Here is a 98,269-nt window from a genome sequence, read left to right on the forward strand (position 1 = left end):
GGCTGGGGCGACTCGGGGGCGGTCACGGGGGCTCCTCGTTGCGGGCCGGGCATGCACTGCTGCCCAAGAGCCTACCTAGCTGCAACCGGCTGTGGTGACCCGGTATGCTTCCCGACAGCTTCCCGGCCTGCCCGGTTGGAGGAACTGGTCAGACTCGCGGCACTCAAAATGCCGTGCCCTTTGGGCATGTGGGTTCGAATCCCACACCGGGCACCTTTCACAGAAAGCGGAGGTCCACGTTCGCGTGGACCTCCGCTTTTTGCTGCACAGAGTAGCGATTGGCGACGCACAGTGTTCACATGAACATGCATGGAACTGAAGTGCGACAGAAGGTTCTCACCCTGCTCCGCGACGGAGCCAAGAACACCGACGTGGCGCGAAGCTTCGGCATTCCGCCGGGAACGATCAGCTACTGGAAGCACGTGGACCGGGTGAAACGCGGCGAGCCAGCCACCACTCGCCCGTCACTGCTCTGCCCGAGGTGCGACGGTCGCAACCTCGACAAAGCCGCGTACAGCTATCTCCTCGGCCTCTATCTGGGCGACGGGCATATCAGCCACTACGCCAAGCACAAAGTGCCCAGCCTCATGATCACTCTCGATGACGCATGGCCCGGAATCCAGGACAGCACGGAACGCGCCCTGCGAACCGTGTTCCCCTACAACGCGACGTGCCGCGTGCGGAGCAAGGGCGCGCACAACATCAAGGTGTACTTCAAGCACCTCGGTTGCCTGTTCCCCCAGCACGGCCCCGGCAAAAAGCACGAGCGCAAGATCGCTCTGGACCCGTGGCAGCAGCGCATCGTCGATGAGCACCCCTGGGAGTTCGTCCGAGGGCTCATCCACTCCGACGGCTGTCGCATCACCAACTGGACCACCCGTGTCGTCGGCGGGGAGCGCAAGCGCTACGAGTACCCCCGGTACTTCTTCACCAACGTCTCCGACGACATCAGGCAGCTCTTCACCAGCACCCTCGACAGACTCGGCGTCGACTGGACGCACTGCACCCGCCACGGGAACCCGTACAACATCTCCGTCGCCCGCAAAGCCTCCGTGGCCCTCATGGACGCCCACGTGGGCCCCAAGTACTGACCGGCGGGCCGGGGGCGGCCCCTCCGGGAGTTCGGGAGGGGCCCGTCGAGGCTGGTGCTACTTGGGGCTGCCGCCCTCGCCGATGCGGTGGACGCGGACCAGGTTCGTCGAGCCGGAGATCCCGGGCGGGGAGCCGGCGGTGATCACGACGATGTCGCCCTTGGCGCAGCGGCCGTATTCGAGGAGGAGTTCGTCGACCTGGTCGACCATGGCGTCGGTGGAGTCGACGTGGGGGCCGAGGAAGGTCTCGACGCCCCAGGTGAGGTTGAGCTGGGAGCGGGTGGAGGGGGTGGGGGTGAAGGCGAGGAGGGGGATGGGCGAGCGGTAGCGGGAGAGACGGCGGACGGTGTCGCCGGACTGGGTGAAGGCGACGAGGAACTTGGCGCCGAGGAAGTCGCCCATCTCGGCGGCGGCGCGGGCGACGGCTCCGCCCTGGGTGCGGGGTTTGTTGCGTTCGGTGAGCGGGGGCAGGCCCTTGGCGAGGATGTCCTCTTCGGCGGCTTCGACGATCTTCGCCATCGTCCTGACGGTCTCGATGGGGTATTTGCCGACGCTGGTCTCGCCGGAGAGCATGACGGCGTCGGTGCCGTCGATGACGGCGTTGGCGACGTCGGAGGCTTCGGCGCGGGTGGGACGGGAATTGTCGATCATCGAGTCGAGCATCTGGGTCGCGACGATGACCGGCTTGGCATTGCGTTTGGCGAGTTTGATGGCGCGCTTCTGGACGATGGGGACTTGCTCCAGGGGCATTTCGACGCCGAGGTCGCCGCGGGCGACCATGATGCCGTCGAACGCGGCGACGATGTCGTCGATGTTGTCGACGGCCTGGGGTTTTTCGACTTTGGCGATGACGGGGAGGCGGCGGCCTTCCTCGTCCATGATGCGGTGGACGTCGTGGATGTCCTTGCCGCTCCGTACGAAGGAGAGGGCGATGACGTCGAAGCCTGTGCGCAGGGCCCAGCGGAGGTCGTCCTCGTCTTTTTTGGAGAGGGCGGGGACGGAGACGGCGACGCCGGGGAGGTTGAGGCCCTTGTGGTCGGAGACCATGCCGCCTTCGATGACGGTGGTGTGGACGCGGGGGCCGCCGACGGAGGTGACTTCGAGGCAGACCTTTCCGTCGTCGACGAGGATGCGTTCACCGGGGGTGACGTCGGCGGCGAGCCCTCCGTAGGTGGTTCCGCAGGATTCGCGGTCTCCTTGGGCGCCTTCTTCGACGGTGATGGTGAAGGCGTCTCCGCGTTCGAGGAGTACGGGTCCTTCGGTGAAGCGGCCGAGGCGGATCTTCGGGCCTTGAAGGTCGCCGAGGATCCCGACGCTGCGGCCGGTTTCGTCGGAGGCTTTCCGGACGTGTCGGTAGCGCTCTTCGTGGTCGGCGTGGGTGCCGTGGCTGAGGTTGAAGCGGGCTACGTCCATTCCGGCTTCGACCAGGGCTTTGATCTGGTCGTACGAGTCGGTGGCGGGGCCCAGTGTGCAGACGATTTTCGCTCGGCGCATGATTCGAGCCTAGGCCTTACCGGTCGGTAGAGAATTGGTCGCGCATGACTACTCAACAACCTTTGCGTGAAGGGTTATTGACAACTGTTGAATTGTGCGCCGCGTTGCTCTGATGAGCGGAGCGCTGTCCTTCGTGTGGTCGGCGCATTCTTCTGACCGTGTGCGTCGAGTTGCGCGATGGGCGCGCGAACGAGCGACTGGTGACTTTCCGTGATGCTTTCAGGTGCGGCTAGAGCCGTGGTGGCGTCATGGTGAAGCGGGTGGTGACCCGGGCGTGAAGGCGCCGGTGTTCGAAGTCGAGGTGTGCGGGTGCGCCGGCCGGGGTGGTGGCGACCGGGGCCTGTCGATCGGGGGCGCTGCTGGACGGGTACGTCCTGCTTTGCCACAGAGCGGGCGGCTTCCGGTGCCGTCCGGCCACCAGATGGAAACCTCCAGGGTCTTTTGCGGGGGCGGGTGTTGGGTCAGAATCTACGCGCGTTGTTGACCTATTCCCGAGGAGTTCGAGCAATGCCGTTGAACCGCCGGAAGTTTCTGAAAGAGTCCGCCGTGACGGGTGCGGGGGTGGCGCTCGCGGGCATGGGCGCGGCTCCGGCCGCGCAGGCCGCGGAAGGGGCGAAGGGGGGCCGGCCGGTGAAGCGGTACGAGCTGACGGTGATGGGGACGACCGATCTGCACGGTCACGTGTTCAACTGGGACTACTTCAAGGACACGGAGTACTCGGACAAGGCGGGCAATGCGCAGGGTCTGGCGCGGATCTCGACGCTGGTGAACGAGATCCGCGCGGAGAAGGGGCGTTGCAACACGCTGCTGCTGGACGCGGGTGACACGATCCAGGGCACGCCGCTGACGTACTACTACGCGAAGGTGGATCCGATCACCGCCAAGGGCGGTCCGGTGCATCCGATGGCGCAGGCGATGAACGCGATCGGGTACGACGCGGTGGCGCTCGGGAACCACGAGTTCAACTACGGGATCGAGACGCTGCGGAAGTTCGAGTCGCAGTGCCGTTTCCCGTTGCTGGGTGCGAACGCGCTGGACGCGAGGACGCTGAAGCCCGCGTTCCCTCCGTACTTCATGAAGGAGTTCCGTGTTCAGGGGGCTCCGCCGGTGAAGGTGGCGGTGCTGGGGCTGACGAATCCCGGTATCGCGATCTGGGACAAGGCGTACGTCCAGGGGAAGCTGACGTTCCCGGGTCTCGAGGAGCAGGCGGCGAAGTGGGTGCCGAAGCTGCGCTCGATGGGTGCGGACGTGGTGGTGGTGTCGGCGCATTCGGGTTCGTCGGGTACGTCGTCGTACGGTGACCAGTTGCCGTACGTGGAGAACTCGGCTGCGTTGGTGGCTCAGCAGGTGCCGGGGATCGACGCGATCCTGGTGGGTCACGCGCATCTGGAGATCCCGGAGCTGAAGGTGACGAACACGGCGACGGGGAAGACGGTGGTCCTGTCGGAGCCGCTGGCGTTCGCGGAGCGGCTGTCGGTGTTCGACTTCGAGCTGGTCTTCGAGAAGGGGCGTTGGCACGTCGAGTCGGTGGCGGCTTCGGTGCGCAACGCGAACTCGGTGGCGGACGACCCGAGGATCACCCGGCTGCTGAAGGACGAGCACGACGCCGTGGTGACGTACGTCAACCAGGTGGTGGGCAGGGCGACGGACACGTTGACGACGGTGGAGGCGCGTTACAAGGACGCTCCGATCATCGACCTGATCACGAGGGTCCAGGAGGACGTGGTGCGGGCGGCGCTGGCGGGGACGGGTTACGCGTCGCTGCCGGTGATCGCGCAGGCGTCGCCGTTCTCGCGGACCTCGGAGATCCCGGCCGGCGATGTGACGATCCGGGATCTGTCGAGCCTGTACGTGTACGACAACACGCTGGTGGCGAAGGTGCTGACGGGTGCGCAGGTCCGTGCGTACCTGGAGTACTCGGCGAACTATTTCGTGCGGACGGCCGTGGGTGCGGTGGTCGACACGGAGAAGCTGACGAACGCGAACGGTCGTCCGGACTACAACTACGACTACGTGTCGGGTCTTCAGTACGAGATCGACATCGCGCAGGCGGAGGGTTCGCGGATCAAGAACCTGAGCTATGGCGGCGCGCCGTTGGACGACGCTCAGCAGTTCGTGTTCGCGGTGAACAACTACCGGGCCAATGGTGGTGGCGCGTTCCCGCACGTCGCTTCGGCGACCGAGGTGTGGTCGGAGTCGACGGAGATCCGGACGCGGATCGCGGAGTGGGTCACGGCGAAGGGTGTGCTGGACCCGAAGGAGTTCGCGTCGGTGGACTGGAAGCTGACGCGTGAGGGTGTGCCCGTGTTCTAGGGCACTGGTGGTTCAGGTCGGCGGCGTCGGCGCGGTTCTCGCGTCGGCGCCGTTTCGTTCGGGGTGGGTGTGCGGGGCGGGTGTGCGGGGCGGTCGGATCGCTTCGGCCGATGTGTGAACCGATCGGCGTGGCCGGTCCGATGAAGGGATGCGGGGGTGGTTCTCACCGTCCGTCGACGAGGGGGATGAGGGGGACGAGCGGGGTGAGGGTCCGGGGTTCCTGGCGGGCGGCGGGGACGCGGGGGGTGTGGTCGAGGCCGAAGGTGGTGAAGGCGGTCCGGCCGGGGAGGGGGTAGGGGTCTTTCCCGGTGAGGGAGTTGAGGATGGTGGCGCTGCGCCAGGCGGCGAGGCCGAGGTCGGGCGTGCCTACGCCGTGGGTGTGGAGTTCGGCGTTCTGGACGTAGACGCGGCCGGTGACGGTGGGGTCGAGGACGAGGCGGAACTGGTCGTCGATGTCGGGGCGTTCGGCGTTGTCGCGGCGGAGGTAGGGGTCGAGTCCGGCGAGGAGGGGGGCGATGGGGCGTTCGCGGTAGCCGGTGGCGAGGACGACGGCGTTGGTGGTGAGGCGGGAGCGGGTGCCTTGCTGGACGTGTTCGAGGTGGAGTTCGATCTTGGTGGTGGCGATGCGTCCTGCGGTGCGGACGGTGACGGCGGGGGTGAGGACGGCGTCGGGCCAGCCGCCGTGGAGGGTGCGGCGGTAGAGCTCGTCGTGGATGGCGGCGATGGTGTCGGCGTCGATGCCTTTGTGGAGTTGCCATTGGGCGGCGAGGAGGCGGTCGCGGACGGGTTCGGTGAGGGCGTGGAAGTAGCGGGTGTAGTCGGGGGTGAAGTGTTCGAGGCCGAGTTTGGAGTACTCCATGGGGGCGAAGGCCTCGGTGCGGGCGAGCCAGTGGATCTTTTCTTTTCCGGTGGGGCGGTTGCGGAGGAGGTCGAGGAAGACCTCGGCTCCTGACTGGCCGGCGCCGATGACGGTGATGTGGTCGGCGGTGAGGAACCGGTCGCGGTGTTTGAGGTAGTCGGCGGCGTGGATGACGGGTGCGTCGGGGGCTTCGACGAGCGGTTTGAGGGGTTCGGGGATGTGGGGGGCGGTGCCGACGCCGAGGACGATGTTGCGGGTGTGGGTGCGGCCGAGGGCCTGTGCGTGACCGTGGATGTCGAGGCGGGTGAAGTCGACTTCGAAGAGGTCGTGTTCGGGGTTCCAGCGGACGGTGTCGACCTGGTGGGCGAAGCGGAGTCCGGGGAGGTTGTCGGCGACCCAGCGGCAGTAGGCGTCGTATTCGGCGCGTTGGATGTGGAAGCGCTCGGCGAAGTAGAAGGGGAAGAGGCGGTCGCGGTCCTTGAGGTAGTTGAGGAAGGACCAGGGGCTGGTGGGGTGGGCGAGGGTGACGAGGTCGGCGAGGAAGGGGACCTGGAGGGTGGCGCCGTCGATGAGGAGGCCGGGGTGCCAGTCGAAGCCGGGGCGTTGTTCGTAGAAGACGGTGTCGAGTTCGGTGAGGGGGTGGGCGAGGGCGGCGAGGGAGAGGTTGAAGGGGCCGATACCGATGCCGACCAGGTCGCGGGGGGTTTCGGCGGTGGGGTGCTGGGGGTGGGGTGCGGGTCTCATTTGGGGGTGTGTCCTTCCACCAGTTTCAGGAGCGTGGCCAGGTCGCCGGGCCGGGTGTGGGGGTTGAGGAGGGTGGCTTTGAGCCAGCGGCGGCCGTCGAGGGTGGCGCGGCCGAGGACGGTGCGGCCTTGGTCGAGGAGGGTGCGGCGTACGGCGGCGACGGTGTCGTCGGTGGCGCCTCGGGGCCGGAAGAGGACGGTGCTGATGGCGGGGCGGTCGTAGAGCTCGAAGCCGGGGTGTGCGGCGAGGAGGTCGGCGAGTTCGTGGGCGTGGGCGCAGACCTGGTCGACGAGGTGGCCGATGCCGTGGCGTCCGAGGGTCTTGAGGGTGACGGCGATCTTGAGGATGTCGGGGCGGCGGGTGGTGCGCAGGGAGCGGCCGAGGAGGTCGGGGTGGCCCGCTTCGGTGTCGTCGTCGGCGTTGAGGTAGTCGGCTCGGTGGGCGAGGGGGGTGAGGTCGGTGGGGTCGCGTACGGCGAGGAGTCCGGCGGCGACGGGTTGCCAGCCGAGTTTGTGCAGGTCGAGGGTGACGGTGTCGGCGTGGGCGAGGCCGTCGAGTCTGGTGCGGTGCCGGTCGCTGAAGAGGAGGCCTCCGCCGTAGGCGGCGTCGACGTGGAGGCGGGCGCCGTGGGTGGCGCAGAGGTCGGCGATGTCGGGCAGGGGGTCGATGAGTCCGGCGTCGGTGGTGCCGGCGGTGGCGGCGACGAGGAGGGGTCCGCGCAGGTCGGTGAGGGCGTTGTCGAGGGTGGCGGGGTCGAGGGTGCCTGCGGGGGTGGGGAGGACGACGGGTTCGGGGAGGCCGAGGAGCCAGGTGGCGCGGTGGAGGGAGTGGTGGGCGTTCGCTCCGCAGACGAGTTGGACGCCGTGGTGTTTCTCGCGGGCGAGGAGGAGGGCGAGTTGGTTGGATTCGGTGCCGCCGGTGGTGATGAGCGCGTCGCCTCGGGCGTCCGAGGGCCCCGGGGTGTCGGGGGCGTCCGGGGTCCCGAAGACGAGGTGGGCCAGGGCCCGGGCGACGACTGCTTCGAGTTCGGAGGCCGCGGGGGCCTGGTCCCAGGAGTCGAGGGAGGGGTTGAGGGCGGAGGCGGCGAGGTCTGCGGCGGTGGCGACGGCCAGCGGCGGGCAGTGCAGGTGGGCGGCGCACAGGGGGTCGGCGGGGTCGGCGGCGCCTTCGGCGAGGGCGCGGACGAGGGTGTGCAGGGCGTCGGCGCTGCCGTGGTCGGGCAGGGGGTCGCCGAGGGCCGTGCGCAGGCGTCCGGCGACGTGCTCGGGTCCCCCGCCGGGAACGGGCCCTCCGCGGGCGGCGGTGCCTTCGGTGAGGGCGTGCAGGACGGTGTCGAGCAACGGCCGCAGTGCGTCGGGGCCTTCGGGGCCTGAGGCGAGGGGCGGCGTGCTCATGGGTGTCCTCCGGTGGGCGTGCGGCGGGGTCCTTCCCGGCGTGTGCGTGTTTTGGGCAGGTGCGCCCGCCAAAGAGAACGATTCGGCCCCGGCGGGGGTACTGCCGTACGGAGGATTTGTGCGGAAGGGGGCCGGACACGCCGGACGCCGGACCGCTGCGCGGGGCAGCGGTCCGGCGTCCGGGTCCGCGTCTGTTTGTCCGGTCGGTGGCTAGGCCTGCCTCACCCGCAGCGCGCGGGCGAGGTCGTCGAGCTGGTCGGTGAGTTTGCGGCGCAGGGCCGGGATGGGCTCGGTGTCGCGCAGACACGCCTCGCCGAGGGCGAGGGTCTCGGGGGTGACGGCGTGGGCCGGAAAGGCCCAGCGGCCCGCGGCTTCGGCCATGGCGGGGCCGCGCCGTCCGGCGACGGCCACGGCGTCGGACCAGTAGCGCTCGACGTACGAGCGTACGAGGTCGGCCTGTTCGGGCTGCCAGAAGCCCTGGGCGGTGGCGGTGAACAGGTAGTTGGAGAGGTCGTCCCCGGCGAACATCGCGTCCCAGGCGGCGCGTTTGGCCTCGGGGTCGGGCAGTGCGGCGCGGCAGCGGGCGGCGCCTTCCTGGCCAGTGGCGCTGGGGTCCTGGGTGAGTTCGGCGTCGATGACGACGTCGTCGACGGCGCCGAGGACGCTGAGCCTGCCGAGGATGCGCCAGCGCAGTTCGGGGTCGAGTTCGGGTCCGCCGGGGACGGTGCCCTCGGAGAACCAGGCGCTGATGGTGTCGGGGTGGACGGCGACGTCGATGAGGTGGCGTACGGCGGTCAGGCGCAGGCCGGGGTGGGAGCCGTCCTCGGTGCGGCGGATGAGGTCGCGGCACAGGTCGGTGAGGGTGGTGAGGGCCGTGGGCCGCTGTTCGGGGTTCAGGTAGCGGTCGGCGACGTGGACGGTGGCGAAGGTCAGGACGCCCTGGACGACGGCGAGGTCGGTCTCGCGCGGCAGGTGGGTGCGGGCGGTCTCGATGTAGGCCATGGCGGGCAGTTCGCCGTCGCGTACGGCGTCGCGCAGGGCGTTCCAGACGACGGCCCGGGTGAGGGGGTCGGGGAGGCCGGAGAGGGTGGCTCGCAGCGTCTGGAAGGACTTGGGGTCGAAGCGGACCTTGGCGTAGGTGAGGTCGCCGTCGTTGAGGAGGAGCAGGTCGGGGCGGCGGCCGGTCCTGCGGGTGGGTTCGCCCTGGGGTACGTCGAGTTCGAAGCGCTCGCGCAGGGTGAGCCGGTCGCTCTCGCCGGGGACGGTGTCGTAGGCGCCGACGGCGACGCGGTGGGGGCGGCTGCCGTGGTGGTCGACGGCGAGGTGCCACTGGCCGTCGGCTTCGGTGATCCGGGGCGTGAGGGTGTCGACGCCGGTGGTGCGCAGCCATGCCTCGGCCCAGGCGTGGACGTCGCGTTCGGTGGCGGAGGCGAGGTTGTCGATGAAGTCGGCGAGGGTGGCGTTGCCGAACTTGTGGCGGGCGAAGTGGGTGTTGATGCCGGCCAGGAAGTCCTTCTCGCCGAGCCAGGCGACGAGTTGGCGCAGTGCGGAGGCGCCCTTGGCGTAGGAGATGCCGTCGAAGTTGAGCATGGCGGACGCGGTGTCGGGGACGGCGTCCGGGTCGGGGGCGACGGGGTGGGTCGAGGGGCGCTGGTCGGCGTCGTAGCCCCAGGACTTGCGGGCGACGCCGAAGTCGACCCAGGTGTCCGTGAAGCGGGTGGCCTCGGTGAGGGTCTGGTAGCCCATGTACTCGGCGAAGGACTCGTTGAGCCAGATGTCGTCCCACCAGCGCAGGGTGACGAGGTCGCCGAACCACATGTGGGCCATCTCGTGGGCGATGACCATGGCGCGGGTCTGCCGCTCGGTGTCGGTGACGGCGGAGCGGTAGACGAATTCGTCGCGGAAGGTGACGAGGCCGGGGTTCTCCATGGCGCCGGCGTTGAACTCGGGGACGAACGCCTGGTCGTAGGAGTCGAAGGGGTAGGGCTCGTCGAACTTCTCGTGGTAGCGGTCGAAGCAGGCGCGGGTGACGTCGAGGATCTCGTCGGCGTCGGCGTCGAGGTACGGGGCGAGGGAGCGGCGGCAGTGGATGGCGAAGGGCAGGCCGCCGTGTTCGGTGCGCACGGAGTGCCAGGGGCCGGCGGCGACGGCGACGAGGTAGGTGGAGATGAGGGGGGTGGGGGCGGCCTTCCAGCGGCCGTCCCCGAGGTGTTCGGTGACGCCGTTGGCGAGGACGGTCCAGCCTTCGGGGGCGGTGGCGGTCAGTTCGAAGACGGACTTGAGGTCGGGCTGGTCGAAGGCGGCGAAGACGCGCTGGACGTCTTCCATGAAGAGCTGGGTGTAGAGGTAGGTCTCGCCGTCGGTGGGGTCGGTGAAGCGGTGCATGCCCTCCCCGGTGCGGGAGTAGCGCATGGAGGCCTCGACGCGCAGTTCGTGCTCGCCGGCGGTGAGTCCCTTGAGGGGCAGCCGGTTCTCGTCCAGGGTCTCGGGGTCGAGGGGCCGGCCGTCCAGGGTGACGGAGCGCAGTTCGGCGGGCTTCAGCTCGACGAAGGTGTCCGCGTCGGCACGGGAGGTGAACCGGATGACGGTCAGGGAGTCGAAGGTCTCGTCCCCTCCGGTCAGGTCGAGTTCGATCCCGTAGTGGTGGACGTCGAGGAGCTTGGCACGTGTCTGCGCTTCGTCGCGCGTCAGTACGGACATGAGGCCATGCTGCCCGATGGCGCGGCCGGGACACAGGGGTGGTCCGGTATGTACGCTTTGATGGCGGCTGGTCACGGGCTGTGGCCGGGGTGCGGGAGGGCCGGCGGGGGTGGGCCGGCCGCCGTCACTCCTGGGTGGCGGCCTTGTCGGTCGCGTCGTCCGCGATGCGTTCGTGGTGGCGGATGACCTCGGCGATGATGAAGTTGAGCAGCTTCTCGGCGAAGGCCGGGTCGAGCTTGGCGCTCTCGGCGAGGCGGCGCAGCCGGGCGATCTGGTGGGCCTCGCGGGAGGGGTCGGCGGGAGGAAGCTGGTGGGCGGCCTTGAGGTGGCCGACCTGCTGGGTGCACTTGAAGCGTTCGGCGAGCATGTGGACGACGGCGGCGTCGATGTTGTCGATGCTGTCGCGCAGCCGGGCGAGTTCGGCGCTGACGTCGGGGTCGGCTTCCTGGGGCTTGCTGGTGGTCATGGCAGCCAACCCTACGTGGCCCGTGGCGCCCCCGATCTTGGGGAAGCCGTGCGGCGGGCGCCCGCGACGGGGGTCGCGGGCGCCGCGTGTACGGGGTGTACGGGCCGTCCGTACGGGTCGTGCGGCTCGCGCACGGGTCGCGCGCGTGGCGCGCGTGGTGCAGGTGGCGCGATCCGGACGGGTGGTGCGGGGTGCCGGTCAGAGGGTGGCGGCGTACCTGGCTATGTCGGCGGCGAAGGTCGAGACCTCGCTGTAGACGCCGGGGTATCCGGGCCGGGCGCAGCCCTCGCCCCAGCTCACGATGCCGACCTGGACGTAGGCGCCCGTGTCGTCCTTGCGGAACATGGGTCCGCCGGAGTCTCCCTGGCAGGTGTCGACGCCGCCCTGGGCGACGAATCCGGCGCAGATCTCTTCGCCGGGGACGAGGTCGCTGCCGTACGCCTGCTTGCAGGTGGCGTCGTCGACGAAGGGAACGGTGGCCTTGAGCAGGTAGCGCTGCTGGGAGCCGCCTTCGCGGGCGGCGCCCCAGCCGGCGACGGTGAAGTTGCCGTTGTTGTAGGCGGTGTTGGTGGCGATCTTCAGGGTGGGCAGCGCGATGGGGCTGGCGAGCTTGATGAGGGCCCAGTCCTTGCCCTTGCCGTTGTAGCCGGGGGCCTGGAGCACCTTGGTGGACTTGACCTTGACGGCGCTGCTGCTCTGGAGGTCCACGACGCCGGCGGTGGCGGTGATGGAGGTGTTGGTGCCGGAGCCATTCACGCAGTGCGCGGCGGTCAGGACGATGTTCTGGGTGTAGAGGGCTCCGCCGCAGCCCATGGAGAGGCGGACCATGAAGGGGAATTCGCCCTGGGCTGCGCGTGTCCCGCCGACGACGGGCGCGGGGGCGGCGTGTGCGGACAGCGGCTGGAGGGACACGGTGGCGATGGCGACCGCGGCGACGGCGAGCAGTCTTCTGATGACGCCGTACTTCCTGAGAGACTTCAACGCGCTTCCTTTCGTGGGGGGTTGTCCGCCGGGCGGCTGCACGGGAGAACGCATGGGGAAGCATTCATGGCGTGCACCTGCCAAGCTGGTGGGGATTATGGGGACCCGCCGCGGCACCGGGCAAGAGCCCCATTCCGGCCAGCCGCCGTCCCGCTCCCCTCCCTCGGGCGGAACCCCGCCTACAGTGGAGAGGAGTTCCGGCGTCTTCCGGGGGTGCGGACGTGGCGAACGGCGGACCCGTCGAGCACGGCTACCCGCACCTGGACACGGTGCGGGCGTCGATCACCGCGCTCTACAGACGGCTCTCGTACGACACCGTCCACACCTTCGAGACCAGCGTGGCGCCCGCCGACGTGGCCTTCGCGGACGTCGACGACCTGCACCTGGGGGCCCAGCGCGTCGCCCGCGAGATGGTGCGGCACTACCGGCTGCCGGACGCCCGGATGGTCGTCGGCTTCCGAGAGATGACCCACGCGGCGCACGTCGAACTCGCCGCGGGGCCCGAGTACTTCATCGAGCTCAACGACCGGTTCCGCACCCATCGCCGGGACATCGGCGCCGCGCTCGCCCACGAGGTGATGCACGTCTACCTGCACCGCCTGGACCTCTCGTTCCCCGGCACCCGCGACACCGAGATCCTCACCGACACGGCCGCCGCCTACCTCGGCGCGGGCTGGCTCCTCCTCGACGCCTACCGCGAGGACTCCGCGTCCTCGCAGAAGCTCGGCTACCTGACACCCGAGGAGTTCGGCTACGTCCTCGCCAAGCGCGCCCTGGTCTTCGGCGAGGACCCCTCGGTGTGGTTCACCAGCCCGCAGGCGTTCACCGCGTACACCAAGGGCATGGAACTGGCCCTGCGCGACGGGCGGCAGCCCCCGCTGACCGCGGCCGGCTGGGCGGGCCGCCGCCGCTACGCCAGGGACCGCCGCCACGCCCAGGACCACCGCACCCCCGACCGCTCCGGCGTCACCTACGCCTTCGCCCCCGACGACCGCGGACCACTGCGCGTCTCCTTCCCCTGCCCGACCTGCCACCAGCGCATCAGGGTGCCGGTCCGGGGCCGGGTACGGGCGCGGTGCGCGCTGTGCCGCACGGTGCTGGAGTGCGACACGTAGGGGTCCCGTCCGGGCCGTGCCGCAGGCTCGACGGGCGCGCCGCCTCACGAGAGCGCCGTCCACGGGCCGGGCGAGGTCCCCGAGGCGGGCGGGGTGAGGCAGAACACCCGGAAAGCCTTTGCCTCGCGCGTCCGTGGCGAGCGAGGGTCGAGGGATGAGCACGAACGACCCGACCGCACTCCTCTTCCCCGCCGTGTACGAGGGGGACGAGGACACGGTCGTGCGGCTGCTGCGGTCCGGGGTGAGCCCGGAGGCGGTCGACGAGGACGGCCAGAGCGCCCTGTACCTGGCCGCGGTGAGCGACCGGCCCTCCGTCGTACGGCTGTTGCTGGCCGCCGGCGCCGAGCCCGACCGGCTCAGCCTCGGCACGGACGCTCCCCTGTGCGGAGCCGCCTGCGGCGGTCACACGGAGGTGGTCCGCGCCCTGCTCGCGGCGGGGGCGCACCCGGACACCGTGGAGGCGTTCGGTTTCACCGCGCTGACCTGGGCCCTGCGACGGGGGCACACCGCCGTCGCGGAGGCGCTCCTGACGGCGGGCGCGGACCCCGGCCGGCCCGGCCCCGGGGGCGAGCCCCCGCTGGTGACGGCCGCGCACCGGGGCTCGGCGGGCTGCGTACGGGCCCTGCTCGCGCACGGGGCGGGCGCGCGGGGCGAGGCCCTGGCGGAGGCCCGCCGGCTGCTCGGCGTCGGCGTGGAGGCCGAACTGCGGGAGAGCCTGGCCCGCACGCACGGCACCGGCCACGCGTCGGTCACCCACCGGCATCCGTCACCCGAGGGCACCACCGTCGAGGTACAGCTCCTGGACGCCGGGGGCAGGCCGTTCGCGGGCGACGAACTCGGGACCGGCCACGCGGAGATCGTCGCCCTGCTGAAGGCGAGCACGATCCGCCCGCACCCGGGGTCCTGACGGATCCGGGAGCGGCACGACAGCGCGCACGTCCCGGACGCCCCGGCGGTCCCGGTGCCGCGGGGCGCGCCCGCGGGCGCGCGTCTTCTACCGCGCCCCGTACACCGCCCCCGGAGTACCGGACCGGGCCAGGAGTTCGCGGGCCGTCTCGCCGGCCTCCGCCGGGGTCCGGCGGGCTCCCTTGTCGGCGCTCGGGCCCGGACGCCAGCCCTCCATCACCGTGATCCGGCCGCCCTCGGTCTCGAAGACCCGGCCGGTGACCCCGGCGCTGGCCGCCGATCCGAGCCAGACGACCAGCGGCGAGACGTTGCCGGGGTCCATGGCGTCGAATCCGCTGCCGGGGGCGGCCATGGTCCCGGCGAAGACGCGCTCGGTCATCCGTGTACGGGCGGCCGGGGCGATGGCGTTGACCTGGACGCCGTGGCGTTCCATCTCGGCCGCCGCGACCAGCGTCAGAGCGACGATGCCGGCCTTGGCGGCGCTGTAGTTGCCCTGTCCGACCGACCCGAGCAGGCCCGCGCCGCTGCTGGTGTTGACGACCCTGGCGTCGGGCGTACGGCCCGCCCTCGCCTCCGCGCGCCAGTGCGCGGCCGCCTGTCTGAGCGGCAGGAAGTGCCCTTTCAGGTGGACCCGTACGACGGCGTCCCAGTCGTCCTCGTCGAGGTTGACCAGCATCCGGTCGCGCAGGAATCCGGCGTTGTTGACGAGGGTGTCGAGGCGCCCGTACGTCTCCAGGGCGGTGCGGACGAGGGAGGCGGCGCCGTCGGCCGTCGCGATGTCACCGCCGTGGGCCACCGCCTCGCCGCCGGCCGCGCGGATCTCCTCGGCCACCTCCCGGGCCGGGCTGTCCGCCGCGGGGAGGCCGTCGAGGCCGACGCCGAGGTCGTTGACCACGAGCCGGGCACCCTCGGCGGCGTACGCCAGCGCGTGCGCCCTGCCGAGCCCGCGGCCCGCGCCCGTGACGATGACGACCCGTCCCTCGCACAGCGGTCGTGCGCTCATCGTGTCTCCCCCGGCTGGTCCTTGTTGGCGGTGGCGGCGTCGAGGAAGGCGGGCCGTTCCCCGCCTCCGTGGACGAGGAGGGAGGCGCCGCTGATGTAGGAGGCGGCGTCGGAGGCGAGGAAGACGGCGGCGGCGCCGACGTCCGAGGGGTCGGCGAGGCGGCCCAGCGGGACGGTGCGGGCGACGGCGGCGAGGCCGTCCCCGCCGCCGTAGTGCAGATGGGCCTGTTCGGTGCGGACCATGCCGACGACCAGCGTGTTGACGCGGATGTGCGGCGCCCATTCGACGGCCATGGAGCGGGCCAGGTTCTCCAGGCCCGCCTTGGCGGCGCCGTAGGCCGCGGTGCCGGGCGAGGGGCGTGAGCCGCTCACGCTGCCGATCATCACGATCGAGCCCCGGCTGCGCCTGAGGTGGCCGCGGGCCGCGACCGACGCGGTGAGCGGAGCGGTGAGGTTGAGCTCGATGACCCGGGCGTGCCGCTCGGCGTCCGCGTCGGCCAGCGGCCGGTAGGGGGCGCCGCCGGCGTTGTTGACCAGGACGTCGAGCCGGGGCAGGGCGTCGAAGAAGGCCCGCACCGCGGCCGGGTCGCGCAGGTCGAGGGGGACGAACTCGGCCTTGCCGAGGGGGGTCTCGGGAGGCCGTCGGGCGCAGACGACGACGTGTGCGCCGGCCCGCTCGAAGGCGCGGGTGATGCCCGCCCCGACGCCCCGCGTGCCGCCGGTGACGACGACGGTCCGGCCGCCGAGGTCCACGGCGGACCCGGGCCGGTCCTTGGTGTCCGTGTCCGGGTTGTCCACAGGGCCTCCCGCGCGGCCTCGATCGCTGCTAGCTTCGCATCACACCTAACAAACGTTTGGTGGAAAGGTAGCTGATGTGGCCATGGGTGTCTCCACCTCGTCCCCGGAAAAGGGGATTTCCGTCGTCACGGTCGACTTCCCGCCGGTGAACGCGCTGCCGGTGCGGGGCTGGTTCGATCTCGCCGACGCCGTGCGCGCTGCGGGCGGCGACCCCGGGGTCCGCTGTGTCGTCCTGAGAGCGGAGGGGCGCGGGTTCAACGCGGGCGTCGACATCAAGGAGCTGCAGCGCGACCCCACCGGCGGGGGCGCGCTGGTCGGCGCGAACCACGGCTGCGCCGAGGCCTTCGCCGCGGTGTACGAGTGCGAGGTGCCCGTCGTGGCCGAGGTGCACGGCTTCTGCCTGGGCGGCGGCATCGGGCTCGTGGGGAACGCGGACGCGATCGTGGCGAGCGAGGACGCCGTGTTCGGGCTGCCCGAGCTGGACCGCGGCGCGCTCGGGGCGGCCACGCACCTGGCCCGTCTCGTCCCCCGGCATCTGATGCGGGTCATGTACTACACCTCGCGCACGGCGACGGCGGCCGAGCTGCACGCCCACGGTTCGGTGTGGCGGGTCGTGCCGCGCGAGGAGCTGCGGGCGGCGGCGCTGGAACTGGCGCGCGAGATAGCGGCCAAGGACGGCCGGCTCGTCCGGCTCGCGAAGGCCGCCATCAACGGCATCGATCCCGTCGACGTGCGCCGCAGCTACCGCTTCGAGCAGGGCTTCACCTTCGAGGCGGCCCTCGCCGGTGTGGCCGCCCGTGTCCGCGACACCTTCGGCAAGGAGGGCCCCAGGTGAGCGACAAGACCATGTCGGCGCGGGACGTCGTCGGCCGGCTGGAGAGCGGCATGACGCTCGGCATCGGCGGCTGGGGATCGCGCCGCAAGCCGATGGCCCTGGTGAGAGCGCTGCTCCGCAGCGAGATCACCGATCTGACCGTCGTGTCGTACGGCGGCCCGGACGTGGGGCTGCTCGCCGCCGCCGGCCGGATCCGCACGCTCGTCACCGCGTTCGCGACGCTCGACTCCGTCCCGCTCGAACCGCATTACCGCGCGGCCCGCGAGCGCGGCGCGTTCGAGCTGAGGGAGGTGGACGAGGCGATGTTCATGTGGGGGTTGCACGCGGCGGCGAACCGGCTGCCGTTCCTCCCGGTGCGCGCGGGTCTCGGCTCGGACGTGATGCGGGTCAATCCGGGCCTGCGGACGGTGACCTCGCCGTATCCGGACGCGGTCTCGGGGATCCGGGAGGAGTTCGTCGCGATGCCGGCGCTGCGCCTGGACGCGGCGCTGGTCCACGTGAACCGGGCGGACCGCGCGGGCAACGGCCAGTACCTGGGCCCCGATCCGTACTTCGACGACCTGTTCTGCGAGGCGGCGGACGCGGCGTACGTCTCCTGCGAGCGGATCGTCGACACGGCGGAGCTGACGAAGGAGGCCGCCCCGCAGACCCTGCTGCTGCGGCGGTCGTCGGTGACCGGCGTGGTGGAGACGCCGAACGGGGCGCACTTCACGTCGTGCGTCCCGGACTACGGACGGGACGAGGCCTTCCAGAAGCTGTACGCGGCCACGCCGTACGCCGCGTTCGCCGAGCGGTTCCTCGGCGGTGACGAACACGCCTATCAGAGTGCCGTGCGCGACTGGTGGAAGGAGCGGGAGCGGTGAACGCGGAGGGAGCGGGAGCGGTGGGCGTCACCCGGGCCGAGTACTGCGTGATCGCGTGTGCCGAGGCGTGGCGGGGCGACGGCGAGGTGCTCGCCAGCCCGATGGGCCTGATCCCGTCCATCGGCGCCCGGCTGGCCCGGCACACCTTCTCGCCGGATCTGCTGCTGACCGACGGAGAGGCGCTGCTCGTCGGTCTCGACGGCACCCCGGAGGGCTGGCTGCCGTACCGCAGGCACCTGACGGCGGTGACCGGCGGGCGGCGGCACGTGATGATGGGCGCGAGCCAGCTCGACCGGTTCGGCAACCAGAACATCGCGTGCGTCGGCGACTGGGCGCGGCCCCGGCGCCAGTTGCTGGGGGTACGCGGTGCTCCGGTCAACACCCTGAACAACCCGACCAGTTACTGGATCCCCAGACACTCGACACGGGTGTTCGTCGAGCGGGTCGACATGGTGTGCGGGGTGGGGTACGACCGGGCCGGCGCCGCGGGTCCGAGCGCCACCCGGTTCCATCGTCTGCCCCGGGTGGTGACGGACCTGGCCGTCCTCGACTTCGCGACGCCCGATCACTCGATGCGGCTGGTGTCCGTCCACCCGGGCGTGGGCGTCGGGCAGGTCGTGGACGCGACGGGTTTCGGGCTGAGCGTCCCGGACGAGGTGCCGTTCACCCGCGAGCCGACCGCGCGGGAGCTGGAGCTGATCCGCACGGTGATCGACCCGGCCGGTCTGCGCGAGGGGGAGGTGCCCGATCCGCGGTCCGCCGGGCCGGCCGCCGACGCGGGCGGGCGGGGGGCCGCCGGTCCGGGCGGTGGCGCACGGGGCGGGGGGACCTCCGGCGGTCCGGACGGGGGCGGTCGCTGATGGAGACCGCGCTGACCCGGCTCGTGGGTGTCCGGCATCCCGTCGTGCAGACCGGCATGGGCTGGGTGGCGGGGCCCCGACTGGTCTCGGCGACGGCGAACGCGGGCGCGCTGGGCGTCCTGGCCTCGGCGACGATGACGCTCGACCAGCTCCGTGACGCCGTGCGGGAGGTCAAGTCCCGTACGGACCGGCCCTTCGGCGTGAACCTGCGTGCCGACGCCGGGGACGCGGGCGACCGGGTGCGGATCATCGTGGAGGAGGGGGTGCGCGTCGCGTCGTTCGCGCTCGCCCCCTCCCGCGAGCTGATCGCCGGGCTGAAGGAGGCGGGGGTGGTCGTCGTGCCGTCCGTCGGTGCCCGGCGGCACGCCGAGAAGGTGGCGGCCTGGGGCGCCGACGCGGTGATCGTGCAGGGCGGCGAGGGCGGCGGTCACACCGGGGAGGTGGCGACGAGCGTGCTGCTGCCCCAGGTGGTGGACGCCGTGGACATCCCCGTGGTGGCTGCGGGCGGCTTCCACGACGGGCGGGGTCTCGTGGCGGCGCTGGCCTACGGGGCGGCGGGCATCGCGATGGGCACGCGGTTCCTGCTGACCTCCGACTCGACCGTTCCCGACGCGGTGAAGGCGAGGTACCTGGCGGCGACGGTGAAGGACGTGACCGTGACGACGGCCGTCGACGGGCTGCCGCACCGCATGCTGCGCAGTGAACTCGTCGACGCCCTGGAGGGGGCGGGGCGCACCGGGGCGCTCGTGCGGGCGGTGCGCCGGGCCGCCGGGTTCCGGCGGATCTCCGGGCTGTCCTGGTCCCGGATGGTCCGTGACGGTCTGGCCATGCGGCACGGCAGGGATCTGAGCTGGAGTCAGGTCCTGCTCGCCGCCAACACGCCGATGCTCCTGAAGGCGTCGATGGTGGACGGCCGGACGGACCTCGGGGTGATGGCGTCGGGGCAGGTGGCGGGGGTGATCGAGGACCTCCCCTCCTGTGCCGAGCTGGTCGGGCGGGTGATGGCGCAGGCCCACGCGGTCCTGAAGGCCCTTCCCGCACCGGAGGGACCGGAACCCACCACCCCCGAAGCACGCCCCGCCCCACCCGCCTGAACACCGCGCCTACACACGGCCCACCTCCTGGCACACGGCCTCCGTCCTCCCGCCGCACGGCCCCCGCCCCACGTGCCGCACGGGCTGCTCCCCCGCCCGCGCGACGGCCCGCCCCCGGCCTCGCCCCCGAGCCGGGGAGGGGCCGGGGGCGAGGCCGGGCGGGACCAGGCGGAGCCGGGCGGGCTCGGGGGCAGAGCCGGCCGAGCCCGGTGGCAGTCCCGGGCCGAGGTCCGGGCCGGGCCCGGGGTTTCAGAGGCGTTCGATGATCGTCACGTTCGCCTGGCCGCCGCCCTCGCACATCGTCTGGAGTCCGAACCGGCCGCCGGTGCGTTCCAGTTCGTGCAGCAGCGTGGTCATCAGCCGTACGCCGGTGGCGCCGAGGGGGTGGCCGAGGGCGATCGCGCCGCCGTTGACGTTGACCCTCTCGGGGTCCGCGCCGGTCTCCTTGAGCCAGGCGAGGACGACCGGGGCGAACGCCTCGTTGATCTCGACGAGGTCGATGTCGGCCATGGACATGCCGGTCTTCTTCAGGGCGTGGGCGGTGGCCGGGACGGGGGCCGAGAGCATGCGGATGGGGTCCTCGCCACGCACGGAGAGGTGGTGGACGCGGGCCCGGGGGGTGAGGCCGTGTTCGCGGACCGCCCGTTCGGAGGCGAGCAGCATCGCGGCGGCGCCGTCGGAGACCTGGGAGGAGCAGGCGGCGGTGACGGTGCCGCCCTCGACGACCGGTTTCAGGGCCGCCATCTTCTCCAGGGTGGTGTCGCGGCGCGGGCCCTCGTCGGCGGTGACGTCGCCGAGGGGGACGGTCTCGCGGGCGAAGCGGCCCTCGTCGGCGGCGCGTATCGCCCGCTGGTGGGAGCGGAGGGCGAACTCCTCCTGGTCGCGGCGGCTGATGCCCCATTTGGCGGCGATGAGTTCGGCGCCGTGGAACTGGTTGACGGGGCGGTCGCCGTAGCGTGCCCGCCAGCCCTCGCTGCCCGCGAAGGGTCCTTCGGTGAGGCCGAGGGGTTCGGCGGCCTGGCGGGAGGCGAAGGCGATGGGCACCTGGCTCATGTTCTGCACCCCGCCGGCGACGACGAGGTCCTGGGTGCCGGACAGGACGCCCTGGGCGGCGAAGTGCACGGCCTGCTGGGAGGAGCCGCACTGCCGGTCGACGGTGACCCCGGGCACCTCCTCGGGCAGTCCGGCCGCCAGCCAGCTCGTACGGGCGATGTCGCCGGCCTGCGGTCCGACGGTGTCCAGGCAGCCGAGGACGACGTCGTCGACGGCGGCCGGGTCCACGCCGGAGCGTTCGACGAGGGCCTTGAGCACGTGGGCGGCGAGGTCGGCGGGGTGGACCGCGGCGAGTCCTCCCCGGCGTCGCCCGACGGGTGTGCGGACCGCTTCGACGATGTAGGCCTCGGCCATGACGACTCCCTTGCGGAGGTGAGTGGTTCGCTGCGGTTACTCACGGACGGAGATGCCGTCGAGCACCATCGACAGGTACTGCCGGGCGATCTCCTCGGGGCTGTGCTGACCGCCGGGGCGGTACCAGGACGCGGCGACCCACACGGTGTCGCGCACGAAGCGGTAGGTGAGGCGGATGTCGAGGTCGGCGCGGAAGACCTCGGCGCCGACTCCGCGTTCCAGGGTGCTCAGCCAGGCCTTCTCGAAGTTGCGCTGGGACTCGGCGAGGAAGGCGAAGCGCTCCTGTGCGGCGAGGTGGCGGGACTCCTTCTGGTAGATCGCGACGGCCGCGCGGTGCCGGTCGATCTCCCGGAAGGATTCGGTGACGAGGGCTTCCAGGGTTTCCCGGGGGCCGAGTCCGGCGCCGAGGACGGTGTCGTAGCCGTCCCAGAGTTCGTCGAGGAAGGTCCGCAGGATCTCCTCGAGCATCGATTCCTTGGAGTCGAAGTGGTAGTAGAGGCTGCCCGCGAGCATCCCGGCCTCGTCCGCGATCTTGCGGACGGTGGTGGCGTTGTAGCCCTGTTCGGCGAACACCTCGGCGGCGGTGCCGAGGAGTTCGCGTCGGCGCTCGGGAGTCGCGGTCACCTGGGGCTTCTTCTTGGTAGGCACCGGGTCATTGTCGTCCTAGGCGTGCTGGCCGCTCACGGACACGACCTCGCCGGTCAGGTACGAGGAGTAGCCGGAGGCGAGGAACACGATCGCGTTGGCCACCTCCCAGGGTTCGGCGTGGCGGCCGAACGCCTCGCGGGCGGTGAGTTCTTCGAGCAGTTCGGGGGTGGTGACCTTCACCAAGTGGGGGTGCATGGCGAGGCTGGGCGCGACGGCGTTGACGCGGACGCCGTAGGCGGCGGCCTCGATCGCGGCGCAGCGGGTGAGGGCCATGACGCCCGCTTTCGCGGCGGCATAGTGGGCCTGTCCGGCCTGTGCGCGCCAGCCGAGGACGGAGGCGTTGTTGACGACGGCTCCGCCGCCGCCGTGTTCCCTGAGGCGTCGCAGGGCGGCGCGGGTGCAGCGGAAGGTGCCGTTCAGGGTCACGTCGAGGACCGTGGACCACTGGTCGTCGGTCATGTCGGCGAGGGGTGCGGTGCCGCCGAGGCCCGCGTTGTTGACGACGATGTCCAGTCGGCCGTGGAGGTCCTCGGCGGTGTCGAAGAGGGCCTGGACCTGGTCCTCGGCGGTGACGTCACAGGGCAGCGCGGCGACCTGGTCGGGGCCGAACTCACCGGCCAGGGTCTCGGCGGTCTCCCCCAGCCGGCGGGTGTGGGCGTCGCTGATCAGGACGCGGGCGCCCTCCTCCAGGAACCGGCGTGCGGTGGCCCCGCCGATGCCGGCGCCCGCGGCGGCGGTGATGACGGCGGTGCGGCCCTTCAGGAGTCCGTGGCCGGGTACGTACGCCGGGCTCTCGACGTCGCTCATGGCTCCAAGCTAACCTACCAAACACTTGTTAGGGAAGCTCCGCCGGAAGGTGCCGCCGATGGACCTCACCCGCTCCCCCGCCGACGAGGCGTTCCGCGCCGAGGCCCGCGCCTGGCTGGACGTCCACGTCCCGGCGGTCGCGCTCCCCTCCCTGGAGACCGGGGAGGGCTTCGCGGCGCACCGGGAGTGGGAGGCCGAACTGGCGGCGGACCGCTGGTCGGTGGTGTCGTGGCCCGCGGAGTACGGCGGCCGGGACGCGGACCTCGTGCGCTGGCTGGCGTTCGAGGAGGAGTACCACGCGGCGGGCGCGCCGGGCCGGGTCGGGCAGAACGGCATCAGTCTGCTGGCGCCGACCCTGTTCGAGCACGGCACCGCGGAGCAGCGGGCGCGCGTGCTGCCTTCGATGGCCACCGGCGAGGTGGTGTGGGCGCAGGCGTGGTCCGAACCCGAGGCGGGTTCGGACCTGGCCGGCTTGAGGTCGCGCGCGGTGCGCGTGGACGGCGGCTGGCTGCTGCGGGGGCACAAGACGTGGTCGTCGCGGGCCGCGTTCGCGGACCGCGCCTTCGGTCTCTTCCGCAGTGAGCCCGGGCTGGCGAAGCCCCACCAGGGCCTGACGTACTTGATGTTCGATCTGCGCGCGCCGGGTGTGACGGTGCGCCCGATCGGGCGTCTGGACGGCAGGCCGGCCTTCGCGGAGCTGTTCCTGGACGACGTGTTCGTGCCCGACGAGGACGTGATCGGCGAGCCGGGGCGGGGCTGGCGGGTGGCGATGTCGACGGCGGGAAACGAACGCGGGCTGACGCTGCGTTCGCCGGGCCGTTTCCTGGCGGCCGCGGACCGGCTGGCCGCCTCGTGGCGCGCGTACGGGGACCCGTCGGACTCGGCGCTGCGCGACCGGGTGGCCGACGCGGTGATCGGCGCCCGCGCCTATCAGCTCTTCGCGTACGCCCACGCCTCGCGGCTGCTCGCAGGGGAGAACATCGGGCCGGAGTCCAGTCTGAACAAGGTGTTCTGGTCGGAGCTCGACATCGCGCTGCACGAGACGGCCCTCGATCTGCTGGGCGCCGAGGGCGAGGCGGCGGACACCGCGTGGTGCGAGGGGTACGTGTTCGCGCTCGCGGGACCCGTCTACGCGGGCACCAACGAGATCCAGCGCGACATCATCGCCGAGCGGCTGCTCGGCCTTCCGAAGGGCCGCCGCTGATGCGCTTCCTCCTCGACGCCGAGCAGCACGCCTTCGCCGCCTCCCTGGACGCGATGCTGGCGGCCGCGGACACGCCGTCGGTGGTGCGGGCGTGGGCGGGCGGCGACCACGCGCCGGGGCTGGCCCTGTGGTCGCGGCTGGCCGGGGCGGGCGTGTTCGCGCTGGCGGCCCCGGAGGCGTACGAGGGGGTGGGACCGCTTCCCGTGGAACTGGCGGTCGCCTTCCTGGAACTGGGCCGGCACGCGGTCCCGGGTCCGGTGGTGGAGACGGTCGCCGCCGCCGTGCTGCTGGGCGAGCTGAGCGCGCTGGGCGAACCGGGTCCGGCCGAGCGGCTGCTGCCGGGGATCGCCTCGGGCAAGAGCCTCGCCACCCTGGTCCTGCCTGGCGGCCACGCGCCCGCAGCGGGTGCTTCGGCACCGTCCGGCGGGCACAGGCCCGACCCGGCAACCCTGCCCGACAGTCACACGCCCGACCCGGCAACAGCACCTTCCGGCAGCCACGCGCCGGACCCGGACCCGGCGGCCCTGTCCTGCGGTCACGCGCTCGACGCGGACGCGGCGGCGGTGTCGCTCGTGGTGGACGGTGACGGGCTGCGGCTCGCATCCGGTCACGGGCCGGTGCGGGTGTCCGTGGACCGGGCCCGCCGGCTCGCCCGTCCGGACAACGGCGGCGAACTCCTGGCCGCCGGACCGCTGGTCGCCCGCGCGGCGCTGCGGGCGCTGGTCTGGGCCCGGCTCGCCACCGCGGCCCAGTCCCTCGGGGTGGGCCTCGCCCTCCTCGGCCGGACCGTCGAGTACGTCGGGCGGCGGACCCAGTTCGGGGTGCCCGTCGGCTCGTTCCAGGCGGTCAAGCACCGGCTCGCGGACGCGCTGGTCGCCCTGGAGTTCGCGCGCCCGCTGCTGTTCGGGGCCGCGCTGTCGACGGCGCCGGCGGAGGTGGCCGCCGCGAAGGTCACGGCGTGCGAGGCGGCGTACGGAACGGCGCGGGCCGCGCTGCAGTTGCACGGCGCGATCGGCTACACCGCCGAGTACGACCTGTCGCTGTGGTTCACCAAGGCCCGCGCGCTGCGTTCGGCCTGGGGGACCCCGGCCGAGTGCAGGGCCGAGGCGCTGGCCGGTCTCAGTGGTGGTGGCCGTCCTCCCCGCTCGTGAGCGTCCGGTACTCCTCGGCCGTCGGTTTCGGGATCCTGGTGCCGGGCCCGTACAGGGCGCGTGCCAGCCGGGCGCGCAGCCGCTGGGACGGGCGGACCCGGCGGGCGACGCCGTTCGCGTCGACGAGCGGGCCCACCTCGTAGGGCGGCGGCTGTTCGTGCTGGGTGAGGGTGAACCGCTGTGCCGGGGTGAGGGGTTCGTGGACCTCGACGTACTCGCCGTGCGGCAGCATCTTGATCGTGCCGGTCTCGCGTCCGTGCAGCACCTTGTCGCGGTCGGCGCGTTGCAGCCCCAGGCAGATGCGCTTGGTGAGGACGTAGGCGAGCGCGGGCCCGGCGAAGACGGCGACGCGGACGAACCAGGTGATGGCGTTGATCGACAGGTGGAAGTGGGTGGCCCACAGGTCGTTGCCGCCGCCGACGAGCAGGACGGCGTAGAGCGTCAGCCAGGCGACGCCGAGCGCGGTGCGGGTGGGCACGTTGCGCGGCCGGTCCAGGATGTGGTGCTCGCGCCGGTCGCCGGTGACCCAGGCCTCGATGAAGGGGTAGGCGGCGATGGCGGCCATGACGAGCGGGAAGAGCGCGAAGGGGATGAAGACGCCGAGCTGGAGGGTGTGACCGAAGGCGTTGACCTCCCATCCGGGCATCACGCGGATGAGCCCTTCGGAGAAGCCGAGGTACCAGTCGGGCTGGGCGCCGGTGGTCACCAGGTCTGGACGGTAGGGCCCGAACGCCCACACGGGGTTGACGGTGGCGATCCCGCCCATGACCGCCAGGACTCCGAAGACCAGGAAGAAGAACCCGCCGGCCTTGGCCATGTAGACGGGCATGAAGGGCATGCCGACGACCGACTTCTGGTCGCGTCCGGGGCCCGGGTACTGCGTGTGCTTGTGGTGGAAGACCAGGATCAGATGGGCGACCACCAGTCCCAGCATGACGCCCGGCAGCAGCAGGACGTGGATGGGGAAGAACCTCGGGATGATGTCGTGCCCCGGGAACTCCCCGCCGAACAGGAAGAAGGAGATGTACGTCCCGACGACCGGGATCGAGAGGATGGCGCCCTGCGCGAAGCGGACGCCGGTCCCGGAGAGCAGGTCGTCGGGGAGCGAGTAGCCGGTCAGTCCGGTGAGGAGGCCGAGCATCAGCAGGGTCCAGCCGAAGAGCCAGTTGACCTCGCGCGGCTTGCGGAAGGCGCCCGTGAAGAACACCCGCATCATGTGCACGAGCATGCCGGCGAGGAAGACGAGCGCCGCCCAGTGGTGGATCTGGCGGATCAGCAGTCCGCCGCGCACGTCGAAGCTGATGTCGAGCGTGGACTCGTACGCCCGTGTCATGACGATGCCGTTCAGCGGCCCGTAGGAGCCGTGGTAGACGACCTCGACCCCGCTCGGCTCGAAGAACAGGGTGAGGTAGACGCCGGTGAGGATCAGTACGAGGAAGCTGTAGAGGCAGACCTCGCCCAGCATGAACGACCAGTGGTCCGGGAAGACCTTGCGCATGTTGGCCCTGGCCAGGGAGTAGAGGCCGAGGCGTCCGTCGGCCCAGTCGGCGAGCCGCTCCCCCCTGCCGGTCTCCGGCGCGCGCCGGGCCCGCGCCGTCCCCGTGCCGCCCGGGGGTGAAGTGCCTTTCCCGGGTGCTCCGTTCGGCGAGGTTCCCGTGGTCCGGCCGGAGTCGATCTCTCGTGCGCCCATTCGCCGCTCCCCTCGGCCCACCAGGGTGGCACGTCGGCCGGACGAAGCCAACGGGGCGTTACGGAAGGGGCGTTGGGGCGGACCGGGCCGGGGCGGGCGGTGTCCGGCCCCGGCCGCGGGGGTGACGGGCGGGTCAGGCCAGGATTCCGCGGGCCCGTGCGGCCGCCAGCCACTGCGGGAACTCCGCCACCAGCCGGTCGTACAGCTCCCCGTCGCTCACCCGGCGCGGATCCGGACCGGCGTGGAAGAAGCCGGCGTTGTCGACGGCGCGCTTCTGCGGGACGGCCAGTTCGTCGAGCCTGCGCAGGAAGTCGAACTGTTTGCTGCCGCGGTCGCCGAACCCCACGAACTGCCAGAACATCGGCAGCCGGGCGGCCTTGCACAGGTACCGCTCGGCGGCGAGCTTGTTGATCGGCCCTCCGTCGGTCTGGAAGACGACGAGGGCCGGGGCGTCGGAGCCGCTGTCGAGGTAGTGGTCGATGACGGCGTCCATGGCGAGGTGGTAGCTGGTCCTGCCCATGTGTCCGAGCCCGGCCACGATCGATTCGATCCGCCCGCGGTGGTTGCCGAGCGCGATGTCGGTGACCGCGTCGACGTCCGTGGAGAAGAAGACGACCGGGACGGTGCCGTCGTCGTCGAGGTGGGCGGACAGGCCGAGGACGCGGTCGGCGAGGGCCTGCACGCTGCCGTCGTCGTAGTACGGCTTCATCGACCCCGAGTAGTCCACCACCAGGTACACGGCGGCCCGTTGTCCGCCCAGTCCGTGCTTGGTGAGGCTGGCCCCGGCGCTCCTGTAGGGGCCCACCAGCGCGGGCGCGGTCTCCTCGATCCTGGTGAGGCCGACTCCGGTCATGCGGGCTCCCGTCGTACGAGGACTGCGGAACGACGAGATTACGTCACGGCGTCGTCATCACGTCACGGCGTCGTCCCGTCCGGGCCCGGGAACCGGCGTCCACCCGCGGCGGCCGTGGATCACGGCCCCGCGGTTCCCCGTTGTCGGAGGCGTTGGATAAGTTTGATCACCGCCGTCCCCACCGGCTCATTTCCCGCCCTGTACCCGCGCGTTCCTAGGAGCCGGCCGTGGAGTCCGAGTCCGCCGTCACCACCTGCTACCGCCACCCCAAGGTGGAGTCGCACGTGCGCTGCACCCGATGCGACCGCTACATATGCCCGAACTGCATGCGTGAGGCGGCCGTCGGCCACCAGTGCGTGGAGTGCGTGAAGGAGGGCGCGAGGTCGGTCCGGCAGGCCCGTACGGCGTTCGGGGGCCGGATATCGACGGTGCCGGCGGTGACGTACGTCCTCATCGGCCTGAACGTGCTGGCCTATCTGGCCGAGCTGCTGCGCTCCTCGTTCGTGGACCGGTTCTCGATGCTCGGCGCGGGCCTGGCGGACACGGCCGGGGGCCACTACCTCTGGGAGTCCGCGTACCCCTCCTCCTTCCACGCGGAGGGTCTGGTCGCCGGGGAGTGGTACCGGCTGCTGACCGGCGCGTTCCTGCACATGCCGCCCGCGGAGGGGACGTTCGGGATCGCCCACATCGTGATGAACATGTTCGCGCTGTGGAACATCGGCCGGATCGTCGAGGCCCAGCTCGGCCGGGTCCGCTACCTCGCGCTGTATCTGCTGTCGGCGCTCGGCGGTTCGGTCCTGGTGCTGCTGATCGCGCCGGAGGAGTCGACGATCGGCGCGTCCGGCGCGATCTTCGGCATCGGCGCCGCCTACTACGTCATGGCCCGCCGTCTCGGCGGGGACATGGGGGGCGTCAACCGCTTCATGGCCGGCCTGCTGATCTGGCTCCTGATCTCGGCGGGGCTCACGTCCTGGCAGGGGCACCTCGGCGGGCTGCTGGCGGGCGGGCTCGTGACCGCGGCCTACGCGTACGCCCCCCGCGACCGGCGTCGGCCCCTGGTCCAGGCGGCCGTCTGCGTGGGCCTTCTCGCCCTGCTGGTGCTCCTCGCGGTGCTGAAGGTGTCGGCACTGCGGACAGGTGCGGTGTAGCAGGGGGCGGTGCCCCGGCCGGCACGCCGGCGCGGGCACCGGAACCGCGCCCGGTCCGGGACCCGGCGCGGTGCCCGGTCCGGAGTCCGACGCGGTGCCCGGTCCGGAGTCCGGCGCGGGACCTGGCACGGAGCCCGGGACGGGGTCCGACGCGATGCCCGGGGCGGAGCCCGGCGCAGGGTCCTGAGCGGTTCCCGCGCCGCCCGGCGCGAGACCTCGCACGGAGCCCGGGACGGGTGGGACGGCCGCCGGTCGCGGGCGGTGACCACCGGGCGGGCGGGGTGCCCTCCGTCCGGGCCCCTTCTCGTGCGCTCCGGGGGCCGGGGCGGTGCCCGTGCCCGGTGGCACATCTGTGCGTCCGCCCGCGCGGCCGCGCGCTCCCCCGGCGGTGCGCCGGGGCTGCGTACCCTGTGCGGCATGAAACGCGCGGGTCCTCTGTCCTTCGCCCTCGCCCCCGTGCTGATCACGGCGGCCGTCTGGCTCGCCGCGTCCGGCCACGCCCCGGACGACGGCAAGGGCGGCACGGCGTCCGCGGCTCGCTCCCGTGCCGCGGACGGGGCGGAACGGACGGCCGACGACGGGACGGTCGCCGCTCCGTCTGCGGGTCTCGCCGCCCGGGACAAGAAGGAGCTCGCCCAGCGGATCGTGGCGAGTGCCGAGAACTCCACGCTGAACTGGCGCGAGGCGTACGGCTACATCGAGGACATCGGCGACGGCCAGGGCTACACCGCGGGCCTCATCGGCTTCTGCACCGGGACCCACGACCTGCTCACCCTCGTCGAGCGCTACACAGAGGCGCACCCGGGCAACAGGCTCGCCCGCTATCTCCCGGCCCTGCGCGAGGTCGACGGCACCGACTCCCACGAGGGCCTGGACCCGGGCTTCCCGGCCGCCTGGCGTCACGAGGCCGGCCTCGCCGCGTTCCGCGAGGCGCAGGACTCCGAGCGGGACCGGGTCTACTTCGACCCCGCGGTCCGCCAGGCCAGGCTCGACGGTCTCGGCACGCTCGGCCAGTTCGTCTACTACGACGCCATGGTGCTGCACGGTCCGGGGACCGGCGACCACGGCTTCCACGGGCTGCGTGAGCGCGCCGTGCGCGAGGCGGCCCCGCCGTCCGGGGGCGGCGACGAGACGACGTACCTCGGCACCTTCCTGGACATCCGGCGCGCGGCCATGAAGTCCGAGGACCCCGACCGCGACACCACCCGCATCGACACGGCCCAGCGCCGGTTCCTCCGCGAGGGGAACCTCGGCCTGCGCACACCGCTGGAGTGGAAGGTGTACGGCGAGACCTACCGCGTGCCGTAGGTGCCGGGGGTGCGCGGACATGCGGCGGCGCCTGCCAGGGCGTCCGGTCGGGGACAGTGAGGCAGGCGCCGTCTCGTGTTCCGCACGCCTTTGTGCGGGACGTCTCGAGTGACCGTTGTCAGGTCACGCATCCATGGGTCAGACCGTCAGCGAGCGGTCCGTCGGGCGGATCGGGGCCGGCAGGTCGCTCGCCCCGGTGAGGAAGCGGTCGACCCCGCGGGCGGCCGAGCGGCCCTCCGCGATGGCCCAGACGATGAGGGACTGGCCGCGGCCCGCGTCACCGGCGACGAACACGCCGGGCACGTTGGTCGCGAAGTCGGCGTCGCGGGCGATGTTGCCGCGCTCGTCGAGCTCCAGACCGAACTGGGCGACCACGCCGTTCTCGACGTCGGTGCCGGTGAACCCCATCGCCAGGGTCACGAGCTGGGCGGGGATCTTGCGCTCCGTGCCCGGCTTCTGGTTCAGCTTGCCGCCGGTGAACTCCACCTCGACCAGGTGCAGCCACTGGACGTTGCCGTCCTCGTCGCCCTCGAAGTGGGTGGTGGAGACCGCGTAGACGCGCTCGCCGCCCTCCTCGTGCGCGGAGGTGACCTTGTAGAGCATCGGGAACGTCGGCCAGGGCTGGCCCGCGTTCCGCTCCTCGCCCGGCCGCGGCATGATCTCCAGCTGGGTGACCGAGGCCGCGCCCTGGCGGTGGGCGGTGCCCACGCAGTCCGCGCCCGTGTCGCCGCCGCCGATGACCACGACGTGCTTGCCCTCGGCGGTGATCGGGGGCGCCACGAAGTCGCCCTCCTGCACCTTGTTCGCCAGCGGCAGGTACTCCATGGCCTGGTGGATGCCGTTCAGCTCCCGCCCGGGGACGGGCAGGTCACGGGCGGTCGTGGCGCCGGCGGCGATGACCACGGCGTCGTACCGCTTGCGCAGGTCCGTCGCCTTGAGGTCGCGGCCGATCTCGATGCCCGTGCGGAAGCGGGTGCCCTCCGCGCGCATCTGCTCGATGCGGCGGTTGATGTGCCGCTTCTCCATCTTGAACTCGGGGATGCCGTAGCGGAGCAGACCGCCGATGCGGTCGGCGCGCTCGTACACCGCGACCGTGTGACCGGCGCGCGTGAGCTGCTGGGCGGCGGCGAGACCGGCGGGACCGGAACCGATGACCGCGACGGTCTTGCCGGAGAGGCGCTCGGGGGCCTGGGCCGCGACGGTGCCGCTGTCCCACGCCTTGTCGATGATCGAGACCTCGACGTTCTTGATGGTCACGGCGGGCTGGTTGATGCCGAGCACGCACGCGGACTCGCACGGCGCGGGGCACAGCCGCCCGGTGAACTCCGGGAAGTTGTTCGTGGCGTGCAGCCGCTCGGAGGCGGCCTGCCAGTCCTCGCGGTACGCGTAGTCGTTCCACTCGGGGATCAGGTTGCCCAGCGGACAGCCGTTGTGGCAGAACGGGATGCCGCAGTCCATGCAACGGCTGGCCTGCTTGCTGATGATCGGCAGCAGGGAGCCGGGGACGTAGACCTCGTTCCAGTCCTTCAGGCGCACCTCGACGGGCCGGGACTTGGCGACCTCACGGCCGTGGTTCAGAAAGCCCTTGGGATCAGCCATTGGTCGCCGCCTCCATCATCTTCTCGGTGATCGCGGACTCGTCGAGTCCGGCTCGCTCGGCGGCGTCCTTGGCGGCGAGCACTGCCTTGTACGTGCTGGGAATGATCTTGCTGAAGCGGTCCACGGCGGCGGGCCACTCGGCGAGCAGCTTCTCGGCGACCGTCGAGCCGGTCTCCTCCGCGTGCCGCTGCACGACCTCGTGCAGCCACTGCTTGTCGGCGTCGTCGAGCTGCTCGACGGCGTCCACGCTGGCGACGTTCACGTTGTCGCGGTCGAGGTCGATCACGTAGGCGATGCCGCCGGACATGCCGGCCGCGAAGTTGCGGCCGGTCTCGCCGAGGACGACCGCGTGACCGCCGGTCATGTACTCGCAGCCGTGGTCGCCCACGCCCTCGGAGACCACCAGCGCGCCGGAGTTGCGGACGCAGAAGCGCTCGCCGGTGCGGCCGCGCAGGAACAGTTCGCCGCCGGTCGCGCCGTAGGCGATGGTGTTGCCGGCGATCGTCGAGTACTCGGCGAGGTGGTCGGCGCCGCGGTCGGGGCGGACGACGACACGGCCGCCGGAGAGGCCCTTGCCGACGTAGTCGTTGGCGTCGCCCTCCAGGCGCAGCGTGACACCGCGGGGGAGGAAGGCGCCGAAGGACTGGCCCGCCGAGCCGGTGAAGGTGATGTCGACGGTGTCGTCGGGCAGGCCCGCGCCGCCGAACTTCTTCGTCACCTCGTGGCCGAGCATGGTGCCGACGGTGCGGTTGATGTTGCGGATCGCGACCTGGGCGCGGACCGGCTGGGCGTCGGTCGCGGAGTCCGCGGCCAGCGCGTCGGCGGCGAGCCTGATCAGCTCGTTGTCGAGCGCCTTCTCCAGGCCGTGGTCCTGCTCGACGACCTGGTGCAGGGCCGCGCCCTCGGGCAGTTCGGGCACGTAGAAGAGCGGGGACAGGTCCAGGCCCTGCGCCTTCCAGTGGGTGACGGCGCGCTCCACGTCGAGGGTCTCGGCGTGGCCGACGGCCTCCTCGATGCTGCGGAAACCGAGCTCGGCGAGGATCTCGCGGACCTCTTCGGCGATGAACTTGAAGAAGTTCACGACGTGCTCGGCCTTGCCGGCGAAGCGGTCGCGCAGCACCGGGTTCTGGGTGGCGATGCCGACCGGGCAGGTGTCGAGGTGGCAGACGCGCATCATGACGCAGCCGGAGACGACGAGCGGCGCGGTCGCGAAACCGAACTCCTCGGCGCCGAGCAGCGCGGCGATGACGACGTCGCGGCCGGTCTTGAGCTGGCCGTCGGTCTGCACGACGATGCGGTCGCGCAGGCCGTTGAGCAGCAGGGTCTGCTGGGTCTCGGCGAGGCCGAGCTCCCAGGGGCCGCCCGCGTGCTTGAGCGAGGTGAGCGGGGAGGCGCCGGTGCCGCCGTCGTGGCCGGAGATGAGCACGACGTCCGCGTGGGCCTTGGAGACGCCCGCCGCGACCGTGCCGACGCCGACCTCGGAGACCAGCTTCACGTGGATGCGGGCCTTCGGGTTGGCGTTCTTGAGGTCGTGGATGAGCTGGGCCAGGTCCTCGATGGAGTAGATGTCGTGGTGCGGCGGCGGGGAGATCAGGCCGACGCCCGGGGTCGAGTGACGGGTCTTGGCCACCCACGGGTAGACCTTGTGGCCGGGCAGCTGGCCGCCCTCGCCGGGCTTGGCGCCCTGGGCCATCTTGATCTGGATGTCGTCGGCGTTGACCAGGTACTCGGAGGTGACGCCGAAGCGGCCGGAGGCGACCTGCTTGATGCTGGAGCGGCGCGCCGGGTCGTACAGGCGCTCCGGGTCCTCGCCGCCCTCACCGGTGTTGGACTTGCCGCCCAGCTGGTTCATGGCGATGGCGAGGGTCTCGTGCGCCTCCTTGGAGATGGAGCCGTACGACATGGCGCCGGTGGAGAAGCGCTTGACGATCTCGGAGACCGGCTCGACCTCGTCGACGGAGATCGACGGGCGGTCCGACTTGAAGCCGAACAGGCCGCGCAGCGTCATCAGGCGCTCGGACTGCTCGTTGACGCGGTCGGTGTACTTCTTGAAGATCTCGTAGCTGCCGGAGCGCGTCGAGTGCTGGAGGCGGAAGACCGTCTCCGGGTCGAACAGGTGCGGCTCGCCCTCGCGGCGCCACTGGTACTCGCCGCCGATCTCCAGGGCGCGGTGCGCGGGGGCGATGCCGGAGGCGGGGTAGGCCTTGGCATGCCGGGCGGCGACCTCCTTGGCGATGACGTCGAGGCCGGCGCCGCCGATCTTGGTGGCCGTGCCGTTGAAGTACTTCTCGACGAACGCGGTCTCCAGGCCGACGGCCTCGAAGACCTGGGCGCCGCGGTAGGAGGCGACGGTCGAGATGCCCATCTTGGACATGACCTTCAGCACGCCCTTGCCGAGGGCGTAGATCAGGTTGCGGATGGCCTGTTCGGCCTCGATGCCGGACAGGAAGGTGCCGGCGCGGACGAGGTCCTCGACGGACTCCATCGCCAGGTACGGGTTGACGGCCGCGGCGCCGTAGCCGATGAGCAGGGCGACGTGGTGGACCTCGCGGACGTCCCCGGCCTCGACCAGCAGGCCCACGTGGGTGCGCTGCTTGGTGCGGATGAGGTGGTGGTGGACGGCCGCCGTGAGCAGCAGCGAGGGGATCGGCGCGTGCTCGGCGTCGGAGTGGCGGTCCGACAGGACGATCAGGCGGGCGCCGTTCTCGATGGCGGCGTCGGCCTCGGCGCAGATCTCCTCGATGCGGGCGGCCAGCGAGTCGCCACCGCCGGAGACCCGGTACAGGCCGGAGAGCGTCGCGGCCTTCATGCCGGGCATGTCGCCGTCGGCGTTGATGTGGATGAGCTTGGCCAGCTCGTCGTTGTCGATCACCGGGAAGGGCAGGGTGACGCTGCGACAGGAGGCGGCCGTCGGGTCCAGCAGGTTGCCCTGCGGGCCCAGCGAGGAGCGCAGGGAGGTGACCAGCTCTTCGCGGATCGCGTCCAGCGGCGGGTTGGTGACCTGGGCGAACAGCTGGGTGAAGTAGTCGAACAGCAGACGCGGGCGCTGCGAGAGCGCGGCGATCGGCGAGTCCGTGCCCATCGAACCGATCGGCTCGGCGGCGGCCTTGGCCATCGGCGCGAGAATGATCCGCAGCTCCTCCTCCGTGTAACCGAAGGTCTGCTGGCGGCGGGTGACCGAGGCGTGGGTGTGCACGATGTGCTCGCGCTCGGGGAGGTCGGAGAGCTCGATCTCGCCGGCCTCCAGCCACTCCGCGTAGGGCTTCTCGGCGGCGAGACCGGCCTTGATCTCGTCGTCCTCGATGATGCGGTGCTCGACGGTGTCGACGAGGAACATCTTGCCGGGCTGGAGGCGGCCCTTGCGGACGACCTTGGCGGGGTCGATGTCGAGGACGCCGACCTCGGAGCCGAGGACGACGAGGCCCTCGTCGGTGACCCAGTAGCGGCCGGGGCGCAGGCCGTTGCGGTCGAGGACCGCGCCGACCTGGGTGCCGTCGGTGAAGGTGACGCAGGCCGGGCCGTCCCAGGGCTCCATCATCGTGGAGTGGAACTGGTAGAAGGCGCGCCGGGCCGGGTCCATGGAGTCGTGGTTCTCCCACGCCTCCGGGATCATCATCAGCACGGAGTGGGGCAGCGAACGGCCGCCGAGGTGCAGGAGTTCGAGCACCTCGTCGAAGGAGGCCGAGTCGGAGGCGTCCGGGGTGCAGACGGGGAAGATCCGCTCCAGCTTGTCCTGGTCCCCGAACAGCTCCGAGGCGAGCTGGGACTCGCGGGCGACCATCCAGTTGCGGTTGCCCTTGACCGTGTTGATCTCGCCGTTGTGCGCGACGAAGCGGTACGGGTGGGCGAGCGGCCAGCTCGGGAAGGTGTTGGTGGAGAACCGGGAGTGCACGAGCGCGATCGCGGAGGCGAAGCGGCGGTCGGACAGGTCCGGGAAGAAGGGCTCCAGCTGGCCGGTGGTCAGCATGCCCTTGTAGACGATGGTCCGCGCGGACAGCGAGGGGAAGTAGACCCCGGCCTCGCGCTCGGCGCGCTTGCGCAGCACGAAGGCGCCGCGGTCGAGGGCGATGCCCTCGCTCTTTCCGTCGGTGACGAAGATCTGGCGGAAGGCCGGCATCGTCGACCGGGCGGTGGCGCCGAGGAGTTCGGGGGCGACCGGGACCTCGCGCCAGCCGAGGACGGTGAGGCCCTCCTCGGCGGCGATCGCCTCGATCTGGGCGACGGCGTCGGCGGTGCCGTCGTTCGGGAGGAAGGCGATTCCTACCGCGTACGCGCCGGCTGCGGGAAGTTCGAATCCGGCCACTTCGCGGAGGAAGGCGTCCGGGACCTGGGAGAGGATGCCGGCGCCGTCACCCGAGTCGGGCTCGGATCCGGTGGCACCGCGGTGTTCCAGGTTGCGCAGAACGGTGAGCGCCTGCTCGACCAGCGCATGGCTCGCCTCGCCGGTGAGGGTGGCCACGAAGCCGACGCCACAGGCGTCCTTTTCGTTGCGGGGGTCGTACATACCCTGCGCAGCAGGGCGAGCATCCATGAAGGACCACTTCCGGTCGTTCGTGGAGTGCTGGGACGGCTGGCGCGGCGTACGCATCGGCTCTCCCGTCGTCGTCGGGGCGGGGAGTCTCCCGGGCTCTTGAGGCGCTGGGGAGACGGCTGCCGAGGGACGACGTTGGCCCTCTGCTGGGTGCGAAATTTCGTGCAGGTTACATGATGGAGTGGTTCTCGGAAACCGGATACTTCGTTCCAACATGCGGACACCATGGGAGTGCGGCGGGTACGGCGCGCCCAGCGGTGGAGAGATATGGGACCCAATCGGACAGATCGATGACCATCGGTCCGGTTCGCGGTGGAGGTCGTGATCCGCCGCGAGGGATGCGGCGCGGGCGTCATTGCCCGCAGCGCTTACGGCTCATTCCCAGCGGCCACGGAATCGAAACCGCCGGGTAACAACTACTTATGCGGTCCCTCGCATAAGTGATCGAGCTCATCCTACGGCCGCACCGAACAAACTGCCCAGGGCGTACGTCACACCCGCCGCGGCGCCGCCGAGGGCGAGCTGCCGCAGCCCGCTGAACCACCAGGAACGCGCGGTCACCCTGGCCACGACGGCACCGCACGCGAAGAGCCCGAGCAGGGCGAGCAGCAGCGCCGGCCACAGCACGGTCGACCCCAGCAGGTAGGGCAGTACGGGCAGCAGGGCGCCGAGCGCGAACGAGCCGAAGCTGGACACGGCGGCGACGGCCGGGGAGGGGAGGTCGCCGGGGTCGATGCCCAGTTCCTCGCGGGCGTGTATCTCCAGGGCCTGTTCGGGATCGCGGGAGAGCTGCCGGGCGACCTCGCGGGCCAGGGGCGCCTCGACACCGCGGGCCTCGTAGAGCGCGGCCAGTTCGCGCTCCTCGTCCTTGGGGTGCTTGCGCAGTTCACGCCGCTCGACGTCGAGTTCCGCCTCGACGAGTTCGCGCTGCGAGGCGACGGAGGTGTACTCGCCGGCGGCCATGGAGAAGGCTCCGGCGGCGAGTCCGGCGAGTCCGGTGATGACGATCGTCCGCTGGGACACGGCTCCACCGGCGACGCCGGTCATCAGGGCGAGGTTGGAGACCAGGCCGTCCATGGCGCCGAACACGGCCGGGCGCAGCCATCCGCCGTTGACGTCGCGGTGGGTGTGGTTGTCGCGGTGCGCCACGTGCAGCGCCGCCTCGGTCTCGATGATCGCCATACCGGGCCCCCGGGGTGCTTGATTGGACTGCTTCCACTTTTCGACAACTATGAAAGTACGCCGGAAAATTCCCCGCCGCCAGCAAGGAAAGGCTGGGCTAACCTGCGGGTTTACCGCCCAACGCTCATCCGTGACATGTCATGCACATATGTCGACCGGGTGACAGTGGGGCCCGTAGGGCTCTTGTCAACCGCCAAGGTGGGACAGATCCGCAAAGGGTCCGGGCGCCGCATTCCGCGCGCCGGCAGGGGCCCTGAGAGGAGAGGCACGTATGGCTTCCACCGCCTGCATTCCCTCGGCCCCGGTACCCGGGAGCGCCGCCGCCCTGCGTGACCGGGCCCGCGGCGCGCTGCTCGGCCTCGCCGTCGGGGACGCGCTGGGCGCACCCGCCGAGAACATGAAGCCCTCGGAGATCCGCGCGAGATGGGGCCGGATCACCGGGTACGTCGCCGAGCATCCGGCCGGTACGGACGACACCGAGTACGCGATCTTCTCGGGGCTGCTGCTGGCGCGGCACGGCTCGGCGCTGACCGTGGCGCACGTCGAATCGGCCTGGCACCAGTGGATCGCGGACCTCGACGAGGGGCCGTTCCGGGGCGCCGGGTTCAGTGAGCGCGGCACCCTGGAGAACCTGCGCCGGGGGCTCGCCGCACCCATCTCCGCCCAGCACCGGCACGCCTGGAGCGACGGTCTGGCCATGCGCGCGGCGCCCTTCGGCGTCTTCGCGGCCGGGCGGCCCGCCGAGGCGGCCCGGCTCGTGGCGATCGACGGCTCGGTGAGCCACGAGGGCGAGGGCATCTACGGCGGGCAGGCCGTCGCGGCCGGGGTCGCCGCCGCGATGGCGGGCGCCTCCACCGCCACGGTCGTCGCCTCCGCCCTGGCCGTCGTCCCCGACGACTCCTGGACGGCCCGCTCGCTGCGCCGGGCGGTCGCGGTGGCGCACCGCGGCGAACGCGCGGTGCGCTCCGCGGTCGTGATCGGCGGCTACCCGTGGACCGACCTGGCCCCCGAGGCCGTGGCCCTCGCCTTCGGCGCCTACGCGGCGGCGGACGGGGAGTTCACCGAGTCGGTCCTCACCGCGGTGAACATGGGGCGCGACGCCGACACGACGGCCGCGGTGGCCGGGGCGCTGGCGGGCGCGGGCCGGGGCATGTCCTCGGTCCCCGCCGAGTGGGCGGCCGCCATCGGGCCGGTCCGCGGGAGCTGCCTGCCCTCCATGGAGGGCCACCACATCCTGGACGTGGCGGAGCTCCTGACCCCGGAGCACGAGGAGAAGTGGGGCGCCGGGGGGCGCGTACCGCCCGTCCCGGAAGGCCCGCACCCGGTCCACGGGCACGCGCCGGCCGACGGCGACGACGGCGACGGCGGGGTACGGCCGTGAGGCCCGGCCCGGGCGGAGGCGAGTCCGGCCGGACGGCACCCGAGGGCGCCGCGTCGGCGGCACTCCCGGAGGAGGCACCACCCGCCCCTCCCCGGCCCACCACCACCGGAGCGGAACCCGGGGCGCCCGGGGCGGGGGCACGGACCACGCCGTCCGATGCGGGAGCGCGGCCCGGGGCGGGGGCCGGGGGTGTGGCGTTCGTCAGGGGGACGCTCGACGGTGCCGTCCGGGCCGTCGTGCTCCCGGCCGTCGGGGGCCGCGATCCGGCGGGGGGCCGCCGGGCCTCGGAGCGGTCCGGCGGCGCCGTACCGGAGACCGGGGTCCCGGACGGGACGCCGGGGGGAGCCGGCGCCCGGCGCGTCGAGGGGCTGCTGCTCGGGCTGGCCTCCGGGGACGCCGCCGGCTGGCCCGCCGCACGGCACCGGGCCGCGCGGATGCCCGAGTGGACCCGGCGGCTGACCCGCGAGCTGGACACCTTCGCTGAACAGAACGCGACGACGACCCTGCCCGTGCCGATCGCCCTGAACCAGCCTCCGGAACCGCTGCGCCTCGGCCCCTCGGACGACGCCGAGTGGGCGGCGTTCGCGGCGGAGGCCGTCCTGCGGGCCGGGGAGACCGGCGCGCTCGGCGACCTGAGCCTCGGCCGCAGGATGCGCGCGTCCATCGACCTGTCCTGGAACGCCGTCGCCAGCGAGGTCGCCGCCGCCGCGGACCGCGCCCCCGAGGTCGAGTCCGCCCTGCTGCCGCTGCGCGCCCGGATCTCGGTGCGGGCCGGGCTCGGCAACCTCGCCACCGGACTGCGCCCGCCCGCCACCGGCCACGACAACCCCCACTACTTCGACGACGCGGCCTGCGTACGGGCCTGCGTGCTCGCCGTGGCGCACCCGGGAGACCCCCGACTCGCCGCGGAACTCGCCGAGTTCGACGCCCGCTACACCCAGGACGGCGACGGGGTGCACGGCGCCCGCGCCATGGCCGCCGCCGTGGCGCTCGCCCTCGCCGGGCACGACGTCGGCACCTGCGTGGAGGCGGCCCTCACCGAACTGCCCGCCGCCACGGAGATCGGCCGCAACGCCCGCGACGCCCTCGCGCTGGCCCGGACCGGCGAGAGCACCTTCGCCCTGGTCCCGCTCCTGGAGCACCAGATCGTCGACCACGTCTACAGCTACGGGATCGCGGCCGCCGAGACCGTCCCCGTGGCCCTGGCCCTCGCGCTGGCCGCGCACGGCCGGATCGCCGAGGCCGTCCCCGCCGCCGCCTGCCTGTCCCGGGTCGCCGACTCGGCCCCCGCGCTGGCCGGAGCCCTCACCGGGGCGCTCGGCGGCGCCGCCGCGATCCCCGCCCCCTGGCGCAACGCCTGCCGCACCCTGTCCGGCTGCGCGCTGCCCCGGCTGACCGGCACGGATCTCATCGGGCTCGCCGAACTCCTGGAGGCGACGGGACGCGCCGACCCGCTCGATTCCCCGGAACCGGCCGCCCCGGAGGGATGATTTCGGGCATGACGCCCAAAGGAGAAGGAACGGGAACCCTCGACGAACGGATCACCGGAGCCCTCGTCGGAGCCGCCGTCGGCGACGCCCTCGGCGGCCCCGTCGAGGGGTACTCCCCCGAGCAGATCACCGAGCGCCACGGCGGCCGCGTGCACGGCGTCGTCGGTCCCTGGAACGGCGACGCCTGGCCCACCGCCCGCCCCATCGCCCCGTACCACAAGGGCGACGGACACGTCACCGACGACACCCTGATGACCCACGCGCTGGTACGGGTGTACGCGAAGGTCCGCGACCACCTCGACGCCTACGCGGTCGCCGGGCACCTGGTCCCCGACCTGATGACGACACCCCGCTGGATCCCGGAGCTGGAGGCCGAGGCCCTCCCCCTCCAGCGGATCTTCCTCGCCGAGAAGTGGCTGGTCGCCCGCCTCCACTACGGCCACGTGGACCCCCGGGAGGCCGGCACGGGCAACATCGTCAACTGCGGTGCCGCGATGTACATGGCCCCGGTCGGCCTCGTCAACGCGGCGAACCCGGCGGGCGCGTACGCCGAGGCGCTCGACGTCGCGGGCGCCCACCAGTCCTCGTACGGCCGCGAGGCGGCGGGCGTCTTCGCAGCGGCCGTGGCGGCGGCCTGCACCCCCGGCGCGACCCCCGGCTCGGTCGTCGCGGCGTGCCTGGCGCTGGCCAAGGACGGCACCCGCGCCGCGATCGAGGCGGTCTGCGAAGTCGCCTCACGGCACACGGACTTCGAGTCGGCGCTCGGCCCGCTGCGCCGGGCGGTGACCCCCTTCGACACGGTCGGACCCGACTACCGCTCCCCCTCGCTCGGGGCCCGGCGCCCCTCACGGCTGCACTCCATCGAGGAACTGCCGGTCGCGCTGGGCATGTTGCTGGTGTCGGGCGGCGACTTCCGGCACGCGGTCCTCGGTTCGGTCAACTACGGCCGCGACTGCGACTCCATCGCCACCATGGCCGGCGCCCTCGCGGGCGCGCTCGGCGCCGAGGTCCCGCACGACTGGGCCAAGACCGTGGCCGAGTCCAGCCGCCTCGACCTGGAGGCCCCGGCGCGTACGCTGGCCGAGGTGACCCGGGAGATCTTCGGCCGGGACCTCCGCCGCCGCCGGACCCACGAGGCGGCGTACGCCGCGCTGGCGGGAGAACCGTGCTCCGGCTGACCTGGGTCCAGCCCGAGGACCTCCTCGGGCACGAGCTGCACCAGGCCGCGCAGGACGGCCGCGACCCCTCGGGCATCGCCGCCCGCTGGTACGCGGCGGGCGGCCGGCCCGCCCCGCTGCGCGCGGGCGCCTCCGCGGTACCGGCCCCGCCGTCCCTGCGCCGGCTGGCGTCCGGGCTCCTCGACGAACTCGCCGCCCTGCCGGGCGTACCGGCGGACGACGAACCCACGGATCTGGCACTGATCAAGGCCCGGTGCCCCGACTGGCCGCCCCCGCGCCACGCGCCCCCGCCCCCTCCCGGCCAGGAGCGCCTGGAGGCGGCCTGGCTCGGCCGGGCCGTGGGCTGCCTGCTCGGCAAACCCGTCGAGAAACTCCCCCTCGCGGCGATCCGCGCCCTCGCGAGGGCCTCCGGCAACTGGCCCCTGCGCACCTGGTTCACCGCGCGGGGCGTGCCCCGGGACCTGCTGGACGCCCACCCCTGGAACCGGCGCTCCGCCGCCACCTCGCTGGCCGAGAACATCGACGGCATGCCGGAGGACGACGACCTCAACTACCCGCTGCTCAACCTCCTGTTGCTCCAGCGCCGCGGCCGCGGCTTCACCACCGAGGACGTGGCCCGCCTCTGGCTCGACGAACTCCCCGCCGGCCGCACCTTCACCGCGGAACGCGTCGCCTACCGCAACCTCCTCGACGGCGTCGAGCCCCCGGACACCGCCCGCCGGCACAACCCGTTCCGCGAGTGGATCGGCGCCCTGATCCGCGCGGACGTGCACGGCTGGACCAACCCGGGCGACCCGGCCGGGGCCGCGGAACAGGCGTACCGCGACGCCGCCCTGACCCACACGGCCAACGGCGTCTACGCGGCGATGTTCACGGCCGCCGCCATCGCGGAGGCGGCGGGCACGGCCCGTGACGTCCACGCCTGTCTGCGCACCGGACTGAGGGTCGTCCCGCCCGGCTCCAGGCTGGCCCGGGCGGTCCGCCACGCCGTCCGGCTGGCCCGTACGACACCGGACTTCGACGCGGTCGTCGACGAACTGCACGCCGCCCACCGCGACTGCCACTGGGTCCACGCCGTCCCCAACACCGCCCTGATCGCCGCCGCCCTCACCCACGCGGACGGCGACTTCGGCGGCTCCGTGTGCCGGGCGGTGTCCGGCGGTCTGGACACCGACTCGAACGGCGCGACGGCCGGAAGCATCGCCGGCCTGCTCACGGGCGACCCCGCCGCCCTGCCCGGCCGCTTCACCGCCCCCCTCAAGAACCGGCTCGCCACCTCCGTCGCCGACTTCGACGGCATCGGCTTCGACGCCCTCGCCCATCTCACACAACGGGAGACCGTTCGCCCATGACCCACATCGCCGTGCTCGGCAGCACGAACATGGACCTCGTCGCGTATGTCGCCAAAGCCCCGCAGCGCGGAGAGACCGTGACGGGACGGGAGTTCCGTACGGTCCCCGGCGGCAAGGGCGCGAACCAGGCGGTGGCCGCCGCGCACGCGGGCGCCGACGTCTCCCTGGTCGGGGCGGTGGGCGCCGACTCCTTCGGCAGCCAACTCCGTTCCACGCTGGAGCACTTCGGCGTGAACACCGACCATCTGCGCACCACCGAGGGGCCGTCCGGCACCGCGCACATCGTGGTGGACGACGAGGGCGGCAACGCGATCGTCGTCATCCCCGGCGCCAACGGCACCGTCACCTCCCTGGCCCCCGGCGACGAGGGCCTCATCGCCAGCGCCGACGCGCTCCTCCTCCAGCTCGAGATCCCGCTGGAAGCCGTGCTCGCCGGAGCGGAGGCCGCCCGCAGACACGGTGTCCGCACGATCCTGACCCCGGCCCCCGCCCAGTTCCTGTCACCCGAACTGCTCTCCGTCATCGACCTGTTGGTGCCCAACCAGCACGAGGCCGCCGCACTCACCGGTCTCACCGACCCGCGCGGGGCCGCCGCCGCGCTGCTCGAACAGGTCCCGGAGGTCGTCGTCACCCTGGGCGCCGAGGGCAGCCTGTACGCGGCCCGGGGCGCCGACCCCATCACGGTGCCCGCGCCCGAGGTGACCGCCGTGGACTCCACCGCGGCGGGCGACACCTTCGTCGGCACCCTGGCGGTGGCGCTCGCCGAGGGCCGCGAGATGTCGGAGGCCATGGTGTGGGCGTCGGCGGCCGCCTCGGTGTCGGTGCAGCGGCACGGGGCGACGTCCTCGATGCCGTACCGCTCCGAGATCGACACCCAGGCCGGCGCATGAGCGGGCCCGATGAGGGCGGCCCCCTCGGCGGCCTGCGCGTCCTCGACCTCGCGACCCTGTTCGCCGGGCCGCTCGCCGCCACCATGCTCGGCGACTTCGGCGCGGAGGTCGTCAAGGTCGAACACCCCGCCCAGCCGGACCCGTCCCGGGGGCACGGCCCCTCGAAGGACGGCATCGGCCTGTGGTGGAAGCTCCTCGGCCGCAACAAGCGCACCATCACGCTGAACCTGTCCAAGCCCGGCGGCCGCGACACCCTCCTCCGGCTCGCCGCCGACGCCGACGTGATCATCGAGAACTTCCGCCCGGGCACCCTGGAGAAGTGGGACCTGGGCTGGGCCGAACTGTCCGCGGCCAACCCCCGGCTGATCCTCGCCCGGGTCACCGCCTTCGGCCAGTTCGGCCCGTACGCGCACCGCCCCGGCTTCGGCACGCTCGCGGAGGCGATGAGCGGCTTCGCCGCGGTCACCGGCGAACCCGACGCGCCGCCGACCCTGCCGCCGTTCGGCCTGGCCGACTCGATCGCCGGCCTGGTGACCGCGTACGCCGTGCTGACCGCGCTGCGGGCGCGCGAGACCACCGGCGAGGGCCAGGTGATCGACATGGCGATCATCGAGCCCATCCTGACCGTCCTCGGCCCGCAGCCGATCTGGTACGACCAGCTCGGCCACGTCCAGCCCCGCACCGGCAACCGCTCCGCGAACAACGCGCCCCGCAACACCTACCGCACGGCGGACGGCTCCTGGGTGGCCGTCTCGACCTCGGCGCAGTCGGTCGCCGAGCGGGTGATGCGGCTGGTCGGCCGCCCCGACGTGATCGACGAGCCGTGGTTCGCGACCGGCGCGGACCGGGCACGCCACGCCGACGTCCTGGACGGGGCGGTCGGGGCGTGGATCGCCGAACGCACCCGGGACGAGGTCCTCACCGCCTTCGAGAAGGCCGAGGCGGCGATCGCGCCCGTCCAGGACGTCCGGGACATCATGAGCGACCCCCAGTACCAGGCCCTGGACACGCTCACCCGCCTCGACGACCCCGAACTGGGGCCGCTGCGCATGCAGAACGTCCTCTTCCGGCTCTCCGCCACGCCCGGTGCGATCCACTGGGCGGGCCGCCCGCACGGCGCCGACACCGACGCCGTGCTCGGTGAACTCGGCCTGACGCCGGCCGAGATCGGGGAACTGAGGGCGGAGGGAGCGCTGTGACCTCCGACCTCCTGCCGCTGACCTGGCTGTACGCGCCCGGGGACCGGCCCGACGTGGTGGCCAAGGCGCTGGCCTCCGGCGCGGACGTCGTCCTCGTCGACCTGGAGGACGCGGTCGCGCCGCACCGCAAGGAGTACGCCCGCTCCGCCACCGCCGACCTGCTCTCCGAGCCGCCGCCCGTGCCGGTGCACGTCCGGGTCAACGCCCTCGACAGCCCTTTCTGCGACGCCGACCTGAAGACGCTCCCGCCGCTGCGCGGGCTGTCCGGACTGCGGCTGCCGAAGGTGACCTCGCGCTCCGACGTCGTACGGGTGGCGGAGAACGCGACCCCGGCGGAGGGCGGCACGGTCCCGCTCTACGCCCTGCTGGAGACGGCTCTGGGCATCGAGCACGCCTTCTCCATCGCCTCGTCCCACAGCGCTCTGCACGGCGTCTCGCTCGGGGAGAGCGATCTGCGGGCCGATCTCGGCGTCCGTGACGACGCGGGCCTCGACTGGTCCCGGGCCCGTCTGGTGGTGGCCGCTCGGGCGGCGGGGCTGCCGCCGCCCGTCCAGTCGGTCTACCCCGACATCCGCGACGTGGAGGGCCTGGCCTCGTCCTGCGCACGCGGCCGTGCCCTCGGCTTCCTCGGGCGCGCGGCGATCCACCCCCGCCAGCTCCCCATCATCGAGCGGGCCTACCTCCCCACCCCGGCCGAGGTCGACTCCGCCGAGGCCGTCGTCCGGGCGGCCGCCGCTGATCCGGGCGCGCAGGCCCTGCCGGACGGCCGCTTCGTCGACGCGGCGGTGGTGACGGGCGCCCGTCGCACCCTGGCCCTCGCCCGGCGCCTGGCCTGAGCCCGCGGACCCGGCCGTCCCCGGCCCGGCACGACCGGGGCCGGGACGGCACGAAGGGGGCGCCGCGTCCCTGACGCGGCGCCCCCTTCTTCGTGTACGGAGGGGAACTCAGCTCTTCTTGGCCGACCCCGCCTCGTCCCGTGCCACGGACTCCTTCTCGGACCCGGCCACGGAGGCGGAACCCTCGGACTCCTCGGGCTTCGCGGACTTCTCGGACGCGGCGGACCCGGTGACGGTCTCCTTGCCGCGACCGGCCGAGTCGCCGTCGGCGCCCTCCCCGTCCTCGGCCGTGCCCTTGTCCTTGCCCTTGTCCTTGCCTTCGGCCTTGACCTTGCCCTCGTCCTCGGCGCCCGTGTCCTCGGCGGCAGCGGTCTCGTCGCCCTCGGCCGGCGCGTCCTCGGCGGCACGGGGCTCCACGACCTCCTCGCGGCCCGGACGCAGCCGGGACGAGATCACGAAGTAGACCACCGCGAGGACGAAGACCACCATCGCGGTCCAGACGTTGAGCCGCAGGCCCAGGATGTGGTGGGCGTCGTCGACGCGCATGTACTCGATCCAGCCCCGGCCGGCGCAGTAGGCGGCGACGTACAGGGCGAAGGCGCGCCCGTGGCCCAGCTTGAAGCGGCGGTCGGCCCAGATGACCAGGAAGCCGACACCGACGCACCACAGGGACTCGTACAGGAAGGTCGGGTGGTAGTAGCCGGGGACGCGGCCGTCCGTGGAGGACGTGATGTGCAGCGCCCACGGGAGGTCCGTGGCCCTGCCGTACAGCTCCTGGTTGAACCAGTTGCCCCAGCGTCCGCACGCCTGGGCGAAGGCGATGCCGGGTGCCACGGCGTCGGCCCAGGCGGGGAGCGGGATACCGCGGCGGCGGCAGCCGATCCAGGCGCCCAGCGCACCGAGGGCGATGGCGCCCCAGATGCCGAGCCCGCCCTGCCAGATCTTGAAGGCGTCCACCCAGTCACGGCCCTCGCTGAAGTACAGCTCGTAGTCCGTGATCACGTGGTAGAGCCGACCGCCGACGAGGCCGAAGGGCACGGCCCAGACCGCGATGTCGGCCACCGTGCCGGCCCGCCCTCCCCGGGCGATCCAGCGCTTGTTGCCGAGCCAGACGGCCAGAAAGACGCCGATGATGATGCAGAACGCGTAGCCGCGCAACGGAATGGGGCCGAGGTGCAGCACACCGTGCGACGGGCTGGGAATGTAGGCAAGTTCCATGGCAAGGTCGACGCTACCGTGCCGGACGCCACCCGCGGCGGGCAGCCCCGCAACGGGTCCATAACGTGCGGTGCCCCGGCCGGTGGAAGGCGGGGGCACCGGAGCGTACGGACGCGGCTCAGCCCTGGTTGGCCTCTTCCACCATCTGCTTGAGCTTCGCGGGGGTCATCGACTGGTCCGCGTAGATGTTCTTGCCCTCGAAGAGCACGGTCGGGGTGCCCGAGAAGCCGCCGGCCTGGAACGCGGCGTTGGACTTCTCGACCCAGCTGTCGTGCGTGCCGTCGTTGACGCAGGCGCGGAAGGCCGGGGTGTCCAGGCCGTCGACCTTGCCGGCGAGCTCGATGAGCTTGGCGTTGTCGGCGAAGGCGTCGTCGGTCTCCTCGGGCTGGTTCTCGAACAGCACGTCGTGGTACTCGCGGAACTTCCCGGCGTCCTGGGCGCACGCGGCGGCGTTGGCGGACCTGCGGGAGCCGCTGCCGCCCATGTTCCCGTCGATCAGGGTGACGAGGTGGTACTCGACGCGGAGCTTCCCGGAGTCGGTCAGCTCCTTGAGCGTCGGGCGGTAGGCCGTCTCGAAGGCCTTGCAGGCAGGACAGCGGAAGTCCTCCCACACCGTGAGGGTCGACCCGGCGCCGTCCTTGCCGACGGGGATCGCGAGACCGTCCTTGCCGGTGGCGCCCGAGGGTGTCACGACCGGGCCCGACGCCTCGCTCTTCTTGTCCTTGCCCGAGTTGGCGGCCACCACGCCGATCACGGCGGCCAGGCCGAGGACACAGACCACCGACGCGCCCACGATCAGCGCGCGCCGGCGCTTCTCCGCGGCCTTCTGCTTCTCTCGCACGACCGCCAGCCGCTCGCGGGCGTTGCGCTTTCCGTCACGGTTCTTCTCGCTCACATCCGGCAGAACGAACCGGGGAGGCGCAGCGCGCCTCCCCGGTCCAAGGTCCACTCGTTCGAGTGAGCGGATTGTCCGTTACGAACCGATCCGTTCGTCACGCACGTGATCCGCCCGGCCGTGGCCGCGCGGATCCGCCGTGTGGCGTCACGCCCTCGTGCGCACGCCCTTCGCGAGGTCGGCCGCGAGCTCCCGTACGGCTTCGAGGCCGGCCGCCTCGTCCGGCGCGTCCAGCATCCGCTTGACGAACGCCGAGCCGACGATCACGCCGTCGGCAAAGCCGGCCACCTCGGCGGCCTGTCCGGCGTCGGAGACGCCGAGGCCGACGCAGACGGGCAGCCCGGTGGTGGCCTTGGTGCGGGTCACCAGGTCCTGGGCCTGGTTCCCGACCGACTCCCGGGTTCCGGTGACCCCCATGAGCGAGGCCGCGTACACGAAGCCGCTGCCGGCCGCGGTGATCTCGGCGAGCCGGGCGTCCTTGCTGCTGGGCGCGACGACGAAGACGGTCGCGAGGCCGCGCTTCTCGGCGTGCTCCCTCCACAGCGCCGACTCCTGGACGGGCAGGTCGGGCAGGATGCAGCCCGCGCCGCCGGCCTCGGCGAGCTCGGCGGTGAAGCGCTCGACGCCGTAGCGGTCGATCGGGTTCCAGTACGTCATCACGAGGACGGGCTTGCCGGTGGCCTCGAAGGCCTCCCGGACGGTCCTCATGACGTCCGCGATCCTGACGCCGCCGCGCAGGGCGATGTCGTCGGCGGTCTGGATGACGGGCCCGTCGAGGACGGGGTCGCTGTGCGGCAGCCCGACCTCGACGACGTCGGCGCCGCCGTCGAAGACGGCCTTGACCGCCGCGATGCCGCCGTCGACGGTCGGGAAGCCGGCCGGCAGGTAGGCGATGAGGGCGGACCGCCCCTCCGCCTTCGCGCCCGCGAGGGTGTCGCTCAACAGCTGGATGTTGCCGCTCACTTGGCGTCCCCCTCGATCTCGGCGTTCTCGCTGTCGGCGTCCGCGGCGACGACCGCGTCGACGCCGTCGTCGTAGAGGCCGAAGTAGCGGGCGGCCGTGTCCATGTCCTTGTCGCCGCGTCCGGACAGGTTGACGACGATCAGCCCGTCCTCGCCAAGCTCCCTGCCGACCTCCAGGGCTCCGGCGAGCGCGTGGGCGCTCTCGATGGCCGGGATGATGCCCTCGGTGCGGGAGAGCAGCCGCAGGGCCTGCATCGCCGCGTCGTCGGTGACCGCGCGGTACTCGCCCCGGCCGCTGTCCTTGAGGTAGGAGTGCTCCGGGCCGATGCCGGGGTAGTCGAGTCCGGCGGAGATCGAGTAGGGCTCGGTGATCTGGCCCTCGTCGTCCTGGAGGACGTACGAGCGTGATCCGTGCAGGATGCCGGGCTCGCCGGCGGTCAGGGTCGCCGCGTGCTCGCCGGTCTCCACGCCGTGCCCGGCGGGTTCGCAGCCGATCAGGCGCACGCCGCTGTCGGGGATGAAGGCGTGGAAGAGGCCGATGGCGTTGGAGCCGCCGCCGACGCAGGCGACGGCGGCGTCGGGCAGCCGTCCGGCGCGCTCCAGGATCTGCCTGCGGGCCTCCACGCCGATGACGCGGTGGAAGTCGCGGACCATGGCGGGGAAGGGGTGCGGTCCCGCGACGGTGCCGAAGAGGTAGTGGGTGTGGTCGACGTTGGCGACCCAGTCGCGGAACGCCTCGTTGATGGCGTCCTTGAGGGTGCGGGAGCCGGACTTCACGGCGATGACCTCGGCGCCGAGCATGCGCATCCGGGCCACGTTCAGCGCCTGGCGCTGGGTGTCGATCTCGCCCATGTAGATGGTGCAGTCGAGGCCGAAGAGCGCGCAGGCGGTGGCGGTGGCGACGCCGTGCTGGCCGGCGCCGGTCTCGGCGATGACCCGGGTCTTGCCCATCCTCTTGGTGAGGAGGGCCTGGCCGAGCACGTTGTTGATCTTGTGCGAGCCGGTGTGGTTCAGGTCCTCGCGCTTGAGGAAGATCCGGGCGCCGCCGGCGTGCCGGGCGAAGCGCGGCACCTCGGTGAGGGAGCTCGGGCGTCCGGTGTAGTGGACGAGCAGGTCGTCGAGTTCGCGGGCGAACTCGGGGTCGGCCTTCGCCTTGTCGTACTCGACGGCGACCTCGTCCACGGCGGCGACCAGCGCCTCCGGGATGAACTTGCCGCCGAACGCGCCGAAGTAGCCTTCGGCGCTGGGGACTCGGCCGTCGGGGTCGGGAATGAAGAACTCGCTGGGCATACGGATACCTCGCAGGGGCGACAGCCCCGGTCACGGGTTCGGACAGGGTCACGGAAGCCGGACGTACCCGCGCTCTCCCGTCACCGGCGCGTTCGCCGGGTGACACCGCCCGTCCCGCCGCGGGTCCGGACGCGCACCCGACGGACGTGCCGTCGCGGGGGCCGGGGTGTGCCGGATCCCGGCCCGGTCCCCGTGGAGGGAGGGCGCGGCCCGGTCCGCCTCGGCCCCGGACCCGGTCCACGTGTGCCGTGGAGCGGCCGGGTCCGCGTGTGCGGTGGACCCGGCCCGGTCGCCCGTGAGGGGGATCAGGCCGGCGGGGGCGTGAGCGCGCGTACGCGCCCGGGCCATCGCATGCCGTTGACCTGACCCGGCTCGTCGCCGATGACGTAACGGACCCGGCGCCCGTGCACCCGGCGGGCGGGTGCACGGCAGCCGCGCGGACGGCAGCCCCGGGCAAGACGGGCGTAGGGGTCCCGGGCCGCCGAGGGCACCGGGAGCACGGCGGCGGACGGCACGCCGAGACGCCCGGTGCACGGGTCCCCGGGGAGCGGGAGGCGTGCGTCGGGCGACGGGACCTCACCTGCCGCGCCGGGCGCGGGCGATCCGGTCCGAGGCCGCGGGAGCGCGCCGGCCACGGCCGGTGCGGCCGGTCCCCCGCACGCCGGTACGCCGTCGGGGCGGTGGCCCGGACGGGGTACGGCGGGGGCGGGGGTCGGGGCGGACACCGGCGGGTCAGTCCCGTCCGTGCCGCAGGGCCGGGTGGGCGCCCGCCGCCACCAGGTCGGAGACGGCGGTCTTCGGGTCGCGGCCGGTGACGAGGGACTCGCCGACCAGGACCGCGTCGGCGCCCGCGTTGGCGTAGGCGATGAGGTCGTGGGGGCCGCGGACACCGGACTCGGCGATCTTGACGATGCCGTCGGGGATCTCGGGGGCGACCCGCTCGAAGGTCGAACGGTCGACCTCCAGCGTCTTCAGGTTGCGCGCGTTGACACCGATGATCTTCGCGCCGGCGTCCACCGCGCGCTCGACCTCGTCCTCGTCGTGCACCTCGACCAGCGGCGTGAGTCCGATGGACTCGGCGCGCTCGATGAGGGACTCCAGGGCGGGCTGCTCCAGGGCCGCGACGATGAGCAGCGCCAGGTCGGCGCCGTACGCGCGGGCCTCCCACAGCTGGTACGACGTGACGATGAAGTCCTTGCGCAGCACCGGGATGTCCACGCGGGCGCGGACGGCCTCCAGGTCGGCGAGCGAGCCGCCGAAGCGGCGCTGTTCGGTGAGGACGGAGATGACGGCCGCGCCGCCCGCCTCGTAGTCGGCGGCCAGGGCCGCCGGGTCCGCGATCGCGGCGAGCGCGCCCTTGGACGGGCTGGAGCGCTTCACCTCGCAGATGACCTTGACACCGTCACCGCGCAGGGCGGCCACGCCGTCCTTGGCCGCCGGCGCCTTCGCCGCGCGCTCCTTGAGCTCGTCGAGGCTGACGCGCGCCTGCCGCTCCGCGAGGTCGGCACGGACTCCGTCGATGATCTCGTCGAGCACACTCACGCGAGCGGCCCCCTTCCCTGCGGTGGACGGTTGAAGCGGCCGGGCGGCCGACCCGGGTTCACCGTCCCTGACGGATAAGTCGGGTCACTGCGATGGTATCCGGAGGAAGGCGCAGCCCTCGCATCCGGTTGACGCCGGTCCCATTACCTGGACAGTCGTCGTTCGATCAAGGATGCAGCCAATCTCCGGACGGAAGGTTCCGGACAACGGTGAAGACCAGCGTCGACGCGCCCAGGCTCCACAGGTGGACGGGACCGAGGACGAACCCCGCCGGCCGGCCGCGTACCGCGCGGATCACCCAGACGGCCCACAGCACCGCGAGGACCAGGAAACCGCCGACGGCGAGCGCGTTGTCCGTGAGCGCCGTCGCGAGGTCGCCGTGCACGAGGGCGTGCGCGCTGCGCAGTCCGCCGCAGCCGGGGCAGTAGAGGCCCGTGAGGCGCAGCAGCGGGCAGACGGGGTAGTGGCCGGGCTGGTTGGGATCCACGGCCCCGACGTACGCGAAGGCTCCGGCGACGACCGCGAGCAGTCCGCCGGGAACGGCGAGCCGCCGCGGCACACCGGCGTCCGGCCCGACTCGCGTCGCCCTCCGGGTTTCGGCGTTCACGCGACGCATTCTGCCCCTCGCGCGGGCCGGGCGCTCGCCCGGGGACGCGGAAGGCGGCCCCGGCACGTTGCCGGGACCGCCTTCCGTGCAGCATCGGTGCGTCAGGCGTCGGCGCCCACGGTCGAGCGCGCCGTGTTGTTCGCGGGGTGCGGGGCGGCCTTCGGCTGGCCGAGGCCCATGCTCCGCATGATCAGGCCCACGACACCGCCGAGGACGACGACGACCATGCCGCCCCAGAAGCCCAGCGGTTCGGCCTTGACCATGAAGGCACCCGCGATGCAGAAACCGATGAAGGCGATGGTGACGCCGGTCCAGGCGGCCGGGGTGTGACCGTGGCTGCTGCCCGCCATGACTTGCTCCTCGTTGCTGTATGCGTGTGTGAGTCGGATGCTCGCCGTCCATTGTCCCGTACGCACGGGTCCGCCGTGAGCGGGGGGTCACCCGTCGCGCCCGGGTCCGGCCCGGTCGCGGCGGGGGAGCCTGGACGGGGTCTTCCGGGGCGAGGGTCCTAGGACGCGGCTGGGTCGGGGCCGGTGGGGTCCTCTCCGCGGTCGAGCGCCTTCCAGAGGTCCTCGGGGCGGTCCGGGTCGACCGGCGCGGCCTTGCGGGGCCGGGGCCTGCCGTCCCGCTCGTAGCGGCCGGACATCGCGGGCCACGAGCGGCCGTTGCGCAGTGCGAGCAGTCCGGCCAGCAGGATGAGCGCGCCGGCCGCCGCGGCCACGTACGGCCAGAGGGTGTGGCCGATCCCGGCGGCGGTGGCGGCGGTGTTGCCGGAGGCCGCGGCGGCCTGCTCGTCGAGGGCGGAGCTGTCGCTCGCGCCGAGGACGGAGGCGACGACGATGCCCGCGCCGGAGAGCGCGAGCAGCGCGGAGACCAGGAGGCGGCCGGAGCGGCGGACGGCGAAGACGGCGACGAGGGCGGCGAGACCGACTATCGCGAGCGCCGCGGGCACGCCCGTGACGTCGCTGCCCTTGACGGTCAGCGGGAAGTCGCCGCCCGCCACGGTCGCGGTCCCCCGCGCCCAGCTCTGCCGGGTGGCGAGCAGGGCGCCGGCCGCGCCGAGCGCGCCGCTCAGCAGGGTCACGGCAAGGCTGCGGCGGCCGGACCGGGGGCGTCCCGCGGCTTCGGATCGGGGGTGAGGTACAGCAGTCACAGACCCCACTATCGCCTGAACCCCGGGTGAAGCGTCATCCGGGGTTACGTGAGCCTCGTCCTATTCGGGCGCGGTTCGCGCGGGTCGTACGGCTCCGGGCGCTGCCGGGGCCGCCGACCGGGCACGGTCCGGGCGCCCACCGCCCGGCTGGTCCGCCGCCCGGCCGCGCGAGCCGGCCGACGGACCGGCCGGTCCGGCGGGCTAGCGGCCGAGGCGGTTCGCCGTGTGGACCGCGCGCAGTACCGCCGCCGCCTTGTTGCGGCACTCGTCGTCCTCCGCCGCCGGGACCGAGTCGGCGACGATGCCGGCGCCGGCCTGGACGTAGGCCGTGCCGTCGCGCAGCAGGGCCGTGCGGATGGCAATGGCGGTGTCGGAGTCGCCGGCGAAGTCGAGGTAGCCGACGCAGCCGCCGTACAGCCCGCGCCGGGACGGCTCCAGCTCGTCGATGATCTGCATCGCGCGCGGTTTGGGCGCGCCGGAGAGCGTTCCGGCGGGGAAGCAGGCGGTGAGCACGTCGAAGGCCGTACGGCCGGCGGCGACCTTGCCGGTCACCGTGGAGACGATGTGCATCACGTGCGAGTACCGCTCGATGGACATGAAGTCGACGACCTCGACGGAGCCGGGCTCGCAGACCCGTCCGAGGTCGTTGCGCCCGAGGTCGACGAGCATGAGGTGCTCGGCGCGCTCCTTGGGGTCGGCGAGCAGTTCGTCGGCGAGGGCCTGGTCGTCCTGGACGGTCGCGCCGCGCGGGCGGGTGCCCGCGATGGGGTGCACCATGGCCTGCCCGCCCTCGACCTTGACCAGGGCTTCCGGGGAGGAGCCGACGACGTCGAAGCCGTCGAAGCGGAACAGGTACATGTACGGCGAGGGGTTGGTCGCCCGCAGGACGCGGTAGACGTCCAACGCGCTGGCCGTGCAGGGGGTTTCGAAGCGCTGGGAGGGGACGACCTGGAAGGCCTCGCCGGCCCGGATGCGCTCCTTGATGTCCTCGACGGCCTCCTGGAAGTCGGGGCCGCCCCAGAGCGCGGTGTACTCGGGGAGTTCGGAGGGCGGGAGCGCGGCGGGCGGCTGGGACACCGCGCGCGAGAGGTCGGCCTCCATGGCGTCGAGGCGGGCGACGGCGTCCGCGTACGCCTCGTCGACGCCGGTGTCCAGGTCGTTGTGGTTGATGGCGTTGGCGATGAGCTGGACCGAGCCGTCCCAGTGGTCGAGGACGGCGAGGTCGCTGGTGAGCAGCATGGTCAGCTCGGGCAGGTTCAGGTCGTCCCGCTCGCCGGGGCCGATCTTCTCCAGGCGGCGCACGATGTCGTAGCCCAGGTAGCCGACCATGCCGCCGGTGAACGGGGGCAGTCCCTCGGTCCCCGGGGTGTGCAGCGCCTCGATGGTGGCGCGCAGGGCGGCGAGGGGGTCACCGTCCACGGGGACGCCGACGGGCGGGGTGCCGAGCCAGTGCGCCTGTCCGTCCCGCTCGGTGAGGGTCGCGGCGGAGCGGACGCCCACGAAGGAGTAGCGGGACCAGGACAGGGAGGTGCGGCCGTTCTCCGCGGATTCGAGCAGGAACGTGCCGGGGCGCTCGGCGGCCAGCTTGCGGTAGAGCGCGACTGGCGTGTCGCCGTCCGCGAGCAGTTTGCGGCTGACGGGGATGACACGGCGGTCGGTGGCCAGCTTGCGGAACGTCTCGAGGTCCATGGCGGCTGACCTTACTGATTCCGGGCCGGTGCGCCGGAATCGGCGCCCTCGGCCCCGCCGCCGGTGTCCTTCAGCAGCACGTCGGCGTCGAAGCAGGTGCGGGCACCTGTGTGGCAGGCGGCGCCGACCTGGTCGACGCGCACCAGCAGGGTGTCGGCGTCGCAGTCCAGGGCCACGGACCTGACGTGCTGGAAGTGGCCGGAGGTGTCGCCCTTGACCCAGTACTCCTGGCGGCTGCGCGACCAGTAGGTGCAGCGGCCGGTGGTGAGGGTGCGGTGCAGCGCCTCGTCGTCCATCCAGCCGAGCATCAGCACCTCACCGGTGTCGTACTGCTGGGCGATGGCGGGGAGGAGTCCGTCGGCGCTGCGCTTGAGGCGGGCGGCGATCTCGGGGTCCAGGCTGCTGGCGGGAGGCGTGCTGGTCATGGCTGCCATTGTGCCGCGCGGGGCCGTCCCGCCCGGCAGTTGTCCACAGGCCGGACCCCGCGTTCGTCCACGGGCACGGCCGGGCCCGGCGTGCCGCGCCCTCCACTGGGCGGGGCGACCGCCCGGTCGTAGGCTGGCTGGCATGTCGACCCATGCGAAGCGCGAACGGCTCCTCCTGGCCGATCTGTTGGAAGCCGTGGGACCGGATGCCCCGACCCTGTGCGAGGGCTGGAACAGCCGGGACCTCGCCGCGCACGTGGTGGTGCGCGAGCGGCGCCTCGACGCCGCCGGCGGTGTCGTCGTCAAACAGCTCGCGTCCCGGCTGGAGCGGGTGATGGCGGAGTTCACCGAGAAGCCGTACGAGGAGTTGGTCCAGCTCATCCGGACGGGACCGCCGCGGTTCTCGCCGTTCGCCCTGAAGCAGGTGGACGAGGCGTCGAACGTGGTGGAGTTCTACGTCCACACCGAGGACGTGCGGCGCGCGCAGCCGGACTGGACGCCGCGCGAGCTGGACGCGGTGTTCCAGGAGGCCCTGTGGTCGCGCCTGGACCGTACGGCCAGGCTGATGGGCCGGAGCGCTCCGACGGGTGTGGTCCTGCGTCGTCCGAACGGCCAGACGACGGTGCTGAACAAGGGGACGCCGGTGGTGACGGTGACCGGCGAGCCCTCGGAGCTGCTGCTGTTCGCGTTCGGCCGGCAGGACGTCGCGGACGTCGGGCTGGACGGCGACAAGGACGCCGTCGCCAGGCTCCACGAGGCCGGGCAGCTCGGGATCTGAGGACTCCCGGGGCCCGGAGGCCCAGGGCCTGTCCGACGGAACGGGGTGGGACGGAACGGGACCGGCCACCGGTCGGCGGGCGGTCCCCGTCCGGGGGGGGGCGGGACCGCCGGTCAGCGGGGCAGTTCGGCGCGTCGCAGGTCGCGTACGCACAGGGTGACGACCCCGCCGAGGCCGCACACGGCGGCGCTGGTGACGAAGACGGGACCGGTGCCCCACCAGCCGATCGCGGCGGCGGTCAACGGCATGCTGAGCGGCGCGAGCCCGAGGCTGACGATGCCCGTGACGGCACTGACCCGGCCCAGGTAGGCGGGGTCGGACTGGGTCTGGACCAGCGCCCCGCACAGGGCGCCGCTGAGTCCGGCGAGCAGCCCGACGAGGAGGGCGACGCCCACGGCTCCGGCGACGCCCGGCACGAAGGCGAGCGAGCCGATCGCCACGGAACCGCCCATGATGGCGACGGCGGCGACGATGCCCGCGCGCGGGAGCCGTCCGCGCAGGGTCAGCAGCAGCGCCGCGGCTCCCGCGCCGGTGCCGAACGCGGCGATCACCCAGCCCATCCCGGACGCGCCCCAGCCGCGCCGGTCGGCGAGCAGGGTCAGTCCGACGTTGAGCGGTCCCACGAAGCCGAGGTCGCCGACGGCGATGACGGCGACGAGCGGGGCGAGGACGCGGTGGCCGCGGATGTAGCGCAGACCGTCGCGGAGGTCGTGCCAGGCGGTGTGGCGGACCGGGTCCGCCTCGTCGCCGGGGGTGAGTTCCCGCACGCGTACGGAGATCAGCAGCGGCACCGACACGGCGATGAGCAGGCCGGCCAGCGCGAACGCCGTGGCGGCGCCGCCGAGGGCGACCGCGAGGCCGCCGAGCGGGGCGCCCAGCACACTGGCGGAGCGGATGGCCAGACCCCGCATGCCCTGCACCCGGGCGAGCTGGTCGCGGCCGGTGACCCGGGCGGGGAGCGCGCCCACGGCGGGCATGAACACGGCGTCGACGACGCCGAAGAGCACGGCGACCAGACCCAGCAGCCACAGCCCGGGGCTGGTCGCGAAGAGCAGTGCCGCGACGGCCAGCACGGTCGCGCAGCGCACCGCGTCGCTGCCGATGACGACCCTGCGCGGTCCGAACCGGTCGGCGAGCACTCCCCCGCCCAGCATCAGCAGGGCCCGCGGCACGGCGCTGACGGACATCACGAGCCCGGCCTGGGAGGGGCTGCCGGCCTGGACGGCGGCCCAGGACAACGCGATGTAGTAGACGTTGTCGCCGATCATCGACGAGGTGTAGGCGCCGAGCCAGCGCAGGACGTTGCCGTCGCGGTGGGCGGCCTTGCCGGGAGCGGGCGCGGTGGCCCGGGCGGGGCCGGGTACGACGGTCGCGGTCACGGTGCCGGGTCCTTTCGGGGCGGACGTGCTCTCGGGGTCAGACACGGAACGGGAATCCGTACAGGTGCACCGCGACGTTCTCGCGCCCTTCGGTGTCACCGGCCGCTTCGTGCGCGCGGCCCGCCTCGTCGTGCTTCCGGATGACGGCGAGCAGCTCCTCGTTGAGCTCGGCCAGTTCGGCCGGCGTCAGACGCAGGGTGGACTCGGAGTCGGAGGACGCGCCGCTCCACTCGGCGCCCCAGGCGTGCCGCTCGTCCAGATAGCGCCGGTAGAGGTCGGCGCGCTGGTCGACGAGGAGCCGGGCGAACGCGGTGTGGGCGGCGGACGTCTCCGGCGCGCTCCGGAAGTCCTCGTCGCGGACGCTCAGTCCTTCCGACGCGGGCTGCCACCAGCGCTCGCGGCCGTCCCCGCTGCGCGGTTCGGCCTCCTCGATCAGCCCGTGCTCGGCGAGCTTGCGCAGGTGGTAGCTGACGAGCGAGGGCGCCTCGTCGACCTGCTCCCCCAGTTGGGAGGCGGTGGCGGCGCCCGCGACGTGCAAGGCGCGGTAGAGCTGCATGCGCAGGGGATGGGCGATCGCCTTGAGCGCGCCCATGTCCGTGATCCGGCGGTTCTCCTTGCGTGTCATGACCCTCACGGTAGATGCGAAAGAAAAGTTGCGCAACAAAAATTGCGCAACTTGTCTTTCACGTCTGCCCGGCGGGTCACGGATCGAGCAGCGAGTGCGCCGCCAGGGCCAGCGACAGCTCGACGACGTCGGCCGGGCGGGTCAGGGAGCGGCCGGTGAGCTGTTCGCAGCGGCGCAGCCGGTTCAGGACGGTGTTGCGGTGGCAGTAGAGGCGGCCCGCGGCCCGCTGGGCGGAACCGTCGCAGGCGAGCCAGACGGTCAGCGTGTCGAGCATGACGTCCCGGTCGGACAGGTCCAGGCGCAGCAGCGGTCCGAGGACCCGCTCGGAGAGCGCCGCGCCGAGGACCGGCGCGGAGACGACGAGCGCCGCGGGCAGGTGCTCCTCCAGTACGACGGTCCCGCCGGAGCGCGGACAGGCCCGCAGCGCCGTGTCGGCCAGCCGGCGGGCGTCGCCGATCGCCGCCAGCCCCTCCACGACGGGGCTCACTCCGACCCGGGCCGCCGGCGGGGCGGTCAGCCGGCGGGCGATCTCCCCGGCGTCCACGTCGGGCCCGTGGGTCCCGGGGTGCTCACCACGCCGGCCGGGCACGCCGGCCGCGCCGTCCGGACCCGGCCCCGCCGCCGGGGCGGGGGCCGGCCCGGCGCCCGCGTCGAGGAGGCCGCCGTCGTGGCCGTGGCCTGTCCGGCCCTCGTCACGGGGGTGGTCGCCGAGCAGGACGATGCCGTGTCCGCCCTCGCCGTCGCGGTCCCGGTGCCAGAGGATCCGCAGGCCGGAGAGGCGCACCTGGCCGCGTACGTCCGCGAACGCCCGGCCGGCGGGCGGCCGGACCAGCACCACCGCGTACCGGCCCTGCTCGGGAAGCCCCAGGGCGGCCGCGGTGGCCGGCAGATCGGCGATCCGGGCGGTGCCGTCGAGGAGCGCGGCCGTCATCAGCCGCAGCCGGTTCTCCCTGCGCCACGCCAGCTCGCGCTCGGTCTGGCGGTAGGCCTCGGCGACCACGGCGCAGTGGTCGTCGACGAAGTTCCAGACGTCGGCGGCCACGTGGACGAGCAGACGGGCGTCGGAGGGATGGCGGCGGGTCGTCTCGTCGACGAGTTCCTGCCAGATCATGCCGCCGCCCAGCCGGAAGGCGCGCAGCAGGGCGTCCAGCGGGAGTCCGCGTTCGGCACGGGCCCTGCCGATGGCCCAGGAGCAGCGGTGGGCCGCCTCGCGCAGTTCACCGGGCTGGATCAGGGATCCGACGTTGAGCCGCAGCGAGCGCCGCACCTCGTCGCGGACGCTCTCCGCGTCCGTCTCCATGGCCGCCCGGTACGCCGGTTCACGCTCCACCAGGAGGTCCACCAGGCGTTCGGAGAGTTCGGGCAGCCCCGCGATCAGCGCCCGGGCGGCGCGGTGCAGCACCGAGAGCGCCTCCGCGTCGACGGCCGGGCGGGCGGGCGGGGCCGGGGGCCGGGGCCCCGGCCGGTACCGGACGTGGGCGGGTACGAGGTGCTGCATCGCTGTCCTCCACCGGGGTCGGCTCGGTCGGGCGGCCCGGCCGGCCGACGTGCGGCACACGGGTGCTCCGGACCTCCTGATCCCGCAGGATGACATACCGCCCGGTCGGTACCTAGGGGTGTGCGGTGGTCTTCTCGGCCCGGTCCACCAGACGGGACAGCTCGACGCGGGAGCGGACCCCCAGGGCGGCGAAGACATTGCGCAGGTGGTGGTCCACCGTGCGGGGGCTGACGGACAGGCGCAGCGCGACTTCTCGGTTGGTCGCCCCCTCGGCGACGCAGCGGGCGATCCGGAGCTGCTGGGGCGTCAGAAGCGTGAGCGGACCGGCCGGTCCGCCCGGTCCCGCGTCCCCGGTGGCCCGCAGTTCGGCTCTCGTCTGCGCGGCCCAGCCGAGTGCCCCGCCCCGCTCGAAGGACACCAGCGCGTCCCTCAGTCGGCCGCGCGCCTCACCGGGTCTGCGCCGCCGCCGCAGCCAGGCGCCGTAGAGGAGCTGGGTGCGGCCGCGTTCGAAGTCCCCCGTCGCCTCCTCGTGCCGGGCCAGCGCGGCGGCGAACAGCGCCTCGCACTCCTCGGGGCCGCTCAGCAGTGCCTGGCAGCGGGCCAGCTGGGCCCGGGCCTGGGGGTCCGGGCCCAGCTCGGACCAGCGGGCGAACGCGGCCACCGCCGACCGGGCGGCCTCCGTCTGCCCCGTACGGGCCGCCGCCTCCACGAAGCAGGGCACGGCGAGCATCCGCACCGCGAAGTGACCGCGGCGCGGGCCGGCGCCGACCAGGGGGCCGAGCCGGGCGGCGGCCTCGGGAAGCCGGCCGCGGGCCAGGTCGGCGCGGGCCCGCGCCCACTGCGACAGCGTGGCCGCCTGCGCGAGACCGTGGGCCGCGGCGACGCGTTCGGCCGCCCCGGCGTGCTCCGCGACGGCCTCCGGGGAACCCTCCACGGACGCCACCAGCGCGAGGATCGCGTGGTGGTGCGCCGCGAGGTTGCCCTGACCGGCGCCGAGGGCGGTGCGCAGGCCGTCCTCGGCGTGGGCGCGGGCCCGGGCGTGACGGCCCGCCCGCAGCTCTCCGTAGGCCAGCCGTTCCAGTGCCTGGGCGACCAGGACGTACGGGCCCCGGGCCCTGGCGACGGCGAGGGCCCGGGAGTTGGCGCGAGCGGCGGCGGCGAGGTCGCCGACGACGAGGGCGGCGTTCCCGGCACGCAGCAGGGTCTCCGGGCCGTCGAGGGCTCCTGGGGCCGCGCCGGCGCGGGCCACCACCTCCCGCAGCGGCCGCCGTCCGGTGTCCGGGCGGCCGTTCAGCACCGCGGACATCCCCGCCCGGTACGCCGCGAGCAGCGGGTCGGGGGCCGGCCGCGCCGGACCCTGGTCCAGGGCTTCCGCGCAGGCCGCCGCGTCCCCGGTCGCCCAGGACGCCTCGACGGCGGCGAGCCGGGCGGCCAGGGCTCCCCGCGCGTCGGCGGGAGCCAGCGACTCGGCGGCCAGCAGCAGCGTTTCGCGTGCGTCGGCGACCGGTCCGTCCTGGAGCGCGAGGAGCCCGCTCACCAGCTGGGCCGCGCCGCGCACGCTGCCGGGCGGCCCCTCGCATCCGGCCCGCGCGAGCAACTCCCTCGCCCGGTGCGGCAGTCCGGCGAGCCTGGCCTGGTCGGCGGCGTCGACCAGGCGGGCGGCGCGCGACTCCTCGTCGGCGGCGAGTTCGGCCGCCCGCGCCCAGGCCGCCGAGCGCTCCGCGTGCGTCGGTCCGCCGTCCGGCCGCTCCGCCGCCGCGGCGAGCGCGTCGCCGAGGTCCGGGGCGGGAGCGAGGACCGCCGAGGCCCGGTGGAAGAGAACGGGCAGGGCGCCCGGCCCCCCGGGGTGGGCATCGGCCAGCAGCCGGTGCGCCGCGCGCCGGCGGGCGGGCGGGACGGTGGCGTAGACGTTGCCGGCCGGGCCGGGACCGGCGAGGTGGACACGGCCTCCCGAGAGGCGGAGCAGCCCCGCCGCCTCGGCGGCGTCGAGGGCGTCCGCGGCGAGTCCGCCCGCCCCGGCCGCGCGGAGGACCACGGCGGCGTCCGCCCCGGCCCCCCGCGCGTCCCGCTCCCCCTCGGCCTCCACCAGCAGCAGCAGACCTGCCGCACCCTCCCCCAGGACACCTGCCCCCGGTCGCGGCCCGGGTCCCGCAGCAGATTCCGGAGCGGGTCCCGGGGGGAACGGCCCGCCCGGAGCGGGGGGCCGTTCCGGCTCGTCCGGTGTGGGGCGGACGAGCGACGGCAAGGAGCTCCGGGGCGCCGTCCGGGGGAGACTTCGCGCAGTCGCGTTTCCCGTCACGACCGTCACGTTACTTCCGCGTAAACGACGGCGGAAGCCCCGCGTTCGCTTGCGGCGACGCGTCCGGAAACGCCGTCTGACCTGGGCGGACAAGGCCCGCGTCGAGTCTGTGGCTGGGCAGGTTCCCAGGCCCGGCGGGCAAGGCTTGTGCACCCGCACAACCGGCGCCGCTCCCCCGGACACACAGGCGCCGCTCCCCCCGGATACGCAGATGCCGCTCCCCCGGACGCACGGATGACGGCCGCCGGGGAACGGCGGCCGTCACCCACGCACGGACCGGACCGTGCGGTGCGGGTCAGGAGGTGTGCGGGCAGTTGCCCCGGTACTCGGCGATCGTCAGGGACGCCTGCGGCAGCGGGCAGAGGAACTGCTCGTAGCGGGTGTCGTTGTCGATGAACCGCTTGAGCCACGAAATGCTGTACTTCGCGATCGTCGTGTTCGAGCTGTTGGGCGTGAAGTGGGTGGCGCCCCTGAGCTCCAGGTACGCCTTGTCGAGCGTGCTCGGCAGGGTCGCGTAGAAGGGCTGGGAGTGCGTGGCGACCGGTGCGATCGTGTCGCCGTCGGCGCCCACGACCAGGGTCGGCGTCTTGATCTCCGGCCAGGTGGTGTCCAGGTTCCAGCCGGTGAGCGGGATCGCCGCCTGGAGCGAGGGACGGCTCTTCGCGGCCTCCAGCGTGCCGCCGCCGCCCATCGAGTGGCCCATCACGCCGAGCCGGCTGCTGTCGATCCTGGTTCGCACGGAACTGCTCTGGGTCAGGTAGTCGAGCGCCGCCAGCAGTTGCCGGCCGCGGCTGTCGGGCTGGTCGAGGGTGGTGTTGGTGTCGATGGTGAACACCACGAACCCCTGGGAGGCGAGCCGGGGCCCGAGCCAGGCGATGGACGACTGGTAGGCGGTGTACCCGGGCGAGACGGCGATCGCCCCGAAGGTGCCGTCGGCGGTCGAGGTCGGGTAGTAGATGGTGCCTCCGCCGAAGCCGCTCACGGACAGGGCGGAGACGGAGGTGGTGGAGACGGCGTACGAACCACGGGACGCCTCGATGCTGGCGTTCGTGGGGGCGGGGCCGCGCTCGTACGGGTTCGCGGCGGCCTCCGCCGAGGCGGACCGTGCCCCGACGACGGCCTGCGCCCCGGTGGCCTGCGCGGCGACGAGGCCGCCCGCGGCCAGGAGCACCGCGAGGCCGGCCCGTACCAGACGGCTGGTGAGCCGGTGCGGCCTGCGGGGGGACGGTTCGGGTCCGACGGGGAGTGCGCGGTTCGGCTGTTGCACGGCGGGTGCGTCCTCTCGGTGGGGAGGGGGAGGACGGACCCGCGCCGCGGTCGAGGCGCCGCCCTGGCATGGGGTACCGGATGGCGTACGCCACGAAACGGCGGGGTCCGTCTCGGTGGTTGCGCTGGCAACTGTCCGCCCCGGACCCGTCCCGTACATCGGCAGAATCACCGGCCGTGCGGACGCCCCACGACATCCGCGCTCCGCGCCCCGGCTCCGCGCCCCGCTCCGCCTCCCCGGAACAGGGCTCCGCCGTCCGGCGGCGGACGGCCCTCTCCCGCCGGCGGGCGTCCCCGGCACACGACCACGCCCGCCCCGCGGGGCTGTGGCACGGACCGGGCCGCCCCGGCGAGACCGCGCCGCCCCGCGGAACACGGCCCACTCGCCCCACGGGACACCGTCCCGTCGCTCCCCGGGACGCGGCAACGGCCCGCACCCGGGCGGGGCGAAGGCCGCCCGGGTGCGGGCCGTGACGTGAGCCGTACCCGCCCGCGGCGGCCACCGGCGTGAACACCGACGGCGCGAAGGCCCCCGGCCAGGACCGTCAGCGGACGGGATGCCCCGCCCCGCGCAGGGTCTCCTTGACCTCGCCGATCCGCAGGTCGCCGAAGTGGAAGACGGACGCGGCCAGCACCGCGTCGGCGCCCGCCCCGACGGCCGGCGGGAAGTGGTCGAGCCGACCCGCGCCGCCGCTGGCGATCAGCGGGACGGTGACGTGCTTGCGTACGGCCTCGATCATCTCGATGTCGTAGCCGTCCTTCGTGCCGTCGGCGTCCATCGAGTTGAGCAGGATCTCGCCCGCGCCCAGCTCGGCGGCCCGGTGCGCCCACTCGACGGCGTCGATGCCGGTGCCCTTGCGTCCGCCGTGGGTGGTCACCTCGAAGGAGCCGCCCTCGGTCCTGCGCGCGTCCACCGACAGCACGAGCACCTGCCGCCCGAACCGCTCCGCGATCTCCCGGATGAGGTCGGGCCTGGCGATGGCGGCCGTGTTGACGCCGACCTTGTCGGCGCCGGCCCGCAGCAGCTTGTCGACGTCCTCGGCGGTGCGGACGCCGCCGCCGACCGTCAGCGGGATGAAGACCTGCTCGGCCGTGCGGCGCACCACGTCGTAGGTGGTCTCACGGTTGCCCGAGGACGCGGTGATGTCCAGGAACGTGAGCTCGTCGGCTCCCTCGGCGTCGTACACCTTCGCCATCTCGACGGGGTCGCCCGCGTCGCGCAGGTTCTGGAAGTTGACGCCCTTGACGACCCGGCCGTTGTCCACGTCCAGGCAGGGAATCACTCGGACCGCCAGGGTCATGACCGCTCTTCTCCCCGCTCCGTGTTCTGCGTCCGGAACGCCTCCACCTCGACCTCGACCACCAGCCGGGGGTCCACCAGACCCTCGACGATGATCATGGAGGCGGCGGGGCGGATGCCGTCGAACAGCGCCTTGTGGGCGCGGCCGACCTCCTCGACGTCCCGGGCATGGGTGATGTGCATATGGGTGCGGACGACGTCCTCACGGCTCAGGCCGATCCGCTCCAGGGCCGCGAACGCGACGCCGAAGGCGTTGACCGTCTGCTCGTAGGGGCCGCTTTCGACGACGTCGCCGTCGACGATCGAGCTGCAGCCGGACACCAGCACCAGGCCGTTCGGCAGCTCCACCGCGCGGGAGTACCCGAAGGTCTCCTCCGACGGCGAGCCGGTCGAAAGGCGGCGTACGGCGCTCACCGGGCTACCGCCGCCAGCGCCTCTTCCAGGGTGAACGCCTTGGCGTACAGGGCCTTGCCGACGATCGAGCCCTCGACGCCGAGCGGCACGAGTTCGGCGATGGCCCGCAGGTCGTCCAGCGACGACACCCCGCCGGAGGCGACCACCGGGCGGTCGGTCGCCGCGCACACGCCTCGCAGGAGCTCCAGGTTCGGGCCCTGGAGCGTGCCGTCCTTGGCGATGTCGGTGACCACGTAGCGGGCGCAGCCCTCGGAGTCCAGGCGGGCCAGCGTCTCGTAGAGGTCGCCGCCGTCGCGGGTCCAGCCGCGGCCGCGCAGCGTCGTGCCGCGGACGTCGAGGCCCACCGCGATCTTGTCGCCGTGCTCGGCGATGACCTTGGCGACCCAGTCGGGGGTCTCCAGGGCGGCGGTGCCGAGGTTGACGCGGGTGCAGCCGGTGGCGAGCGCGGCGGCGAGGGTGTCGTCGTCGCGGATGCCGCCGGACAGCTCGACCTTGATGTCCATCGCCTTGGTGACCTCGGCGATCAGCGCGCGGTTGTCGCCGGTGCCGAACGCGGCGTCCAGGTCGACGAGGTGCAGCCACTCGGCGCCGGCGCCCTGCCAGGCGAGGGCGGCCTCCAGCGGGGAGCCGTAGGAGGTCTCGGTCCCGGACTCGCCGTGCACGAGACGGACGGCCTGGGCGTCGCGGACATCGACGGCGGGGAGGAGTTCGAGCTTGCTCACAGTGTTCCGATCCAGTTGGAGAGGAGCTGGGCTCCGGCGTCGCCGGACTTCTCGGGGTGGAACTGGGTGGCCCACAGGGCGCCGTTCTCGACGGCCGCCACGAAGGGCTTGCCGTGCGTGGACCAGGTCACCAGGGGGGCGCGCAGCAGCGGGTTGCCGACCTCCAGCGACCAGTCGTGGACGGCGTAGGAGTGGACGAAGTAGAACCGCGCGTCGGCGTCGAGGCCGGCGAACGCCTCCGAGCCCTCCGGGCTCTCGACGGTGTTCCAGCCCATGTGGGGCACGACGTCGGCCTCCAGGGGGCCGACCGTGCCCGGCCACTCGTCGAGGCCCTCGGTCTCCACGCCGTGCTCGATGCCGCGGGTGAAGAGGATCTGCATGCCGACGCAGATGCCCATGACGGGGCGTCCGCCGGACAGCCGGCGGCCGATGATCCAGTCGCCGCGCGCCTCCTTGAGGCCCTGCATGCAGGCGGCGAAGGCGCCGACGCCCGGCACCAGCAGTCCGTCCGCGTTCATCGCGGTGTCGAAGTCACGGGTGATCTCGACGTCGGCGCCCGCGCGGGCGAGGGCGCGCTCGGCGGACCGTACGTTCCCGAAGCCGTAGTCGAAGACGACGACCTTCCTGGACGCGCTCAACTCCACACCTCCAGCCTCATGACGCCCGCGACGAGACACATCGCGGCACCGATGGAGAGCAGCACGACGAGGCTCTTCGGCATGTCCTGCTTGACGAAGGAGTAGATCCCTCCGGCGAGGAAGAGACCGACGACGATGAGAACGGTGGAAAGGCCTGTCACAGTGCGCCCTTGGTCGAGGGGAGGATGCCGGCTGCGCGCGGGTCGCGCTCGGAGGCGTAACGCAGGGCCCGGGCCAGTGCCTTGAACTGGCACTCCACGATGTGGTGCGCGTTGCGTCCGTAGGGGACGTGCACGTGCAGGGCGATCTGGGCCTGGGCGACGAAGGACTCCAGGATGTGCCGGGTCATCGTCGTGTCGTACTCGCCGATCATCGGCGCCATCTTCTCGGGCTCGGTGTGCACGAGGTAGGGGCGGCCGGACAGGTCGACGGTCACCTGGGCGAGCGACTCGTCCAGGGGGACGGTGCAGTTGCCGAAGCGGTAGATGCCGACCTTGTCGCCGAGGGCCTGCCGGAAGGCGGCGCCGAGGGCGAGGGCGGTGTCCTCGATGGTGTGGTGCGAGTCGATGTGCAGGTCGCCCTCGGTCTTCACGGTGAGGTCGAACAGACCGTGCCGGCCGAGCTGGTCGAGCATGTGGTCGTAGAAGCCGACGCCGGTCGACACGTCGACCTTGCCGGATCCGTCGAGATCGATCTCGACGAGGACCGACGTCTCCTTCGTCACCCGCTCCACGCGTCCTACGCGGTTCATGCGCTCTGCTCCTTCGGGGTTGCGGGGCCGTCGCCCGCAGAGCCCAGTAGTTCACGTACCGCGTCGAGGAACGCGTCGTTCTCCTTCGGGGTTCCGGCGGAGACCCGGAGCCACCCCGGTACGCCGTTGTCCCGGACCAGCACGCCCTGGTCGAGGATCCTCTGCCAGGCCGCGCGGGTGTCGGCGAACCGTCCGAACTGTACGAAGTTCGCGTCCGACTCGGTCACCTCGCAGCCCATCGCGCGCAGTTCGGTGACCAGCCGGTCCCGTTCGGCCTTGAGCTGCTCCACGTACCCGAGGAGGGTGTCGGTGTGCTCCAGGGCCGCCAGCGCGGTCGCCTGGGTCACGGCCGACAGGTGGTAGGGCAGCCGGACGAGCTGGACGGCGTCCACGACCGCCGGGTGGGCGGCGAGGTAGCCGAGGCGCAGTCCGGCCGCGCCGAAGGCCTTCGACATCGTCCGGGAGACGACGAGATTCGGCCGTCCTTCGAGCAGGGGCAGCAGCGAGTCGCCGTGGCTGAACTCGACGTAGGCCTCGTCGACCACGACCATGGACGGCTTCGCCGCCTGCGCGGCCTCGTAGAGCGCGAGGACCGTCCCGGGCGGGACCGCGTTGCCCGTGGGGTTGTTGGGGGTGGTGACGAAGACGACGTCGGGCCGGTTCTCGGCGATCGCGCGTTCGGCGGCGGGGAGGTCGATGGTGAAGTCCTCGCCGCGGGGGCCCGAGATCCAGGCCGTGCCCGTGCCGCGCGCGATGAGCGCGTGCATCGAGTACGACGGCTCGAAGCCGATCGCGCTGCGGCCGGGTCCGCCGAAGGTCTGGAGCAGTTGCTGGATGACCTCGTTGGAGCCGTTGGCGGCCCAGACGTTCTCGACGCCGACCGGGTGCCCGCCGGTCTTCGTCAGATAGGCGGCCAGCCCGGTGCGCAGTTCGACCGCGTCCCGGTCGGGGTAGCGGTTGAGACCGCGGGCGGCCTCGCGGACCCGCTCCGCGATGCGCTCGACGAGCGGCTCGGGCAGCGGGTACGGGTTCTCGTTGGTGTTCAGGCGTACGGGGACGTCGAGCTGGGGCGCGCCGTAGGGCGTCTTGCCGCGCAGTTCGTCCCGTACGGGGAGATCGTCGATGCCGGTCACTTGCCCTCGGGTACCTTCCAGCCGCGCGACATTTGTTCGTCTCCGACGAACCTTGCCTTGACCGCCGCGCCGTGCGCGGGCAGGTCCTCCGCCTCCGCCAGGGTCACCACGTGGTGGGCGACGTCGGCGAGCGCGTCCTTCGTGTAGTCCACGATGTGGATGCCGCGCAGGAAGGACTGCACGGACAGGCCCGAGGAGTGGCAGGCGCAGCCGCCGGTCGGCAGGACGTGGTTGGAGCCCGCCGCGTAGTCGCCGAGCGAGACGGGGGCCCAGGGGCCGACGAAGATCGCCCCGGCGTTCCTGACCCGGTCGGCGACCGCTGCGGCGTCCGCGGTCTGGATCTCCAGGTGCTCGGCGCCGTAGGCGTCGACGACCTTGAGGCCGGCCTCGACGTCGTCGACGAGGACGATCGCGGACTGCCGTCCGGACAGGGCCGGGACGATCCGGTCGCCGATGTGCTTGGTGGCCGCGATCTGCGGCTCCAGCTCCTTCTCGACCGCGTCCGCGAGGGCGGGCGAGTCGGTGACCAGGACGGCGGCGGCGAGCGGGTCGTGCTCGGCCTGGCTGATCAGGTCGGCGGCGATGTGCGCCGGGTCGGCGGTGTCGTCCGCGAGGACCGCGATCTCGGTCGGGCCGGCCTCGGCGTCGATGCCGATCCGGCCGGTGAAGTAGCGCTTGGCCGCGGCGACCCAGATGTTGCCGGGGCCGGTGACCATGCCGGCGGCGGGGCAGGACTCGGTGCCGTGCGCGAACATCGCGACGGCCGTGGCGCCGCCGGCCGCGTACACCTCGTCGATGCCCAGCAGCGCGCAGGCGGCGAGGATCGTCGGGTGCGGCAGTCCGCCGAACTCCTTCTGCGCCGGGGACGCCAGCGCCATGGAGGGGACGCCCGCCTCCTGCGCCGGGACGGCGTTCATGATCACGGACGAGGGGTACACCGAGCGGCCGCCGGGCGCGTACAGCCCGACCCGGTCGACCGGCACCCACTTCTCGGTGACCGAACCGCCGGGCACGACCTGGGTGGTGTGCGTCGTACGGCGCTGTTCGCGGTGGACGAGACGGGTGCGGCGGATGGACTCCTCCAGGGCCGCGCGCACGTCCGGGTCGAGCTGTTCCAGGGCGTCGGCGAGGGCCTGGGCCGGGACGCGCACGGACTCCAGCCGTACTCCGTCGAACTTCTCCGCGTAGTCGATCAGCGCCGCGTCGCCCCGATGATGCACGGCCTCGCAGATCGGCCGCACCTTCTCCAGGGCGGCCGAGACGTCGAAGTCGGCTCGGGGCAGCAGGTCGCGCAGGGCGGGGCCCTCGGGGAGGGCGTCGCCGCGCAGATCGATTCGGGCCATCGGGGAATATCGCAGCACGTACTCAATTCTCTCAGACGGCGGCGGGGCGTCGGCCGCCCGTATCAGTGGCTGATACGGGCCGGTGCCGATTCCGGCGGAAGATCCCCTTCACCAGGAGCGTTCGGACGGTCACTGAGCGGGCATTGCACGGACGTACGAACCCGAGAGCGGGCCGGGGAGGAAGTGACGTGCCGTGACCGAGGGTGCCGACCCGCGCGCCGGGGACCTTCCGGACGAGCTGACCGCCGCCGAGGCGGGGATGTGGCAGTCCTTCCGCAACGGCAGCGCGTACGACCTGCGCAGCGGGGACACGGCCGTCGACGATCCGCACGGCGGCCATCCCTGGGGGTCCGAGCGCAGTGTCCGGGCCCGGATCGTGGCCTGGCTGCTGCTCGACGGGCCGCCCGCCCTCCAGGGCCGGGTCGCCTCCCTGAAGCTGACCGGCGTGCGGATCACCGGTGTGCTCGACCTCGCGGGCGGCACGGTGGTGCCGTACGTGGAGCTGAAGGGGTGCAGGTTCGAGAAGGAGGTGCTGCTGCCGGAGTCCCGGTTCACGACGCTGCGGCTGGTGGACTGCTCGGTGCCCCGGCTGGAGGCGGCCCGGCTGCACACCGAGGGCGATCTGCACCTGCCGCGCTGCCGCTTCCACAACGGGGTGCGGCTGACCGACGCGCACATCGGCACGGATCTGCTGCTCAACCAGGCGGTCGTCCACCGGGACCGGCGGGGGCGTTCGATCACCGGCGACGGCATGACCGTCGGGCAGGACCTCCAGGCCGAGATGCTGGAGTCGCACGGCGAACTGAGTCTGCGCGGCGCGACCGTCGGCGTGTCGCTGAGCCTGCGGGGCAGCAGGCTCGGCGACCCCTGCGCCCGGCTCGCCCTCAACGCCCCCCAGCTCACCGTCAACCGCACGCTCTACATGACCCCCGCGGGCCTCGGCAATCCGCTGATGACCAGCGGCGTCACACCCGCGCGCGGCACCCTGGTGCAGCGGTTCGAGTGCCAGGGCGGGATCCGGCTGGACGACGGGCGCTTCGGCGACGCGGTCGACTTCGACCGGGCCCTCTTCACCTTCACCGACGACCAGGAGCTGTCGCTGCTGCGGGTCCAGACCCCCGAGCTGCGCTTCCTCGGCGAGCGGCCCGAGCACGGCAAGGTGGTGCTGTCCGGCGCGCGGATCGTCAACCTGGTCGACCGGGCGTCCAGCTGGCCGGGTCCCGGCAGCCTGCACATGGGCGGTTTCACGTACGAGAACCTGGTCCCGCAGGGCGCCTTCCCGCTGGCCCGGCGCCTGGAGTGGGTGGCGGCGGCCACCGCCGAGTACGCCCCGGAGCCGTACGAGCGCCTCGCGGCCGTGCTGCGCGACTCCGGTGAGGACGAGGACGCGCGGGAGGTGCTGCTCGCCAAGCAGCGCCGCCGCCGCGAGACCCTGCCGCCGGCGGCCAAGCTCTGGGGCTACGCGCAGGACTGGACGGTCGCCTACGGGTACCGCCCCGGCCGGGCCGCGCTGTGGATGGCGGTGCTGTGGGCGGCGGCGTCGATCGCCTTCGCGCACGCCGGCCACCGGCCGGTCGACAACGGCGGGAGCCCCGCGTGGAACGCCTCGCTCTACGCCCTGGACCTGCTGCTGCCGGTCATCGACCTGGGCCAGGCCGGTTTCTGGCAACTGCGCGGCGGCTGGCAGTGGCTGGCCGCGGTGGTGGTCCTCCTCGGCTGGATCCTGGCGACGACGGTGGCCGCCGGCGCGACCCGGCTGCTGCGCCGCGGCTGACCCCTGCCACCCGGCCCCGGGCCGCCGGACCGCGGCCGGGACCGGGACCGCGGCCGGGGCCGGGGCCGGACGCCACCCGGCCGCCGCACAGGGATCACGCGCGCTTCACGCGACCGCTCCACACGGTCTTCGCGCTCCGGGAGCGAGCCGCTCCTTTACTCGTCCTTGACCCGGCGGCGCACAACCAAACGGCTTTACGAAAGCGTCACCAAGCGCCTCTGGCACAGCTCCGACCTGCGGTTTTCAATGGGCGTCACCATGGCACTACTGAGCGCGCTCCTCCGTACCACCCGGACGGCACGGCACACCTCACGCCTCGCCGCCGGACTGCCGGCCGACGAGGAGGTGCTGCTCGACGCGCCGGACCACCGGCTGGCGCCCGCGCTCGTCGCCGCGGCCCGCGGCGAGTACGCCCCCGCGGCCGAACTGCTGGCCGCCACCCGCGCGTCCGCCGAGTGGGAGGACCGCGACCGGTACGCCGTACGCCTCGCCGCGTTCGCGCGCTCCCGCGACACCTGGCTCGGGCGGTGGCGGGCCGAGGCCCCGAACGACCCGGACGTCCTCCTCGTCGGGGCCGAACTGGCCGTCCGCCGCGGCTGGGAGTCGCCCGCACGGGTGGAACTGCTGCGTGAGGTCACCCCGCTGATCATGTCCGCCGCCGAGGGCGATCCGCGCGACCCGGTGCCGTGGCGGATCGCGCTCGACCACGCCCGCGGCAGCGCTGTCGGGCACACCGGGTTCGAGCGGCTCTGGGCCCAGGCCGTCCGGCGCTCCCCGCACCACTACGGCTGTCACGTGGCCGCCCTCCGGTACCTGTCCGCCGCCTGGCACGGCTCGCACGGCGAGTGCTTCGACTTCGCCGAGCCCGCCGCGCAGGACGCCCTGCCGGGCTCCCTCGTCCAGGCCCTGCCGGTGCGCGCGGCCTTCGCCTACCTGACCGAGGGCGGCGGTCCCGAGGTGCCGCGCGAGCGCCTGGACTCCGCCGCCGACCTCGCGATCTCGGTGTCCGCGGCCTACGCCGCCGCCGACCCGTGGCCCGCCGAGGTGCGCAACCTGCTGGCGTACGTCCTGGTCCGGCTGGAGCGCTGGCAGGACGCCCTGGAGCAGGTGCGCCTCATCGGCCCGTACGTGACCTCGTTCCCCTGGGCCGAGGCCTCCGACGACCCGCTCGGCCGGTACCTGGAGCTGCGCGACGAAGTCCGCGTGCGGGCCGCCTCGGGGCTTTCGCCGCGGGGCCGGGGCCCCCGCCGGGTCCCACGGATCGGGTACGGCGGACTCCTCCGCTCCGTCGACCATTAGGCTTTCCCGTCGTGACCACCGTCCGGCTCCCGCTCTTCCCCCTGAACTCGGTGCTGTTCCCCGGGCTCGTGCTTCCTCTGAACGTGTTCGAGGAGCGCTATCGCGCCATGATGCGCGATCTGCTCAAGACGCCCGAGGACGAACCCCGCCGATTCGCCGTCGTCGCCATCCGCGACGGCCATGAGGTCTCGCCCAGCGCTCCCGGCATGCCCGACGCGACCGCCGTGACGGACCGCGGGCCCGCCGCCGGGTTCGGGGACGACCCGCTCGCCGCCTTCCACGAGGTGGGCTGTGTCGCGGACGCGGCGACCATCAGGGAGCGCGCCGACGGCAGCTTCGAGGTGCTGGCGACCGGCACGACACGGGTGCGACTGCTGTCGGTGGACGCCTCCGGGGCGTTCCTGACGGCCGAGCTCGAGGAACTGCCGGAGGACCCGGGCGACGGGGCGGGCGCGCTCGCCGAGGGCGTCCTGCGCGCCTTCAGGCAGTACCAGAAGCGGCTGGCCGGAGCGCGCGAGCGCTCGCTGTCGACCGGCGCAGACCTGCCGGACGAGCCGGCGGTCGTCTCCTACCTCGTCGCCGCCGCCGTGATGCTGGACGTCCCGGCCCGGCAGCGGCTGCTCCAGGCCCTCGACACGGCCTCCCGGCTGCGCGAGGAACTGAAGGTGCTGCGCGCGGAGACGGCCATCATCCGTAATCTGCCGTCGTTGCCCGCGTCGGACCTGACGCGCGGCCCGACGAGCCTGAACTGACGCCTGCGGGAGGACCGATGGCCAAGAAGGCGAAGAAGCAGTCCGGCGGCACGCCCGCCACGGTGGCGCTGACGGAGGCGGGCGTCCCGTTCACCGTCCACGCCTACGAGCACGACCCCTCCCACCCGTCCTACGGCGAGGAGGCGGCCGAGGCGATGGGCGTGTCGCCGGAACGGGTCTTCAAGACCCTGGTGGCCGACGTGGACGGCGCCCTCGTGGTCGCGGTCGTCCCGGTGGCGGGCTCCCTCGACCTCAAGGCCCTCGCCACGGCGGTGGGCGGCAAGCGGGCGGCGATGGCCGACCCCGCGGCGGCCGAGCGCACGACGGGGTACGTCCGCGGCGGCATCTCGCCTCTCGGCCAGCGCCGCAGGCTCCGTACCGTCCTGGACTCCTCGGCCTCCGGGCACACCACGATCTGCGTCTCGGCGGGCCGCCGCGGCATGGAGGTCGAGCTCTCCCCCGACGACCTCGCGAAGCTCACGGAAGCGGTGTCCGCGCCCGTCGGACGGACGTGACCGGCTTTCGGCGCCGAAGGGCGGTACCGCCCGCGAGACCCCTCGACGGACGGCGCGTCCTCGGTTAAGCACGAGGGGCATGTCGAAGAGAACGCGGAAGCGCAAGTGGCGCGTCAGGAAGGGCCGCTCGAACCACGGCCGCCGTCCCGCATGACCCACGCCCCGCCCAAGGGCCGGCCCGGCAGCCGTTCTCCCGGCACCCGGCCGGCCCTGCCCGTGCGGGCCCGTCCCGTCCGGGCGGGTCCGGACAGGACGGGTCCGGGCAGGACGGGTCCGGGCAGGACGGGTCCGGGCAGGGCTGTCGAGGCCGGTGCCGTCAGGGCCGGGCCCTACACGGCCGGAGGCCCCTGCGGCGGCGCGTCGGCCGGATAGGGCTTCTGCTCGTACGGGTCGAGGTCACGGGGGCCGAACAGGGCCATGAGACCGAGGTGGACCACCAGGGCGCTCAGGGACCACGCCAGCAGCGCGCCCTTGGCCCCGAGCTTCAGCGGCGCGGAGAACGTGACGCCCTTGCCCACGGCCTTGGCGTGCGCGACCACGTCCTGCGCGGGTCCGAGCCAGATCCCGACCCGCCAGGCGAGCAGCGATCCGAGCAGACCGCCCAGCGCGAGCGCGATCACCAGCGGCACACCGCCACGCCGTCGCACGAGGAACACGACCAGGGCACTCAGCGCCCCGAAGCCCAGCGCGAGCAGGGTGAAGGTTCCGTCGACACCGACCGCCTGCTCTCCCTCGGTGTCCTTGATGTACACCGCGGTGCCGTCCGAGACCAGCGGCACATGGGGTGCCAGCCACGCCCAGAGCACCCCGAGCAGAGCCCCCGCGAGGGCGAGGGCGACCGTGATCACGGCGGCCTCCCGCACTTCGGTCCTCATGCCGGGTCCGTCCTGCCCGTAGGAGACCCCGTACGCGCCCGGGTACACGGGATGGCCCGGGAAGCCGGGCACGGGCTGTTTCTGCCAGTCGGGATGCGGCGGCAGCCGGTCCTCGGGGGACTGTTCGTGCGGCGGCGGAGGCGGAGTCAGCGGAGCGGTCACCCTGCCATCGTGCCAGGCCCCGTCGTCGGCCGCGTCACCGGACGGCCGCCCGGCGGTAGGCCCAGGCCGCGAGGACCAGGGAGACCGCCCCGACACCGCCGCAGACGGCCAGATCGCCGAGGACCGCCGCCCAGTCGGGACGCGCCCCGAAGGTGCGGGCGAACGCGTCGACGCCGTAGGTCGAGGGCAGCAGGTCCCGGAGGTACTGCACCGGGACCGGCATCCGGTCGGCCGGGAGGACGCCCAGCAGCAGGGCCGCGGACATGCCCATCTGGCCGAGCAGGGTGGCCAGCTCGGGCCGCGGCGCGAGCAGCCCGAACGCGGCCCCGAGCCCGGCGAGCGCGGCGCCCGCGAGCGGGACGACCGCGGCCAGCACCCACAGGTGGGCCAGCGGCAGCCCGAAGAGCAGGCACCCGAAGACGGCGGTGACGAGGGTGCCGGGCACGGTGAAGGACGCGTACGCGGCGGCGGCACCCAGCACCACGGCCGCCGGCGGCACCGGCAGCGTCGCGTAGTGGTCGAGACCGCCGCTCGCCCGCAGCTGCCCGAAGTACTGCGCGAGCAGGTTGAGGGCGACGAAGGCGACGACCAGGACCGTGGACCCGGCGACCACGGCCTGCGCCTCGGCGCCCCCGTCCACCACCCCGCGCATCATGATCATGATGCCGAGGGACTGGAAGGTGGCCACGAACAGCAGCGGGATCCGCGCGACGCGGGCCCGGGAGAGCTGCGCCCGGTACACGGCGGCCAGCGAGGGCGCGAGCCGTGCCCGCGGCCCCAGTTCCCCGGCAGCGCCGGCGTCCTCCGCCAGGGACGGGGCACTGCCCGGCAGAACTCCAGCGGGTACGGCACTCACGTCGAACTGCTCCCCTTCGTCGGCAGCCGTCCTGCTCCGCTCACGTACGGCGCCCCTCTCCCGTACGGATTCCACGCCCCGGACACTCATGCCTTCACCAGTCCCTGCGTCGCGTGGCCGCCGAGCGCCAGGTACACGTCCTCCAGGCTCGGCGTGGCCAGGGTGAAGTCGTCGAGTGCGGCGAAGGCGGCTCCGCCGGTGACCGCGGCCACGGCCGCGCGGGCCTCGTCGGGCGCGAGCCGCAGCGTCCAGCGGCGGCCCGACTCGACGGCGCGGGCCCGCAGCGCGGCGACCTCGGGGACGTGCAGCGGGGCGTTCTCCCGCCAGACGAGTTCGACCCGTACCTCGCCCGCGACCCGCTCCTTGAGCCCGGCCGGGGTGTCGCAGGCGATGACCCGTCCCTCGTCGAGGACGGCGACCCGGTCGAGGACCGTCTCGGCCTCGATGACGTTGTGGGTGACGAGCAGGACCGTGGCGCCCTGTTCCACCCGCCGCCGGTCGACGGCGGCCCACACCGCGCGCCGGGCGACGGGGTCCATGCCGGTGGTGGGCTCGTCGAGGACCAGCAGCGGGCGCCGTCCGACGAGGGCCGCGGCGAAGCAGGCGAGCCTGCGCTGTCCGCCGGAGAGCTTCTTCAGGGGGCGGGAGGCGAGGGCGGCCAGGCCCAGTTCGTCGAGGACGGCGTCCCGCTCGGCCCGCGCCTCGCCGAGGCCGAGTCCGCGCAGCCGCCCGGTCGTCTCGGCGGCGAGGGACACGGTCAGCTCGTCCAGGGCGGTGGACTCCTGCCCGAGGTAGGCGAGGATGCGTGCCGCCCGCTCGGGGTGGCGGACGATGTCGTGCCCGAGGATCTCGACGCTGCCGCTGTCGGGACGCATCAGCCCGGTGAGCTGGCGCACGAGGGTGGACTTGCCGGCGCCGTTCGGCCCGAGCAGCCCGAAGATCTCGCCCCGGTGGATGTCCAGGCGTACCCCGTCGGTGGCTCTGACCTCGGGTGCGGCCGGTGTGCCGCGGCGGCCGCGGACGGCCGGATAGGTCTTGGTGAGACCTCGCACGGCGCACACGACATCGCCCCTGTGCCCCGTCGGTGCTGCCTGTGCCGTGCGCGTACTCACGAAGGACGAGAGTACGTGGTCCGATGCCCTGTTATGCGCCGGGGGCCGCGGCGGGCCCCGGACGAGACCGCCTCGGCCCCCGTCCCCGGCCGGGGGTCACTCCCCCGCGGGCGCGTGCTCCGTCGCGGTGCGCACGTCGATCTCCCGCCAGAATCCGGCCCGGATCGCGTAGCGGTCGTGTTCGTCGATCTGGTCGTCCTTGTGCGCGAGCAGGCCGAAGCGGGCGGCGTAGCGCAGCAGTTCGCCGTCCACCCGGTGGGGGACCCGCGGGTACATCGACGACAGCTTCTGCAGATGGCCCGGGTCGGTGAGGCGCCCCATCCAGCGGCGCGCGAAGACCTGTCCGACCTCGTAGGGGTCGCCGCCGACCGTGGTGATGTCCTCCTCGCGGTCCGCCCAGCGCTGCTCCGCGGAGGTGAGCTGGGCGAGCGTGGGCAGCGCGGCGACCTCCGGGGACTCGGTGACGCCGCCGGGACGGTCGACCCAGCCCTTGTCCGAGGACCAGCGCAGCGTGGCGTTGGCGGGGTGCTGCGCGGGCTGGGCGCCCGGCCCGCGCAGCGCGGCCAGGTCCTTCGGGGTGGGGACGCCCTTGGCCGAGGGCACTCTTTCCTGGGTGCCGTTCGGCGAGTCGGCCGCCTGGTGGTGCTCGGTCTCCTGGGCGGAGCGCTCCGTGGCGGCCGCGAGCGCGGACTCGGGCAGCGGCGCGGAGAGGATGGCGGCGATCTCGGGCCGCGGCACCGGCGGCGGGGCGCAGATCCCGCCGGTCTCCTTGGCGCGGACCGCCTTGGTGATCCAGGCGCGGTCGAGCACCCGTCGTTCGTCGGCCTCGGCGACCAGGTCCTCGGACTGGTTGTAGTCGCCGTCCGCGGCCTGCACGGCCCACAGGTGTACGGCCACGCCGTGCTCCTTGGCGGCCATCATGCCCGGCAGCAGATCGCCGTCGCCGGTCACGAGGACGATGTCGGAGCAGGCGCGGTTGCGCGCGAGTTCGGTCAGCTCGGCGTGCATGGCGGCGTCCACGCCCTTCTGCGCCCACCGTCCGTCGCTTCGGGTCAGCGCGCCCAGGCGCACCGTCACCCGCGGCATCACGCGCAGCCTGCGGTGCTCGGGCTGCGGGACGCGGTCGGGGGCGCCGTCGAACCAGTAGATGCGCAGCAGGGGCCGTTCGGTGTCGGACTCGGCGCGCTCGCGCAGGCCCTGGACGAGGGCGGTGTGGTCGACGGTGATCCGGGATCGCGAGGGCTCTCCGGCGAGGAGACTGGCGGCGGCCCCGAGCAGATACCCGGCGTCCACCAGGACGATGCAGCGGTCCACGTGGTCCACCCTCTTTCCGGGAGGTGTGCTTCGGGCTTCCTTGGAGTCTGCCCGACCGTGCGGAGGTTAACGGCCGGAACTCGATCTTCGGCGTGGCGGATCGGAGGGGCACCTGCCGACAGGTCTCATTACGCACGGTAATTATACGAAATGCGCAGATTGTCAGCCTATGTGAATCTGGTCGCGGCCCTGGCCCCTAGATCCCCCTCAGGAGGCAGATCACCATGGCCAAGAACAAGAATCGCAAGCAGGGCGGCCAGCACGACCGCTCCTCGCAGGCCGAGCGCGCGCAGGAGCAGGCACAGCGGTCGGCGGCGCAGGCACAGCAGTCGCCGATGTCGCACGCCCAGGGCAGCCCTGCTGATGTTGCCCGTAAGCACCAGAGGCGTTTCGGCCACAACTGAGGCCGCGGCGCCGGCTGTTGAGGCCTGCGTACGCACCGAGGGGCGCATCCTGTTCCGGATGCGCCCCTCGGTGCGTCTGCGTGTCTCCGGCGCTTTCGCCGTGCGGGTCCGCGTACCTCCGCCGCCTTCGCCGCGCGGTGGTCAGCCGGCCAGGCAGGCCGGGCCGAGCAGCACCTTGAGATCGCCGAAGAGCGCCGGGTCCGGCTTCACCCGGTGCCGGTCGAGCCGCAGCACGGTGGTCCTGCTCGGGCCCTGGAGCCTGATGCGGACCTCGCTCTCGCCCTTGTGGTGGCTGAGGATCTCGCCGAGGCGGCTGACCATCGGCGGAGTCACCTTCAGCGCCGGGATGGTGAGGATCACGGGTGCGTTGGTGCCCGCGTTCGACAGGTCCGGGACCTGGAGTTCCATCGCGACCAGCCGGGGCACGTCCTCGCGCTTGTCGAGGCGCCCCTTGACGAAGACGACCGCGTCCTCGACCAGCTGGGTCGACACCAGCTGGTAGGTCGCGGGGAAGAACATGCACTCCATGGAGCCCGCGAGGTCCTCCACGGTGGCGATCGCCCAGGCGTTGCCCTGCTTGGTCATCTTGCGCTGCAGGCCCGAGATGATGCCGCCGATCGTGACGACCGCGCCGTCCGCGTGCTCGCCGCCCGTCAGCTGGGAGATGCCCGCGTCGGCCTTGTCGGACAGGACGTGCTCCAGACCGAAGAGCGGGTGGTCGGAGACGTACAGGCCGAGCATCTCCCGCTCCTGGGCGAGGAGGTAGGCCTTGTCCCACTCGTCGGTGGTGAACTCCACGTCGAGCCCGAAGCCGGGCTCGCTGGTGTCCTCGTCCCCCATGCCGCCGAAGAGGTCGAACTGGCCCTCGGCCTCCTTGCGCTTGACCGCCACCACGTTGTCGATCATCGGCTCGAACTGCGCGGTGAGGCCCTTGCGGGTGTGCCCCATCGTGTCGAACGCACCCGCCTTGATCAGCGATTCCGTGGTGCGCTTGTTGCAGGCGACCGCCTCGACCTTGTCGAGGTAGTCGGGGAAGGAGCCGTACTTCCCCTTGGCCTTGCGGCTGCGGATGATCGATTCCACCACGTTCGTGCCGACGTTGCGGACGGCCGAGAGTCCGAAGAGGATCACGTCGTCGCCCTGGGCGGCGAAGTTCTGCTCGGACTCGTTCACGTTGGGCGGCAGCACCTTGATGCCCATGCGCCGGCACTCGTTGAGGTAGACGGCCGACTTGTCCTTGTCGTCCTTGACGGAGGTGAGCAGCCCGGCCATGTACTCGGCGGGGTGGTTCGCCTTCAGGTAGGCGGTCCAGTACGAGACGAGTCCGTACGCGGCGGAGTGGGCCTTGTTGAAGGCGTAGCCGGCGAAGGGGACCAGCACGTCCCACAGGGACTGGATCGCCTCGTCGCTGTAGTTGTTCTTGCGGGCGCCCTCCTGGAAGAGGACGAAGTTCTTCGCCAGCTCCTCGGGCTTCTTCTTGCCCATCACGCGGCGCAGGATGTCGGCCTCGCCGAGCGAGTACCCGGCGATGATCTGGGCGGCCTTCTGGACCTGCTCCTGGTAGACGATCAGACCGTAGGTGACGGCCAGGACCTCTTCGAGGGGCTTCTCCAGCTCCGGGTGGATCGGCGTGATCTCCTGGCGGCCGTTCTTGCGCTCCGCGTAGTTGATGTGCGAGTTCATGCCCATCGGGCCCGGCCGGTACAGGGCCGAGACGGCGGAGATGTCCTCGAAGTTGTCGGGCTGCATCTGGCGGAGCAGCGAGCGCATCGGGCCGCCGTCGAACTGGAAGACGCCGAGGGTGTCACCGCGGCAGAGCAGTTCGAAGGTCTTCGGATCGTCCAGCGGCAGCGCCAGCAGGTCGAGGTCGATGCCCTTGTTGGCCTTCACCATCTTGACGGCGTCGTCCATGATCGTGAGGTTGCGCAGGCCCAGGAAGTCCATCTTGAGCAGGCCCAGCGACTCGCACTGGGGGTAGTCCCACTGCGTGATGGTCACGCCGTCGGTGTGCCGCACCCAGATGGGGGCGTGGTCGACGATGGGCTCGCTGGACATGATCACGCCGGCGGCGTGCACGCCCATCTGCCGGACCAGGCCCTCGACGCCCTTGGCGGTGTCGATGACCTTCTTCACGTCCGGCTCGTTCTCGTACATCCCGCGGATCTCGCCCGCCTCGTTGTACCGCGGGTGCGAGGGGTTGGTGATGCCGTCGAGGTCGATGCCCTTGCCCAGGACGTCGGCGGGCATCGCCTTGGTGAGCCGGTCGCCCATCGCGTACGGGTAGCCCAGCACGCGCGCGGAGTCCTTGATCGCGTTCTTGGCCTTGATCTTGCCGTAGGTACCGATCATGGCGACCTTGTCGGCGCCGTACTTCTCCGTCACGTACCTGATCACCTCGACGCGCCTGCGCTCGTCGAAGTCGATGTCGACGTCGGGCATCGAGATGCGCTCGGGGTTCAGGAACCGCTCGAAGATCAGGCCGTGCGGGATGGGGTCGAGGTCGGTGATGCCCATGGCGTAGGCGACGATCGAGCCTGCCGCGGAGCCTCGGCCGGGGCCGACCGCGATGCCCTGCTTCTTGGCCCACATGATGAAGTCGGCGACCACGAGGAAGTAGCCCGGGAACCCCATCGAGATGATGGTGTCCATCTCGTACTCGACCTGCTTCATCCGGTCTTCCGGGATGCCGCCGGGGAAGCGGCGCTCCATGCCGCGCATGGTCTCCGCCCGGAACCAGGTGACCTCGGTGTAGCCGTCGGGGATGTCGAACTTCGGCATGAGGTTCTTCGCCTCGAACATGCCGGTGGTGTCGATCTGCTCGGCCACCAGGAGGGTGTTGGCGCAGCCCTCCTGCCAGGCGTCCGAGGAGTCGACCGCGTACATCTCGTCCGTCGACTTCAGGTAGTAGCCGGTGCCGTCGAAGCGGAAGCGGTCCGGGTCGGAGAGGTTCTTGCCGGTCTGGATGCACAGCAGGGCGTCGTGGGCGGTCGCCTCGTGCGCGTACGTGTAGTGCGAGTCGTTCGTCACCAGGGGCGGGATGCCGAGCTTCTTGCCGATCTCCAGGAGCCCGTCGCGAACCCGGCGCTCGATCTCGATGCCGTGGTCCATCAGCTCCAGGAAGTAGCGGTCCTTGCCGAAGATGTCCTGGTACTCGGCGGCCGCCTTCAGGGCCTCGTCGTACTGGCCGAGGCGCAGCCTGGTCTGGAGCTCGCCGGAGGGGCAGCCGGTGGAGGCGATGAGCCCCTCCGACCACTGGGAGATCGTCTCCTTGTCCATCCGGGGCCACTTCTGGAGCCAGCCCTCGGCGTACGCGTCCGAGGAGAGCTTGAAGAGGTTGTGCAGGCCCGTCCGGTTCGCCGCCCAGATCGTCTTGTGCGTGTAACCGCCCGAACCGGACACGTCGTCGCGCTTCTGGTGCGGCTGGCCCCACTGGATCTTGCGCTTGTTGCGCCGGGACTCCGGGGCGACGTACGCCTCGATGCCGATGATCGGCGTGACGCCGGCCTTCTTCGCCGTGTGGAAGAAGTCGTAGGCCCCGTGGAGGTTGCCGTGGTCGCTCATCGCGATGTGGGTCATGCCCATCTCGTTGCACGCGTTGAACATGTCCTTGAGCCGCGCGGCACCGTCCAGCAGCGAGTACTGGGTGTGGACGTGCAGGTGCGTGAACGGCGGCTTCGACACGGTTTCGGCCTCCAGGAAGAACCATCGGTTACAGGCTGCGGACAGTCTGGGGGGTCAGCGTCGAAGTCTATGACGCGGGACTGACACTCGCCGGAGGATCACCCGTACCGTCGTGCGGGGCCCTCCTCCGGGGCGTGCGTTCGCCGCCGGGGGCCGGGCACTCCGGCGTATGTTCGTCCGTTGGAAGTGGACGGACCCCTTGTCCCGGGGCGGCGCGCCGCCCCGTCATGTCATGCAGCACCTGCACCAGGAGGCACCCAGCGATGTCGGTCCCGCAGCTCAGCGCCGAGCAACGCGGCGAGCAGATCCTCGCCGTCTTCGACACCGCGTTCGGCGAGCTCCTGGCCGCCGACCCGGCCGCGTTCCGCGTGAAGTTCCGCAAGATGGCGGCCTCCGCCTTCGCGTTCTACCGCGGCACCGCGGCGCTCTTCTACCACGACGTCGACCAGGGCAGCCGGGGCGGTCCGTACCTGGACGAGCGCACCTCGCGCGTGTGGATCCACGGCGACCTGCACGCCGAGAACTTCGGCACGTACATGGACGCGCAGGGCCGTCTGATCTTCAACGTGAACGACTTCGACGAGGCCTATGTGGGCCCCTTCACCTGGGACCTCCAGCGCTTCGCCGCCTCCGTGGCCCTCATCGGCTACGCGAAGGCGCTCAGCGACGAGCAGATCACCGGCCTGGTGCGGGTGTACGCGGCCGCCTACCGCGAGCGCGTCCGCGCCCTGGCCACCGGCGCCAAGAGCGACGAGGTGCCGCCCTTCACGCTGGACACCGCCGAGGGCCCGCTCCTGGACGCGCTGCGCGACGCCCGCTCGCTGACCCGCTTCGGGCTCCTGGACTCGATGACCGAGATCCGCGACTTCGAGCGCCGCTTCGCGCCAGGCGGCGGCTCCATCGAGCTGGACGCCGCCACCCGCTACAAGGTCCTCGCGGCCTTCGACGGCTATCTGGAGACGCTCCCCGAGTCCTCGCTGACCCGCCCGGACTCCTACCGCGTGAAGGACGTCGTGGGACGCCGCGGCATCGGCATCGGCTCGGCCGGCCTGCCGTCGTACAACATCCTCCTGGAGGGCATGAGCGACGCCCTGGAGAACGACGTGGTGATCTACATCAAGCAGGCCCAGACCCCGGCCGTCTCCCGGCACGTCACGGATCCCGCGATCCGTGACTACTTCCGCCACGAGGGCCACCGCACGGTGATCTCGCAGCGTGCCCTGCAGGCGCACGCCGACCCGTGGCTGGGCTGGACCGAGCTGGACGGCGCGGGCCAGCTGGTCGCCGAGGTCTCGCCGTACGCGGTGGACCTGGACTGGGGCGACATCGACGACCTCGAGGAGATCGCCTCGGTCGTCGCCGACCTCGGCCGGGCCACCGCCACGATGCACGCGGCGGCGGACGACCAGTCCGGCGAGTCCCTGGTGCCGTTCTCCACGGAACGGGCCATCGACGCGGCCATCGCGGCCGACGAGGAGGGCTTCGCCGACCTCCTGGTGAACTTCGCGCACAGCTACGGCGACCGCGCGCGCCGTGACCACCAGATCTTCGTGGACCTGTTCCGCAACGGACGGATCCCGGGCCTGTAGAGCACACGGACGGCCGCCGGGCGCGCACCCGCCGGCCGTCCGTCCCACAACGCTCCCGTAACGCACAGGAACCCTTTAGGGGACGCTTACGGGAGCACGTGGGAGACTCACCTCCGCTATGGACATATCCGGGATCCAGCTCAGAGCCGCGCGCGCGACGGTGTTCACGGCTGTCGTCGTGACGCTCTCCGCCGCGTCGCACGTGCTGCTGTCCCGGGTGCCGCTGCCCCTCACCACCGTGGCGGCGATCAGCGCCGCCGTCTTCGTCCTCTCCTTCGTGCTCGCGGGCCGTGAGCGGGGCTTCGGCCCCATCGCCGCCCTGCTCGTCCCGCTGGAGCTGGCCGCCGACACCGTGTTCACGACGGGCCAGCACGTCTGTTACGGCCGGGCGGGCGGCCCGGTCGCGGGTCCGCTGCGCTCGGTCGGCCTCGACGTGCTGTGCGGCGGGGGCAGTGTGGGAACCCCGCTGTCCCGGGTGACCGGCGGCGCCCCCGACCGGGCCGCCGCCCTGCTCGCGCACGCCGACCCTGCCACCGCCTGGCTGCTGCTCGGCGTGCACGTCACCGTCGGTCTGATCGCCGCCGCGTGGCTGCGCAGGGGCGAGCGCGCCCTGGAGCAGTTCCTGCGCGCGGCCGCCGCCTCCACCTTCCGGCCGCTGCTGCTCGCGGTCGCCGCGGTGACCGTACGGCCGGCCCCGCCCCGTCCGCTGCCGCGCACCGCGCACCGGCCGGCCGCCGCCCGGACCCTCCTGTTCGCGCACTCGCTCGGGCGACGGGGGCCTCCCCGCCCGGCCGTTCCCGCCTGAGCCGCCCGGCACGGACGACGGCCCCCGGCCGATCGCCCCGGACCACGGTTCACCGGTCATAACTTCCGGGCGACCGCGCGAACGAACGTTCCCGGACGGCCCTGAGCATCAGCAGTCCCCCTTACGTATTCCGCGTACACGTGTGCGCGTCCCCGATGGAGAACACCACTATGAGCAAGCGGAACAGCCAGGCGTCGAAGACGGCGGCGCGCGAGAGGCTGCGCGTGGAGCGCGAGCGCCAGGCCAAGCGCGACAAGATCAAGCGCCAGGGGATCGTGGCCGGTTCCCTCGTCGCGGTCCTCGCGATAGCGGGCGGCATCGGCTACCTGGTCGTGCAGAACAACAAGCCCAGCTACTGGGAGGGCCTGAAGGACGCCAAGACGGTCGTGGCTCCGGCCAACACCACGGGCACCAAGGGCACCACCGTCGTCATCGGCAAGGACACCGCCAAGAAGACCCTCAAGCTCTACGAGGACCCGCGCTGCCCGATCTGCGCCACCTTCGAGCAGACCGTCGGCCCGACGCTGAAGAAGGACCTCGACGCCGGCAAGTTCAAGGTCCAGTACGTCGGCGGCACGTTCCTCGACAACAACGGCAGCGGCGAGGGCTCCAAGAACGCGATGAGCGCGATGGGCGCCGCGCTGAACGTCAGCCCGGAGGCGTTCCTCGACTACAAGGCCGCGCTGTACTCGGCGAAGTGGCACCCGGAGGAGGCGGTGGACAAGTTCAAGGACGACGCCTACCTCATCAAGGTCGCGGACACCGTCTCCGCGCTGAAGGGCAACGCCAAGTTCCAGGACGCGGTCAAGAAGGGCACGTACGACGCCTGGGCCATGGCGATGTCGAAGACGTGGGACGACAACAAGGACGGCGTCACCGGCACGCCGAGCCTGGTGATGGACGGCAAGAAGGTCACCGGGCCGGGCGGCAACGCGCCGATGACGGCCGCCGACTTCACCACGGCGATCGAAGCGGCCCTCAAGGCCTGACCGGCGCGGTGACGTCACCCGAGCCGCCCGGAACGGCGGACCGGGTGACGTGAGCGGCCCCTGTGGCCGGTGCGACCCGAGCGGCGAAAAGCCGAAGAGCGGGCGAACTTTTCCAGTTCGCCCGCTCTTGGCGTGTACTGATCGGTAACCTCATCGCCCGTGACCAGTCGACACAGATCATCCGACCCCGCGGACGCGCTCAACTCCCGCGCCCCGCGCCGCCGTACGGTCGTCAAGGCCGCGGCCGCCACCGCCGTCCTCGCCGCCCCGCTCGCGGCCGCCCTGCCCGCCCGCGCCGCCGAGGCGCCCGTGTTCCTGCACGGCGTCGCCTCCGGCGACCCGCTGCCCGACGGCATCCTGCTGTGGACCCGGGTGACGCCCGGCCCCGAGGCGATACCTGGTTCCGGGCTCGGCCCGGACACCGAAGTGAGCTGGACCGTCGCCAGGGACAAGGCGTTCACCTCGATCGTCGCCACGGGTTCCACCGTCGCGACGGCCGCCTCGGACCACACCGTCAAGGCGGACATCCGCGGCCTGCAGCCGGCCACCGACTACTGGTTCCGCTTCTCCGCCGGCGGCACCGACTCGCCCATCGCCCGCACCCGCACCACCCCGGCCGCCGACGCCTCCGTGGCGAACCTGCGCTTCGGCGTGGTCTCCTGCGCCAACTGGGAGGCCGGCTACTTCTCGGCGTACCGCCACCTCGCGGCCCGCGGCGACCTGGACGCCTGGCTGCACCTGGGCGACTACATCTACGAGTACAAGTCCGGCGAGTACGGGACCCGCGGCACGGTCGTACGGCCGCACGCCCCCGCCAACGAGATCCTCACCCTCGCCGACTACCGCACCCGGCACGGCCGTTACAAGACCGACCCCGACCTCCAGGCCCTGCACCACAAGGCGCCGGTCGTCGCGATCTGGGACGACCACGAGTTCGCCGACAACACCTGGTCGGGCGGCGCGGGCAACCACACCGAGGGCGCCGAAGGGGCCTGGGCGGACCGTCAGGCGGCCGCGAAGCAGGCCTACTTCGAGTGGATGCCGGTCCGCCCGGCCATCGCCGGAACCACCTACCGCAGGCTGCGCTTCGGCAAGCTCGCCGACCTCGCACTGCTCGACCTGCGCTCCTTCCGCTCGCAGCAGGCGTCCACCGCCAGCGGCGCGGTCGACGACCCGGACCGCACGCTCACCGGCCGCGCCCAGCTCGACTGGCTGAAGTCCGGGCTCAAGTCCTCGGACACCACCTGGCGTCTGGTCGGCAACTCGGTGATGATCTCGCCGTTCGCGGTGGGCTCCCTCTCCGCCGACCTGCTCAAGCCGCTCGCCAAGCTGCTCGGACTGCCGCAGGAGGGCATCGCCCTCAACACCGACCAGTGGGACGGCTACACCGACGACCGCCGCGAACTGCTCGCGCACCTGCGCTCCAACGCCATCCGCAACACGGTCTTCCTGACCGGCGACATCCACATGGCCTGGGCCAACGACGTGCCGGTGGACGCCGGCACGTACCCGCTGTCCCCCTCCGCCGCCACGGAGTTCGTGGTCACCTCGGTCACCTCCGACAACCTCGACGACATCGTCAAGGTCCCCGAGGGCGTCGTCTCGGCCGTCGCCTCCCCGGTCATCCGCGCGGCCAACCGCCATGTCCACTGGGTCGACACCGACCGCCACGGCTACGGCGTCCTGGACATCACCGCCGACCGCGCGCAGATGGACTACTACGTGCTGTCCGACCGGACGAACTCGAACGCGACCTCGTCCTGGGCCCGTTCGTACCGCACGCGCAGCGGCACGCAGAAGGTCGAGCGGACGTACGACCCGGTGTAGACCCCCGGCCCCGGCTGTGGGCCCCCGGGCTACAGCGTCTCCAGGAAGCCGAGTGCCACCTTCCAGGTGGCCTCGGCCGCCTCGGCGTCGTAGTCGGGCAGGTCCGGGTCGGTGTAGAGGTGCCCCGCGCCCGCGTACCGGTAGACCTCCACGTCGGCCCCGGTCCTCCGCATCCGGAGGTACCAGGAGCTCAGCCAGTCGTCCGTCTCGAACTGGTCGGGCTCGGCGACGTGCAGCTGGACGGGGAGGTCGTCCACCGAGGCGTTCTCGGCGATGTCCGACGTGCCGTGCAGCAGGAGCAGCCCGCGGGCCTTCTCGTCGCCGAGGGCCAGGGTCTGCCCGACCGAGGCGCCGAGGGAGAAGCCCGCGTAGACCAGACCGCGGTCGGAGTAGGGAGCGGCGGCCAGGACCGCCCGCTTGAGCAGTTCGTCCTTGCCGGTCCGGTCGGCGAAGGCCATGCCCTCCTCGGCGGTCTCGAAGGTGTGCCCCTCGAAGAGGTCGGGGGTCCACACCTCGTGGCCCGCGGCCCGCAGCCGGTCCGCCGCCGCGCGCACCGCCGGCCGCAGACCGTAGGTCGAGTGAAAGAGCATGATGTTCATGGACCCCATGGTGCCAGCCGGCCCCTCGGATACCCCGTTCCGCCCCGAGAACACATGTTCATGACGCCGACGGCCGGTTAGCTTCTCAGACATGGAGAACGTACTGCGCCCGGTGATCGTCGTCGGTGGCTCGGTCGTGCTCACCCTGCTCGTCGGATGGTCCGTGGACCGTCTGCTGCGCCGGGCTGCCGACCGGAACGGCGAGAACTCCCTGTGGGCCCTGCTCCGCCGCGGCCGTGTCCCCTTCCAGCTGGTCCTGTTCGCGGCCCTGCTCAGAGGCTCCTACGACCAGGCGAAACTGCTGGTCGACCACCGGATCGGCATCGGCCGGACACTGACCCTGACCCTCATCGGCGCGGCCGCCTGGCTGGTGGTGAGCATCGCCACGGCGGTCGTCGAGACCTCGTACAGCCGCTACGCGAGCGCGCACCGCGATCCGGCCCGGATCCGCCGGGTCCGTACCCAGGTCACGCTGATCCAGCGGGTGGTCACCGCGGTCGTCGGTGTCGTCGCGGCCGCGGCGATGCTGCTCACCTTCCCCGCGATGCGGGCGGCCGGCGCCTCGCTGCTGGCCTCGGCCGGGATCCTCGGCATCGTCGCCGGTGTCGCAGCCCAGTCCACCCTGGCGAACCTCTTCGCCGGACTGCAGATCGCCTTCGGCGACATGGTGCGGCTCGGCGACACCGTGGTGGTCGACGGCGAGTGGGGCACGGTGGAGGAGATCACCCTGACGTTCCTGACGGTACGGACGTGGGACGAGCGCCGGATCACCATGCCGGTCTCGTACTTCACCTCCAAGCCGTTCGAGAACTGGTCGCGCGGCACTCCGCAGATGACCGGCATCGTCTTCCTGCACGTCGACCACTCCGCCCCGGTGGAGGCGATGCGCGGGAAGCTGCGCGACATCCTGCGCGAGTGCCCGGCCTGGGACGGCCGCGACTACGGCCTCGCCGTCACCGACTCGACGCCCAACACCATGCAGGTGCGCGCCCTGGTCACCGCGAAGGACGCGGACGACATCTGGACGGTACGGGTCACGGTCCGCGAGCAGATGATCCGCTGGCTGGCCGAACAGCACCCCTACGCGCTGCCCCGCGTCAACACCGCCGAGGCGGTGCCGCTGCCCGGTCAGGGCCCGCGCGCGGGCCGCGCGGAGCCGGACGCGGCGGCCGCCCGGCCGCACGTCCGCCACGCCCACGAACCGCCCCGCACGGGCCCTGGCCGCGGCTGACCCCCGCCTCCGGATCCCGGACACGACGGACCGCCCCGCACCCGGGGCCCGACCGGCCCCACCGGGCGAGGCGGCCCCGCCCGACACGGGCCGCCTCCGCCCGGCCCGCCATGCCCGGCCGTCCCGCCGGGCATGGCGGCACAGGTACCGCGGCGTGCGGCGAAGGCACAACGGCGGGGCGCCGCGGCTCGGGCCACGCGCCCGGCGCCGGTGGCGGGGGGCGGCGCACCCGGCGCCGGTGGCGCAGGGGCGCGGGGACCCCGGTGGAAGCGCCGGCAGGCGTCAGCGGAGGCTGCGGACGTCCAGGTGTCTGAGGACGCGGTCCACGATCTCCGGGTCGGCCCCCGGCTCGCTGCGCGCGGACAGCACCTCGTGCCGGGCCGCGCTCATCATCTCCCCCTGGATCCGCCGCATCCGCTTCATCCGCCGGACCCGCTGCAGATGCGCCTCGCGCCGCTCCTCGTCCCCCATGTCGGGGCTGATCCGCACACCGATCTCGAAGGCCCGGCGCAGCAGCTGCTCGGAGAGCTCCTCCGGCAGCTCCTCCACCTCCTCGATCTCCCTGAGCCTGCGCTTCGCGGCCCTGGCGGCCCGCACCGCGAGCTCCTTCTCGAAGGCCTTCTCGACGTCCTCGTCGGCCCGCACCCCGAGTCTTCTGACGAGCCACGGCAGGGTGAGCCCCTGGAGCACCAGGGTCGCCATGATCACCCCGAAGGCGATGAACACGATCTCGTCCCGGTCGGGGAACGGCGCCCCGTCCTCCGTCTCCAGCGGGATCGCGAGGGCCAGGGCCACGGAGGCGACCCCGCGCATCCCGGCCCACCACATGATCACGGTCTCCCGCCACGAGGTCGGGATCTCCTCGTCGTAGTCCCGCTTGGCGTGCAGCCGCTTGGTCAGCCAGGTCGCGGGCAGCAGCCAGGCCAGGCGTACGAACACGACCACCACCACGATCGTGGCGGCCCAGCCGAGCATCTCGCCCCAGCGGCCCGACGCCGTGCGGATCGCGTTGTGCAGTTCGAGGCCGATGAGCCCGAAGGCGACACCGGTGACGAGCGTGTCCACCACCTCCCAGACGGTCGCCCCGGCGAGCCGGGTCATGACGTCGTCGGCGTCGGTGGCGTACTCCGCGAGGAAGAGGGCGGTGACGAGGACGGCGAGCACGCCCGATCCGTGCAGTTCCTCGGCGAGCACGTACGAGACGTACGGCACGAGCAGGGTCAGTCCGACCTGGAGGGGAGCGTCCTCGACCAGTGTCATCAGCTTGTTGGCGGCCCAGCCGAGGGCCAGCCCGACGGCCAGGGCGACGACGGCGGAGAGCACGAAGTCGAGTCCGGCCTTCCAGGGCGAGAAGCTCCCGCTGACCGCGGCGGCGATCGCCACGTGGTAGAGCACGATCGCCGTCACGTCGTTGAAGAGTCCCTCGCCCTCCAGGATCGACACCAGGCGGCGCGGCAGTCCGAGCTGTCCCGCGACGGCGGTCGCCGCGACCGGGTCGGGGGGCGCCACGAGCGCGCCCAGCGCGAAGGCCGCGGCGAGCGGCAGGCCCGGCACGATCGCGCTCGCGACGCCCGCGACGGCCAGTGTGGTGACGAACACCAGGGCGACGGCGAGCAGGAAGATCGGGCGCCTGTTCGCGGCGAACTGTCTCCACGAGGTGCGGCGCACCGCGGCGTACAGCAGCGGCGGCAGCAGCGCGGGCAGGATCAGCTCCGGCGGGATGTCCACGTTCGGGACGAACTCCAGGACGGCCAGCACCATGCCGAGCAGGGTCATCAGGACCGGCGCGGGGAGCCCGAACCGCTCTCCGACCGGGACGCTGACCACGGCCCCGAGCAGCAGCACGAACAGCAGGGCCAACTGATCCACGGTCAGCTCCGGGGGGTCTGGACGATCAGGGGCGAACCAGATCCCAAGCGTGCCACGCCGCTACGGCGATCCCCCGCTCACAGCGCCTTGCGCATCGCGCGGTGCGGCATTCCCGCGTCCGCGAACTCGGGACCGTACGCCACGTACCCGAGCCGTTCGTAGAAGCCCAGCGCGTGGGTCTGCGCGTGCAGGTCCACGGCGGTCAGGCCACGCGCGCGTGCCGCGCTCTCGATGGCCCCGACGAGCGCGGCGCCGATGCCGAGCCCGCGCGCCTCGCGCGTCACGGCGAGCCGCCCGAGCGAGCCGACCGCCGGATCCCCGCCGACCTTGGCCGCGGCGGCCTCGCCCTCCAGCAGACGCCCGGTGCCGAGGGGCACGCCGTCCCCGCGGACCGCCAGCACGTGCAGGGCCCCGGGGTCGTACGCGTCGTACTCGATGTCCTGGGGGACGCCCTGCTCGCCGACGAAGACGTCCTTGCGCACCGCGAAGCAGGCCTCACGGTCGGCGGCGCGCTCGGCGATCCGCACCTCGTACGGGGCGGTCCGCGCCTCGGGGGAGACGCCCGCCGCCGTGTCCGGGCCGCCGCTCACGCGTAGCTCTCCTCGCGGACCTTGTCCAGCGCCCGCTGGAGGTCCTCGGGGTAGCCGGTCTCGAACTCCACCCAACGGCCGTCCGCGGGGTGCTCGAAGCCGAGGCGGACCGCGTGCAGCCACTGGCGGGTGATGCCGAGGCGCTTGGCGAGCGTGGGGTCCGCGCCGTAGGTCAGGTCGCCGACGCAGGGGTGGCGGTGGGCGGACATGTGGACGCGGATCTGGTGGGTGCGCCCGGTCTCCAGCTTGATGTCGAGCAGGGAGGCGGCACGGAACGCCTCGATCAGGTCGTAGTGCGTGACGGAGGGCTTGCCCTCGGCCGTGACCGCCCACTTGTAGTCGTGGTTCGGGTGGCGTCCGATGGGCGCGTCGATGGTGCCGCTGGTCGGGTCCGGGTGGCCCTGCACGAGCGCGTGGTAGCGCTTGTCGACCGTGCGCTCCTTGAACTGGCGCTTGAGCGAGGTGTACGCGTACTCCGACTTGGCGACCGTCATCAGGCCCGAGGTGCCCACGTCCAGGCGGTGGACGATGCCCTGGCGCTCGGCCGCGCCGGAGGTCGAGATGCGGTAGCCGGCGGCCGCGAGACCGCCGATGACGGTCGGGCCGGACCAGCCGGGGCTGGGGTGCGCGGCCACGCCGACGGGCTTGACGATCACGAGCACGTCGTCGTCGTCGTGGACGATCTCCATGCCCTCGACGGGCTCGGCGACGATCTGCACGGGCGCGGGGGCCCCGGGCATCTCGACCTCGAGCCAGGCGCCGCCGTGCACCCGCTCGGACTTGCCGACCACCGAGCCGTCGACCGTGACCTTCCCCGCCGCGGCGAGCTCCGCGGCCTTGGTACGGGAGAAGCCCAGCATGCGGGAGATGGCGGCGTCGACGCGCTCGCCCTCCAGGCCGTCGGGCACGGGCAGGGTACGGATCTCGGGAATCGTGCTCACCCGTCGAGTATGCCGGACGGCTCGGACACCGCCGGACCACGGCCCGAAGGCCGGTGCCCGGCAGGGACCGGTCCCGGGCGTCGTACGGGCCGCGGGAGGGTCCGTGCGACGGGGCCCGGGGCGGGTCAGTCCTTGTGGACGGTGCCGTCCGGGTCCAGGCCCCGGAAGGACAGCAGCACGATCAGGATGCCGCCGCAGACGATCGCCGAGTCGGCGAGGTTGAAGACGGCGAAGTGCTTGGGTGCGATGAAGTCCACGACCGCGCCCTGGAAGACGCCGGGCGAGCGGAAGATCCGGTCGGTCAGGTTGCCGAGCGCGCCGCCCAGCAGCAGGCCCAGCGCGATGGCCCACGGCACGCTGTAGAGCTTGCGGGCGAGCCGCGCGATCACGACGATCACGGCCGCCGCGATCACCGTGAAGATGACCGTGAACGCCTGGCCGAAGCCGAAGGCGGCGCCCGCGTTGCGGATCGCCTCGAACCTCAGCCAGTCCCCGAGGACGTCGATCGAGTCGTGGTGCTCCAGCTTCGCCACCACGATCATCTTGCTGACGAGATCGAGGGCGTACGCCAGGACGGCCACCGTGAAGAGCACGGCGATCCTGCGCTTGCCCCTGGGCCGCTCGGCCGGGGCCGGCGCGTCGGCGCCGGCCCGGTCGCCGGACGCCGCGTTCCCGCCGGACTGCTCCGGTTCGGCGCCCGCCGCCCCTGGAATGTCCGGCGTACCGATGATGCGCTCCGCCTCTGCCACGTGAGTGAGTCCCTCGACCTAGGTTCCTGACTGAGGACGAGGGTACGGCACACGCTCGCGGGCACAGGCGATCAGGAGGGCTCCCCGCCGCGGGGCGGTGGCGCTCCCACGGGGCGCCCGGCGTTCAGTGCCTGCGTTCCTGCTTCTGCTTGCACTCCACGCACAGGGTGGCGCGCGGAAAGGCCTGCGTACGGGCCTTGCCGATGGGGTTGCCGCAGTTCTCGCAGAGCCCGTAGGTGCCCGCGTCGAGGCGGTCCAGGGCGTGCTCGGTCTGCTCCAGCGTTTCGCGCGCGTTGGAGTTCAGGGCCATCTCGTGCTCGCGCGTGATGTTTTTCGTACCGGTGTCCGCCTGGTCGTCTCCCGCGCCGTCGCCGGAGTCCCGCATCAGGCCCGCGAGGGCCTCCTCGGACGACGCGATCTCGGCGCGCAGCCGCAGCGCCTCCGACTGGAGCTCCGCGCGGGCCCCCTGGACCTCCTCCGGTGTCCAGGGGTCCTCTCCCGGCCGCACCGCGAGCTCACCGGGCTCGACCGCGGCGATCCTCGCCTTCGGTACGGCGGTGGCCTTCTTCGCGGCCGTGGCCGCGCCACGGGTCTTCTTCGCAACCACCGTCGTGGCTCCCGTCGTCTTCGCGGCCTCGGCCGCGCCCTGGGCCGCCGCGGCGGCCGTCCTCCTGGCCGTACCGGTGCTCTTCTTCCCCGCCGTGCTCGTGCTCTTCCCCGCCTCGGAGGCCGCCGGGGCCACCGCGGCCGCGGACTTGCCGGACGCGGACTTCCCCGCCGCCGTCGCCGCCTTCCTCGCGGTGGTCCTCCCCCCGGCCGTCTTCCCGCCCCCGGCCTTCGAGGCCGTCTTCACCGGCTTCCCCCCGGCCTTCGCGGGGGCCGCCTGCGCGTCCTTCTTCCCGCCCGTGTCCCTGGCCGCCGCACGCGTGGATCTGCCCGACGCCGACTGCTGTACGGCGGTCTTCTTCGCCACCATGGCCGCGGCCCCTTCACATATTGTGATCTTGCTCGCGAATCGTGCTGGGACGATAAATCGACTTCCGGCCCGCGGCAACGGGGCCTGCCCACGATCCGCCCCGCCGCACGAGCCCGCGCGGCAAGTCTGCCTGCGTTGTGCCCAGCTCCCCGCCGGGTAATCCGCCGGGACGGGCGTCCCGGGATCCGGACGCGCGCGACTCGCCATTCGGGTCACCGCGCGGGCCGCGGCGACGCCCCGGAAAACCGGTCGGCCGCCGTCCCCGGAGCGCCGTACACTGGGCGCAGCGAGAAGCGTGGATGGGGACGAGTAGCGGCGTACGCGGCCAGGAGCGACCCGGGGACGGTGGAAGCCCGGGGGCGAGCGCGACGTGAAGATCACCCCGGAGCCGCCGGCAGAACACCCCCTCAGGGGCCAGTAGACCCGGCATCGCGACCCCAATGAGGGGGCTCACCGAGGCGAACGGCGCTCCGGAGGGCCAAGGAGGGTGGTACCGCGGGAGCGCGCCGCACACGGCGTCCGTAGCAAGACGGCTCTCGTCCCTCCGACGGAAGGCAGAAAGTCCGTTGGAGGAAGCTCGCCGATGACAGCGCCGACGTACCGCCAGGTGCCCGCCCAGGTCGACCTGCCCGCACTCGAGCACGCCGTGCTCGACTTCTGGCGTGAGCAGAAGATCTTCGCCAAGAGCCTCGAGCAGTCCGAGGGCCGGCCGGAGTGGGTGTTCTACGAGGGCCCGCCCACCGCCAACGGCATGCCGGGCGCCCACCACATCGAAGCGCGCGTCTTCAAGGACGTCTTCCCGCGCTTCCGCACCATGCGCGGCTACCACGTGGCCCGCAAGGCGGGCTGGGACTGCCACGGCCTGCCGGTCGAGCTGGCGGTCGAGAAGGAGCTCGGCTTCACCGGCAAGCAGGACATCGAGGCGTTCGGCATCGCCGAGTTCAACGACCGGTGCCGCGAGTCCGTGACCCGCCACACCGACGCGTTCACCGAGCTGACGAACCGCATGGGCTACTGGGTCGACCTCGACGACGCCTACCGGACGATGGACCCCGAGTACATCGAATCCGTGTGGTGGTCGCTCAAGGAGATCTTCGACAAGGGGCTGCTGGTCCAGGACTACCGCGTGGCGCCCTGGTGCCCGCGCGACGAGACGGGCCTGTCGGACCACGAGCTGGCCCAGGGCTACGAGACCATCGTCGACCCCTCCGTGTACGTCCGCTTCCCGCTCACCTCCGGTCCGCTGGCCGGCCGTGCCTCGCTGCTGGTGTGGACGACCACGCCGTGGACGCTGGTGTCCAACACCGCGGTCGCCGCCCACCCCGGCGTCACCTACGTCGTCGTGACGAACGGCGAGGAGCGGCTCGTCGTCGCGCAGCCTCTCGTGGAGAAGGCGCTCGGCGAGGGCTGGGAGACCACGGGCGAGTCCTTCACCGGTGCCGAGATGGAGCGCTGGACGTACCAGCGTCCGTTCGAGCTCGTCGAGTTCCCCGAGCCCGCCCACTTCGTGGTCAACGCCGAGTACGTGACGACCGAGGACGGCACGGGTCTGGTCCACCAGTCCCCCGCCTTCGGCGAGGACGACCTCAAGGTCTGCCGCTCGTACGGCCTGCCGGTCGTGAACCCGATCCGCCCGAACGGCACCTTCGAGGAGAGCGTCCCCCTCGTGGGCGGCGTCTTCTTCAAGAAGGCGGACGAAAAGCTCACCGAGGACCTCCAGGAGCGAGGCCTGCTCTTCAAGCACGTGCCGTACGAGCACAGTTACCCGCACTGCTGGCGCTGCCACACCGCGCTCCTGTACTACGCGCAGCCGTCCTGGTACATCCGCACGACGGCGGTCAAGGACCGTCTCCTGGAGGAGAACGAGGGGACCAACTGGTTCCCGGAGTCCGTGAAGCACGGCCGCTTCGGCGACTGGCTGAACAACAACATCGACTGGGCGCTCTCGCGCAGCCGCTACTGGGGCACCCCGCTGCCGCTGTGGACCTGCGAGGAGGGCCACCTCACCTGTGTCGGCTCGCGCGCGGAACTCACCGGGCTGACCGGCACCGACCAGTCCGCACTCGACCCGCACCGCCCGTACATCGACGCGGTGACCTTCCCGTGCCCCGAGGGCGGCTGCGGCCTGACGGCGACCCGCGTGCCCGAGGTCATCGACGCCTGGTACGACTCGGGTTCGATGCCGTTCGCGCAGTGGGGCTACCCGTACAAGAACAAGGAGATCTTCGAGAGCCGCTACCCGGCCCAGTTCATCTCCGAGGCCATCGACCAGACGCGCGGCTGGTTCTACACGCTGATGGCCGTCGGCACCCTGGTGTTCGACAAGTCCTCGTACGAGAACGTCGTGTGCCTCGGCCACATCCTCGCCGAGGACGGCCGCAAGATGTCCAAGCACCTGGGCAACATCCTGCAGCCGATCCCGCTGATGGACCAGCACGGAGCCGACGCGGTGCGCTGGTTCATGGCGGCCGGCGGCTCCCCGTGGGCGGCCCGGCGCGTGGGCCACGGCACCATCCAGGAGGTCGTCCGCAAGACGCTCCTCACGTACTGGAACACCGTCGCCTTCCAGGCGCTGTACGCCCGTACCAGCGACTGGGCGCCGAGCGCGGCCGACCCGGCCCCTGCGGACCGTCCCGTCCTCGACCGCTGGCTGCTGTCCGAACTCCACGCGCTCACCGACCAGGTGACGCAGGCTCTGGAGGCGTACGACACCCAGCGGGCCGGAAAGCTCCTGTCGGCCTTCGTCGACGACCTCTCGAACTGGTACGTGCGCCGCTCCCGCCGCCGCTTCTGGCAGGGCGACAAGGCCGCGCTGCGGACGCTGCACGAGGTCGTGGAGACCGTCACGCGGCTGATGGCCCCGCTGACCCCGTTCATCACCGAGCGGGTCTGGCAGGACCTGGTCGTCCCGGTCAGCCCGGACGCCCCGGAGTCCGTGCACCTGTCGAGCTGGCCCGAGGCGGACCTGTCCGTCATCGACCCGGAGCTGTCGCGCCAGATGGTGCTGGTGCGCCGTCTCGTCGAGCTCGGCCGGGCCACGCGCGCGGAGTCGGGCGTCAAGACCCGTCAGCCGCTGTCCCGCGCGCTGATCGCCGCGACCGGCTTCGCGGCGCTCGACCCCGAGCTGCACGCGCAGATCACCGAGGAACTGAATGTGAGTTCCCTCGCGTCGCTCTCCGAGGTCGGCGGCTCACTGGTCGACACCACCGCCAAGGCGAACTTCCGCGCCCTGGGCAAGCGGTTCGGCAAGGGCGTCCAGGACGTGGCGAAGGCCATCGCCCAGGCCGACGCCGCGGCCCTGTCCCTCGCCCTGCGCGAGGGCACCGCGTCGGTCGAGGTCGGCGGCGAGAGCGTGACCCTGGCCCCGGACGAGGTCATCATCACGGAGACCCCGCGCGAGGGCTGGTCGGTGGCCTCGGACTCCGGCGCGACCGTCGCGCTCGACCTGGAGATCACCGAGGAGCTGCGGCAGGCGGGCCTCGCCCGTGACGCGATCCGGCTGATCCAGGAGGCCCGCAAGAACAGCGGCCTCGACGTCGCCGACCGCATCGCGCTCCGCTGGACCTCCACGGACCCGGCGGTCGTCGCGGCCCTCTCCGAGCACGCCGGTCTCATCGCCGACGAGGTCCTCGCCACGGACTTCGCCCGGGGCGAGGCGGACGGCGGTTACGGGGAACCGTTCACCGACGAGGGCCTGTCCCTGGAGTTCCGTCTCCGCAAGGCCTGACGAGGACACCGCACCCGCGCCGAGGGCCCGGGGCCGCCAGGATCACCTGGCGGCCCCGGGCCCTCGGCCTTCCCGGACCCCGCCTGCGGCCCGTCCCCGTGTCCCTTCCCGGGCCCCCTCGCCCTTCCCCGGGCCCTCGCCGTTCCCCGGCCCTGCGCCTCGGCCCGGCCCCCCGGCCCGCGGGCCCGCGCCCCCGCCGCGCCGGCCCGGCCCCCCCCGGGCGGGGCCCGGGGGGCGCCGGTGGTTGTCCGGCCCCATTAACCACCATTCCCCACGGGTTTTCGTAACGCGCGGCTGGCGCCCCCGCGCGGCCCGCGCCGAGTTCCTCCTCAAGGCC

At 72.7% G+C, this 98,269-nt stretch carries 83 protein-coding genes and 1 tRNA gene (1 of these 84 only partly in view); 32 read left to right on the plus strand and 52 right to left on the minus strand.

All coding sequences use genetic code 11. The annotated features are described in order from the left end of the window. Window positions 1-26, minus strand: partial view of an ANTAR domain-containing response regulator gene (locus tag ACFW6B_RS14865; RefSeq protein ID WP_103549916.1) — the beginning only. The gene continues 631 nt to the left of window position 1, outside the view; the window shows 26 of its 657 coding nt (coding positions 1-26); its start codon is at window positions 24-26; the stop codon falls past the left edge of the window. A gap of 103 nt (window positions 27-129) precedes the next feature. On the opposite strand from ACFW6B_RS14865, the gene ACFW6B_RS14870 reads away from it, so the two are divergent. Together ACFW6B_RS14870 and ACFW6B_RS14875 are read left to right on the plus strand one after the other, a co-directional pair. Then, a tRNA-Leu gene (locus tag ACFW6B_RS14870) sits at window positions 130-213 on the plus strand. An 86-nt stretch (window positions 214-299) separates the two neighbouring features. Continuing rightward, on the plus strand, window positions 300-1,091 hold the full coding sequence (locus ACFW6B_RS14875; protein ID WP_386595809.1) for a helix-turn-helix domain-containing protein: 792 nt from the start codon (window positions 300-302) through the stop codon (window positions 1,089-1,091). 57 nt (window positions 1,092-1,148) lie between these two features. Here ACFW6B_RS14875 and pyk read toward each other — a convergent pair whose 3' ends face one another. Next, window positions 1,149-2,585 (minus strand): pyruvate kinase, encoded by a 1,437-nt coding sequence (pyk, locus tag ACFW6B_RS14880; RefSeq protein ID WP_386595811.1) that lies wholly within the window; start codon window positions 2,583-2,585, stop codon window positions 1,149-1,151. 507 nt (window positions 2,586-3,092) lie between these two features. Here pyk and ACFW6B_RS14885 point away from each other — a divergent pair. Next, window positions 3,093-4,898: a bifunctional metallophosphatase/5'-nucleotidase gene (locus ACFW6B_RS14885; RefSeq protein WP_386595813.1), complete on the plus strand. Its 1,806-nt coding sequence runs from the start codon at window positions 3,093-3,095 to the stop codon at window positions 4,896-4,898. A 163-nt stretch (window positions 4,899-5,061) separates the two neighbouring features. On the opposite strand, the gene ACFW6B_RS14890 is transcribed toward ACFW6B_RS14885, so the two are convergent. The 5 genes from ACFW6B_RS14890 to ACFW6B_RS14910 form a co-directional block, all read right to left on the minus strand. Continuing rightward, on the minus strand, window positions 5,062-6,501 hold the full coding sequence (locus ACFW6B_RS14890; RefSeq protein ID WP_386595815.1) for a lysine N(6)-hydroxylase/L-ornithine N(5)-oxygenase family protein: 1,440 nt from the start codon (window positions 6,499-6,501) through the stop codon (window positions 5,062-5,064). After that, window positions 6,498-7,895 carry a pyridoxal phosphate-dependent decarboxylase family protein gene (locus ACFW6B_RS14895; protein WP_386595817.1) on the minus strand — a complete coding sequence of 466 codons (1,398 nt, stop codon included), beginning with the start codon at window positions 7,893-7,895 and terminating at the stop codon, window positions 6,498-6,500. Before ACFW6B_RS14895 ends, ACFW6B_RS14890 begins: the two co-directional genes overlap by 4 nt. Window positions 7,896-8,105: 210 nt before the next feature. Next, entirely contained in the window at window positions 8,106-10,595 is a 2,490-nt protein-coding gene (gene pepN / locus ACFW6B_RS14900) for an aminopeptidase N (protein ID WP_386595819.1), read from the minus strand. A 124-nt stretch (window positions 10,596-10,719) separates the two neighbouring features. After that, the gene (locus ACFW6B_RS14905; RefSeq protein ID WP_386595822.1) at window positions 10,720-11,061 is read right to left on the minus strand and encodes a chorismate mutase; all 342 of its coding nucleotides are present in this window, start codon (window positions 11,059-11,061) and stop codon (window positions 10,720-10,722) included. A 198-nt stretch (window positions 11,062-11,259) separates the two neighbouring features. After that, window positions 11,260-12,096, minus strand: coding sequence for a S1 family peptidase (locus ACFW6B_RS14910; RefSeq protein WP_386595824.1), 837 nt, complete (start codon window positions 12,094-12,096; stop codon window positions 11,260-11,262). A gap of 167 nt (window positions 12,097-12,263) precedes the next feature. On the opposite strand from ACFW6B_RS14910, the gene ACFW6B_RS14915 reads away from it, so the two are divergent. Together ACFW6B_RS14915 and ACFW6B_RS14920 are read left to right on the plus strand one after the other, a co-directional pair. Further along, window positions 12,264-13,157 (plus strand): hypothetical protein, encoded by an 894-nt coding sequence (locus tag ACFW6B_RS14915; RefSeq protein ID WP_386595825.1) that lies wholly within the window; start codon window positions 12,264-12,266, stop codon window positions 13,155-13,157. Between the two features lie 154 nt (window positions 13,158-13,311). After that, window positions 13,312-14,064: an ankyrin repeat domain-containing protein gene (locus ACFW6B_RS14920; protein WP_386595827.1), complete on the plus strand. Its 753-nt coding sequence runs from the start codon at window positions 13,312-13,314 to the stop codon at window positions 14,062-14,064. An 87-nt stretch (window positions 14,065-14,151) separates the two neighbouring features. Here ACFW6B_RS14920 and ACFW6B_RS14925 read toward each other — a convergent pair whose 3' ends face one another. Continuing rightward, window positions 14,152-15,066 carry an SDR family oxidoreductase gene (locus ACFW6B_RS14925; protein ID WP_386595829.1) on the minus strand — a complete coding sequence of 305 codons (915 nt, stop codon included), beginning with the start codon at window positions 15,064-15,066 and terminating at the stop codon, window positions 14,152-14,154. After that, window positions 15,063-15,818, minus strand: a complete 756-nt coding sequence (locus tag ACFW6B_RS14930; RefSeq protein ID WP_386595968.1) for an SDR family oxidoreductase — start codon at window positions 15,816-15,818, stop codon at window positions 15,063-15,065. The genes ACFW6B_RS14925 and ACFW6B_RS14930 overlap by 4 nt, the downstream gene beginning before the upstream one ends. 127 nt (window positions 15,819-15,945) lie before the next feature. Here ACFW6B_RS14930 and ACFW6B_RS14935 point away from each other — a divergent pair, with 127 nt between their 5' ends. Genes ACFW6B_RS14935 through ACFW6B_RS14950 form a run of 4 tightly spaced genes read left to right on the plus strand, consistent with a single transcriptional unit; the run spans window position 15,946 to window position 19,515 of the window. Then, the gene (locus ACFW6B_RS14935; protein WP_386595831.1) at window positions 15,946-16,698 is read left to right on the plus strand and encodes an enoyl-CoA hydratase family protein; all 753 of its coding nucleotides are present in this window, start codon (window positions 15,946-15,948) and stop codon (window positions 16,696-16,698) included. Beyond that, window positions 16,695-17,561: a CoA transferase subunit A gene (locus ACFW6B_RS14940; RefSeq protein ID WP_386595833.1), complete on the plus strand. Its 867-nt coding sequence runs from the start codon at window positions 16,695-16,697 to the stop codon at window positions 17,559-17,561. Before ACFW6B_RS14935 ends, ACFW6B_RS14940 begins: the two co-directional genes overlap by 4 nt. Then, the gene (locus ACFW6B_RS14945; protein ID WP_386595835.1) at window positions 17,558-18,421 is read left to right on the plus strand and encodes a CoA-transferase subunit beta; all 864 of its coding nucleotides are present in this window, start codon (window positions 17,558-17,560) and stop codon (window positions 18,419-18,421) included. Before ACFW6B_RS14940 ends, ACFW6B_RS14945 begins: the two co-directional genes overlap by 4 nt. After that, complete coding sequence (locus ACFW6B_RS14950) at window positions 18,421-19,515, plus strand: NAD(P)H-dependent flavin oxidoreductase (protein WP_386595837.1); 1,095 nt, start codon at window positions 18,421-18,423, stop codon at window positions 19,513-19,515. The genes ACFW6B_RS14945 and ACFW6B_RS14950 overlap by 1 nt, the downstream gene beginning before the upstream one ends. A gap of 249 nt (window positions 19,516-19,764) precedes the next feature. On the opposite strand, the gene ACFW6B_RS14955 is transcribed toward ACFW6B_RS14950, so the two are convergent. Genes ACFW6B_RS14955 through ACFW6B_RS14965 form a run of 3 tightly spaced genes read right to left on the minus strand, consistent with a single transcriptional unit; the run spans window position 19,765 to window position 22,377 of the window. Then, window positions 19,765-20,922, minus strand: coding sequence for an acetyl-CoA C-acetyltransferase (locus ACFW6B_RS14955; protein WP_386595839.1), 1,158 nt, complete (start codon window positions 20,920-20,922; stop codon window positions 19,765-19,767). Between the two features lie 36 nt (window positions 20,923-20,958). Next, window positions 20,959-21,570, minus strand: coding sequence for a TetR/AcrR family transcriptional regulator (locus ACFW6B_RS14960; protein ID WP_386595841.1), 612 nt, complete (start codon window positions 21,568-21,570; stop codon window positions 20,959-20,961). Between the two features lie 15 nt (window positions 21,571-21,585). Beyond that, complete coding sequence (locus tag ACFW6B_RS14965; RefSeq protein WP_386595843.1) at window positions 21,586-22,377, minus strand: SDR family oxidoreductase; 792 nt, start codon at window positions 22,375-22,377, stop codon at window positions 21,586-21,588. A gap of 58 nt (window positions 22,378-22,435) precedes the next feature. Between ACFW6B_RS14965 and ACFW6B_RS14970 the strand changes: the two genes are divergently transcribed. Beyond that, window positions 22,436-23,581, plus strand: a complete 1,146-nt coding sequence (locus tag ACFW6B_RS14970; protein ID WP_386595845.1) for an acyl-CoA dehydrogenase family protein — start codon at window positions 22,436-22,438, stop codon at window positions 23,579-23,581. Next, window positions 23,581-24,732: an acyl-CoA dehydrogenase family protein gene (locus tag ACFW6B_RS14975; protein ID WP_386595847.1), complete on the plus strand. Its 1,152-nt coding sequence runs from the start codon at window positions 23,581-23,583 to the stop codon at window positions 24,730-24,732. Before ACFW6B_RS14970 ends, ACFW6B_RS14975 begins: the two co-directional genes overlap by 1 nt. Here the strand turns inward: ACFW6B_RS14975 and ACFW6B_RS14980 are convergent. Together ACFW6B_RS14980 and ACFW6B_RS14985 are read right to left on the minus strand one after the other, a co-directional pair. Beyond that, on the minus strand, window positions 24,701-26,422 hold the full coding sequence (locus tag ACFW6B_RS14980; RefSeq protein ID WP_386595849.1) for a cytochrome bc complex cytochrome b subunit: 1,722 nt from the start codon (window positions 26,420-26,422) through the stop codon (window positions 24,701-24,703). The genes ACFW6B_RS14975 and ACFW6B_RS14980 overlap by 32 nt on opposite strands. Before the next feature lie 133 nt (window positions 26,423-26,555). Further along, window positions 26,556-27,275 (minus strand): vWA domain-containing protein, encoded by a 720-nt coding sequence (locus ACFW6B_RS14985; protein ID WP_386595851.1) that lies wholly within the window; start codon window positions 27,273-27,275, stop codon window positions 26,556-26,558. A 227-nt stretch (window positions 27,276-27,502) separates the two neighbouring features. On the opposite strand from ACFW6B_RS14985, the gene ACFW6B_RS14990 reads away from it, so the two are divergent. Both ACFW6B_RS14990 and ACFW6B_RS14995 read left to right on the plus strand, forming a co-directional pair. After that, window positions 27,503-28,423: a rhomboid family intramembrane serine protease gene (locus tag ACFW6B_RS14990; protein WP_386595853.1), complete on the plus strand. Its 921-nt coding sequence runs from the start codon at window positions 27,503-27,505 to the stop codon at window positions 28,421-28,423. 417 nt (window positions 28,424-28,840) lie between these two features. After that, on the plus strand, window positions 28,841-29,731 hold the full coding sequence (locus ACFW6B_RS14995; RefSeq protein ID WP_386595855.1) for a chitosanase: 891 nt from the start codon (window positions 28,841-28,843) through the stop codon (window positions 29,729-29,731). 138 nt (window positions 29,732-29,869) lie between these two features. Here the strand turns inward: ACFW6B_RS14995 and ACFW6B_RS15000 are convergent, their stop codons facing one another. The 3 genes from ACFW6B_RS15000 to ACFW6B_RS15010 all read right to left on the minus strand — a co-directional run bounded on the left by ACFW6B_RS15000 (window position 29,870) and on the right by ACFW6B_RS15010 (window position 37,043). Further along, window positions 29,870-31,330 (minus strand): glutamate synthase subunit beta, encoded by a 1,461-nt coding sequence (locus ACFW6B_RS15000; RefSeq protein WP_386595857.1) that lies wholly within the window; start codon window positions 31,328-31,330, stop codon window positions 29,870-29,872. Further along, window positions 31,323-35,918 carry a glutamate synthase large subunit gene (gltB, locus tag ACFW6B_RS15005; protein ID WP_386595858.1) on the minus strand — a complete coding sequence of 1,532 codons (4,596 nt, stop codon included), beginning with the start codon at window positions 35,916-35,918 and terminating at the stop codon, window positions 31,323-31,325. Before gltB ends, ACFW6B_RS15000 begins: the two co-directional genes overlap by 8 nt. A gap of 393 nt (window positions 35,919-36,311) precedes the next feature. Then, entirely contained in the window at window positions 36,312-37,043 is a 732-nt protein-coding gene (locus tag ACFW6B_RS15010; protein ID WP_386595860.1) for a VIT1/CCC1 transporter family protein, read from the minus strand. 271 nt (window positions 37,044-37,314) lie between these two features. Between ACFW6B_RS15010 and ACFW6B_RS15015 the strand changes: the two genes are divergently transcribed. From ACFW6B_RS15015 to ACFW6B_RS15045, 7 genes are all read left to right on the plus strand, one after another. Further along, on the plus strand, window positions 37,315-38,424 hold the full coding sequence (locus ACFW6B_RS15015; RefSeq protein ID WP_386595862.1) for an ADP-ribosylglycohydrolase family protein: 1,110 nt from the start codon (window positions 37,315-37,317) through the stop codon (window positions 38,422-38,424). A gap of 191 nt (window positions 38,425-38,615) precedes the next feature. Further along, window positions 38,616-39,914, plus strand: coding sequence for an ADP-ribosylglycohydrolase family protein (locus ACFW6B_RS15020; protein WP_386595864.1), 1,299 nt, complete (start codon window positions 38,616-38,618; stop codon window positions 39,912-39,914). A gap of 8 nt (window positions 39,915-39,922) precedes the next feature. Continuing rightward, window positions 39,923-41,092, plus strand: a complete 1,170-nt coding sequence (locus ACFW6B_RS15025; protein WP_386595866.1) for an ADP-ribosylglycohydrolase family protein — start codon at window positions 39,923-39,925, stop codon at window positions 41,090-41,092. Further along, window positions 41,080-42,444 (plus strand): ADP-ribosylglycohydrolase family protein, encoded by a 1,365-nt coding sequence (locus ACFW6B_RS15030; RefSeq protein ID WP_386595868.1) that lies wholly within the window; start codon window positions 41,080-41,082, stop codon window positions 42,442-42,444. The genes ACFW6B_RS15025 and ACFW6B_RS15030 overlap by 13 nt, the downstream gene beginning before the upstream one ends. Then, the gene (gene rbsK, locus ACFW6B_RS15035; protein ID WP_386595870.1) at window positions 42,441-43,334 is read left to right on the plus strand and encodes a ribokinase; all 894 of its coding nucleotides are present in this window, start codon (window positions 42,441-42,443) and stop codon (window positions 43,332-43,334) included. The genes ACFW6B_RS15030 and rbsK overlap by 4 nt, the downstream gene beginning before the upstream one ends. Continuing rightward, window positions 43,331-44,533, plus strand: coding sequence for a CaiB/BaiF CoA transferase family protein (locus tag ACFW6B_RS15040; RefSeq protein WP_386595872.1), 1,203 nt, complete (start codon window positions 43,331-43,333; stop codon window positions 44,531-44,533). The genes rbsK and ACFW6B_RS15040 overlap by 4 nt, the downstream gene beginning before the upstream one ends. Further along, entirely contained in the window at window positions 44,530-45,369 is an 840-nt protein-coding gene (locus ACFW6B_RS15045) for an HpcH/HpaI aldolase/citrate lyase family protein (protein ID WP_386595874.1), read from the plus strand. Before ACFW6B_RS15040 ends, ACFW6B_RS15045 begins: the two co-directional genes overlap by 4 nt. Before the next feature lie 108 nt (window positions 45,370-45,477). Here the strand turns inward: ACFW6B_RS15045 and lgt are convergent, their stop codons facing one another. The 11 genes from lgt to hisI all read right to left on the minus strand — a co-directional run bounded on the left by lgt (window position 45,478) and on the right by hisI (window position 55,150). After that, window positions 45,478-46,587 carry a prolipoprotein diacylglyceryl transferase gene (lgt, locus tag ACFW6B_RS15050; protein WP_386595876.1) on the minus strand — a complete coding sequence of 370 codons (1,110 nt, stop codon included), beginning with the start codon at window positions 46,585-46,587 and terminating at the stop codon, window positions 45,478-45,480. Window positions 46,588-46,705: 118 nt separating this feature from the next. Continuing rightward, window positions 46,706-47,482 (minus strand): DsbA family protein, encoded by a 777-nt coding sequence (locus ACFW6B_RS15055; protein WP_386595878.1) that lies wholly within the window; start codon window positions 47,480-47,482, stop codon window positions 46,706-46,708. 147 nt (window positions 47,483-47,629) lie between these two features. Beyond that, window positions 47,630-48,445 carry a tryptophan synthase subunit alpha gene (gene trpA, locus ACFW6B_RS15060; RefSeq protein ID WP_386595880.1) on the minus strand — a complete coding sequence of 272 codons (816 nt, stop codon included), beginning with the start codon at window positions 48,443-48,445 and terminating at the stop codon, window positions 47,630-47,632. Further along, entirely contained in the window at window positions 48,442-49,734 is a 1,293-nt protein-coding gene (trpB, locus tag ACFW6B_RS15065) for a tryptophan synthase subunit beta (RefSeq protein ID WP_386595882.1), read from the minus strand. The genes trpA and trpB overlap by 4 nt, the downstream gene beginning before the upstream one ends. A 305-nt stretch (window positions 49,735-50,039) precedes the next feature. Further along, window positions 50,040-50,234 (minus strand): tryptophan biosynthesis modulator TrpM, encoded by a 195-nt coding sequence (trpM, locus tag ACFW6B_RS15070; protein ID WP_386595970.1) that lies wholly within the window; start codon window positions 50,232-50,234, stop codon window positions 50,040-50,042. Between the two features lie 232 nt (window positions 50,235-50,466). Next, complete coding sequence (gene trpC, locus ACFW6B_RS15075) at window positions 50,467-51,276, minus strand: indole-3-glycerol phosphate synthase TrpC (protein WP_386595884.1); 810 nt, start codon at window positions 51,274-51,276, stop codon at window positions 50,467-50,469. A gap of 166 nt (window positions 51,277-51,442) precedes the next feature. Then, the gene (locus tag ACFW6B_RS15080) at window positions 51,443-51,892 is read right to left on the minus strand and encodes a DUF2752 domain-containing protein (RefSeq protein ID WP_386595886.1); all 450 of its coding nucleotides are present in this window, start codon (window positions 51,890-51,892) and stop codon (window positions 51,443-51,445) included. A 92-nt stretch (window positions 51,893-51,984) separates the two neighbouring features. Further along, on the minus strand, window positions 51,985-52,233 hold the full coding sequence (locus ACFW6B_RS15085) for an HGxxPAAW family protein (protein ID WP_386595888.1): 249 nt from the start codon (window positions 52,231-52,233) through the stop codon (window positions 51,985-51,987). A 158-nt stretch (window positions 52,234-52,391) separates the two neighbouring features. After that, complete coding sequence (locus tag ACFW6B_RS15090; RefSeq protein WP_386595890.1) at window positions 52,392-53,045, minus strand: TIGR02234 family membrane protein; 654 nt, start codon at window positions 53,043-53,045, stop codon at window positions 52,392-52,394. A gap of 192 nt (window positions 53,046-53,237) precedes the next feature. Continuing rightward, window positions 53,238-54,725: an anthranilate synthase component I gene (locus ACFW6B_RS15095; protein ID WP_386595892.1), complete on the minus strand. Its 1,488-nt coding sequence runs from the start codon at window positions 54,723-54,725 to the stop codon at window positions 53,238-53,240. An 11-nt stretch (window positions 54,726-54,736) separates the two neighbouring features. Then, entirely contained in the window at window positions 54,737-55,150 is a 414-nt protein-coding gene (gene hisI, locus ACFW6B_RS15100) for a phosphoribosyl-AMP cyclohydrolase (RefSeq protein ID WP_386595894.1), read from the minus strand. A gap of 142 nt (window positions 55,151-55,292) precedes the next feature. Between hisI and ACFW6B_RS15105 the strand changes: the two genes are divergently transcribed. Then, entirely contained in the window at window positions 55,293-55,928 is a 636-nt protein-coding gene (locus ACFW6B_RS15105) for a TIGR03085 family metal-binding protein (protein ID WP_386595896.1), read from the plus strand. Between the two features lie 113 nt (window positions 55,929-56,041). Here the strand turns inward: ACFW6B_RS15105 and ACFW6B_RS15110 are convergent, their stop codons facing one another. From ACFW6B_RS15110 to hisD, 13 genes are all read right to left on the minus strand, one after another. After that, on the minus strand, window positions 56,042-57,307 hold the full coding sequence (locus tag ACFW6B_RS15110) for an MFS transporter (protein WP_386595898.1): 1,266 nt from the start codon (window positions 57,305-57,307) through the stop codon (window positions 56,042-56,044). A 37-nt stretch (window positions 57,308-57,344) separates the two neighbouring features. Continuing rightward, window positions 57,345-57,932, minus strand: coding sequence for an ArsR/SmtB family transcription factor (locus ACFW6B_RS15115; protein ID WP_386595900.1), 588 nt, complete (start codon window positions 57,930-57,932; stop codon window positions 57,345-57,347). Between the two features lie 76 nt (window positions 57,933-58,008). Continuing rightward, entirely contained in the window at window positions 58,009-59,430 is a 1,422-nt protein-coding gene (locus ACFW6B_RS15120; RefSeq protein ID WP_386595901.1) for a PucR family transcriptional regulator, read from the minus strand. Window positions 59,431-59,542: 112 nt separating this feature from the next. Next, complete coding sequence (locus ACFW6B_RS15125; protein WP_386595903.1) at window positions 59,543-61,516, minus strand: LuxR C-terminal-related transcriptional regulator; 1,974 nt, start codon at window positions 61,514-61,516, stop codon at window positions 59,543-59,545. 508 nt (window positions 61,517-62,024) lie between these two features. Then, window positions 62,025-62,996 (minus strand): alpha/beta hydrolase family protein, encoded by a 972-nt coding sequence (locus tag ACFW6B_RS15130; RefSeq protein WP_386595905.1) that lies wholly within the window; start codon window positions 62,994-62,996, stop codon window positions 62,025-62,027. Between the two features lie 544 nt (window positions 62,997-63,540). Next, a complete protein-coding gene (hisF, locus tag ACFW6B_RS15135) occupies window positions 63,541-64,296 on the minus strand; it encodes an imidazole glycerol phosphate synthase subunit HisF (RefSeq protein WP_386595907.1) in 756 nt (251 codons plus the stop codon). Further along, entirely contained in the window at window positions 64,293-64,709 is a 417-nt protein-coding gene (locus ACFW6B_RS15140) for a RidA family protein (protein ID WP_386595909.1), read from the minus strand. The genes hisF and ACFW6B_RS15140 overlap by 4 nt, the downstream gene beginning before the upstream one ends. Further along, window positions 64,706-65,431, minus strand: coding sequence for a bifunctional 1-(5-phosphoribosyl)-5-((5-phosphoribosylamino)methylideneamino)imidazole-4-carboxamide isomerase/phosphoribosylanthranilate isomerase PriA (priA, locus tag ACFW6B_RS15145; RefSeq protein WP_386595911.1), 726 nt, complete (start codon window positions 65,429-65,431; stop codon window positions 64,706-64,708). Before priA ends, ACFW6B_RS15140 begins: the two co-directional genes overlap by 4 nt. Then, a complete protein-coding gene (gene hisH, locus ACFW6B_RS15150) occupies window positions 65,428-66,075 on the minus strand; it encodes an imidazole glycerol phosphate synthase subunit HisH (protein ID WP_386595913.1) in 648 nt (215 codons plus the stop codon). The genes priA and hisH overlap by 4 nt, the downstream gene beginning before the upstream one ends. Further along, complete coding sequence (locus ACFW6B_RS15155) at window positions 66,066-66,230, minus strand: hypothetical protein (RefSeq protein WP_386595915.1); 165 nt, start codon at window positions 66,228-66,230, stop codon at window positions 66,066-66,068. Before ACFW6B_RS15155 ends, hisH begins: the two co-directional genes overlap by 10 nt. Next, entirely contained in the window at window positions 66,227-66,820 is a 594-nt protein-coding gene (hisB, locus tag ACFW6B_RS15160; RefSeq protein WP_386595916.1) for an imidazoleglycerol-phosphate dehydratase HisB, read from the minus strand. The genes ACFW6B_RS15155 and hisB overlap by 4 nt, the downstream gene beginning before the upstream one ends. Next, window positions 66,817-67,953, minus strand: coding sequence for a histidinol-phosphate transaminase (locus ACFW6B_RS15165; RefSeq protein ID WP_386595918.1), 1,137 nt, complete (start codon window positions 67,951-67,953; stop codon window positions 66,817-66,819). Before ACFW6B_RS15165 ends, hisB begins: the two co-directional genes overlap by 4 nt. Next, window positions 67,950-69,296, minus strand: a complete 1,347-nt coding sequence (gene hisD, locus ACFW6B_RS15170; RefSeq protein ID WP_386595920.1) for a histidinol dehydrogenase — start codon at window positions 69,294-69,296, stop codon at window positions 67,950-67,952. The genes ACFW6B_RS15165 and hisD overlap by 4 nt, the downstream gene beginning before the upstream one ends. A 193-nt stretch (window positions 69,297-69,489) precedes the next feature. On the opposite strand from hisD, the gene ACFW6B_RS15175 reads away from it, so the two are divergent. The 4 genes from ACFW6B_RS15175 to ybaK all read left to right on the plus strand — a co-directional run bounded on the left by ACFW6B_RS15175 (window position 69,490) and on the right by ybaK (window position 73,636). After that, complete coding sequence (locus tag ACFW6B_RS15175; RefSeq protein ID WP_386595922.1) at window positions 69,490-71,070, plus strand: oxidoreductase; 1,581 nt, start codon at window positions 69,490-69,492, stop codon at window positions 71,068-71,070. 258 nt (window positions 71,071-71,328) lie between these two features. Continuing rightward, on the plus strand, window positions 71,329-72,369 hold the full coding sequence (locus ACFW6B_RS15180) for a hypothetical protein (RefSeq protein WP_386595923.1): 1,041 nt from the start codon (window positions 71,329-71,331) through the stop codon (window positions 72,367-72,369). Between the two features lie 11 nt (window positions 72,370-72,380). Then, window positions 72,381-73,121, plus strand: coding sequence for an LON peptidase substrate-binding domain-containing protein (locus tag ACFW6B_RS15185; protein ID WP_386595924.1), 741 nt, complete (start codon window positions 72,381-72,383; stop codon window positions 73,119-73,121). 17 nt (window positions 73,122-73,138) lie between these two features. Then, entirely contained in the window at window positions 73,139-73,636 is a 498-nt protein-coding gene (ybaK, locus tag ACFW6B_RS15190) for a Cys-tRNA(Pro) deacylase (RefSeq protein ID WP_386595926.1), read from the plus strand. A 329-nt stretch (window positions 73,637-73,965) separates the two neighbouring features. Here ybaK and ACFW6B_RS15195 read toward each other — a convergent pair whose 3' ends face one another. The 4 genes from ACFW6B_RS15195 to ACFW6B_RS15210 all read right to left on the minus strand — a co-directional run bounded on the left by ACFW6B_RS15195 (window position 73,966) and on the right by ACFW6B_RS15210 (window position 77,955). Further along, window positions 73,966-74,673, minus strand: a complete 708-nt coding sequence (locus tag ACFW6B_RS15195) for an AAA family ATPase (protein ID WP_386595928.1) — start codon at window positions 74,671-74,673, stop codon at window positions 73,966-73,968. Between the two features lie 34 nt (window positions 74,674-74,707). Further along, the gene (locus ACFW6B_RS15200) at window positions 74,708-75,529 is read right to left on the minus strand and encodes an ABC transporter permease (protein WP_386595972.1); all 822 of its coding nucleotides are present in this window, start codon (window positions 75,527-75,529) and stop codon (window positions 74,708-74,710) included. Window positions 75,530-75,615: 86 nt separating this feature from the next. Then, window positions 75,616-76,590 (minus strand): ABC transporter ATP-binding protein, encoded by a 975-nt coding sequence (locus tag ACFW6B_RS15205; protein WP_386595974.1) that lies wholly within the window; start codon window positions 76,588-76,590, stop codon window positions 75,616-75,618. Window positions 76,591-76,737: 147 nt separating this feature from the next. Beyond that, on the minus strand, window positions 76,738-77,955 hold the full coding sequence (locus tag ACFW6B_RS15210; protein WP_386595930.1) for an NYN domain-containing protein: 1,218 nt from the start codon (window positions 77,953-77,955) through the stop codon (window positions 76,738-76,740). 224 nt (window positions 77,956-78,179) lie between these two features. On the opposite strand from ACFW6B_RS15210, the gene ACFW6B_RS15215 reads away from it, so the two are divergent. Further along, entirely contained in the window at window positions 78,180-78,359 is a 180-nt protein-coding gene (locus ACFW6B_RS15215; RefSeq protein WP_386595932.1) for a hypothetical protein, read from the plus strand. Window positions 78,360-78,500: 141 nt separating this feature from the next. Here the strand turns inward: ACFW6B_RS15215 and dnaE are convergent, their stop codons facing one another. Further along, on the minus strand, window positions 78,501-82,040 hold the full coding sequence (gene dnaE / locus ACFW6B_RS15220) for a DNA polymerase III subunit alpha (RefSeq protein ID WP_386595934.1): 3,540 nt from the start codon (window positions 82,038-82,040) through the stop codon (window positions 78,501-78,503). A 263-nt stretch (window positions 82,041-82,303) separates the two neighbouring features. On the opposite strand from dnaE, the gene ACFW6B_RS15225 reads away from it, so the two are divergent. The 4 genes from ACFW6B_RS15225 to ACFW6B_RS15240 all read left to right on the plus strand — a co-directional run bounded on the left by ACFW6B_RS15225 (window position 82,304) and on the right by ACFW6B_RS15240 (window position 87,250). Then, entirely contained in the window at window positions 82,304-83,629 is a 1,326-nt protein-coding gene (locus tag ACFW6B_RS15225; RefSeq protein WP_386595935.1) for a DUF2252 domain-containing protein, read from the plus strand. 118 nt (window positions 83,630-83,747) lie between these two features. Continuing rightward, a complete protein-coding gene (locus ACFW6B_RS15230; RefSeq protein ID WP_386595937.1) occupies window positions 83,748-84,434 on the plus strand; it encodes a hypothetical protein in 687 nt (228 codons plus the stop codon). 170 nt (window positions 84,435-84,604) lie between these two features. Beyond that, entirely contained in the window at window positions 84,605-85,423 is an 819-nt protein-coding gene (locus tag ACFW6B_RS15235) for a thioredoxin domain-containing protein (RefSeq protein ID WP_386595939.1), read from the plus strand. 159 nt (window positions 85,424-85,582) lie between these two features. Further along, complete coding sequence (locus tag ACFW6B_RS15240) at window positions 85,583-87,250, plus strand: alkaline phosphatase D family protein (RefSeq protein ID WP_386595941.1); 1,668 nt, start codon at window positions 85,583-85,585, stop codon at window positions 87,248-87,250. A 29-nt stretch (window positions 87,251-87,279) separates the two neighbouring features. Here ACFW6B_RS15240 and ACFW6B_RS15245 read toward each other — a convergent pair whose 3' ends face one another. After that, on the minus strand, window positions 87,280-87,849 hold the full coding sequence (locus tag ACFW6B_RS15245) for a dienelactone hydrolase family protein (protein ID WP_386595942.1): 570 nt from the start codon (window positions 87,847-87,849) through the stop codon (window positions 87,280-87,282). Between the two features lie 91 nt (window positions 87,850-87,940). On the opposite strand from ACFW6B_RS15245, the gene ACFW6B_RS15250 reads away from it, so the two are divergent. After that, a complete protein-coding gene (locus ACFW6B_RS15250; RefSeq protein WP_386595944.1) occupies window positions 87,941-89,080 on the plus strand; it encodes a mechanosensitive ion channel family protein in 1,140 nt (379 codons plus the stop codon). A gap of 282 nt (window positions 89,081-89,362) precedes the next feature. Here ACFW6B_RS15250 and ACFW6B_RS15255 read toward each other — a convergent pair whose 3' ends face one another. The 5 genes from ACFW6B_RS15255 to ACFW6B_RS15275 form a co-directional block, all read right to left on the minus strand. After that, window positions 89,363-90,949, minus strand: coding sequence for a Na+/H+ antiporter (locus tag ACFW6B_RS15255; RefSeq protein WP_386595946.1), 1,587 nt, complete (start codon window positions 90,947-90,949; stop codon window positions 89,363-89,365). A gap of 77 nt (window positions 90,950-91,026) precedes the next feature. Further along, entirely contained in the window at window positions 91,027-91,539 is a 513-nt protein-coding gene (locus ACFW6B_RS15260) for a GNAT family N-acetyltransferase (RefSeq protein WP_386595948.1), read from the minus strand. Continuing rightward, window positions 91,536-92,480: an RluA family pseudouridine synthase gene (locus ACFW6B_RS15265; protein ID WP_386595950.1), complete on the minus strand. Its 945-nt coding sequence runs from the start codon at window positions 92,478-92,480 to the stop codon at window positions 91,536-91,538. The genes ACFW6B_RS15260 and ACFW6B_RS15265 overlap by 4 nt, the downstream gene beginning before the upstream one ends. 125 nt (window positions 92,481-92,605) lie before the next feature. Further along, entirely contained in the window at window positions 92,606-93,229 is a 624-nt protein-coding gene (lspA, locus tag ACFW6B_RS15270) for a signal peptidase II (RefSeq protein WP_386595952.1), read from the minus strand. A 124-nt stretch (window positions 93,230-93,353) separates the two neighbouring features. Continuing rightward, the gene (locus ACFW6B_RS15275) at window positions 93,354-94,205 is read right to left on the minus strand and encodes a TraR/DksA family transcriptional regulator (RefSeq protein ID WP_386595954.1); all 852 of its coding nucleotides are present in this window, start codon (window positions 94,203-94,205) and stop codon (window positions 93,354-93,356) included. Window positions 94,206-94,788: 583 nt separating this feature from the next. On the opposite strand from ACFW6B_RS15275, the gene ileS reads away from it, so the two are divergent. Then, a complete protein-coding gene (gene ileS, locus ACFW6B_RS15280; protein WP_386595956.1) occupies window positions 94,789-97,932 on the plus strand; it encodes an isoleucine--tRNA ligase in 3,144 nt (1,047 codons plus the stop codon). The last annotated feature ends 337 nt before the right edge of the window (window positions 97,933-98,269 follow it).

The organism is Streptomyces sp. NPDC058751, assembly GCF_042746485.1.
In the GTDB taxonomy this organism is placed as follows: Bacteria; Actinomycetota; Actinomycetes; order Streptomycetales; family Streptomycetaceae; genus Streptomyces.

What these genes read in the sequence shown, in the direction of transcription:
- ACFW6B_RS15085 (WP_386595888.1), bottom strand. Translation starts at nt 52,233, where the DNA reads ATGGCGGGCAGCAGCCACGGTCACACCCCGGCCGCCTGGACCGGCGTC.
- hisI (WP_386595894.1), bottom strand. Translation starts at nt 55,150, where the DNA reads ATGACCAGCACGCCTCCCGCCAGCAGCCTGGACCCCGAGATCGCCGCC.
- ACFW6B_RS15180 (WP_386595923.1), top strand. Translation starts at nt 71,329, where the DNA reads ATGGCACTACTGAGCGCGCTCCTCCGTACCACCCGGACGGCACGGCAC.
- ACFW6B_RS14980 (WP_386595849.1), bottom strand. Translation starts at nt 26,422, where the DNA reads ATGGGCGCACGAGAGATCGACTCCGGCCGGACCACGGGAACCTCGCCG.
- ileS (WP_386595956.1), top strand. Translation starts at nt 94,789, where the DNA reads ATGACAGCGCCGACGTACCGCCAGGTGCCCGCCCAGGTCGACCTGCCC.
- hisF (WP_386595907.1), bottom strand. Translation starts at nt 64,296, where the DNA reads ATGACCCTGGCGGTCCGAGTGATTCCCTGCCTGGACGTGGACAACGGC.
- ACFW6B_RS14925 (WP_386595829.1), bottom strand. Translation starts at nt 15,066, where the DNA reads ATGAGCGCACGACCGCTGTGCGAGGGACGGGTCGTCATCGTCACGGGC.
- ACFW6B_RS15275 (WP_386595954.1), bottom strand. Translation starts at nt 94,205, where the DNA reads ATGGTGGCGAAGAAGACCGCCGTACAGCAGTCGGCGTCGGGCAGATCC.
- lgt (WP_386595876.1), bottom strand. Translation starts at nt 46,587, where the DNA reads ATGGAACTTGCCTACATTCCCAGCCCGTCGCACGGTGTGCTGCACCTC.
- ACFW6B_RS14920 (WP_386595827.1), top strand. Translation starts at nt 13,312, where the DNA reads ATGAGCACGAACGACCCGACCGCACTCCTCTTCCCCGCCGTGTACGAG.
- ACFW6B_RS14935 (WP_386595831.1), top strand. Translation starts at nt 15,946, where the DNA reads ATGGGTGTCTCCACCTCGTCCCCGGAAAAGGGGATTTCCGTCGTCACG.
- ACFW6B_RS15040 (WP_386595872.1), top strand. Translation starts at nt 43,331, where the DNA reads ATGAGCGGGCCCGATGAGGGCGGCCCCCTCGGCGGCCTGCGCGTCCTC.
- gltB (WP_386595858.1), bottom strand. Translation starts at nt 35,918, where the DNA reads ATGCGTACGCCGCGCCAGCCGTCCCAGCACTCCACGAACGACCGGAAG.
- ACFW6B_RS15245 (WP_386595942.1), bottom strand. Translation starts at nt 87,849, where the DNA reads ATGAACATCATGCTCTTTCACTCGACCTACGGTCTGCGGCCGGCGGTG.
- ACFW6B_RS15120 (WP_386595901.1), bottom strand. Translation starts at nt 59,430, where the DNA reads ATGCAGCACCTCGTACCCGCCCACGTCCGGTACCGGCCGGGGCCCCGG.
- ACFW6B_RS15015 (WP_386595862.1), top strand. Translation starts at nt 37,315, where the DNA reads ATGGCTTCCACCGCCTGCATTCCCTCGGCCCCGGTACCCGGGAGCGCC.
- ACFW6B_RS15105 (WP_386595896.1), top strand. Translation starts at nt 55,293, where the DNA reads ATGTCGACCCATGCGAAGCGCGAACGGCTCCTCCTGGCCGATCTGTTG.
- ACFW6B_RS14875 (WP_386595809.1), top strand. Translation starts at nt 300, where the DNA reads ATGAACATGCATGGAACTGAAGTGCGACAGAAGGTTCTCACCCTGCTC.
- ACFW6B_RS14995 (WP_386595855.1), top strand. Translation starts at nt 28,841, where the DNA reads ATGAAACGCGCGGGTCCTCTGTCCTTCGCCCTCGCCCCCGTGCTGATC.
- hisD (WP_386595920.1), bottom strand. Translation starts at nt 69,296, where the DNA reads ATGGCCCGAATCGATCTGCGCGGCGACGCCCTCCCCGAGGGCCCCGCC.
- ACFW6B_RS15080 (WP_386595886.1), bottom strand. Translation starts at nt 51,892, where the DNA reads ATGCGTCGCGTGAACGCCGAAACCCGGAGGGCGACGCGAGTCGGGCCG.
- ACFW6B_RS15215 (WP_386595932.1), top strand. Translation starts at nt 78,180, where the DNA reads ATGGCCAAGAACAAGAATCGCAAGCAGGGCGGCCAGCACGACCGCTCC.
- ACFW6B_RS15025 (WP_386595866.1), top strand. Translation starts at nt 39,923, where the DNA reads ATGACGCCCAAAGGAGAAGGAACGGGAACCCTCGACGAACGGATCACC.
- ACFW6B_RS15010 (WP_386595860.1), bottom strand. Translation starts at nt 37,043, where the DNA reads ATGGCGATCATCGAGACCGAGGCGGCGCTGCACGTGGCGCACCGCGAC.
- ACFW6B_RS14910 (WP_386595824.1), bottom strand. Translation starts at nt 12,096, where the DNA reads ATGCGTTCTCCCGTGCAGCCGCCCGGCGGACAACCCCCCACGAAAGGA.
- ACFW6B_RS14890 (WP_386595815.1), bottom strand. Translation starts at nt 6,501, where the DNA reads ATGAGACCCGCACCCCACCCCCAGCACCCCACCGCCGAAACCCCCCGC.
- rbsK (WP_386595870.1), top strand. Translation starts at nt 42,441, where the DNA reads ATGACCCACATCGCCGTGCTCGGCAGCACGAACATGGACCTCGTCGCG.
- pepN (WP_386595819.1), bottom strand. Translation starts at nt 10,595, where the DNA reads ATGTCCGTACTGACGCGCGACGAAGCGCAGACACGTGCCAAGCTCCTC.
- ACFW6B_RS14985 (WP_386595851.1), bottom strand. Translation starts at nt 27,275, where the DNA reads ATGACCGGAGTCGGCCTCACCAGGATCGAGGAGACCGCGCCCGCGCTG.
- ACFW6B_RS14975 (WP_386595847.1), top strand. Translation starts at nt 23,581, where the DNA reads ATGCGCTTCCTCCTCGACGCCGAGCAGCACGCCTTCGCCGCCTCCCTG.
- ACFW6B_RS14955 (WP_386595839.1), bottom strand. Translation starts at nt 20,922, where the DNA reads ATGGCCGAGGCCTACATCGTCGAAGCGGTCCGCACACCCGTCGGGCGA.
- pyk (WP_386595811.1), bottom strand. Translation starts at nt 2,585, where the DNA reads ATGCGCCGAGCGAAAATCGTCTGCACACTGGGCCCCGCCACCGACTCG.
- ACFW6B_RS14950 (WP_386595837.1), top strand. Translation starts at nt 18,421, where the DNA reads ATGGAGACCGCGCTGACCCGGCTCGTGGGTGTCCGGCATCCCGTCGTG.
- ACFW6B_RS14895 (WP_386595817.1), bottom strand. Translation starts at nt 7,895, where the DNA reads ATGAGCACGCCGCCCCTCGCCTCAGGCCCCGAAGGCCCCGACGCACTG.
- hisB (WP_386595916.1), bottom strand. Translation starts at nt 66,820, where the DNA reads ATGAACCGCGTAGGACGCGTGGAGCGGGTGACGAAGGAGACGTCGGTC.
- ACFW6B_RS15235 (WP_386595939.1), top strand. Translation starts at nt 84,605, where the DNA reads ATGAGCAAGCGGAACAGCCAGGCGTCGAAGACGGCGGCGCGCGAGAGG.
- ACFW6B_RS14965 (WP_386595843.1), bottom strand. Translation starts at nt 22,377, where the DNA reads ATGAGCGACGTCGAGAGCCCGGCGTACGTACCCGGCCACGGACTCCTG.
- ACFW6B_RS15250 (WP_386595944.1), top strand. Translation starts at nt 87,941, where the DNA reads ATGGAGAACGTACTGCGCCCGGTGATCGTCGTCGGTGGCTCGGTCGTG.
- ybaK (WP_386595926.1), top strand. Translation starts at nt 73,139, where the DNA reads ATGGCCAAGAAGGCGAAGAAGCAGTCCGGCGGCACGCCCGCCACGGTG.
- trpB (WP_386595882.1), bottom strand. Translation starts at nt 49,734, where the DNA reads ATGCCCAGCGAGTTCTTCATTCCCGACCCCGACGGCCGAGTCCCCAGC.
- ACFW6B_RS15115 (WP_386595900.1), bottom strand. Translation starts at nt 57,932, where the DNA reads ATGACACGCAAGGAGAACCGCCGGATCACGGACATGGGCGCGCTCAAG.
- ACFW6B_RS15230 (WP_386595937.1), top strand. Translation starts at nt 83,748, where the DNA reads ATGGACATATCCGGGATCCAGCTCAGAGCCGCGCGCGCGACGGTGTTC.
- ACFW6B_RS14905 (WP_386595822.1), bottom strand. Translation starts at nt 11,061, where the DNA reads ATGACCACCAGCAAGCCCCAGGAAGCCGACCCCGACGTCAGCGCCGAA.
- ACFW6B_RS14885 (WP_386595813.1), top strand. Translation starts at nt 3,093, where the DNA reads ATGCCGTTGAACCGCCGGAAGTTTCTGAAAGAGTCCGCCGTGACGGGT.
- ACFW6B_RS15225 (WP_386595935.1), top strand. Translation starts at nt 82,304, where the DNA reads ATGTCGGTCCCGCAGCTCAGCGCCGAGCAACGCGGCGAGCAGATCCTC.
- ACFW6B_RS15000 (WP_386595857.1), bottom strand. Translation starts at nt 31,330, where the DNA reads ATGGCTGATCCCAAGGGCTTTCTGAACCACGGCCGTGAGGTCGCCAAG.
- ACFW6B_RS15095 (WP_386595892.1), bottom strand. Translation starts at nt 54,725, where the DNA reads ATGGACCTCGAGACGTTCCGCAAGCTGGCCACCGACCGCCGTGTCATC.
- ACFW6B_RS14970 (WP_386595845.1), top strand. Translation starts at nt 22,436, where the DNA reads ATGGACCTCACCCGCTCCCCCGCCGACGAGGCGTTCCGCGCCGAGGCC.